Annotated in this window: 104 protein-coding genes, 7 tRNA genes, 1 other RNA gene and 3 pseudogenes (2 of these 115 only partly in view); 58 read left to right on the top strand and 57 right to left on the bottom strand. The window is 69.6% G+C overall.

Annotated features, from left to right (window positions below):
- Positions 1-641: the start of a PP2C family protein-serine/threonine phosphatase gene (locus ACZ3IC_RS11700; RefSeq protein ID WP_467415021.1), read on the bottom strand. Its footprint begins 730 nt before the window's first position; 641 of the gene's 1,371 nt are visible here — the first part of the coding sequence; it begins with the start codon at positions 639-641; its stop codon lies beyond the left edge, outside the window.
- A 621-nt stretch (positions 642-1,262) separates the two neighbouring features.
- Between ACZ3IC_RS11700 and ACZ3IC_RS11695 the strand changes: the two genes are divergently transcribed.
- Complete coding sequence (locus tag ACZ3IC_RS11695; protein WP_467415020.1) at positions 1,263-1,982, top strand: bifunctional DNA primase/polymerase; 720 nt, start codon at positions 1,263-1,265, stop codon at positions 1,980-1,982.
- Between the two features lie 861 nt (positions 1,983-2,843).
- On the opposite strand, the gene ACZ3IC_RS11690 is transcribed toward ACZ3IC_RS11695, so the two are convergent.
- The 3 genes from ACZ3IC_RS11690 to ACZ3IC_RS11680 all read right to left on the bottom strand — a co-directional run bounded on the left by ACZ3IC_RS11690 (position 2,844) and on the right by ACZ3IC_RS11680 (position 5,485).
- The gene (locus ACZ3IC_RS11690; RefSeq protein ID WP_467415017.1) at positions 2,844-3,809 is read right to left on the bottom strand and encodes a DUF5926 family protein; all 966 of its coding nucleotides are present in this window, start codon (positions 3,807-3,809) and stop codon (positions 2,844-2,846) included.
- A 198-nt stretch (positions 3,810-4,007) separates the two neighbouring features.
- Positions 4,008-4,622, bottom strand: a complete 615-nt coding sequence (locus ACZ3IC_RS11685) for an ATP-binding protein (protein WP_467415016.1) — start codon at positions 4,620-4,622, stop codon at positions 4,008-4,010.
- Between the two features lie 53 nt (positions 4,623-4,675).
- Entirely contained in the window at positions 4,676-5,485 is an 810-nt protein-coding gene (locus ACZ3IC_RS11680; protein ID WP_467415014.1) for a glycerophosphodiester phosphodiesterase, read from the bottom strand.
- A 272-nt stretch (positions 5,486-5,757) separates the two neighbouring features.
- Between ACZ3IC_RS11680 and ACZ3IC_RS11675 the strand changes: the two genes are divergently transcribed.
- Both ACZ3IC_RS11675 and ACZ3IC_RS11670 read left to right on the top strand, forming a co-directional pair.
- Positions 5,758-7,230: a S1C family serine protease gene (locus ACZ3IC_RS11675; RefSeq protein WP_467415011.1), complete on the top strand. Its 1,473-nt coding sequence runs from the start codon at positions 5,758-5,760 to the stop codon at positions 7,228-7,230.
- A gap of 50 nt (positions 7,231-7,280) precedes the next feature.
- A tRNA-Ser gene (locus ACZ3IC_RS11670) sits at positions 7,281-7,365 on the top strand.
- Between the two features lie 145 nt (positions 7,366-7,510).
- Here ACZ3IC_RS11670 and ACZ3IC_RS11665 read toward each other — a convergent pair.
- The 17 genes from ACZ3IC_RS11665 to ACZ3IC_RS11585 all read right to left on the bottom strand — a co-directional run bounded on the left by ACZ3IC_RS11665 (position 7,511) and on the right by ACZ3IC_RS11585 (position 19,345).
- Positions 7,511-8,896 carry a tyrosine-type recombinase/integrase gene (locus ACZ3IC_RS11665; protein WP_467415009.1) on the bottom strand — a complete coding sequence of 462 codons (1,386 nt, stop codon included), beginning with the start codon at positions 8,894-8,896 and terminating at the stop codon, positions 7,511-7,513.
- 56 nt (positions 8,897-8,952) lie between these two features.
- Entirely contained in the window at positions 8,953-9,141 is a 189-nt protein-coding gene (locus ACZ3IC_RS11660) for a helix-turn-helix transcriptional regulator (RefSeq protein WP_467415008.1), read from the bottom strand.
- Positions 9,142-9,345: 204 nt separating this feature from the next.
- Positions 9,346-10,506, bottom strand: a complete 1,161-nt coding sequence (locus ACZ3IC_RS11655; RefSeq protein ID WP_467415005.1) for a DUF3631 domain-containing protein — start codon at positions 10,504-10,506, stop codon at positions 9,346-9,348.
- Positions 10,503-10,856, bottom strand: coding sequence for a hypothetical protein (locus ACZ3IC_RS11650; RefSeq protein WP_467415003.1), 354 nt, complete (start codon positions 10,854-10,856; stop codon positions 10,503-10,505). The genes ACZ3IC_RS11655 and ACZ3IC_RS11650 overlap by 4 nt, the downstream gene beginning before the upstream one ends.
- Complete coding sequence (locus ACZ3IC_RS11645; protein WP_467415002.1) at positions 10,853-11,758, bottom strand: bifunctional DNA primase/polymerase; 906 nt, start codon at positions 11,756-11,758, stop codon at positions 10,853-10,855. Before ACZ3IC_RS11645 ends, ACZ3IC_RS11650 begins: the two co-directional genes overlap by 4 nt.
- An 85-nt stretch (positions 11,759-11,843) precedes the next feature.
- A complete protein-coding gene (locus ACZ3IC_RS11640; RefSeq protein ID WP_467415000.1) occupies positions 11,844-12,167 on the bottom strand; it encodes a hypothetical protein in 324 nt (107 codons plus the stop codon).
- A complete protein-coding gene (locus ACZ3IC_RS11635; protein ID WP_467414998.1) occupies positions 12,164-12,364 on the bottom strand; it encodes a hypothetical protein in 201 nt (66 codons plus the stop codon). Before ACZ3IC_RS11635 ends, ACZ3IC_RS11640 begins: the two co-directional genes overlap by 4 nt.
- Positions 12,361-12,585, bottom strand: a complete 225-nt coding sequence (locus ACZ3IC_RS11630; RefSeq protein ID WP_467414995.1) for a hypothetical protein — start codon at positions 12,583-12,585, stop codon at positions 12,361-12,363. Before ACZ3IC_RS11630 ends, ACZ3IC_RS11635 begins: the two co-directional genes overlap by 4 nt.
- Positions 12,582-13,169: a DUF6197 family protein gene (locus ACZ3IC_RS11625; RefSeq protein ID WP_467414994.1), complete on the bottom strand. Its 588-nt coding sequence runs from the start codon at positions 13,167-13,169 to the stop codon at positions 12,582-12,584. Before ACZ3IC_RS11625 ends, ACZ3IC_RS11630 begins: the two co-directional genes overlap by 4 nt.
- Before the next feature lie 92 nt (positions 13,170-13,261).
- A complete protein-coding gene (locus tag ACZ3IC_RS11620) occupies positions 13,262-13,444 on the bottom strand; it encodes an RNA-binding protein (RefSeq protein WP_467414992.1) in 183 nt (60 codons plus the stop codon).
- A gap of 85 nt (positions 13,445-13,529) precedes the next feature.
- The gene (locus ACZ3IC_RS11615; RefSeq protein WP_467414989.1) at positions 13,530-13,964 is read right to left on the bottom strand and encodes a hypothetical protein; all 435 of its coding nucleotides are present in this window, start codon (positions 13,962-13,964) and stop codon (positions 13,530-13,532) included.
- Between the two features lie 95 nt (positions 13,965-14,059).
- Complete coding sequence (locus ACZ3IC_RS11610) at positions 14,060-14,260, bottom strand: hypothetical protein (protein ID WP_467414988.1); 201 nt, start codon at positions 14,258-14,260, stop codon at positions 14,060-14,062.
- Positions 14,261-14,477: 217 nt separating this feature from the next.
- Entirely contained in the window at positions 14,478-16,703 is a 2,226-nt protein-coding gene (locus ACZ3IC_RS11605) for a hypothetical protein (RefSeq protein ID WP_467414985.1), read from the bottom strand.
- Between the two features lie 72 nt (positions 16,704-16,775).
- Positions 16,776-17,285: a hypothetical protein gene (locus tag ACZ3IC_RS11600; protein WP_467414983.1), complete on the bottom strand. Its 510-nt coding sequence runs from the start codon at positions 17,283-17,285 to the stop codon at positions 16,776-16,778.
- A gap of 49 nt (positions 17,286-17,334) precedes the next feature.
- Positions 17,335-18,678 carry a hypothetical protein gene (locus tag ACZ3IC_RS11595; RefSeq protein ID WP_467414981.1) on the bottom strand — a complete coding sequence of 448 codons (1,344 nt, stop codon included), beginning with the start codon at positions 18,676-18,678 and terminating at the stop codon, positions 17,335-17,337.
- Positions 18,675-18,938, bottom strand: coding sequence for a hypothetical protein (locus ACZ3IC_RS11590; RefSeq protein ID WP_467414979.1), 264 nt, complete (start codon positions 18,936-18,938; stop codon positions 18,675-18,677). Before ACZ3IC_RS11590 ends, ACZ3IC_RS11595 begins: the two co-directional genes overlap by 4 nt.
- Positions 18,935-19,345, bottom strand: coding sequence for an RNA polymerase sigma factor (locus tag ACZ3IC_RS11585; RefSeq protein WP_467414977.1), 411 nt, complete (start codon positions 19,343-19,345; stop codon positions 18,935-18,937). Before ACZ3IC_RS11585 ends, ACZ3IC_RS11590 begins: the two co-directional genes overlap by 4 nt.
- A 552-nt stretch (positions 19,346-19,897) precedes the next feature.
- Here ACZ3IC_RS11585 and ACZ3IC_RS11580 point away from each other — a divergent pair.
- The 11 genes and pseudogenes from ACZ3IC_RS11580 (at position 19,898) to ACZ3IC_RS11530 (ending at position 29,919) form a co-directional block, all read left to right on the top strand.
- Positions 19,898-20,686, top strand: a complete 789-nt coding sequence (locus ACZ3IC_RS11580) for a GntR family transcriptional regulator (protein WP_467414976.1) — start codon at positions 19,898-19,900, stop codon at positions 20,684-20,686.
- A complete protein-coding gene (locus tag ACZ3IC_RS11575) occupies positions 20,683-21,336 on the top strand; it encodes a YdcF family protein (protein WP_467414973.1) in 654 nt (217 codons plus the stop codon). The genes ACZ3IC_RS11580 and ACZ3IC_RS11575 overlap by 4 nt, the downstream gene beginning before the upstream one ends.
- A gap of 69 nt (positions 21,337-21,405) precedes the next feature.
- Positions 21,406-21,491 (top strand) — tRNA-Ser (locus ACZ3IC_RS11570).
- Positions 21,492-21,966: 475 nt separating this feature from the next.
- Positions 21,967-22,278 carry a hypothetical protein gene (locus ACZ3IC_RS11565; protein ID WP_467414970.1) on the top strand — a complete coding sequence of 104 codons (312 nt, stop codon included), beginning with the start codon at positions 21,967-21,969 and terminating at the stop codon, positions 22,276-22,278.
- A 205-nt stretch (positions 22,279-22,483) separates the two neighbouring features.
- Entirely contained in the window at positions 22,484-23,659 is a 1,176-nt protein-coding gene (locus ACZ3IC_RS11560) for an acyl-CoA dehydrogenase family protein (protein WP_467414968.1), read from the top strand.
- The gene (locus ACZ3IC_RS11555; RefSeq protein ID WP_467414965.1) at positions 23,656-24,615 is read left to right on the top strand and encodes a bifunctional MaoC family dehydratase N-terminal/OB-fold nucleic acid binding domain-containing protein; all 960 of its coding nucleotides are present in this window, start codon (positions 23,656-23,658) and stop codon (positions 24,613-24,615) included. Before ACZ3IC_RS11560 ends, ACZ3IC_RS11555 begins: the two co-directional genes overlap by 4 nt.
- A 1-nt stretch (position 24,616) precedes the next feature.
- On the top strand, positions 24,617-25,651 hold the full coding sequence (locus ACZ3IC_RS11550; protein WP_467414962.1) for an acyl-CoA dehydrogenase family protein: 1,035 nt from the start codon (positions 24,617-24,619) through the stop codon (positions 25,649-25,651).
- Positions 25,648-26,043 (top strand): MaoC family dehydratase, encoded by a 396-nt coding sequence (locus ACZ3IC_RS11545; protein ID WP_467414961.1) that lies wholly within the window; start codon positions 25,648-25,650, stop codon positions 26,041-26,043. The genes ACZ3IC_RS11550 and ACZ3IC_RS11545 overlap by 4 nt, the downstream gene beginning before the upstream one ends.
- Positions 26,040-27,206, top strand: a complete 1,167-nt coding sequence (locus ACZ3IC_RS11540) for a lipid-transfer protein (RefSeq protein WP_467414960.1) — start codon at positions 26,040-26,042, stop codon at positions 27,204-27,206. The genes ACZ3IC_RS11545 and ACZ3IC_RS11540 overlap by 4 nt, the downstream gene beginning before the upstream one ends.
- A 281-nt stretch (positions 27,207-27,487) precedes the next feature.
- Positions 27,488-28,094 (top strand): annotated as a pseudogene (locus ACZ3IC_RS11535) (SigE family RNA polymerase sigma factor).
- A gap of 175 nt (positions 28,095-28,269) precedes the next feature.
- Positions 28,270-29,919, top strand: coding sequence for a long-chain fatty acid--CoA ligase (locus tag ACZ3IC_RS11530; protein ID WP_467414957.1), 1,650 nt, complete (start codon positions 28,270-28,272; stop codon positions 29,917-29,919).
- 109 nt (positions 29,920-30,028) lie between these two features.
- Here ACZ3IC_RS11530 and ACZ3IC_RS11525 read toward each other — a convergent pair whose 3' ends face one another.
- Both ACZ3IC_RS11525 and ACZ3IC_RS11520 read right to left on the bottom strand, forming a co-directional pair.
- A complete protein-coding gene (locus tag ACZ3IC_RS11525; RefSeq protein ID WP_467414955.1) occupies positions 30,029-34,213 on the bottom strand; it encodes a PAS domain-containing protein in 4,185 nt (1,394 codons plus the stop codon).
- 215 nt (positions 34,214-34,428) lie between these two features.
- The gene (locus ACZ3IC_RS11520) at positions 34,429-34,875 is read right to left on the bottom strand and encodes an SSI family serine proteinase inhibitor (RefSeq protein ID WP_467414953.1); all 447 of its coding nucleotides are present in this window, start codon (positions 34,873-34,875) and stop codon (positions 34,429-34,431) included.
- A gap of 237 nt (positions 34,876-35,112) precedes the next feature.
- Here ACZ3IC_RS11520 and ACZ3IC_RS11515 point away from each other — a divergent pair.
- The 5 genes from ACZ3IC_RS11515 to ACZ3IC_RS11495 all read left to right on the top strand — a co-directional run bounded on the left by ACZ3IC_RS11515 (position 35,113) and on the right by ACZ3IC_RS11495 (position 38,191).
- A tRNA-Ser gene (locus ACZ3IC_RS11515) sits at positions 35,113-35,203 on the top strand.
- A 203-nt stretch (positions 35,204-35,406) separates the two neighbouring features.
- Positions 35,407-35,479, top strand: a tRNA-Arg gene (locus tag ACZ3IC_RS11510).
- A gap of 95 nt (positions 35,480-35,574) precedes the next feature.
- A complete protein-coding gene (locus tag ACZ3IC_RS11505) occupies positions 35,575-36,456 on the top strand; it encodes a DUF2797 domain-containing protein (RefSeq protein ID WP_467414951.1) in 882 nt (293 codons plus the stop codon).
- Positions 36,457-36,490: 34 nt separating this feature from the next.
- Entirely contained in the window at positions 36,491-37,369 is an 879-nt protein-coding gene (locus ACZ3IC_RS11500) for an amidohydrolase family protein (RefSeq protein ID WP_467414949.1), read from the top strand.
- An 81-nt stretch (positions 37,370-37,450) separates the two neighbouring features.
- Positions 37,451-38,191, top strand: coding sequence for a response regulator transcription factor (locus ACZ3IC_RS11495; protein WP_467414946.1), 741 nt, complete (start codon positions 37,451-37,453; stop codon positions 38,189-38,191).
- Between the two features lie 165 nt (positions 38,192-38,356).
- Here ACZ3IC_RS11495 and ACZ3IC_RS11490 read toward each other — a convergent pair whose 3' ends face one another.
- On the bottom strand, positions 38,357-39,214 hold the full coding sequence (locus ACZ3IC_RS11490; protein WP_467414945.1) for an endonuclease/exonuclease/phosphatase family protein: 858 nt from the start codon (positions 39,212-39,214) through the stop codon (positions 38,357-38,359).
- Positions 39,215-39,342: 128 nt separating this feature from the next.
- Between ACZ3IC_RS11490 and ACZ3IC_RS11485 the strand changes: the two genes are divergently transcribed.
- Both ACZ3IC_RS11485 and ACZ3IC_RS11480 read left to right on the top strand, forming a co-directional pair.
- Positions 39,343-40,872 (top strand): MFS transporter, encoded by a 1,530-nt coding sequence (locus tag ACZ3IC_RS11485; RefSeq protein ID WP_467414943.1) that lies wholly within the window; start codon positions 39,343-39,345, stop codon positions 40,870-40,872.
- Between the two features lie 94 nt (positions 40,873-40,966).
- Entirely contained in the window at positions 40,967-41,725 is a 759-nt protein-coding gene (locus ACZ3IC_RS11480; protein ID WP_467414940.1) for a TetR/AcrR family transcriptional regulator, read from the top strand.
- Positions 41,726-41,969: 244 nt separating this feature from the next.
- Here the strand turns inward: ACZ3IC_RS11480 and ACZ3IC_RS11475 are convergent.
- The 4 genes and pseudogenes from ACZ3IC_RS11475 to ACZ3IC_RS11460 all read right to left on the bottom strand — a co-directional run bounded on the left by ACZ3IC_RS11475 (position 41,970) and on the right by ACZ3IC_RS11460 (position 46,531).
- Positions 41,970-42,494 (bottom strand): annotated as a pseudogene (locus tag ACZ3IC_RS11475) (PPOX class F420-dependent oxidoreductase).
- Between the two features lie 9 nt (positions 42,495-42,503).
- On the bottom strand, positions 42,504-43,319 hold the full coding sequence (locus ACZ3IC_RS11470) for a YceI family protein (protein WP_467414939.1): 816 nt from the start codon (positions 43,317-43,319) through the stop codon (positions 42,504-42,506).
- A gap of 153 nt (positions 43,320-43,472) precedes the next feature.
- A complete protein-coding gene (locus ACZ3IC_RS11465; protein ID WP_467415413.1) occupies positions 43,473-45,905 on the bottom strand; it encodes an MFS transporter in 2,433 nt (810 codons plus the stop codon).
- A 104-nt stretch (positions 45,906-46,009) separates the two neighbouring features.
- Complete coding sequence (locus ACZ3IC_RS11460) at positions 46,010-46,531, bottom strand: MarR family winged helix-turn-helix transcriptional regulator (RefSeq protein ID WP_467414936.1); 522 nt, start codon at positions 46,529-46,531, stop codon at positions 46,010-46,012.
- A gap of 568 nt (positions 46,532-47,099) precedes the next feature.
- On the opposite strand from ACZ3IC_RS11460, the gene ACZ3IC_RS11455 reads away from it, so the two are divergent.
- Positions 47,100-47,318 (top strand): hypothetical protein, encoded by a 219-nt coding sequence (locus tag ACZ3IC_RS11455; protein ID WP_467414934.1) that lies wholly within the window; start codon positions 47,100-47,102, stop codon positions 47,316-47,318.
- A gap of 39 nt (positions 47,319-47,357) precedes the next feature.
- On the opposite strand, the gene ACZ3IC_RS11450 is transcribed toward ACZ3IC_RS11455, so the two are convergent.
- The 9 genes from ACZ3IC_RS11450 to ACZ3IC_RS11410 all read right to left on the bottom strand — a co-directional run bounded on the left by ACZ3IC_RS11450 (position 47,358) and on the right by ACZ3IC_RS11410 (position 53,116).
- The gene (locus tag ACZ3IC_RS11450) at positions 47,358-48,161 is read right to left on the bottom strand and encodes a hypothetical protein (protein WP_467414931.1); all 804 of its coding nucleotides are present in this window, start codon (positions 48,159-48,161) and stop codon (positions 47,358-47,360) included.
- Between the two features lie 66 nt (positions 48,162-48,227).
- A complete protein-coding gene (locus tag ACZ3IC_RS11445) occupies positions 48,228-49,094 on the bottom strand; it encodes an RNA polymerase sigma factor SigF (RefSeq protein WP_467414929.1) in 867 nt (288 codons plus the stop codon).
- Positions 49,095-49,331: 237 nt separating this feature from the next.
- The gene (locus ACZ3IC_RS11440) at positions 49,332-50,240 is read right to left on the bottom strand and encodes an RNA polymerase sigma factor SigF (RefSeq protein ID WP_467414926.1); all 909 of its coding nucleotides are present in this window, start codon (positions 50,238-50,240) and stop codon (positions 49,332-49,334) included.
- Between the two features lie 197 nt (positions 50,241-50,437).
- On the bottom strand, positions 50,438-50,731 hold the full coding sequence (locus ACZ3IC_RS11435) for a Dabb family protein (protein ID WP_467414924.1): 294 nt from the start codon (positions 50,729-50,731) through the stop codon (positions 50,438-50,440).
- Positions 50,732-50,740: 9 nt separating this feature from the next.
- A complete protein-coding gene (locus tag ACZ3IC_RS11430) occupies positions 50,741-50,905 on the bottom strand; it encodes a hypothetical protein (RefSeq protein ID WP_176740478.1) in 165 nt (54 codons plus the stop codon).
- 512 nt (positions 50,906-51,417) lie between these two features.
- Positions 51,418-51,502: transfer RNA gene (locus ACZ3IC_RS11425), tRNA-Ser, on the bottom strand.
- Between the two features lie 78 nt (positions 51,503-51,580).
- Entirely contained in the window at positions 51,581-52,009 is a 429-nt protein-coding gene (gene tadA, locus ACZ3IC_RS11420; RefSeq protein ID WP_467415410.1) for a tRNA adenosine(34) deaminase TadA, read from the bottom strand.
- Between the two features lie 81 nt (positions 52,010-52,090).
- Positions 52,091-52,648, bottom strand: coding sequence for a tRNA adenosine deaminase-associated protein (locus ACZ3IC_RS11415; protein WP_467415409.1), 558 nt, complete (start codon positions 52,646-52,648; stop codon positions 52,091-52,093).
- Positions 52,649-52,834: 186 nt separating this feature from the next.
- Complete coding sequence (locus tag ACZ3IC_RS11410; RefSeq protein ID WP_467414922.1) at positions 52,835-53,116, bottom strand: hypothetical protein; 282 nt, start codon at positions 53,114-53,116, stop codon at positions 52,835-52,837.
- Between the two features lie 103 nt (positions 53,117-53,219).
- On the opposite strand from ACZ3IC_RS11410, the gene upp reads away from it, so the two are divergent.
- A complete protein-coding gene (upp, locus tag ACZ3IC_RS11405; RefSeq protein WP_376213313.1) occupies positions 53,220-53,855 on the top strand; it encodes a uracil phosphoribosyltransferase in 636 nt (211 codons plus the stop codon).
- A gap of 52 nt (positions 53,856-53,907) precedes the next feature.
- Here upp and ACZ3IC_RS11400 read toward each other — a convergent pair whose 3' ends face one another.
- From ACZ3IC_RS11400 to ACZ3IC_RS11390, 3 genes are all read right to left on the bottom strand, one after another.
- Entirely contained in the window at positions 53,908-54,501 is a 594-nt protein-coding gene (locus ACZ3IC_RS11400) for a LytR C-terminal domain-containing protein (protein ID WP_467415406.1), read from the bottom strand.
- A gap of 164 nt (positions 54,502-54,665) precedes the next feature.
- Positions 54,666-54,962 carry a type II toxin-antitoxin system VapB family antitoxin gene (locus ACZ3IC_RS11395; protein WP_072488263.1) on the bottom strand — a complete coding sequence of 99 codons (297 nt, stop codon included), beginning with the start codon at positions 54,960-54,962 and terminating at the stop codon, positions 54,666-54,668.
- A gap of 373 nt (positions 54,963-55,335) precedes the next feature.
- Entirely contained in the window at positions 55,336-55,953 is a 618-nt protein-coding gene (locus ACZ3IC_RS11390; RefSeq protein WP_467414920.1) for an HhH-GPD-type base excision DNA repair protein, read from the bottom strand.
- Positions 55,954-56,394: 441 nt separating this feature from the next.
- Here ACZ3IC_RS11390 and ACZ3IC_RS11385 point away from each other — a divergent pair, with 441 nt between their 5' ends.
- On the top strand, positions 56,395-57,210 hold the full coding sequence (locus tag ACZ3IC_RS11385) for an eCIS core domain-containing protein (protein ID WP_467414919.1): 816 nt from the start codon (positions 56,395-56,397) through the stop codon (positions 57,208-57,210).
- A 73-nt stretch (positions 57,211-57,283) separates the two neighbouring features.
- On the opposite strand, the gene ACZ3IC_RS11380 is transcribed toward ACZ3IC_RS11385, so the two are convergent.
- Entirely contained in the window at positions 57,284-58,612 is a 1,329-nt protein-coding gene (locus ACZ3IC_RS11380) for a COG1470 family protein (RefSeq protein WP_467414916.1), read from the bottom strand.
- Between the two features lie 211 nt (positions 58,613-58,823).
- Here ACZ3IC_RS11380 and ACZ3IC_RS11375 point away from each other — a divergent pair, with 211 nt between their 5' ends.
- The 4 genes from ACZ3IC_RS11375 to ACZ3IC_RS11360 all read left to right on the top strand — a co-directional run bounded on the left by ACZ3IC_RS11375 (position 58,824) and on the right by ACZ3IC_RS11360 (position 64,775).
- Positions 58,824-59,450, top strand: coding sequence for a helix-turn-helix transcriptional regulator (locus ACZ3IC_RS11375; protein WP_467414915.1), 627 nt, complete (start codon positions 58,824-58,826; stop codon positions 59,448-59,450).
- A 228-nt stretch (positions 59,451-59,678) separates the two neighbouring features.
- A complete protein-coding gene (locus tag ACZ3IC_RS11370; RefSeq protein ID WP_467414913.1) occupies positions 59,679-61,763 on the top strand; it encodes a VWA domain-containing protein in 2,085 nt (694 codons plus the stop codon).
- Between the two features lie 28 nt (positions 61,764-61,791).
- Positions 61,792-62,697, top strand: coding sequence for a Pvc16 family protein (locus tag ACZ3IC_RS11365; RefSeq protein ID WP_467414911.1), 906 nt, complete (start codon positions 61,792-61,794; stop codon positions 62,695-62,697).
- Entirely contained in the window at positions 62,694-64,775 is a 2,082-nt protein-coding gene (locus ACZ3IC_RS11360) for an ATP-binding protein (RefSeq protein ID WP_467414908.1), read from the top strand. The genes ACZ3IC_RS11365 and ACZ3IC_RS11360 overlap by 4 nt, the downstream gene beginning before the upstream one ends.
- A 27-nt stretch (positions 64,776-64,802) precedes the next feature.
- Here ACZ3IC_RS11360 and ACZ3IC_RS11355 read toward each other — a convergent pair whose 3' ends face one another.
- Both ACZ3IC_RS11355 and ACZ3IC_RS11350 read right to left on the bottom strand, forming a co-directional pair.
- Positions 64,803-65,201, bottom strand: a complete 399-nt coding sequence (locus ACZ3IC_RS11355; RefSeq protein WP_467414907.1) for a DNA-binding protein — start codon at positions 65,199-65,201, stop codon at positions 64,803-64,805.
- Entirely contained in the window at positions 65,201-65,479 is a 279-nt protein-coding gene (locus tag ACZ3IC_RS11350) for a hypothetical protein (RefSeq protein WP_467414905.1), read from the bottom strand. The genes ACZ3IC_RS11355 and ACZ3IC_RS11350 overlap by 1 nt, the downstream gene beginning before the upstream one ends.
- Positions 65,480-65,640: 161 nt before the next feature.
- Between ACZ3IC_RS11350 and ACZ3IC_RS11345 the strand changes: the two genes are divergently transcribed.
- Together ACZ3IC_RS11345 and ACZ3IC_RS11340 are read left to right on the top strand one after the other, a co-directional pair.
- Positions 65,641-66,429, top strand: coding sequence for an alpha/beta fold hydrolase (locus ACZ3IC_RS11345; protein WP_467414903.1), 789 nt, complete (start codon positions 65,641-65,643; stop codon positions 66,427-66,429).
- Positions 66,426-67,694, top strand: coding sequence for a cytochrome P450 (locus ACZ3IC_RS11340; protein ID WP_467414901.1), 1,269 nt, complete (start codon positions 66,426-66,428; stop codon positions 67,692-67,694). Before ACZ3IC_RS11345 ends, ACZ3IC_RS11340 begins: the two co-directional genes overlap by 4 nt.
- Before the next feature lie 431 nt (positions 67,695-68,125).
- On the opposite strand, the gene ACZ3IC_RS11335 is transcribed toward ACZ3IC_RS11340, so the two are convergent.
- The gene (locus tag ACZ3IC_RS11335; protein WP_467414899.1) at positions 68,126-68,800 is read right to left on the bottom strand and encodes a hypothetical protein; all 675 of its coding nucleotides are present in this window, start codon (positions 68,798-68,800) and stop codon (positions 68,126-68,128) included.
- 15 nt (positions 68,801-68,815) lie between these two features.
- Entirely contained in the window at positions 68,816-72,895 is a 4,080-nt protein-coding gene (locus ACZ3IC_RS11330) for a phage tail protein (protein WP_467414898.1), read from the bottom strand.
- A gap of 262 nt (positions 72,896-73,157) precedes the next feature.
- Between ACZ3IC_RS11330 and ACZ3IC_RS11325 the strand changes: the two genes are divergently transcribed.
- The 13 genes from ACZ3IC_RS11325 to ACZ3IC_RS11265 all read left to right on the top strand — a co-directional run bounded on the left by ACZ3IC_RS11325 (position 73,158) and on the right by ACZ3IC_RS11265 (position 85,398).
- Positions 73,158-74,720, top strand: a complete 1,563-nt coding sequence (locus tag ACZ3IC_RS11325) for a phage tail sheath family protein (RefSeq protein WP_467414896.1) — start codon at positions 73,158-73,160, stop codon at positions 74,718-74,720.
- Positions 74,721-74,797: 77 nt separating this feature from the next.
- Positions 74,798-75,241 (top strand): phage tail protein, encoded by a 444-nt coding sequence (locus tag ACZ3IC_RS11320; RefSeq protein WP_072488539.1) that lies wholly within the window; start codon positions 74,798-74,800, stop codon positions 75,239-75,241.
- Positions 75,241-75,699 (top strand): hypothetical protein, encoded by a 459-nt coding sequence (locus ACZ3IC_RS11315; protein ID WP_467414894.1) that lies wholly within the window; start codon positions 75,241-75,243, stop codon positions 75,697-75,699. Before ACZ3IC_RS11320 ends, ACZ3IC_RS11315 begins: the two co-directional genes overlap by 1 nt.
- Entirely contained in the window at positions 75,696-75,839 is a 144-nt protein-coding gene (locus tag ACZ3IC_RS11310; RefSeq protein ID WP_093896703.1) for a DUF6760 family protein, read from the top strand. Before ACZ3IC_RS11315 ends, ACZ3IC_RS11310 begins: the two co-directional genes overlap by 4 nt.
- 29 nt (positions 75,840-75,868) lie before the next feature.
- Positions 75,869-77,641 (top strand): hypothetical protein, encoded by a 1,773-nt coding sequence (locus tag ACZ3IC_RS11305; RefSeq protein WP_467414891.1) that lies wholly within the window; start codon positions 75,869-75,871, stop codon positions 77,639-77,641.
- A gap of 40 nt (positions 77,642-77,681) precedes the next feature.
- Positions 77,682-78,119 (top strand): phage tail protein, encoded by a 438-nt coding sequence (locus tag ACZ3IC_RS11300; RefSeq protein ID WP_072488542.1) that lies wholly within the window; start codon positions 77,682-77,684, stop codon positions 78,117-78,119.
- Between the two features lie 5 nt (positions 78,120-78,124).
- A complete protein-coding gene (locus ACZ3IC_RS11295; protein WP_467414889.1) occupies positions 78,125-78,928 on the top strand; it encodes a CIS tube protein in 804 nt (267 codons plus the stop codon).
- A complete protein-coding gene (locus tag ACZ3IC_RS11290; RefSeq protein WP_467414886.1) occupies positions 78,928-80,973 on the top strand; it encodes a VgrG-related protein in 2,046 nt (681 codons plus the stop codon). The genes ACZ3IC_RS11295 and ACZ3IC_RS11290 overlap by 1 nt, the downstream gene beginning before the upstream one ends.
- Before the next feature lie 36 nt (positions 80,974-81,009).
- The gene (locus tag ACZ3IC_RS11285) at positions 81,010-81,303 is read left to right on the top strand and encodes a PAAR domain-containing protein (protein WP_467414884.1); all 294 of its coding nucleotides are present in this window, start codon (positions 81,010-81,012) and stop codon (positions 81,301-81,303) included.
- A 6-nt stretch (positions 81,304-81,309) separates the two neighbouring features.
- Positions 81,310-81,723 (top strand): GPW/gp25 family protein, encoded by a 414-nt coding sequence (locus ACZ3IC_RS11280; protein WP_072488546.1) that lies wholly within the window; start codon positions 81,310-81,312, stop codon positions 81,721-81,723.
- Entirely contained in the window at positions 81,720-83,678 is a 1,959-nt protein-coding gene (locus tag ACZ3IC_RS11275; RefSeq protein ID WP_467414882.1) for a putative baseplate assembly protein, read from the top strand. The genes ACZ3IC_RS11280 and ACZ3IC_RS11275 overlap by 4 nt, the downstream gene beginning before the upstream one ends.
- A gap of 5 nt (positions 83,679-83,683) precedes the next feature.
- Complete coding sequence (locus ACZ3IC_RS11270; protein ID WP_467414880.1) at positions 83,684-84,217, top strand: phage tail protein; 534 nt, start codon at positions 83,684-83,686, stop codon at positions 84,215-84,217.
- Between the two features lie 359 nt (positions 84,218-84,576).
- Positions 84,577-85,398 carry a discoidin domain-containing protein gene (locus ACZ3IC_RS11265; protein WP_467414879.1) on the top strand — a complete coding sequence of 274 codons (822 nt, stop codon included), beginning with the start codon at positions 84,577-84,579 and terminating at the stop codon, positions 85,396-85,398.
- A gap of 40 nt (positions 85,399-85,438) precedes the next feature.
- Here the strand turns inward: ACZ3IC_RS11265 and ACZ3IC_RS11260 are convergent, their stop codons facing one another.
- From ACZ3IC_RS11260 to ACZ3IC_RS11220, 9 genes are all read right to left on the bottom strand, one after another.
- Positions 85,439-86,809, bottom strand: coding sequence for a diaminopimelate decarboxylase (locus ACZ3IC_RS11260; RefSeq protein WP_467415404.1), 1,371 nt, complete (start codon positions 86,807-86,809; stop codon positions 85,439-85,441).
- A 132-nt stretch (positions 86,810-86,941) separates the two neighbouring features.
- Positions 86,942-88,636, bottom strand: coding sequence for a PucR family transcriptional regulator (locus ACZ3IC_RS11255; protein ID WP_467414876.1), 1,695 nt, complete (start codon positions 88,634-88,636; stop codon positions 86,942-86,944).
- A 727-nt stretch (positions 88,637-89,363) separates the two neighbouring features.
- Positions 89,364-89,786, bottom strand: a complete 423-nt coding sequence (locus ACZ3IC_RS11250) for a PIN domain-containing protein (protein WP_467414874.1) — start codon at positions 89,784-89,786, stop codon at positions 89,364-89,366.
- Positions 89,783-89,998, bottom strand: coding sequence for a type II toxin-antitoxin system VapB family antitoxin (locus ACZ3IC_RS11245; protein ID WP_467414872.1), 216 nt, complete (start codon positions 89,996-89,998; stop codon positions 89,783-89,785). The genes ACZ3IC_RS11250 and ACZ3IC_RS11245 overlap by 4 nt, the downstream gene beginning before the upstream one ends.
- Before the next feature lie 407 nt (positions 89,999-90,405).
- Positions 90,406-90,789, bottom strand: coding sequence for a Pycsar system effector family protein (locus ACZ3IC_RS11240; RefSeq protein ID WP_467414869.1), 384 nt, complete (start codon positions 90,787-90,789; stop codon positions 90,406-90,408).
- Positions 90,692-91,600, bottom strand: a complete 909-nt coding sequence (locus tag ACZ3IC_RS11235; protein ID WP_467414867.1) for a hypothetical protein — start codon at positions 91,598-91,600, stop codon at positions 90,692-90,694. Before ACZ3IC_RS11235 ends, ACZ3IC_RS11240 begins: the two co-directional genes overlap by 98 nt.
- Complete coding sequence (locus ACZ3IC_RS11230; protein WP_467414865.1) at positions 91,597-93,681, bottom strand: hypothetical protein; 2,085 nt, start codon at positions 93,679-93,681, stop codon at positions 91,597-91,599. Before ACZ3IC_RS11230 ends, ACZ3IC_RS11235 begins: the two co-directional genes overlap by 4 nt.
- Positions 93,678-94,586 carry a hypothetical protein gene (locus ACZ3IC_RS11225; protein WP_467414864.1) on the bottom strand — a complete coding sequence of 303 codons (909 nt, stop codon included), beginning with the start codon at positions 94,584-94,586 and terminating at the stop codon, positions 93,678-93,680. Before ACZ3IC_RS11225 ends, ACZ3IC_RS11230 begins: the two co-directional genes overlap by 4 nt.
- Before the next feature lie 169 nt (positions 94,587-94,755).
- Complete coding sequence (locus ACZ3IC_RS11220) at positions 94,756-95,514, bottom strand: Crp/Fnr family transcriptional regulator (protein WP_467414862.1); 759 nt, start codon at positions 95,512-95,514, stop codon at positions 94,756-94,758.
- A 296-nt stretch (positions 95,515-95,810) separates the two neighbouring features.
- Here ACZ3IC_RS11220 and ACZ3IC_RS11215 point away from each other — a divergent pair, with 296 nt between their 5' ends.
- From ACZ3IC_RS11215 to ACZ3IC_RS11175, 9 genes and pseudogenes are all read left to right on the top strand, one after another.
- The gene (locus ACZ3IC_RS11215) at positions 95,811-96,152 is read left to right on the top strand and encodes a hypothetical protein (RefSeq protein ID WP_467414861.1); all 342 of its coding nucleotides are present in this window, start codon (positions 95,811-95,813) and stop codon (positions 96,150-96,152) included.
- A 16-nt stretch (positions 96,153-96,168) separates the two neighbouring features.
- The gene (locus ACZ3IC_RS11210) at positions 96,169-96,756 is read left to right on the top strand and encodes a class IV adenylate cyclase (protein WP_467414860.1); all 588 of its coding nucleotides are present in this window, start codon (positions 96,169-96,171) and stop codon (positions 96,754-96,756) included.
- A gap of 266 nt (positions 96,757-97,022) precedes the next feature.
- Complete coding sequence (locus ACZ3IC_RS11205) at positions 97,023-97,361, top strand: hypothetical protein (protein ID WP_467414857.1); 339 nt, start codon at positions 97,023-97,025, stop codon at positions 97,359-97,361.
- A complete protein-coding gene (locus tag ACZ3IC_RS11200) occupies positions 97,345-98,790 on the top strand; it encodes a hypothetical protein (RefSeq protein WP_467414856.1) in 1,446 nt (481 codons plus the stop codon). Before ACZ3IC_RS11205 ends, ACZ3IC_RS11200 begins: the two co-directional genes overlap by 17 nt.
- Before the next feature lie 463 nt (positions 98,791-99,253).
- A pseudogene (locus ACZ3IC_RS11195) lies at positions 99,254-99,946 on the top strand (hypothetical protein); the annotation flags it as partial.
- A 490-nt stretch (positions 99,947-100,436) separates the two neighbouring features.
- The gene (locus tag ACZ3IC_RS11190; RefSeq protein ID WP_467414854.1) at positions 100,437-101,090 is read left to right on the top strand and encodes a hypothetical protein; all 654 of its coding nucleotides are present in this window, start codon (positions 100,437-100,439) and stop codon (positions 101,088-101,090) included.
- Between the two features lie 47 nt (positions 101,091-101,137).
- Positions 101,138-101,491 (top strand): VOC family protein, encoded by a 354-nt coding sequence (locus ACZ3IC_RS11185; RefSeq protein ID WP_389983993.1) that lies wholly within the window; start codon positions 101,138-101,140, stop codon positions 101,489-101,491.
- Positions 101,492-102,225: 734 nt separating this feature from the next.
- Complete coding sequence (locus ACZ3IC_RS11180; protein ID WP_467414851.1) at positions 102,226-102,837, top strand: DUF6232 family protein; 612 nt, start codon at positions 102,226-102,228, stop codon at positions 102,835-102,837.
- Positions 102,834-103,193, top strand: a complete 360-nt coding sequence (locus ACZ3IC_RS11175; RefSeq protein ID WP_467414849.1) for a hypothetical protein — start codon at positions 102,834-102,836, stop codon at positions 103,191-103,193. Before ACZ3IC_RS11180 ends, ACZ3IC_RS11175 begins: the two co-directional genes overlap by 4 nt.
- A gap of 945 nt (positions 103,194-104,138) precedes the next feature.
- Here ACZ3IC_RS11175 and ACZ3IC_RS11170 read toward each other — a convergent pair.
- Positions 104,139-104,226, bottom strand: a tRNA-Ser gene (locus tag ACZ3IC_RS11170).
- Positions 104,227-104,357: 131 nt separating this feature from the next.
- On the opposite strand from ACZ3IC_RS11170, the gene ffs reads away from it, so the two are divergent.
- The 6 genes from ffs (at position 104,358) to ACZ3IC_RS11140 (ending at position 113,077) form a co-directional block, all read left to right on the top strand.
- Positions 104,358-104,454: signal recognition particle sRNA small type (gene ffs / locus ACZ3IC_RS11165), an RNA gene on the top strand.
- 74 nt (positions 104,455-104,528) lie between these two features.
- Positions 104,529-106,706: a DNA polymerase III subunit gamma and tau gene (locus tag ACZ3IC_RS11160; protein ID WP_467414847.1), complete on the top strand. Its 2,178-nt coding sequence runs from the start codon at positions 104,529-104,531 to the stop codon at positions 106,704-106,706.
- Positions 106,707-106,835: 129 nt separating this feature from the next.
- Positions 106,836-108,086 carry a phosphoribosylamine--glycine ligase gene (gene purD, locus ACZ3IC_RS11155; RefSeq protein WP_467414846.1) on the top strand — a complete coding sequence of 417 codons (1,251 nt, stop codon included), beginning with the start codon at positions 106,836-106,838 and terminating at the stop codon, positions 108,084-108,086.
- 256 nt (positions 108,087-108,342) lie between these two features.
- The gene (locus tag ACZ3IC_RS11150; protein ID WP_467414844.1) at positions 108,343-110,187 is read left to right on the top strand and encodes a hypothetical protein; all 1,845 of its coding nucleotides are present in this window, start codon (positions 108,343-108,345) and stop codon (positions 110,185-110,187) included.
- Between the two features lie 400 nt (positions 110,188-110,587).
- Positions 110,588-112,051 (top strand): N,N-dimethylformamidase beta subunit family domain-containing protein, encoded by a 1,464-nt coding sequence (locus ACZ3IC_RS11145; RefSeq protein WP_467414843.1) that lies wholly within the window; start codon positions 110,588-110,590, stop codon positions 112,049-112,051.
- Between the two features lie 111 nt (positions 112,052-112,162).
- Entirely contained in the window at positions 112,163-113,077 is a 915-nt protein-coding gene (locus tag ACZ3IC_RS11140; protein ID WP_467414841.1) for a phosphoribosylaminoimidazolesuccinocarboxamide synthase, read from the top strand.
- A gap of 58 nt (positions 113,078-113,135) precedes the next feature.
- Here the strand turns inward: ACZ3IC_RS11140 and ACZ3IC_RS11135 are convergent.
- Positions 113,136-113,208, bottom strand: a tRNA-Gly gene (locus tag ACZ3IC_RS11135).
- 22 nt (positions 113,209-113,230) lie between these two features.
- A protein-coding gene (locus ACZ3IC_RS11130) for a response regulator transcription factor (RefSeq protein ID WP_467414839.1) crosses the window boundary here: on the bottom strand, positions 113,231-113,305 show its 3' portion. Its footprint extends 510 nt past the window's final position; only the last 75 of its 585 coding nucleotides appear in the window; its start codon lies off the right edge, out of view — the gene reads right to left on this strand; it ends in the stop codon at positions 113,231-113,233.

The following is a 113,305-nucleotide window of genomic DNA, read 5'->3' as shown; positions in this document are numbered from 1 at the left end:
AGCTCCAGCAGCCTGGCCAGATGCTCACCGGCGTACCCGGCGTAGAGGCCGACGAGATGGCGTCGGCGTTCCAGTGGTTCGGCGGGTTCGTCGTACAGCCAGACGGCGACACCGAGCCTGCCGGTCGCCTCGGCGGTGAGCGGCAGGGCGTAGCTGGCGGCGTATCCGAGACGGGCGGCCACCTCGCGGCGGCTGGGGTCCAGGCTGGTGTCGCCGAGCAGATCGGCGGTGGTCCGCGCTTCTTCGGTGTCCGGGAGCCCTTCAAGGATCCGGCCGTAGGAGGTGGCGCTGCGCGGCACGGTCTCGATGTGTCCGAGCTCGGCATGGGCGAGTCCGAGGCCGATGGTGCTGACGGGGCCGCGGCGGTCGGACGGTTCGAAGACGACCAGGCCGCGGCGGGCGCCTACCACGGCGGCCCCGGCGTCCAGCAGTTCGTGCAGCGCATCGTCGAGTGTGCTGGTTCTGGCCAGTCGCTCGGTGAGTTCGTGCAGCGTGGTGAGATCGGAGACCCAGCCGGCCAGTCGGTCCTGGATGAATGCTCCCGGGGCGGCCGGTACTTTGGGCAGAGAGCCGGCAGTGTGCGTTGAAACAGGAACCATGGGATCGATTCCAGCCACTTTCGGCAGGTGCGGGGCGCTCATGGCAAGCGGCTTTCCCGCCGGTGCGATTCGTCGAATGGCATCGCAAACCCCCATGTCATTCTGCGCCGCTATCAGTGCATCCACATGTACACGTAGCATCCACATGTACACGCACAAGTGAGGCCATGTCCAGCATTGTCCCTGCGGGATTTGTGGTGTCCAAGTGACTGCTAAGTTGGCCAAAAATGCACCTCGTGGCAGCTATTTGCGGTCGACTGGGTGTGCTCGACAGGGGGTGTCCCCGGGGTGAAGTCCTGGAGAGAGCGTCATTTTGGGCATGCTGGGTACGTAATCGATGATGACCAGGGGCAGTTCTGATCGCCCCCGGAACCTGGCAGTGGGCCCGGACGTCCTCTCTTGTGACGGTCACGCCCCGCCCCCGAGTAGCGGGGTTTGTGCCTTGGGACGGCAGGCGCGATAGGTGTGCTGCTCCTCGTCGTGCTTGTGTCCGGACCCGTCTCGCCCCTGTTCGGCTCGGCTCAGCTCATGCCCGGTAGCGACGATCCACCCGTACCGCAGTTTTGAAGAGCATGTACGTACAGCGAAGTGATGTACGCGTGGCGTGACGCACGCGTCATGTGATGTGGACCCTCGGCGTTCAACGGAAAGGAACGAGCGCTCATGCGCGAGATCCTCGGAAGGCGACGCAGGCTCCGGTTCCGGCGCAGGGGAAGGCCCGCCCAGCTCGATGCGGTCCTGAGTGCCGTTGCATGGCAGTGGCCCGTGCTTCCCGGAGTGGGACTCGAGGCGGCCGGTGGTCGCGGTGACCGTGGCCGTCGCTGTGCCTGCCCCGATCCCGAGTGCGCCGTACCCGGCGCACACCCCTTTGATCCCGGTCTCTTCGCGGCGACCACCGACGAGCGCATGGTGCGCTGGTGGTGGACCAATCGGCCCACCGCTCCGATTGTGCTGGCCACCGGTGGCCGCGCCCCGTGCGCGCTGAGCCTGCCGGCCGTGGCCGCTGCCCGGGCGCTGGCCGAGCTGGACCGGATGGGCGCGCGGCTCGGGCCTGTGGTGGCGACGCCGACCCGGTGGTCGCTGCTGGTCGCCCCGTACACCCTCGAACGGCTCGGTGAGCTGCTGTACGCCCAGGACTGGGTGCCCAGTTCGCTGCGCTTCCACGGCGAGGGCGGCTATCTCGTCCTTCCGCCGTCCGAGGTTGGGACAGGGCAGGTGCGCTGGGAGCGGGCTCCTGCCCCGAGCTCCCGGCCGGGCTCGGACGGGGGAGGCGCAGTCCCCGGATTCGCCGCGCCGTGGCTGCCGGATGTGGGGGCCGTGCTCGACGCACTGGTCGAGGCGAGCAACAGCGCACCGGACGGCGGCAGTCGGCTCGCCTACTGATGGATGGCCGACACGTCCACCGCGCCTCCTGAGGGTGCGAGATCCGCGGTCGGCTCACTCATCCGGGCGTGAGCCGGCCTGCGTTCCCGGAGTAAAGGCGCGTGCGGCACAGGGAGTTCATATTCCGTCGATATCTCCGGCGGACCGTCAGAAATTCGGGCGAAGTCGGCAGATATCGACAGGTATCGACAGGTATTGACAGACGTCGGTAGGTGAGGACGCGTGATTCTCCGCGTCGACCACTCTCTCGGTCTCTCTTGCCCCCTGTCTCGGTACCGGTCTCATGTCGGTCGACACAAACTCTGCTGCGGCAAAGCGCGTCGGCGGGCGGATTTCTGATGGTCTTTCCGGAATCCTCTCGAACGATTCTTCGAAGATCTATTCCAGTAACTCAGTAGAGGGGGTGACCGTAAAGGAGTTCGGGCGGCCGACATCTGTCCGAGCCCGGTCGCTTCGTCGGCACCTTGCGGCGTGTCGTGGAATCTGCGGCGTTTCGGGTACAGGAGGCGCCGCCGCTGATGGGGCCCGGTGTCATCCGGACTCTGTCGCACCGGGTTGACGACGGTACGCAGACGCTGGGGTGCCGGGGTCGGCCATGGAGGCAGGGGCTCGGTGGGCGGAGCCCTACCGGCGAGGGGTTCACGCGCGGGCGCGTGCGCCGCATCGTGCGCTGCGCGCCGTACCCGAAAATGAGGATGCCCGATCGCTGGCGACGGGGGATGCACCAGCGACCGGGCTTCTAGAACGGTAACAAGAGATCTGCCGTTCGCAAATTCGATCTCGCGTATTCGGACAGTGATTTACCTGTGAGTACAGCGAGTTGTGACGCGAGTCACCGAACGGACCCCGGAGTCGTCACTGTCAGCTGAGCGTCACTTGGCGGTTGGTGAGCCCGCCACGGGCCCGCCGCTCCTCGGCGGTGAGCGGCGCGTCCGAGGCGAGCGCCGCGGCCAGCCGCTCCGCGAGCTCGGCCGCGGGCTTCTCGCACTCCTCGGCCCCCATCGCACTCGGCAGATCCCAGACCGGGACCATCAGCCCGTGCGCCCGGAAGGAGCCGACCAGCCGCGTCCCCTCGCCCAGCGAGGAGGTGCCGGCGGCGTGCAGCCGGGCGAGCGCGTCGAGAAGCTGCTCCTCGGGGTGGGGCATGACCCAGCGCAGGTGGTTCTTCTCCGGGGTCTCGCACCAGTAAGCGGCGTCCACGCCGGAGAGCAGCGTCGTCGGGATCGCCGCCTCGTTCGCGCGCTGCAGGGACGCGGACACCTCGGGCGTGGCGTTCTCCGCGTCCGGGACCCAGAACTCGAAGCCGGAGTGGACGACGGGCTCGAACGCCGCGCCGGGGTCGAGCACGTCCTGCAGCCGCGGACCGTCGGCCGGCGCGCGCCGGGCGGCCACGGGCGAACCGGGCTCGGCGGCCAGTGCCCGCTGCAGCGTGTCCGCGAGGTCACGGCTGAGGTCACCGGACGGGGTGTCGTTCTGCAGGGCGAGCAGCACCGAACCGTCGTCGCGGCGGAGCGCGGGCCATGCCATCGGCAGGACGGTGGCGAGCGTCACGGAGGGCACGCCCTCGGGCAGCCCGTCCTTCAGTGTCAGCTCGACCGTGGCGGCGGGCACCAGCTCGCGCAAAGCGACCCAGTCGCACTCGCCGGCCAGGCCCTCGAAGGGGCGGTGGACGAGCTCGGTCACCGCATGGGCGGCAGCGTGGCCGTGGCACGCCTTGTAGCGGCGGCCCGAACCGCACGGGCAGGGCTCGCGAGCCCCGACCACCGGGATCTCGCCATCCTTGAGTTGCTGCTTCCCGGCCTTGGACTGAGGGCGCTTCTTGGCCATGGTGGGCTTTCTCCCGATTGCGACAGTGCGGTCTGGGCCGCGAGCCTAGCTGCCCGTGTCGCATCCGGGACACATCTGCCCGCGCTCCCGGTGGTACAGGGGTGCGGAACGCCTCGCGCACGCCTGTCCATCGATACGTGCCCTGGTACAGGTGCCCGTACCGCCGTCACCGCAGACATCCGTACCCGTGTGGGAACGTCAGCCCACGTCGTCGAAGGCTTCCGCGAATCCCAGCCCGTCGAGCCCCGTCACACCTGATACGCCCGGCACTCCGGACACCCGCCCGTGCCCCTCGCTGACGAGGACCCAGACGGTGACCTCGCCGGACGAGCTGTCGCGTACGCCCCACTCCTCGGCGAGCGCGCTGATGATGTTGAGCCCGCGGCCGCCGCGCGCCGTCACCGACGGTGTGGCCGGAATCGGTCGGGTCGGGCCACCTCCGTCCGTCACTTCGACGGTCAGCCCGCCTGTTCTGTCCACGCGCCATGCGGCGCGGATGTCGCCGTCACCCACATCCGTGTGTCGCCCCAACGGCCTGCCGTGCCGACAGGCATTGCTGAGTAGTTCGGAAAGGATCAATACAGCATCGTCGACGACCGAATCCGGCACCCCGTAGCCGCGCAGTTGCTCGCGCATCCGGTGCCGCGCCTGACCCACGCCCGCAGGGCCATGGGGTACGGCCATGCTCGACGACGTGGGCACTTCCTGTGCCACCACCAACGCCACCCCCGAGACCTCCTTTGCCCCACGCCACGGAGTGGATGCCCTCCTGGACTGGACCGGAAACCGGCCAATCGCCCGCCAATGACGCACTCGTAACGATCGAATACGGTTCGAATGCGCCGGTGTACTCCGTGTAACTGATGTTAAGAGCGTCCCAGTTGTGACAGAACCTGCTTGGGGCGGTTCGTGATGATTGCCTCGACGCCGAGTTCGATGCAGAGTTCGACGTCCTCCGGTTTGTTGACCGTCCAGACGTGCGCGCGATGTCCGGCACGGTGCAGTCGCTCGATGTAGCCGGGGTGGCTGCGTACGATCCGCATTCCGGGACCGGCGATACGCGCCCCGGCCGGCAGTCGCCCGTCACGCAGGCGTGGCGAGACGAACTGCATCAGATAGACGGTGGGCAGGGCGGGGGACGCGGCCTGGATGCGGTACAGGGAGCGTGCCGAGAAGCTCATGATCCGTACCGGTGACGGGCCATCGTTCGGCGGGACGTCGAGTTCGAAGCGCTTCAGCAGATGCAGCAGCCGCTCCTCGACCTGGCCCGCCCAGCGGGTGGGGTGCTTGGTCTCGATGGCCAGCTGGAGCGGGCGCCCGGCGGCCCGTGTCTCGGCGACCAGTTCGAGCAGTCGTTCCAGAGTGAGCACGGAGGTGAGCTCGCCCGGCACCGGATCCCAGTCCGGGGCCTCCGACTCCTCGCGGTCCTTCCAGGAGCCGAAGTCGAGGGCGGCGAGCTCGGAGAGTTCCAGTGCGGAGACGGCGCCGCGGCCGTTGGAGGTGCGATTCACCCGGCGGTCGTGTACGCAGACGAGGTGGCCGTCGGCGGTGAGGCGTACATCGCACTCCAGGGCGTCGGCGCCGTCCTCGATCGCCTTCCGATATGCGGCCAGGGTGTGCTCGGGGGCGTCGTCGGACGCGCCCCGGTGGGCGATGACCTGGATGGAATGGTGCATGGATTGCTGCCGTGCTTGGGTCACTGCGTCATGGTGTCACCGAGAGGCGACCGCTGCGTACAGCTTGCGCCACTGCTGCCTGTACCTTGCTCCGCGACTGTGTACGCCTCGCGGCAGGAGTCCGTTTTGCCGGATGTAAAGATTGGTGTGCAGATGCACAGGTCCTGCTTACAGTGGCCTGACGTGCCTTGGGAAAAGCTGTCCCCGGACACGTATCACGTATACAGCGGATCTCTTGCCGAAAATGATATGGAACCGAGGAGTAAAAAGCTGTGAGCACAGAGAACGAGGGCAACGAGGGCACTGCGGCCGAGGCCGTTCCGTCCGCACCTCCAGTGCCGGCCGATGCTCCTCAGGGGCCATCCGGGAGCACGCCCGCGTACACAAAGGCTCCGACGCCCCCGCAGGCGCCGGACGCGGCAGCCGCGCAGCAGCCGTTGCCTCCGACGGAGGAACCGGCCACCGCGACCACCCCCATGGCTTCCGCCCCGGGTACGCCTCCCCCCGGGCTCCAGTCGGCCGCCGAAGCCAATTGGCCCCCGCCCTCTCCCGCCGTCCCCGCGTACGCGCACCACGGTGCGAACGGCGGCGGTCCGGCCTGGGGCGCCCCGGCCCAGCTCCACTCCCCCGAAGGCCCGCGCAAGCGGGGTGTGAAGGGCCTGGTGGCCGCGGTGGTGGCGGCGGCGCTGATCGCCGGCGGTGTCGGCGGCGCCCTCGGCTACTGGGCGGCCGACCGCAACGGCTCGACAACGGTCTCGGCGCCGACCGACCCGCAGGACCTCAAGCGTGATCCCGACACGGTCGCGGGCGTGGCGGCCAAGGCGCTCCCGAGCGTGGTCACCATCGATGCGCAGGGCGGTGACGGCGAGGGCGGTACGGGCACCGGCTTCGTGTACGACAAGGAAGGCCACATCCTCACCAACAACCACGTGGTGGCCTCCGCGGCGGACAACGGCCAGCTCATGGCGACGTTCTCCAACGGCAAGAAGTACGCCGCCGAGGTGGTCGGCCGGGCACAGGGCTACGACGTCGCCGTTCTGAAGCTGAAGAACCCGCCGCCGGGGCTCGCCCCGCTGCCCCTCGGCAATTCGGACCAGGTCGCGGTCGGTGATTCGACGATCGCGATCGGTGCCCCGTTCGGTCTGTCCAACACGGTGACCACGGGCATCATCAGCGCCAAGGACCGCCCGGTCGCCTCCGGCGACGGTTCCGGCGGCAGCAACTCGTACATGAGCGCCCTGCAGACCGACGCCTCGATCAACCCTGGCAACTCCGGTGGTCCGCTGCTCGATGCGAACGGTGCGGTCATCGGCATCAACTCCGCCATCCAGTCGACCGGCAGCAGTATCGGTCAGACCCAGGCGGGCTCCATCGGCCTCGGCTTCGCGATCCCGATCAACCAGGCGACGAACGTCGCCCAGCAGCTGATCAAGACCGGTCAGCCGGTCTACCCGGTGATCGGCGCGACGGTCACGATGGATGAGGGGACCGGCGGCGCGGTCATCGCCGACCAGGGCGCGGGCGGTACGGCAGCCGTGGCGGAGGGCGGCCCTGCGGACAAGGCCGGTCTTGAGGCGGGCGATGTCATCACCAAGTTCGATGACACCGTGATCGACAGCGGCCCGACCCTGATCGGCGAGATCTGGACCCACCAGCCCGGCGACCAGGTGACACTGACCTACAAGCGCGACGGCAAGACGGCAACGGCCGAACTCACCCTGGGGGAGCGCAAGGGCGACAGCTGACCGGCTAGGCTGTCCTCGCGTCAACCCCGGTCCATGGACCGATGACGCGGGGTGGGTTGCCCGAGCGGCCTAAGGGAACGGTCTTGAAAACCGTCGTGGCGCGAGTCACCGTGGGTTCAAATCCCACACCCACCGCACGCAGGTCAGGGAAGTAGCAGGTCAGAGAGCGGGCCCCGGGTTTCGGGGCCCGCTCTCTGCGTTCACTCTGTCTCACCCTGACTCGCCTATATCCCGGCCCTGACCAGTGCGTATGGGCCATGTGTGGGCCAGGATCGAGGACTCATCCGCCGTTGAGCCCCTGCTCGATGAGGGCGTTTGCGCGGTCCTGCTGCCCTCGGAGGATCTTGGCGTAGAACCGGAAGAGGACAGTGAGGCTGTGCCCCGCCCGCCGGGCGACCTCCACCGGGTCCACTCCGGAGTTGATCCACAGGGATACCCCCGCGTGGCGAAGGGAGTACGGCACGTCTGCGAGGGGGGTCTTCGCCTCCTTCGCAGACAGGGCCTTGAGGCGGGCCGCGTCCCAGAGAGCGCAGTACTCCGTAGACCTGACACGTCCCCCTTCTGCGGCCCGGAACAGCCTGCCGTCGTCTGCCACCCCGTGCTGCTCCTTGTGCTCCCGGAGCATCGCCGTGAGGACCGGCGGAATCGGTACCGGGCGGGTGGCCTTCCGCGCCCGCCGCTTCAGACCGCGTTCGTCGTACGACTTCCCGTCGTCCGTCCAGCCTGACCCGACCTCGGGACGGCTCCCGGCGAGGACGAGTTCGCCCCACCCCGACTTCGGCAGCGCGCAGTCCTCCTCACGCAGGGCCGCGATCTCCGAGGGACGCATGGCGGCGTAGTAGAGGCACCCGAAAAACGCGGCCAGATGCTCGCCCCGCTCGCCGAGTTGCCGCACGGCGCCGATGAGGGCGGCGGCCTGCTCCGGGTTGGGCACGTACCGGAAGTCGACTTCGTCGTCCTTCACCGGGGCCGTCCAGTCCACGCCATTCAGCGGATTGGCGGGGAGGATGGCACGCTCGACGGCGTACCGCAGCACGTTGCTCAGCACCATGCGCTTCCGGTTCACCGTGTTGTCTGCCGCGGGCTTCCCGTCGAGCTTCCTGGAAATGGCGTCCAGGGCGGCCCGCAGCCGGTCTGACCTGGCGACCTCGGTCATCTTGTACGTGTGCTCAGCGATCCAGGCGAGTGCCTCGGCGACATCGGCCGGCGGCTCCTCGACGTGGTGCCGCAGGTGCAGGTTGCCTTCCGCGTCCCGCACCGCGCGGAAGGCCCACGCGTAGAGCGCCTTCCACAGCACGGCGGCCTTCGGGGCGCCGCGCGAGCTGGACGCGAAGACCGGCGTGATGGTGGCCAACGTCTCAGCGATGCTCGCGCGGTGCTTGGCCGCAGCCTTCGGCCACTTCATGAGCACGTATGCGGTGGCGTGCTCGTACCAGGTGGGCGTGGTCAGCGCCTCAAGCTCAGACACCGGGAGCCCGCTCTCGTCGTCGAACTGCTCCCGCTTGCGCAGTGCGGCCATTAGCTGGGATTGGCGCCCTTCGGCCTGCGACTTGAGCTTGAAACTCTTGGAGTGCGAGCGCTCGCCGACCCGCCACCGCAGTTCGAACGGCTTCGGGCGGCTCTTACGCTGCCGGATGGACCAGAAGTCCACGTCGTACGTGAGCATGTCTCTCCAGATAAGTGAGGGGGCCCACCGGCGGGGCCCCCTCAAAGCGAGATGGGTTAGGCGGCGGCTTCCTCGTGCTGGGACAGCCAGGCGTCCAGGTCCGAACGACGAACGCGGAGCTGCCCGTTGGGGAGCTTGATGAGGCGCGGTCCCTGACCGCGGGCGCGCATCCGGTAGAAGGCTGCGCGGCTCATGCCGATCTCGTCGAGGACTTCGGGGAGTTTGAGCATCGTGGGGCGGGCCATGGCGCGACTCCTTGGCTCGGGTTCGGTCTCGCAGGTGCGGTTACATCGGTTACGTCGGTTACGCCGCAGGTCAGGGCCGTGTTTTCTGTAACCGATGGGTGGGGTGTAACCGATGGCGTGCGGTTACAGGCGCTGGCGCGCGGGGCCGTGTAACCGGAGGTGTATCGGTTACACGGCCCTGATCGGTTACAGCGTCGCCGCAGGTCAGGACGGCAGTGTGGCGGGTGTAACCGATGTAACCGATGTTTCTGGGGGCGGAGGGCAGTACCGGCCCCAGGCGTCGTTCAGGTCGTCGCGGTGATAGCCCTTGACGACCTGGCCCCCGATGCGCAGAGCGCGGGGTGAGATGGGCTTGTTCTTGGCGGTGACGTACTCCTTGAGCATCTTGGAGAGGCCTCGGGCGGTGAGCGGTTGGCCGTCGAGGTCGCCCCAGGGGGACTCCTCCATGGCGTTGAGCATGTGAAGCATTTCGACGGTGGAGAGCGTGTCCGTGCCGGGAAAGACGTGGTCGCGGAGGTCCGTGAGGAGTTTGACGCCGATTGAGGCACGGTCGTCTTCTGCCACGGCGGTGACGAGGTCGACGCATGCGGTACGGGCCCGTTCGGGCCAGTCGCCCCCGGCCGCGTCGGCTACGGCGAGTAGGGGTTCCCAGACGTCGGCGGGGCGGTCGGTGATGCCGTCGGGCATGTCCGGCCACGCGCCCTCGACCTGGTCGCGGACCTGGTCGGCCCATGCGGCCAGCCGGTCGCGCAGGGCGTGGCCCTGCGGTTCGTGGATGCGGGCGCGGAAGGGCTCCACCGTCTCGTTCCTGGCCCGGCGCCGCATGCGGATGATGACGGAGCGGGCCAGGATCGTGTCAGGCAGCGATCCGAGTCCGCCCATGGCGACCGCGCAGTACGAGGGGAAGGCGACGACCGTCTGTGCGCCGCCGTCTCCGACGCACCGGTAGGAGACACCGCTCCTGCGGTGGCCGGCGTTCAGCAGGCCCCGCAGATCCTCGTTGTCCTTGGCCTTGGGGCCGAAGACGGTGTCGATCTCGTCGAAGAGGATCGTGGGCCGCCCAGCCGTGTCGGCCACAGCGCGGAAGAGGGCAGCCGGAGAGGCGTTGACGGCGTGCATAGGGTGCGGCACGAGCGTGCTGATGACTTCGAGGGCCCGGGTCTTGCCGCTGCCCGGCTCGGGGCTCAGGAAGGCCATGCGCGGGGTGGAGTCGAAGCAGTCAAGCAGGTGCGTGTGCGCGTCCCAGAGGGCAACGGCGACGTAGGCGGCCTCAGCCGGGAAGGCGTTGAAGCGGCGGTGGAACTGCTCGATCTCGTTGAGCAGGGCGGCACCGTCGATAGGTGGGATGGGCGGTGTCGCGTTCATACGGCGGCGCCTTCCTGGCGGGTGCGGAGCGGGCAGAGGTCGCGGTGGCGGGCGTGGTCGGCGATCAGGGCGAGGGCCTTGCGGTGGCCTGCGGCGAAGAGGTTGCGGCCGCATTCGCAGACGCTGGTTGCGGTGGGCACCGCGCCGCGCGGGGCGCTGATGGTGAGCCACGCGATCGGGTACCGGCCGTCCCCGGTCTGCGGGTCAGAACGAACAGATGAAAGGACGGCCTTACGGCCGACGTCCTTCGGCGCACTACTGCCGGATGCGGCGGGGGCAGGTTCGGCGGTGCTGGGGCCGGTGGGGGGTTGGGGGAGGCTTTTCAGGTGGGGGCGGTGCTGGGTGCTCATGCGGCGGTCCGCCTTGGCCGGCAGGTGCGGATGGACCAGTTGAGGGCGCTGCGAATCGTGGTGCGGCACTCGGCAGCCGGGAGTCCGGTCGACTCGCCCGCCTCCTGAAAAGCTTCTTCGACCTCGTGCCGGGGGAGGTCGCCCCATGCGACGAAGCGGCCCACGGCGCGAGCGCTCCTGAGCAGTTGCTCGTTGCGGCCTCCCTCGGTGGTGGCACGGACGGTGGCGGTTTCGCGTTCCAGGGCGGCGTCTGCGGCCCGGTTGCCGAACCGGGGGGCCTGGATGCGTACCGGCTGCGCGGGCGCTGGTACGGCAGTGAGAGTGCTCAGCAGCCATGCGGGCAGTTCGGCCACGGGCGTGGCGTCGATGACCTCGTATGCCTGCCCGTTGACGGTGCTGCCAGGGGCAACGACGTATCCGCCCCAGGCTCGTGTGTCGATGAGGAATCCGAGCTTGCCCGCGCTGTTGGTGAGCCGGGTGCCGGGAGGGGCGGTGAAGTACAGGTGGTGTCCGCCGCTCGCGGTCCGGGTCCGGTAGGTGGTGGGGACGGGCTGTCCGGCGCGCTCGCAGAGCGCCTCAAAGGTCGTCACGCCGGAAGGCGTGCCCGTGCTGCTGTTGGGCTTGGGCATGTCGAGGTCGACGACGACCAGCCCGGACGGGCCCGTTGCGATCCCGATGTTGAACGGCCGGTCGGCCCACGCCCGGCGAATACGGTCCGGGTCGGTGGTGGCGCGGTCCTCCCACTTGCAGTGGCCCGTGATGCAGGCCCCGGTCCGGGGGCACTGCTCTTCCCCGTGGAGGGCGGGGCGCTTGCCTCCAGGGCGGAGGGGGAAGACCGCCCATCCTCGGGTGGCGGCGTCCAGCGCTGCTGTCAGCAGCGCAGTGGTTCTGTCATGCGTCATGCTGGGGCTTCTCCTGAATTCTGTCGGAAAAGGGAGATCCGGGGCGGTCGCGGTCTTTGGCGAGAGGCGACCGCCCCGGGTACAGCTAGTGGTTGGTGGCCCAGCGGGCGTACTGCTGGCGGACGTAGTGGCGCGGGTCGCAGATGACGCTCGCGTCGTCCAGCTGCATCAGCCGACGGGCGGCCTCGGTGGCGAGTTCGGCAGCATCGCCGCTGTGCCCTGTTGCCTCGTCGGCGAGTGCGATGCGGTCCAAGAGGGCGGCCTTGCGGAGCCAGAACTCCCGGCCGATCTCGGTACCGAACGGGCGAGTGGCCGCGGCGTTGGCGGTCCAGCCGATCTCGCGAATGGTGCTAGGCGCGGTGGCGTAGGCGACTTCCGGCGTTGGCCACTGGGGCAGCACGTCGGTCACCGCCCGGTCTTCTGCAGCTCGTGCGTGTGACACAGCACGGGGCCGATGAACAGGCTGATCCGGTGGACGGTCCACCGGCCCTGGGTGAGCTGGCCGGGCGGGACCTCGTCGACGATCCGCCCGGTCCGCCCGACCGCGCGGGGGTCGTCCTCGCAGCTCACGATGCGCACCTCGTCGCCCGCTTCGAAGGCGCTCATCGGCTGGTCACCGCTTCCCAGCGGTCGCGGCCGTTCTCGCCGATGTGCCACCAGTTCTGGCGGGCACCGATGATCTGCTCGGCCCAGTCCGCCGCGGCCTCGATGTCGCGGTTGGTGTCGGTGTCGAAGCGGGTGTGGAAAGCGGTGACGGGACCGGTGAGTGCCCATCCGGGGACGGTCCCGTCGATGGTGGTCGGCGCGAGGATGTACACGGCCATCATCGGTTCGCCTCCATCTGGGCTGCGGTCCGTACGAGGGCGATGACCTCGCCCGCGCTGCGGTCCGGCATGTCGTTCCAGCGGTGGTACGGGAGGGTGCAGCCACGGCTGCGGAGTACGGCCTGCAGGCGCTGTCCGGCGCGGTCGACGGTGGTCTCGTCGCCGATGCCGAGCCGGTAGAGGACCGCCTGGGCGCCGAGGATGCAGACTCGGCCGGACCGGGTGCGGTGGGTGTCCTGGGCCCATCCGTACCGCTGGATGACCAGGGCGGTGAGCTCCAGGTGCTCAGCGACGGTGACTTGCCGGTTGCCGCCGTGGCGGTGACGGACGATCGGGATCTGGAGCACCCAGTCGGGCAGGAGCCGAAGGGCCCGGCCGGGAAGCGCCGGCGCCGTGGCGGCGGTGGCCGGTGCCTGCGTGCCGAGCGCCTCGGCCACGAGCTCCTGGGTGGTTTTGGTGACGAGCGGGTGGGCTGTCGTGCGGGTCCGGGCGGTGAGGTACTGCTCGATCTCGCGGACCAGGCCGTCGACGTCGATGACCAGTTCTGCCGGGGGTGGGGTTGCCGTGCGGGTCGCGGTCGTGCTCATCTGCTCTTACCTCCTGCGGTTGGTGCCGTGGGTGGGTGGTGGGGCGTCCCCGGTGCTGCCAGGCGGAGGGGACGCCCCGTTCTCATAAGTGGTCAGCGATCCAGGGACTCGCCGCGCTGACGGCGCATCGCCTGTCGGATGTCTTCGTGGGTGGCGCCCAGGCTCAGCGCGGTGCCCATGGCCCCAGTTGCAATGTGCGGATCGGTCAGCTGGAGCGGGCCACCGTGCTCGATTACGGCCTTGGCTGCGGCCTCGATCGCTTCTTGCTTTTTCATCTCGTCTCCTCGGTGCGCGATTTGGGGCCGGTGGTCTGTCCGGCTCCCCTCACCGCCCGTACGGGACGGGCGGATCGGGCAGCTGTCAGAACCAGCTGGACTTGTGGCCCTTGAGTCCGCGGCCGTCCTTGCGGTGCTGGCGGCGGTCGGTGGCGACGCGGCCTTCGAGGCGGGCGAGTTCGGCCTCGTCGAGTTCGCGGCCGAATTCCTGACCGGCGGGGAGAGGCCCGGCGACCTGCGGGCCGGGGGTGGCCATGTTCCGCATTCCGGCCGGTGGCTCGGTGTAGACGCCGCCCTGGTGGACCAGCGTGGCCACCGTCCAGGAGCTGCCGTTCACGATCCACTGCTGGTCGATCCAGGACCGGCCGGTGACCGTGTACACGCTGTAGAGCTGCGGGTCTTCCCAGGGCGACATGCTGGTCTCGATGTCATTGACCGCGTAGAGCCGGTCGCCGACCTTCAGCATTCGGTTGAGGGCCTTCAAGTCCCGCTCGGTCCGGAAGTACGTCTGCTTGCCCATGACTGTCTCCGTCTCATGAGTGGTGCGTGGGTGGGTGTCGGGGCGCTCCTGGTGCTGCCAGGCGGAAGGGGACGCCCCTTCGCGGTCCGGTTCGGTCAGCGCTCGCCGAGCTCGAGCTGAACGGCGATGACCCTCTTCGCCTCCTCCACGGGCCAGATTCCGTACCGGTCGACCAGGGCCTGTGCGGCCCGGTACCCGGCGGCGCGGCTGCCTCCGCGGCGGAAGTGCGGCTCCACGGTGTCCTCGAACTCGCGGACGATCCGGGCGATCAGGTCGGCGCCGTAGGTGTCGGTCATCTCGTGCCTCCTGTGCGGTTTGTCAGGGTCTGGTGGGTGGTCTGGTGGGTGGTCACCCCCTGGTCGGCGCCTGGTTTGCCCTGGTACCGAGGGTGGTCGTGCGGGTTTTCGGGGTGGTCGGCCGACCGGTTCGGGGTCCGTCGCGACCGGGGTGCATACCGGGGTGATCCGGGCATCGACCGGGGGGTGACCACCCCTGCGACCGGGTGGTTTGCCCTTATTTGCCGGTCTGAGCGTCGGCGATCTGCTGGCGGGTGTAGCCGTTGGGGTTGGCCATGCCGTCTATGGGCCCCAACTTGACCGTGGTGCCTGCTCCGGCATCGCGGAGCCGGGCCTGGAGCTGGGGCTTCGTGACGTCGTCGTACCGGCCGGGGGAGTGGCCCTGGAGGAGTTCGAGGAGCCGCTCGGTGCGGGCGCGGTCGACTCCGGCCGCGTCCAGGACGCTGACGCAGTCGGTCAGCAGCCGGGTGCGGGCCTCGGCCTCGGCGTCCTTCTTGCCGTACTCCAGCGCGTCCCCGGTGAGCGTCCCGGCGTCCTGGCGGAGCTGGCGGCCGCGCAGGCAGATCGTCCGGAACTCGGGGAGGTCGATCACATCCGCTTTGAGCGTGGCGTGCCCGGACTCCTCGCCCTGGTCCAGGACGACGACGCCCTTGGACGCGTCACCGAGCAGGTGCGGGGCGGCTCCGCCGGCCACCGCGTCGTCACCGAGGACCATCTTGGCGCTGCGGTCGCCCTTGACCCGGTAGGAGGCCCGCTTCGCGCAGACCTCGCGGAGCTTGGTCGGGACGGAGTCGGCGTCCGGGCGCTGGGTGATGAAAACTCCCATGCCGCCGACGAACCGGGTGACGCGCACGTACCGGGCGAACGCCTCGACCATGAGGTCACGGCCGCCACGGGTCTTGGCCCGGCCGTTCTCGGGCTCGTCCTCGATGGGGACCTGGACCAGGGCGGCACCGTCCAGGAGCTCCTGGAGCTCGTCGACGACCAGGAGCACCGGGCCCATGCCCTTGGTCGCGAGCTCGGGCGTGATCTTCCCTTCGGGGACGAGGTCCGGGTTGAGCTCGTAGAGGCGGTCCAGCTCGGTGCCCCGGTCCTGCATCTCCTCGATGGTCTGCTCCATGACGTCGAGGACACTGCGGATGATGTCGGGGGTCGCCCCGGCGATCCACTGGTGGGCGATGTGGCGCAACGGCGCCCAGTCCGGCCCGGTCTTGCCGGTGATGACGATGATGCGCACGGTCGGGTCGAGTGCGGCCGCGGCTGCGACGAGCCGGGCGAGGTAGGACTTGCCGTAGCCCATGAGTCCGCCGATCAGCAGCGAGGACCACAGCAGGGGCAGCACGTGGCGCTTGCGCCGGGCGTCGGCACCCAGCGGCACGCCCTGCTTCCAGAAGTCCCAGGCCGCGGCGTCGATGAGCTCGCTGGGGGTCTTGGTCGTGCCGTAGGGGTTGTCCTCGTTGGCGACCCAGAGCACGAACCGGCCCTCGTGGCCGTCGTCGCCGGTGTCTGGGGTGATCTCGATACGGCTCTTCTTGATGCGGAGGGCGGACGCGAGGTCCTCGATCCGGCTTACGGCGGCCGATGCCTTGATGCCGCGCGGGAGATCGACGGTGGCGGTCCAGCCGGGGCCGGCGGGCTCGATGACCCCGGCGAGGTGCGTCTCGTCGCGCTGGGCGGCGGTGATGATCCCGGCCTTGACCAAGGCGGTGACGAGGTCGGCCTCGCCCTGGACCCGGCCCGACTCGGGCTTGACCAGGCTGACCCTACTCATGGCCGCGAGGCTGTCCGGGACGAACGACGCACCGGGCGCCGGGGCTTCTGCCGGCGCGAGGCCGGGGCCGCCCTGCTGCGGGACCGAGTCCGCGGCGACCTCTTCGGCCGACAGCGGCCGGGAGAGGTACCACCATGCGGCCGGGCCACCGGTGCCGAGCGCCGCCAGGGCGATCAGCGGCTCCATCGCAAGGCCCTGGAATCCGGCGTACGTTCCGGCGGCGACGATGCCGACGCGCCCGGCCTTCTTCGCCCACCGGGCCTTGCTCATGTCCCGGCCGCTGATCTTCAGCCGGTCGGCGTCCGGCCCGGCCGCCTCCAGCGCGTCGAGCTGGGCCAGGAGCGGTGTGGCGGCCTCCTGGGTGGGCGCGGCCTTGATCTGGGCCCGGAGCCCGGCGGCCAGGGCGCGGGCCTCCTGGCCGTCGCGCCGGTCGGCCTGGCGGCGCTTGCGCTCGATCTCGGCGGCCAGCTCGGCGTCGGTGACGTCGGCCGTCGAGAACCAGGCGGACAGCCGGAGGCTGACCCTGGCGCGCTGGGCGGCGAGGACCTGGCGGGCCCTCGCGCTGTGGGGGCCGGCCTTTTCGCGGATCCGGTCCATGCGGGTCGGCTCCACGATCTCGGCGTCGACGATGCCGTCGTCGGCCGGTCCGGGGGTAGCGGTCTCCACTGCCATGGGACTTCCCTTCCTGCTCTGGGGGTTAGGGGCCGCCGCCGGGAGTCGGCGGCGGCCAGAGGCAGCGGGGATCTACATCCCGGCCCAGAAGTTGCCGAACATCGTGACGCCGCTACCGGTGAGCTGGCTGACCATCGGGCCGATGAGCGTGCCCGACAGGAGGACGCCCATCATCAGGCTGACGACGAACCAGCCCTTGGCCAGGCGACCGCTCTTAAGGCCGAAGAACAGGACGATGCCGAGCGCCAGGGCGGCGACCGCGATGGTGGAGATCCCACCAGCCCCGGCCTGCGTCTGGACCTGCTGCGGCTGCACACCCGAACCGATCTGGTTGGCGTCGGCGAGGTTGACGACGGCGGTGTGGTGGGAGGCGTCGGCCCGGTAGGACACCGAGTCCAGGCCGCGTACATGGAGAGTCCGGCCGTCGGGGAGCGAGACCGGGGCGCCGGCCGCGCGGTTGGCAGCCTCCTCGATCACGGCGGTGGCGGCCTCGGGGGAGTCGGCGGTGGCGGCGGACGCGGCACCCATCAGAGCAGCGGCGGCGGCACCGGAGACAGCAAGCGTGCGGATGATGCGAGACATGGCAGAGCTCTCCTAGGGGAGTCGGTACAGCAGTGGATGGGGGGGTGGGTCAGGCGACCCGGAGACGGCGTTCCTCGACGATCCGGTCCCGGAGCTTCATCGCGTCCTCGCGGCGGATCTTCAAGACCTTCGCGAGCGAGGTGGCGCTGATCGTCTTGCCCTCGGCGACGAGATCGGCAGCGGCCTCCCGGGCGCGGTCCAGGTGCCGTTCCCAGCTCCTGTCCTCATCCGTCTCGGACGCGGCCTCAGTGGTCTTCTCCGGGCCGTTCTCGGCTTTAGGTGCAACCGGCTGCTTCCCTTGCGGGAATTGGGTTGTAGGGGTGTTCGGCAGGGCGGGGAGTTCGGTCACCGGACCGAGCTTCGGAAGGGTGCGCGAGAGGGGGCTGAGAGCGGACGCCATCATCCCGGTGCGGAGGAGCTCGGGGCGGACGTGCTCACCCAGCTCGAACGCCGCACCGAGCTGAACCTTGCTGTTGGTGGCGCGGGCGTAGGTCTCGGCGGACATGCCCGGCTGCGCGCCGGTCTCGATCTCCCACGCGGTCGCGAAGGCCTCCTCCTCCGTGATGCTGCCGAGCGGGAGGGCGGACAGGAGACGGTCTGCTGCCTTCGCGATTTCCTTGTGGTCTTTGCGGCGCTGGGCGCGGTGCTCCTGGCGCTTCTTCTCCGCCTTCTTCTCCTCCCGGCGCCGCTTCTTGTCCTCGGCGGTGCCGGTTTTCTCGTCCAGGGTGGAGACCCACTGGCGGATCTCGAACAGGAGCGGACCGAGCAGCGACACCGCGGCGAGCCCGATGCCGGCGGTCAGCGACTCCCCCTCAGACAAGCCGGACAGGCTCGTGCCGTAAGAGAAGTTGATCGTGGCGGCGAAACCGGCCGCGGCGAGGATGAATCCTCGCAGCAGCCACCGCACCCACCCGGGCAGCTTCCGTGCGTCGGCGAACGCGACACCGGCCGCGAACACCCACGCCGCACCCTCGATCGACAGGGGAAGCGGCAGCAGCATCGGGGACAAGTGCAGGAAGTGGATGATCTGCGCGGGCAGGGAGCCCAGCGCCGACGCGGTGACCAGGGCGAGCGTCCCGAGCCGGTACACGTTCCCCGGGGTCAGCGCCTGCTGCCGGGCGGCTTTCCGTTCGGCGCGCGCGGCCTGCCTGGCCTTCTTCTTGGCCTGCTTGTCGGACCGGGCCTGCTTCGCGAGACGGGCGGCACGCTCGTCGGCCTCGCGCTGCCGAACCGCCCGGCGCTCCTCGGCAGCCGCGGCGTCCGCACGCTGCTGCGCCGCCTTCGTCTCGCGGGCCTTCAGCTGGGCCTCTACCTCAAGGCGGCGGTCCTCGCGGGCCTGCTCCGCGTCCAGCACCTTGTTGGCGCGCTTCTCTTCCTGCCAGGTGCTCGTCATGCCGCCACCCCCATCGAGCCGGTAGAGACCCGCTGCGACTGGACCGGAACCTGCGCCGACCGCATCGGCGGTGCCGGGCGCTTACGCCGGGCGAAAAGGACCGCACCGACCGCGATACCGGCGATCAGCGGCTGAGCCACGGCCCAGCCGACGATCGCGGCCACCGGGGTCACGACGGACAGCAGGTTCGGGAAGAGCGCCAGCAGCAGGACCGCGACCGCCAGTGCGGCCCGCGTCTGCAGTAAGGGGGAGCGCTTCATGCCGCGACCCCCAGCGGGGCCGGCACCTCGGTCAGCATCGCCAGGATGGTGATGTTCGCGAGCCCGGTGTCCTCGGCGGACGCCTCGACGAGCGCCTGGTCATCCTGAGCCAGGTCGCCGAGGTCCATCGGCTCCGGGCTCATCTTCCGGTAGTGGTCGTCGATGACGTGCCGCGCGAGCATCTCCAGCACGGCGCCCGCCTCATCGGCGGACAGGTCTCCGACGCCGCCCAGCTCCAGGAGCCAGGCGAAGGTCTCCTGGACGAGGTCCTCGGCCAGGTGCCAGTCGGCACGGTCAAGGCGGTTGTAGACCCAGCGGGTCAGACGGACAGAGTGCGTAGCGAAGATGCTCGACAGCTGATCGGTCTCGGTAGTGATCGATTCTCCTGCGGCAGTACCTTCGTACATGGGTCGTGACTCCTTCCAGTGGAACGGCCCGAACAGCAGCCCCGGGTGTCCAGACCCGGGGCTGCACGCCGTGTTGGGTGAAGCGGGAAATCTCCGGCTCCCCTCAGCCCCGTCCGTGCAGCCGCGAGAAGGGCTGGACGGGCGGAGGAGGCAACCGGCCGCAGCAACCGCTGCGAAGGTCGTGCGCCATCTCTCTGCCTGGCGCTCAGCAGGGCAGCTCACTGCGGGTGGCACCCAAGGGGTGTTCTCCAGGGCCGCAGGATCGTGCGTCCAGCGCCGACGCGCTGCACCACTGCCGACGACATCACCCGGCCGCCACGGGAGCGAGGAATCTCACCTCGCCTGAGTTCACTGTTCAGTTCTCAACAAAAGCCAGTCGCTTCCTTAGAGCCGTTTCACGGGCTCTCCGGGCGTCAGGAGCAGCCCAAAGAAGGACCCCCCTCCGCCCGCTGTCCCAGGACTGCGGGCGTCTGAGATGACAATGGCGCACAGTCCCAGGACTGTCAACAGTCCTGGGACTGTGTTTGACTGGACCTGTCGAGAGGAGTTGGTGTGGCACCCAAGTGGCGAGAACTGGCAGACAAACTGGCTGAGCAGATCAAGGGGGGCGAGTACACCCCTGGTCAGCAGCTGCCGCACATCCGAGACCTGGTCGAGGCTGGTGAAGGTTCAAAGTCCACGGTCCACGCGGCCTACAAGGCCCTGGAAGCCGAAGGCTTGGTGACTTCTTCCCGAGGTCACGGCACTGTCGTGCGGCAGCAAGCCCCGATCAAGAGGCTCGGCATCGCTCGGTACGACAAGGCCAAGTGGCGTGACGGTGATGAGGTCGCGTTCATCGCTGACCGCGTAGCTTCGGGCCGATCGCACAAACGTGGCGAGCAGACACAGAACGTCAGCTGTGTGCCGGCCACGCCGCTTGTAGCGGCGGCGCATGGTTTGCCGGATGGCTCCGAGGTGTACGCACGTGCCCGCCTCGTGAAGGAGGGTGACCAGCCGACGCACACCTTGACCAGCTACTACCGTCCCGAGCACGTCGAGGGAACGCGGCTTGTCGACCCGACGCCGGGGCCAGCAGGCAAGGGCGGTGGCTACCGCGTGCTCTATGACGCGGGCTACGAGATCGATCACATGCGGGAGGAGCTGTTCGCTCGCCCCGCGACATCGGAGGAGGCTGCGCTACTCCAGTTGACGCCCGGCGAGTGGGTCGTGGAGCTTCACCGCACCACCTGTACAGCTGACGGGACCGTCGTGGAGTTCGCGGTCGGTATTCACGCGGCGAGCCGCTTCGCCTGGGCATACGACTTCAAAGTCCCCGACTCGGCGCAAGGAGTAGCCCAGTGATCTCTACGCAGGCATGGTCGGATGCCCAACAGCTTTGGGACTTTCAGCAGATGCGCCACGAGCCGCGCCCCTGCTCGGTGGCCATCGGGCTCGGCAGTCATGATCTGGGCGTGGCAGACGTGACGGTTGATCTGTACCGGCGAGACATGTTCCCGTTGATGGTTTTCACGGGTGCTACCAGCCGCACAACGCGCGACCGGATGCCCCGCGGGGAAGCCGAGCACTATCGGGAACGGGCGCTGGAGCTGGGTGTTCCCGACTCAGCCATTCTCGTCGAGCCGAACGCGCGGAACACAGGCGAGAACATCAACTTCTCGCGCGCACTGCTCGCAGAACGGGACGTCACCGTTTCGTCCGTGCTGCTCGTCAGCAAGCCGTACGAGGAGCGGAGGGCCTATGCGACTGCGCGCAAGCTGTGGCCGGAGGTTGAGTTCATAAGCGCGTCAGCGCCGATGACCCTCATGGAATACGTCGACTCGATCAAAGACCCCCGGCTTGTGCTCGACATGCTCGTTGGGGCTCAGCAGCGCCTGCTCATCTACCCGGAGCAGGGGTTCATGATTCGGCAAGACGTCCCGGACTCCGTCGCCGTGGCATACGAGCGATTGTGTGCTGATGGGTTCACAAGTCGCCTCGTCCCGGTTTCGTGAGGGCGCTGTGGGCCATGCGTGGGCCAGATGCTTCCGCGAGCAAGCGCGTTGAGACGTAGTTGCAGGTCAGGTGAGGTAGAGCCGCTGCAGGCTGATCGGTCTTGAAAACCGTCGTGGCAGCGATGTCACCGTGGGTTCAAATCCCACACCCACCGCGCAGGTGAACGGCCTCCGACCAGGCATGACGGTCGGGGGCCGTTGTGCTGTTCGCTGCCCGCCGACCACCGTGCCTCCCCGTGGTTTCCCGCCCGATCGGGCACGGAAGGGGCACGAGCTGACCCCGGCTTGAGGAGATTCACGGCGTTACACGTGTTCTAAGAAGAAAAGGGGGGCGTGGGGTAGCCGGGCTGGGTGCGGGAATGCTTCTTCTCTTTGGGGTGCACGGGACCGGGCGGCCCGGAGGGTGGCGGGAAGGGGTACGTGAGGGGTGGAGGAGGGGCGTGAGCTGGGGCTTTTGGGGCGCGAGAGGTTTACCAGGCGTTTCTCATACTTACGGGTGAATTGGAGTGCATGGGCGGTTCGTCAGGAAATCGGTGGGAAACTCTGGTTTTGTGACGTCGTGACCAACACCGGGGCGGTCGGCCGACTGCCCCGGGATAAGCCGTACTTTCGGTTCCTGGAGGAATTGACATGGCAAGCATCCGTACCGCTCGTGCCCTCGCCGCTGTCGCGGCTCTGCCCCTCGCTGTCGCGCTCTTCGGCGGCGTGGCCCAGGCCGACAACGGCTCGTACGCGAACGACGGATCGAACGCGGCCGTTGCGACGGTCATCGGCAGTGGCGTCGGTGACAGCAACTACGGTAATTCGTCCACGACGCAGCAGCAGGCCGTCGGCTACGGGGCAACGAACCAGAGCAACACCGCCCAGGTGAACGACTCGCCCTTCACCGACGTTTACCAGAGCAACTGGTCTGGCACGGTGTACTTCACCGAGCTCTGGTAAGTCCGGGCCGGCCCTGGGGCCGGTCGGGGGCGGGCCACGGCTGGGTGAACAGCGGCCCGCGCGAGGGTGCTTCGGTGCTTCGCGCGGGCCGCTTCGCGTTGCCCGGCGACCGGGTCGGGGGCGTCGTCGACCTTGACAGCGTCCAGTGATCTGACGGACAGTCAGAAAACCTGATCCGTACGCCCGTGTCCGGGAGGCAGCCGCCGTGCACCTCGCCCAGACGGAGCGTCAGCAACAGCTGCGCGCCGAACTCCGCACGTACTTCCGCAAGGTAATGCCCGGGAGGGACGCAAGGACCGGACCCGGGGCCGAGGACCCGGCCGAACAACGCCGACTACTGCGCCGGATCGGCTCCGACGGGATGCTCGGACTCGGCTGGCCCGTCGAGTACGGCGGCCAGGGCCGCGGCCCCGACGAACAGTTCGTCTTCTTCGACGAGGCCTACCGGGCCTCGGCGCCCGTCTCGATGGTCACTCTCAATACCGTCGGACCGACGCTCATGAAATACGGGACCGATGAGCAGAAGGCGTACTTCCTGCCCAGGATCCTCGGCGGTGAGCTCGTCTTTGCCATCGGCTACAGCGAGCCGGAGGCCGGTACGGATCTCGCGGCGCTGCGCACCAGGGCCGTGCGGGACGGCGACTCCTGGGTGATCAACGGGCAGAAGATCTTCACCAGCAATGCACAGAACGCGGACTGGATCTGGCTCGCCTGCCGTACGGACCCGGACGCGCCCAAGCACCGGGGCATCTCGATCATTCTGGTTCCGACGGACGACCCGGGGTTCGCCTGGACGCCGATCGAGACGGTGGGCGGGCTGACCACGACGGCCACGTACTACGACGGGATACGGGTGCCCGCCACCCACCTGGTCGGTGCGGAGAACGGCGGCTGGGGGCTGATCACCAGTCAGCTGAACCATGAACGGGTGGCTCTCGCCGCGATCGGAATGCAGGCCGAGGACTCCTACGAGGCAGCACTCACTTTCGCTCGCACTCCCGATCCGGTGACGGGCCGGCGTCCGGTCGACGAGCCGTGGGTGCGGACCCGGCTGGCCGAGGCGTATGCCCGGCTGGCGGCGACACGTCTGCTCAACTGGCGTCTGGTGGGAGATGTCGGTGCGGGTTCGCCGGCCCCGGGCGAGGCGAGCGGCGTGAAGTTCGTGGGAACCGAGAGCGCCGTCGAGGTGTATCGGATCTGCCAGGAGATCACGGGCGAGGCCGGGACGATCCGGGGCGGTTCGCCCGGCTCCTTCGGGGACGGGGAGCTGGAGCGGATGAACAGGGCGGCGCAGATCAACACCTTCGGGGGCGGGGTGAGCGAGGTGCAGCGGGAGATCGTCGCGACGATGCGGCTCGGCATGAAGAGGGGCGAGCGGTGACGGGCGTGCGGGAAGAGCCGCAGGGGCCCGAGGAGCGGGACGAGTTGTACGGGCGGCTCAAGGTGTTCGAGGGGCGGGCTGCCGTGACCGCGGGCGTCGGCAAGGACCCGGTCAACGAGCCCATGATCAGGCACTGGTGCGAGGCGATGGGGGACACCGACCCCGCCTACGCGGGGCCGGGAGCGATCGCTCCGCCGACGATGCTGCAGGCGTGGACGATGGGTGGTCTGTCGGGGCACACCGACCGCTCGGAGGCGTACGAGGAGCTGTTCGGCCTGCTCGACGGCGCGGGGTACACCTCGGTGGTCGCGACCGACTGCGAGCAGGAGTATCTGCGTCCGCTGCGGCCCGGGGACCGGATCACGTTCGACGCGGTGATCGAGTCGGTCTCGCGGCGGAAGACGACCAAACTGGGGACGGGTTACTTCGTGACGACGCGGATGGATGTCCACGCGGAAGGGGAGCCCGCCGGGACGCACCGCTTCCGGATCCTCAAGTACACACCGGCAACGGTGAAGCGCGCCGCGCGTCGCGGCGGTCCGAGCCTGCGCCCGAGGCCGGTGATCAACCGGGACAACGCCGGTTTCTGGCAGGGCGTCGCCGAACACAAACTGCTGATCCAGCGGTGCGGCGAGTGCGGGACCCTGCGCTTTCCCTGGCTGCCCGGCTGCAATGCGTGCGGCTGCCAGGAATGGGACACGGTCGAGGCCGGCGGCGAGGGCACCGTCTTCAGCCACGTCGTGATGCATCACCCGCCCTTCCCCGCATTCGGCACCTCCGAGGAGGGCGGGCCGTACGCGGTGGCGCTGATAGAGCTGGCGGAGGGGGTGCGGATGGTCAGCAATGTGGTCGGCGTGCCGTACGACAAGGTCCGGACGGGAATGCCGGTGCGGCTGGAATTCCTTCGTACGGACCCCGATTTGGAGCTTCCGGTCTTCCGGGGAGGTGAGAGCTGACATGGACTTCGCACCCACTGAGGAGCAGACCGCGGCACAGGGGCTGGCGGCGCGGATCTTCGGCGATCTGTCGACACACGAGCGCCTGGCCGCAGCCGGCGCGGGGACGGACGCCGAGCTGTGGAAGGAGCTCTGCGCGGCCGGTCTGACCGCAGCCGTCGAGGAGACCGGGCTGTTGGGCCTGGTGCTCCTGCTGGAGGAGCAGGGCCGGACGACGGCGCAGGTGCCGTTCGCGGCGAGCTGTGTGTACGGGCTGCTCGCCGTCGCCGGGCACGGCACGGACGAGCAGCGGGAGCGGCTGCTGCCGCCGCTGCGGGACGGCACGGCTGTCGCGACCGGGGCGTTCCCGGCGCGCGGCGGGATACGGGCGGACGACGAGGGGCGGTTGAGCGGCAGCGTGCCGTACGTGCCGTGGTTGCGGGACGCGTCCCTGGTCCTCGTCGCGGACTCGGACCGGGGGCTGTGGATCGTACGGACCGCTGATCCGGGTGTGGCGACCGAGCCGGTGGAGACCACGGCACCGTGGTCGGCGGCGCGGCTCGTCCTGGACCGGGCGCCCGGGGAGCGGCTCGGAAGCGCGGGGGCGTACGAGGCGGTGCTGGCCGTGAGCCGGACTGCGTTCGCCGGATTGCAGGCCGGGGTGTGCGCCGGTTCGCTGGCACGCGCAATCGCCCACACGAACACCCGGGAGCAGTTCGGGCGCCCGCTCTCCGCCAAGCAGGGGGTGCTGCTGCGCGCCGCCGATGCCCATATGGACACCGAGGCGATACGGGTCACCGCGTACGAGGCGGCGTGGCGCCATGACACGGGGCTGCCGTACGGGCCGCAGGCGCTGACCGCCGCTTGGTGGGCGTCGGAGGCCGGAAAGCGGGTGGTGCACGCCGGACAGCATCTGCACGGCGGAACGGGCGCCGACCTCGACCATCCCGTGCACCGCCACTTCCTCTGGGGCCGTCAGCTCGACGCCTATCTGGGATGCGGCAGCGAAGTGCTCCAGGAGCTCGGCCAGTCGCTCGTGAAGGAGGGACCGGAGTGAAGGTCGGTGAGGAGCTGGCGCCGTTGGAGGTCGCGGTGACCCGCACCCTGATCGTCGCGGGCGCCATCGCCTCCCGCGACTACCAGGACGTGCACCATGACGCGGAGCTCGCCCGGGAGAAGGGCTCCCCGGACATCTTCATGAACATCCTGACGACCAACGGCCTGGTCGGCAGGTACGTCACCGACCGCCTCGGCCCGTCGGCCGTGCTCCGCAAGGTCGCCATCAGGCTGGGCGCGCCCAATCACCCCGGGGACACCATGGTCCTGACCGGTACGGTCACCGCTCTCGGGGACGACGGGACGGCCGAGGTGTCGGTCGTCGGAGCCAACGGTCTCGGCAGGCATGTCACGGGCACGGTGACCGTCAGCGTTCCTGAGGGGGCGGCATGAGCGTGCGCAGGGCCGACTCGCTCGGCGGCAGGGCGGCGGTCGTGGGGATCGGGGCGACCGAGTTCTCCAAGGACTCCGGGCGCAGCGAACTCGAACTGGCCGTCGAGGCGGTGCGGGCCGCCCTCGACGACGCCGGGCTGACCCCCGCCGATGTCGACGGCCTGGTGACCTTCACCATGGACACCAGCCCCGAGATCACCGTCGCCCAGGCGGCCGGTATCGGTGAGTTGTCGTTCTTCTCCCGCATCCATTACGGGGGCGGGGCGGCTTGCGCCACCGTCCAGCAGGCGGCCCTGGCCGTGGCGAGCGGGGTGGCCGATGTCGTGGTCTGCTACCGCGCGTTCAACGAGCGCTCCGGGCGCAGGTTCGGCTCCGGGGTGCAGCAGCGGGAGCCCACCGCGGAAGGCACGGCGCTCGGCTGGAACCTCCCCTACGGGCTGCTCACGCCCGCCTCCTGGGTCGCCATGGCGGCCCAGCGCTATCTGTACACCTACGGGCTGACGCCGGACGCCTTCGGCCATGTCGCGGTCACCGACCGGCGCCATGCCGCCCGGAATCCTGCGGCGTACTTCTACGGGAAGCCGATCACCCTGGCCGACCATGCCGCATCGCGGTGGATCGTCGAACCCCTGCGGCTGCTCGACTGCTGTCAGGAGACCGACGGCGGGCAGGCCATCGTCGTCACCGGCGCGGAGCGGGCCCGGGATCTGCCGCACCCGCCCGCCGTGATCGTCGCCGCCGCCCAGGGGGCCGGACGGGCGCAGGAACAGATGACCAGCTTCTACCGCGACGATCTGACCGGTCTGCCGGAGATGGGGGTGGTCGCCCGGCAGCTCTGGCGGAACTCCGGCCTTTCCCCCTCGGACATCGATGTGGGCATCCTCTACGACCACTTCACACCGTTCGTCCTGATGCAGCTGGAGGAGTTCGGCTTCTGCGCACCGGGCGAGGCCGCCGACTTCGTCGCGGCCGACGCGCTGCCCCTGAACACACATGGTGGCCAGCTTGGGGAGGCGTATCTGCACGGTATGAACGGCATCGCGGAGGCGGTCCGGCAGATCCGGGGCTCGTCGGTGAACCAGTTGCCCGGGGCGGCCAGGGCCCTGGTCACGGCAGGCACCGGCGTACCCACCTCGGGACTGATCCTGGGCGCGGACGGCTGAGCGCGGTGGCGACTGGGCGCGGACGGCTGAGCGCGGTGGCGACTGGGCGCGGACGGTGGTGTGCGGTGGTGACCGGGCGCGGACAGCTGTGTGCAGGCGGGCCGCCCGCACACAGCTGCCGTCCGGGTCCGGTCGGGGCATTGGGTGCGACCCTGAGCCCTGATGACGACGAACTCCACCTACAGGAGGTGGAGCAGGCCCCACCCCTACACCCTGAGGCGGACGCCCTTTCGGGACCTGGGGCCGATCCCCGAGACGGCGCCCGCTCCTAGCGTGGAGCCATGACCACGCCAGTCTGCACGCGCACCTCCGGGGGAGCTGCCACCATCGGACCCGTCCCGCACGGCTCGTACACCGCGCACATCCCGTATGCCGCGAGGGCTCCGCACGCTACGTACCCGTCGTTCTCCTCTTTCGTACGGGCGCGGGGGGGCCGTTCTGCTGCGTGCCGCTCGCTCGCTCACCGCGAACCCGAGCGATGCCGAGGATCTGTTGCAGACGGCGCTCACCAAGACGTATGTCGCCTGGGAACGGATCGAGGACCACCGGGCGCTGGACGGCTATGTCCGCCGGGCACTGCTGAACACCCGGACCTCGCAGTGGCGCAAGCGCAAGGTCGACGAGTTCGCCTGCGACGAACTGCCCGAGCAGGAGGCCGCCGGGGCCCCCGACCCGGCCGAGCATCAAACGCTGCACGACGCGATGTGGCGTGCCGTCCTCAAGCTTCCGGACCGGCAGCGGGCGATGGTGGTCCTGCGGTACTACGAGGACCTGAGCGAGGCTCAGACGGCCGAGGTGCTCGGGGTGTCCATCGGCACGGTGAAGAGCGCGGTGTCGCGGGCGCTCGGCAAGCTCAGGCAGGACCCGGAACTGGCTCCGGTGCTGTGAGCTCCGGGCGGAGGCAGTGTGCCGGGGTGAGCCCCGGGCGGAGGGAGTGCGCCGGTCAGGCCTGATTTTGCCGAACGACACCGATTCGCACTCCCGGAAGTAGTGACATACCGCCTGGTATGCGCGCAGAATCAGCGGAACCCTACTGCCGCGTAGCGCCCACCGGGAGGACGCCGTGCTGAGCACCATGCAGGATGTACCGCTGACTGTCACCCGCATTCTGGAACACGGGATGACCATTCATGGGAAATCGCAGGTCACGACCTGGACCGGCGAACCCGAGCCGCAGCGGCGCAGCTTTGCCGAGATAGGCCGGCGGGCCACGCAGCTCGCCAATGCCCTCCGCGACGAGCTCGGTGTCGACGGTGACCAGCGGATCAGCACCCTCATGTGGAACAACGCGGAACACGTCGAGGCGTATCTCGCGATTCCCTCGATGGGCGCGGTGCTCCACACGCTCAACCTCCGGCTCCCCGCCGAGCAGCTGATCTGGATCGTCAAGCACGCCGACGACAAGGTCGTCATCGTCAATGGCTCCCTGCTGCCGCTGCTCGCGCCGCTCCTGCCCCACCTGGCGTCGATCGAGCACGTGATCGTCACGGGGCCGGGCGACCGTTCCGTCCTCGACGGCGTGGCGCCGAGGGTGCACGAGTACGAGGAGCTGATCGCCGGCCGCCCGACGAGCTACGACTGGCCCGAGCTCGACGAACGCCAGGCCGCCGCCATGTGTTACACCTCCGGCACCACCGGTGATCCCAAGGGCGTCGTCTACTCCCACCGCTCCGTCTACCTGCACTCCATGCAGGTCAACATGTCCGAGTCGATGGGTCTGACCGACAAGGACACCACGCTGGTGGTCGTCCCCCAGTTCCACGTGAACGCGTGGGGGCTGCCGCACGCGACGTTCATGTCCGGCGTCAATATGCTCATGCCGGACCGGTTCCTGCAGCCCGCCCCGCTCGCCGACATGATTGAGCGCGAGAGGCCGACCCACGCCGCCGCCGTCCCGACCATCTGGCAGGGACTGCTCGCCGAGGTCACCGCCAACCCGCGCGACCTCACCTCCATGGCCCGCGTCACCATCGGCGGCGCCGCATGTCCACCCTCCCTCATGGAGGCGTACGACAAGCTCGGCGTCCGTGTCTGCCATGCCTGGGGCATGACGGAGACCTCGCCGCTCGGCACCATGGCCAACCCGCCAGCCGGGCTGACCGAGGAGCAGGAGTGGCCCTACCGCGTCACCCAAGGCCGTTTCCCGGCCGGGGTCGAGGCGCGCCTGGTCGGCCCCGGTGGCGAGCACCTGCCGTGGGACAACGAGTCGGCCGGTGAACTGGAGGTGCGCGGCCCCTGGATCGCCGGTGCCTATTACGGGGGCGCGGACGGCGAGGCCCTGCGCCCCGAGGACAAGTTCAGCGAGGACGGCTGGCTGAAGACCGGTGACGTCGGCGTGATCAGCGACGACGGCTTCCTCACCCTCACCGACCGGGCCAAGGACGTCATCAAGTCCGGCGGCGAATGGATCTCCAGCGTCGAGCTGGAGAATGCCCTCATGGCGCACCCCGATGTGGCCGAGGCGGCGGTCGTCGCCGTTCCGGACGAGAAGTGGGGCGAGCGTCCGCTCGCGACCGTCGTCCTCAAGGACGGTGCCACCACCGAGTACGAGGTGCTGAGGAACTTCCTCGCCGAGTCCGGCATCGCCAAGTGGCAGCTGCCGGAGCGCTGGACGATCATTCCGGCGGTGCCGAAGACGAGCGTCGGAAAGTTCGACAAGAAGGTGATCCGAAAGCAGTACGCGGAGGGCGAGCTGGACATCACCCGGATCTGACCCGACCCGGTCGGGGAGTACGACGAGGGCGGTACGGGAGATCCCGTACCGCCCTCGTCGCATCTGCGGGCGTCCGCCCGTCCGTCCGCGGTCATCCGCGTCGTCCGCGTCAGTTCGTGCCGATCTTCGCGAGCAGGTCCACGATGCGTGACTGCACCTCGTCGCTGGTGGAGCGCTCCGCCAGGAAGAGGACGGTCTCGCCCGAGCTGAGCTTCGGCAGCTCCGACCCCGTCATGTCGGCGGAGGTGTAGACGACCAGCGGGGTTCGGTTCAACTGGCCGTTGGCACGCAGCCAGTCGACGATCCCGGCCCGGCGGCGGCGTACCTGCATCAGGTCCATGACCACCAGGTTGGGCCGCATCCGGGTGGCGAGCGCCACCGCCTCGTTGTCGGTGGAGGCCCGCGCGACCTGCATGCCGCGGCGTTCCAAGGTCTCCGTCAGCGCCAGCGCGATCTCCTCGTGCTCCTCGATCAACAGCACCCTCGGCGGATGCTGTTCGCTGTCGCGCGGGGCGAGCGCCTTCAGCAGCACGGCCGGGTCGGCGCCGTACGCCGCCTCCCGCGACGCCTGTCCCAGACCGGCCGTCACCAGCACCGGGACCTCGGCCGCCACCGCCGCCTGACGCAGCGACTGCAGCGCCTTGCGGGTGATGGGACCGGTGAGCGGGTCGACGAAGAGCGCGGCGGGGAACGCCGCGATCTGGGCGTCGACCTCCTCGCGCGAGTGCACGATCACCGGCCGGTAGCCGCGGTCGCTCAGCGCCTGCTGGGTGGAGACATCGGGCGCGGGCCAGACGAGCAGCCGACGCGGGTTGTCCAGCGGTTCCGGGGGCAGCTCGTCGTCGACCGGCCGCGGCGACGGACGGTTGGCGACCTCGACAGCGCCCCCCGGACCGTCCAGCGGCTCCGGTCCTTCGGCACCCTCGTCGGGTGCCCCTATGGCGTACGCGCGCCCTTCGGCTTCCGGAGCGGAGAGCAGCTGCCCCGATCCTGATCCTGATCCCGATCCTGATCCCGAGTCCGGACCCTGGCTCTGTGCCCCGCCGGACGGGGACGGCGCGGACTGAGCGGACTGAGTGGTGCGCTCACCCTCCGGCGGGGCGGCGAGCTTACGGCGCCGCCCGGCACCGCCGGGCGTCTGGTTCTGCGGGTGCGCGATGTGCTGGGCGAACGGCACGCCCTGCCCGAGCGTCCGCACGCTGAACGCGCGTCCCTGCGTCGAGTCCGACGAGCCACCGGGCATCGGAGCCTCGGCGGGCAGCGGCTGGCTGCGCGCGTCCGGTTCGGGCGCGATGTTCCGCGGGCGGCCCTCCGCGACGCCGGTGGCGTCGGCGGTGCCTGCGATGGCTGTGGTGCCGGTGGTGTGCGTGGTGCGGCCGGTCGCGGGCCATTCCGGATCGCCGCCGGGCTGGTCCTCGGCCAGGTCGATCGCCTGGTCGTCGGGCTGGTCGACGGCCTGATCACCAGGGTGGCTGTCGGGCCGGTCGTCGGCCCGCTCGCCGGGAGCGGTCAGCGCGGCCAGGCCCTGCCCCGAGGTGTCGTTCTCCGCCCAGCCTCCGGACGGCACAGCCTGCTGCTCCGCAGGCTGACCGGGCTGGCCGGTCTGCTGGGGAGCGTCGGCGTGACGGGCCCGGCGCCGCCCGGTCGGTACGGGATGCGCCTGGGGCGGTGTGTGGTCGTCGTCCGGCGCGGTGAGTACGGCGTCGTGGCGTCCGGGCAGCGAGGCGTCAGCGTCGACGGCCGTGGACGGGGTCCGGTCGGCCTCCGCGGGCGGGAGGGCGAACGCGGTACGAGGCGCGGTCGGCTCGGCCTGGGCAGACCGCTCCTGCGTGGCCGCCAATGCCCGCCGCGCCCGCCGCCCGGTCGACTGAGGCGCCGACGCCGGGCCGTCACCGACCTGTGGGAAGCCCTCGGAAGCCGAAGCCGAAGCTGAGACGGAAGAGGCAGAAGAGGCAGAAGAGGTAGAAGGAGCGAAGGAGGCAGAAGGGGCAGAAGGAGAAGCGGCAGCCGGCAGAGCCAGCTGGTTCTCGCCTCCCTGACGCACCCGGTGTCCACCCGCCGGCACCGGCGCCTCGACCGACACACCCTGCGGCGGCACGGTCCGCCCACGCTGCGGACGGCCACCGCCGCCCTGCGCACCCTCGGCCGCCGTCACCACCGCCCCTTCGGACGGCGCCGAGGCCGCGGGCAGCGCCAATGCCTGCCCGGGACCCTGCTGCTCGACAGCAATCTCCCCGGACCTCTGCCCCCGACCCTGTTCCTGCCCCGGTCCCTGGCTCTGCTCGGGCTGGGACAGCTGAGCCGGAAACGAATGCTGAGCACCGGTCTCGGCCGGACTCGGCCGCCCCCGCCTGCGCCCCGACCCCTCGCCCTGCTGGGCCGGAATGACCTCGTGCGGGCTCTGCGCACCCTGTGTCTCCTGCGAGCCCTGCACCGCGGGCTCACGACGCGCCCGTCGCCGCCCCGTCGGCTCGCCTGCCGCGGTGTCACCGTCCCCGGACCCGGCCCCCGCTCCGGAACCACCCAAAGGGCTCTCCAGGAACGCATCCGTGGACGCCCGTCGCGCCCGCCGCCGCCCGCCGCCCGGCACACCTTGACCGGCTGTCGGCTCCGGCTCCGGTTCCGTCGGGGACTCCGAACCGGGCGCCGGTGCCATCACCGTTCCCGAGCCCGCGCCCAACGGCACTTCGAGCACATACGCGCTGCCGCTCATCCCCGGCACCTCGTGCGTCTGGAGCACGCCGCCGTGCGCCCGTACGATCCCGCGCACGATCGGCTCGTGCACCGGGTCTCCCCCGGCGAACGGTCCGCGCACCTCGATCCGTACGACCTCACCGCGTTGTGCCGCCGCGACGACGACCGTGGAGTCGACGTAGCCACCGCCCGGCGCCATGCGGGCCTTGCCGGTCGAGTCGACCCCGGCGACATCCGCGACCAGATGGGCAAGCGCGGTCACCAGCCGGGCCGCGTCCACCTCGGCCTCGATCGGCGGCGCGTGCACCGCGAACTGGGCGCGCCCGGGACCGATCAGCTCGACGGCCGCGTCGATACCGGCCGTCACGACCGAGTCGAGCAGCACGCTCGCCTTGACCAGTTCCTCCGAGCCGGCGTCCAGGAGCTGGTAGCCGAGCACGTTGTCGATGAGCGTGGTCATCCGGGCGTAGCCCGCGGCCAGGTGGTGCAGGATCTGGTTGGCCTCCGGCCACAGCTGGCCGGCCGGATCGGCGGCCAGCGTGGAGAGTTCGCCGCGCAGCTCCTCCAGCGGCCCGCGCAGCGATTCGCCGAGTACGGCGGTGAGCTGGGTGTGCCGGGCGGTCAGCGCCGCCAGCCGTTCGGCCTGCTCCTCCAGTTCGGCGCTGTAGCGCTCGGCCCGGTCGGCCAGTTCCGTGCTGTGCCGTTCCGTCAGTTCGGTGACCTCGGCGGTGTGGCTTGCGGTCAGTTCGGCGACCTCGGCCTTGTGCTGTTCGCTGAGCTCCTCGTACGGCCTGCGGTCGGTGAACGTCATGACCGCACCGACCAGCTGGTCCCCGTCCCGGACCGGCGCGGTGGTCAGGTCGACCGGCACCTGTGCACCGCTCTTGGACCACAGGACCTGCCCGCGCACCCGGTGCTTGCGGCCGGACCTGAGGGTGTCGGCGAGCGGCGACTCCTCGTACGGGAACGGCTCGCCCTCCGCCCGCGAGTGCAGGATCAGCGGATGCAGCTCCTGGCCGCCCAGGTCGCTGGCGCGGAAGCCGAGAATCTGCGCGGCGGCGGGGTTGACCAGGACGACCCGGCCGTCCGTGTCCGTACCGACGACCCCCTCGGCCGCGGCCCGCAGGATCATCTCGGTCTGCCGCTGCGAACGGGCCAGTTCGGCCTCGGTGTCGACGGTGCCCGAAAGATCCCGTACGACGAGCATCAGCAGCTCGTCGCCCGTGTAGCTGCCGCTGTAACCGCTCTGGAAGTCGTTGTACGCGGCCTGCCCGTCCTCCAGGCCGGCGCTGGTGACCTCGACCGGGTACTCGTTGCCGTCGGTCCGCCGTGCGGTCATCCGGGTCGGCTTCGTCCGGCCGCGGTCGTCGGCGGTCTCGGGCCGGCGCATCGACCCCGGAATCAGCTTGGAGTCGAACTCCGGCAGCAGGTCGAGGAGCCCGCGCCCGACGAGCGCCGTGCCCGGCGTCTCGAACATCTCCAGGGCGATGGAGTTGGCGTTGACGACCGTGCCGTTGCAATTGACGAGCAGCAGCCCGTCGGGGAGTGCATCGAGTATGGCTGCGAGGCGAGCAGTGCCTCGGGATGGCCTGCTGCTCACGACGACGCTTCCTCCCTGGTTACCTCACCTTGCCGACAGCGGGCCCCATCTTGCCCCTCGGGCCGCAGGCTGTCACGGAAGGAGTCTAAAGGCAGGGGCGGGGCGTGGGGCGGCGGATGGGGGGGAGCTCTCACCAAGGTTCTGTGCATACGGTGTACGACTCCAGCGCGTCACGTGTCGTTGGATATGCCCTGGGCAGGCGTGGGGACCCCTGTTCACCGGACGTCGGGGAGCACCGGCCGCAGGTTGTTCCAGCGCGAGATCTCGCATCCGTCGGTCCGGTCGAAGACCGCGTCGATGCTTCGCCCCCGCCAGGTTCCGGTGACCCGGGCGGTGGCCTGCCCCCCGAATTGCTGGGTGCAGATCGCGTCCCCGGGCACGGGGGCGAACGGGTCCGCGCCCTCGCCCGCCAGCTCCTCCAGCCGGACGCAGGCCTGCCGTGCCGCCGGGTGGCTGCCGCCCGTAGGCCCGCACTCCAGCTCGAAGACGCCCTCGGCCGTTGGGTCCCCCGAGCCGGAGACCGTCATCGTCAGCCGGGCACGGGTGTCGTCGCCGTGCGGCAGCGGCAGCGGAAGGGGGCCGGTGGCCGCGGTCGCCGCCGACGCGGCAGCGGACAGTGCGGCGAGAGAGGCGACGGCGGTGAGGGCGAGGCGGCGCAGCATGCGGACTCCTGTGCTCGTGCACTTCGACGGGAGAGGCGGGACAGCCGGTGGAACGAACGGAAGAACGGGAGGGCGGTGCCTCCGTCATCACTAACGCTCGGCACGCCACGGCGTTGCGCAACCGCAGGCGCTTTGCCCTCGTGCCCGCCTGCCTAGTACCGTAGGCAGCGATTGGTGACGCAGCGATCGCCTGTGTCATCATCTGCACGCACCACTCGCGCTCGCGCGAGGTGTGCTGGAGGCGTCGCCTAGTCCGGTCTATGGCGCCGCACTGCTAATGCGGTTTGGGTTTTAAAGCCCATCGAGGGTTCAAATCCCTCCGCCTCCGCTCCATCATCGAAGCCCCGTGCCACTGGCGCGGGGCTTCGGTCGTATCCGGACCCGGGCAGTCCGGCAGCCGCCTCACAACCTCGCCAAACAGGGTGTTTTCGCAGGTCAGAGGTGGTGCGGCTAAAGGATTTCGCGCTACGGCGCAGGTCATGTAATGTTGTTCCCGCAACGCCGACCAGGCAGAAAAGCCCGGGACGCTAAGCACTCGTAGCTTAACGGATAGAGCATCTGACTACGGATCAGAAGGTTGCAGGTTCGAATCCTGCCGAGTGCACAGTGGCAAGAGGCCCCCGGATTCATCCGGGGGCCTCTTGGCTTTCCCTCCGTCTGCATCGGAACCCGTCTGCATCGGAACCCGGGAGTTCGCGCATGGGGTGGCAGTGCACCGGGCTGCGGTGGCCGGACGCGCAGGGGGCGCCCGTGCTGGGGTGGCGGCGGGGCGGGGCTGTACGGGTGAGTGTGCTGGCCTACGGGACGGAGCTCGGGTTCCGGGCGGTGGGGGAGCGACGCTGCATCGGGGCGCGCGGGAACGCGTGTCCGGTGGGGGCCGTGGTGTCGGGGCGGAGCACGGGGGCGCGGTGTCCGGAGTGTGCGCGGCTGGACCGGGCGCATTCGGTGGCCGCCGACACGATCGCCGACGACCCCCGGACGTACCGCGTGTATCTCGCCTGGTTCGGGCCGGGGATGGTGAAGGTCGGGATCACCGCCGAGGAGCGGGAGGCGGCGCGGCTGCGGGAGCAGGGGGCCGTGGTGTTCAGCTGGCTGGGGCGGGGGCCGTTGATGGCGGCGCGGCGGACCGAGGAGTTGCTGCGCTCGGCGCTCGGGGTGCCGGACCGGATTCCGTACGCCAGGAAGCGGGCCGTGCGCGCGGTGCTGCCGGGCGTGGCGGAGCGGCGTGCCGAGGTGGCGGAGCTTTACGGGCGGGCCGTGGCGCTGGAGGGGGCAGGGTGGCCCGAGTCGCTGGAGCGGTTGCCGTTCGAGGCGGTCGATCATGCCGGGGTGTTCGGGCTGGGCGGCACGGTCGAGGTGGCGTGGGCGGTCACCGAGTTGGTGGACGGGGGTGCGGTCGCCGGGCGGCTGGTGGCGGCGGCCGGGCCCGATCTGCATCTGGAGACGGCGAAGGACGGGGTCGTGGTGCTGGACACCCGGCTGATGACCGGGTGGGAGCTGGCGGGCGCCGACGTGCGGGCCGGGGTGGGTGTGCCGGTGGCCGACATCGGGGGTGGCGGTGTGCAGGGCGGACTGTTCTGAGATCGTCGGTGCCGGACGGTGAAAGGGGTGCGGAATGAGTAATGACGCCGACGACGTCATGCGGTTCTGGGAACGGCTGGGGCTGCCCGGCATCATCGATGTCCATACGCACTTCATGCCGGAGCGGGTGCTGCGCAAGGTCTGGGCGTACTTCGACTCCGCGGGCCCGCTGACCGGGATGGAGTGGCCGATCGAGTACCGGCACGACGAGGACGAACGCCTCGCGCTGCTGCGTTCGTTCGGCGTGCTCCGGTTCACCTCGATGCTCTACCCGCACAAAGCCGGGATGGCGGCCTGGCTGAACGGCTGGGCGGCCGATTTCGCGCGCCGGGTGCCGGACTGTCTGCACACCGCGACGTTCTTCCCGGAGGAGGGCGTGGAACAGTACGTACGCGAGGCCGTGGAGGCAGGGGCCCGGGTCTTCAAGTCGCACCTTCAGGTCGGCGCGTACGACGCCAACGACCCGCTGCTGGAGCCGGTGTGGGGGCTGCTCGCGGAGGCCGGGGTCCCGGTGGTGATGCACTGCGGCTCCGGACCGGCGCCCGGCAAGTACACGGGGCCCGAACCGGTCGGCCGGCTGCTTGCCCGGCATCCGCGGCTGCGGCTGATCGTGGCGCACCTGGGCATGCCGGAGTACGCGGAGTTCCTGGCGCTCGCGGAGACGTACCCGCAGGTGCGGCTCGATACGACGATGGCGTTCACGGATTTCACGGAGGACTTCACTCCATTCCCTGTGGCCGAGCGCAGTCGGCTCGCGGCGCTCGGGGACCGGATTCTGCTGGGGACGGACTTCCCGAACATTCCGTATCCGTATGCGCATCAACTGCACGCGCTGGAACGGCTGGAGTTGGGGGATGACTGGTTGCGCGCGGTTTGTCACGGGAACGCGAGCGCGTTGTTCGCCGTGGACTGACGGTTCATGAAGGGCCGTTTTCTCAGACGATTCACAGAATCGGAAAAGGGCCCTCTCAGAGGAGCCTCACAGGGTTGGGGCATGACGACGACGACCTTGCCCCAGGGGCGTACCGAATTGGTGGGAGCGGACTGCAGCCCCGTCCGTGTGCTGGTGGTGGACGACGAGGCTCCGCTCGCCGAGCTGCTCTCCATGGCTCTGCGTTACGAGGGCTGGGAGGTGCGCAGCGCCGGGGACGGCGCCGCTGCCGTACAGATGGCGCGCGACTTCCGGCCCGACGCGGTGATCCTCGATGCGATGCTGCCCGACACGGACGGGTTCGCCGTGCTCGGCAGACTGCGACGGGAGCTCGCCGAGGTCCCCGTACTGTTCGTGACCGCTCGCGACGCGGTGGAGGACCGGATCGCCGGGCTCACGGCGGGCGGCGACGACTACGTCACCAAGCCGTTCAGCCTGGAGGAGGTCGTGGCGCGGCTGCGCGGGCTGATCCGGCGGTCCGGTATGGCGGCCGTACGCAGCGAGTCGACGCTCGTCGTCGGCGATCTGATGCTCGACGAGGACAGCCATGAGGTGAGCCGGGGCGATACCTCCATCCATCTGACCGCGACCGAGTTCGAGCTGCTGCGCTTCCTGATGCGCAATCCGCGGCGGGTGCTGAGCAAGGCGCAGATCCTCGACCGGGTGTGGAGCTACGACTTCGGCGGGCAGGCGAACGTCGTCGAGCTGTACATCTCGTATCTGCGCAAGAAGATCGATGCCGGACGGTCGCCGATGATCCACACCCGGCGGGGGGCGGGATATCTCATCAAGCCCGGTCAGTAGGTGCGGTGCGTGGGCCGGCGCTTGAACCGGCGGCCGGGGCCGTGGACGCTGCGGACCCGGCTCGTGGCCTCGGCGGTGACGCTGATCTCCGGCGCAGGACACCAGGGCGTGTTTCGAAAGTCCCGCCTGCCCCGCTTGCCCCGCTTGCCCCCGCCGAAACTCCCCCTAGCGTCGCAGTAGCAGGTCCGCGACGACCGGGCGGTGGTCCGAGGCAAGCGTCTCGGCCACCGCCGCGTCGCGTACTCGTACGGAATCCTTGGACACCGCCACATAGTCGATCCGCTGCACCGGGTCCTGCGCCGGGTACGTCGGCCCGCCGGGCTCGATGTCCGTCAGCTTCTCCCAGAGCGGGGCGAGTTCGGGAGCAGCCGGTGCCGCGTTGAGGTCGCCGAGCAGGATCTGCCGCACCTTCTGTTGCCCGGGCGCCCCGTCCTCGGCCATGATCCGGCGGGTGTCGGCGACCTGGGCGGCCCGTACGGACGGGTCGGCGCGGTAGTCGAGATGCGTCACATACACATGTACGGGCAGCCCCTTCACCCGCACGACCACCTCGCCGAAGCCGGGCGCGGGGGCCGGAACCGGGTTCGGGTCCTGGGTGGAGAGCCGGGTGATCTCGTGGTTCTCGGCGCTCACGATCCGATACCTGGACAGCACGGCGACCCCGAACTCGCGCCGGGGCGCACCGGGAGTCGCGGGGTCGAGGCTGTATATCGGGGCGAACGAGACCTGCATGTCCAGCCGCTCGGCGAGCTCGGCCGCCAGATCGCGCCATTCGCTGCGGGAGCCCCAGTGGACATCGACCTCCTGGAGCCCGATCACATCGGCGTCCAGCGAACGCAGTTCGGCGATCTGCCGGTCGAGATCGAAGGCGTTGTCCATGCCGACGCCCGCATGGATGTTGTACGTGGCCACGCGCAGCGGCACCGCGGGCCCCTGCCCGGTGGCCGATGCGGGCGGCGCGAGGGCGGTCCCCAACAGGCCCGCTGCGATGAGGACTTCCACCGTACGACGACGCAGTGACATACCACTCCAGTCCTTGTCGGATCAGCGGCGAGCACGGTACCGCGCGGAAATGAGATGTACACCGTACGAGGGTGGCTATACGGTGTACATCTCCTACTCGTGCACCGTATAAGGCATCAGGAGTCCGCATGACGGCGACCGCCGCCGAGCAGAACCACCTCTCGCCGCCGAGCCACCCGCAACGCTGGCTGATCCTCGGCGTCATCTGCCTCGCCCAGCTCACCGTGCTGCTCGACAACACCGTTCTCAATGTCGCGATCCCCTCCCTCACCAAGGAGTTGGACGCCTCCACCGCCGACGTGCAGTGGATGATCAACGCCTATTCGCTGGTCCAGTCGGGCCTGCTGCTCACGGCCGGCAGCTCCGCCGACCGCTACGGCCGCAAGAAGATGCTGGTCGCGGGGCTCGCCCTGTTCGGCATCGGCTCGCTGGTGGCTGGACTGGCCCAGACGTCCGCGCAGCTGATCGCGGCCCGGGCGGGCATGGGCATCGGCGGTGCGCTGCTGATGACGACGACGCTGGCCGTCGTCGTGCAGATCTTCGACGACTCCGAGCGGGTCAAGGCGATCGGCATCTGGTCGACCGTCAGCTCGCTCGGCTTCGCCGTCGGACCGCTGATCGGCGGAGTGATGCTCGACCACTTCTGGTGGGGCGCGATCTTCCTGATCAACATCCCCGTCGCGGTCATCGGACTGGCCGCCGTCATCCGGCTCGTCCCGGAATCCAAGAACCCCAGCGGCGAGCGCCCCGACCTGCTCGGCGCGCTGCTCTCCACCATCGGTATGGCATCCGTCGTGTACGCGATCATCTCCGGCCCGGAACACGGCTGGACATCGGGCCGGGTGCTGCTGACCGCCTTCGTCGGGGTCGCCGTCCTCACCGGATTCGTGCTGTGGGAGCTGCACATCCCGTACCCGATGCTGGACATGCACTTCTTCCGTAACCAGAAGTTCATCGGGGCGGTCGCGGGCGCGATCCTGGTCGCCTTCGGGATGGGCGGGTCACTCTTCCTGCTCACCCAGCAGCTCCAGTTCGTCCTCGGCTACGAGCCGCTGGAGGCCGGTCTGCGTACGGCGCCGCTGGCGCTGAGCGTCGTCGCCCTCAACCTCACGGGCCTGGGCGCCAGGCTGGTGCCCAGGCTGGGCACGCCCGCCACGATCGCGGCCGGGATGAGCCTGCTGGCCGCGGGGCTCGCCGCGATCGCGCTGCTCGGCGGCGACGGCTACGGCGGCATGCTGCTCGGCCTGGTCGTGATGGGTGCGGGCATCGCGCTCGCCATGCCCGCCATGGCCAACGCGATCATGAGCGCCATTCCGCCGGAGAAGGCGGGCGTGGGCGCCGGGGTCAACGGCACGCTCGCCGAATTCGGCAACGGTCTGGGGGTCGCCGTGCTCGGCGCGGTGCTCAACTCCCGGTTCGGGGCGCTCGTACCGGCGGCCGTCGGGGCCGCCTCGCTGCCCGCCGCGCTGGCCTCGGCAACCGACGACGGGGAGCGGGCGCGGATCACGGACGCCTTCGCCTCGGGACTGGAGACCAGCCAGCTCGTCGGAGCGGTCGCGGTGCTGGTCGGCGGCCTGCTCGCCGCCGTACTTCTGCGCCGCGCCGAGCGGGCAGAATCTGCGCGGGCGGACTCGGCCGAGGCAGGGGCAGCGGCATAGCATCGAGGCGGGGCGTATCGGATTGTATGGATCCGCTTCGTGCGCACGCGTACGCATCCGGTCCGTCCCGCCGGCAAGACGAGGAGAGTGTGCCATGGTGTCCGCGGCCGACCGTGTGAAGAACCCTGCCAGGACCAGCGTGTGGCTGGATCAGCGGGCACCGTCGCGCACCCGCAAATCGGACCAGCCGGCCGGTCTTGACCGGGACAGGATCACCGCGGCCTCGGTCCGGCTGCTGGACGCCGAGGGCCTCGCCAAATTCTCCATGCGCCGACTCGCCGCCGAGCTGGACGTCACCGCGATGTCCCTCTACTGGTACGTGGACACCAAGGACGATCTGCTGGAGCTGGCCCTCGACTCGGTCTACAGCGAGATCGCGCCCCCTCGCGAGGACGCGCACTGGCACGAGCGACTGCGCGCACTGGCCGTCTCCTACCGCGCATTGCTGGTCCGGCACGTCTGGGTGTCGCCGCTGGCCGGTCACTTCCTCAACATGGGCCCGCACTCGATGCTGTTCTCGCACGCCATGCAGGACGTGATCCGGGCGACGGGGCTGCCGCTGCACCGGCAGACGGGCGCGCTCTCGGCGGTCTTCCAGTTCGTGTACGGATTCGGCACCATCGAGGCCCACTTCGTGCAGCGTAGCGCGGAGTCGGGTATCAGCCAGGACGAGTTCTTCCAGCAGGCGATGGGGGCCATTCGGAGCCAGCCGCAGCTCAGCCGGATCGTCGAGTCCTCGCAGGACCTGATGGACGCGCGGGGCGGCGAAACGGTTGAGGAGATGCGCGAGCGCGACTTCACCTTCGCCCTGGACCTGCTGATCGCGGGCATCGAGGCGATGCGGGACCGCTAGAGAAGACGCGAGCGTCCGAGCGCCGGTTCACGATCACGGGCGGCCGATCGGCTGGTCCGGCGCCCGGCAGCAACCTTGAGCGAGTCCGAGGCCCGCCGCCAGGAGTCCCACACCCTTCTCGTCAGGGCGGGCGGGAGCGCGGCGGCAGGCCCGGCGCCGGAACGTGCGCACGTAGGCGGGAAGACATTGGGGAGGGCTTTGGGGAACGTGGGGAGGGCTTCCCGAAACGTATCGGGGAAAGCCGTCAGCTGCCGGACGCCAGGCGGGCAGGGAAGCCGCCGGTGGCGACGGGGCCCCAGCGCTCCGGAGTGATCCGGATGATCGACTTCCCCTGCTTCACCATCGCCGCCCGGTACTCGTCCCAGTCCGGGTGCTCCCCCGAGATGTTGCGGAAGTACTCGACGAGCGGCTCGACCGAGTCCGGTGAGTCGATCACCTCGGCCGAGCCGTCGATCTGTACCCACGGCCCGCCCACCCGTCGCCCGACCACCACCCCTCAACGAAGCGCTCCGCGCTGCCCCTGCCCGATGTCGTCGGACAGGACGATCACGCTGACCCGTGCGTCCCGTTTCGCGTTGCGGGTCTTGGCCCGTTCGGGGTAGGTCGAGACGACGATCCGGCCGGAGTCGTCGACGCCGCAGGTCAGCGGGGAGCCCTGGGGGCGGCCGTCGGACCGGGTGGTCAGCAGGATCGCCCGGTGCCTGGGCCGCACGAAGGCCAGCAGCTCGTCGAGTTCCACAGAGGTGTTCGTCGCGATGTGGGGTGCCATGTCCGCAGACTACGACGGCAGGGACTCACCCTGCACGGCCTGGATGTCGAGCTCCACCCGCAGCGTCGTGCCGATCGCCGAGATGCCCGCCTGCACCACCTGGTTGTAGTTCATCGCGAAGTCCTCGCGGCGCAGTTCGGCCGTCGCGCTGAACGCCGCACGGGTTCCGCCCCACGGGTCGGGGCCGGTGCCGAGGTAGCTCAGGTCCAGGTCGACCGGGCGCTCGACGCCGTGCATCGACAGCACACCGTGCACGGTCCAGCGGTCGGGGCCCGCCGGGGTCAGCCCGTTGGAGCGGTACGTGATCTCGGGGAAGCGGTCCGAGTCGAGGAAGTCGGGCGAGCGCAGGTGCTTGTCGCGCATGCCATTGCCGGTGTTGATGCTGGCCGCGTCGATGACGGCGTCGACCCGGGACCGGTGGACCTCCTCCGCGATCGTGATCCGGCCGCTGAACTCCGTGAACCGGCCGCGCACGCTGGAGATCCCCAGGTGCTGTGCGACCGCGGCCACCGAGGAGTGTGCCGGGTCCAGCGACCAGGCGCCCGGCGGCGGCAGCTCCACGCCGCCCTGACGGGCCAGCACCACCGTGCCGGCCTCGACCCGCCCGCTCGCCGTGACGAGGGCGGTGGAGGCGGCGGGTGCGTATCCGACCGCCGTGACGATCACTGTGTACGCGCCGGCCTGCAGGGCAGTGTCGGTCCGCACCGCCCCGTCCTCGTCGGCGGTGGCCCGCAGCACCTGCGCGCCGGTCATGTCGGTTACCGTCACGACCGCGTGCTGGACCGCCCAGCCGTCCCGCGTCCGTACCTGTGCGCGAAGTCCCATCCCGTTTTCTCTCCTTGCTCAATGACTCAATGAGTCGGGCCCCGGGGCGGGGACGGCAGGCCGTCGCCTGCCTGCCGTCCCCGCCACCGGGGCCCATCTTCACCGGCCGGTACAGCCTCTCCGCTCGAAACACCGACCGCCAGGGGTCTGTGGTTACTCGGCGGGGTGGGCGAGTTCGATGTCGTGGCCTTCGACGCCGCGACCGGTCACGGTCAGCGCGCCGGCCACCGGCGGGTAGCCGGTCGCGATGACCGAGTACTCGCCCGCGTCCAGGTCGGCGAAGGCGTACGCCCCGTCCTCCCCGGTCGTCGAGGTGGCGACCACATTGCCCGCCGCGTCGATCAGTGTGACCCGGGCGTCCGGCAGCGGCCGCCGGCCGGAACCGGCCCGCACGACGCCCCGCACCAGCGCGCCAAACTGCAGTGCGGCCTCGATCCGGGTGACGCCCTGGCCGCCGATCTCCACCGGCAGCGCCAGCGGACGGAACCCGGCGGCGTTCACCGCGACGGTCACCGAACCGGGGACCAGCTCACCGAAGGTGAATTCGCCCGTATCACCGGACTTGCCGGTGGCCAGCACATCGCCGCGCACATCGGTCACGATGACCATGGCGCCCGCGACCGGCACAGCGGTCTCGGCGGCCCGCACGATACCGGCAAGGCCGCTCGTACCGGAGAGCAGGATGTCGTACGAGAGCGGCTCGCCACCGACGACCACGGTGGACGCCTGCGGCTTGAAGCCGTCGGCGGACGCGATCAGGACGTAGCTGCCGGAGCCCGGCGCTTCCAGACCGTAGCTGCCGTCGGCCTGGGCGACGGAGCGCCCCAGCTGTCGGCCGGCCAGCGAGACCAGCGTGACGGCGGCCCGGGCGACGGGTGCGCCCTCGGCGCCGCGCACCACACCGTGCACGGCCGTGCCCTGCAGGGTGGCGACCGGCGCTTCCAGGGTGTCGACCGGGGAGACCGAGGAGACCGGGGCCGTTGCCCGGTCGACCGGGGCCATTGCCTGGGTGACCGGCGCGGGGGCGCTGGCCGGCGCCTCGACTGCTTCCGCGACGGGGACCTCGGCCGTGGCCGGGGCGTCGTTCGCGGCATTCGTCCTCAGCGCGACCTCCTTGATGAAGATCGTGGCTAGGAAGGCGATCAGCGCGGCCGGAGCGGCGTACAGGAAGACATCGCCGACACCGTGCCCGTAGGCGCTCTCCATGACCGTACGGAACGGCGCGGGCAGCTTGTCCAGGTCGGGAATGCCCCCGCCGGTGGCGCCCTGGCTCATGGCCTCGCCCTTGGAGCCGAGCTCTGCGAGTCCCTCCTCGACATAGTGGGTGACGCGGTTCGCCATGACGGCGCCCAGCGCCGAGACGCCGATCGCACCACCGAGCGAACGGAAGAAGGTGACGACGGAGCTGGCCGCGCCGAGGTCGGACGGAGCGACCTGGTTCTGCGCGGCGAGCACCAGGTTCTGCATCATCATGCCGACGCCGAGACCCATCACGAACATGTAGACCGCGATGTGCCAGTACGTCGTGTCGTACCGGATGGTGCCCAGCATCCCGAGCCCGGCGGTGACCAGGAAGCCACCGGTGACCAGCCAGGCCTTCCAGCGGCCGGTCCTGGTGATGATCTGGCCCGAGATCGTCGAGGAGAGGAAGAGACCGGCGATATTCGGGATCGTCAGGACGCCGGACATCGTCGGCGACTCGCCGCGCGCCAGCTGGAAGTACTGGCTGAAGAAGACGGTGCCCGCGAACATCGCGATACCGACGAACAGTGAGGCGACCGAGGCCAGCGTGATGGTGCGGTTACGGAAGAGGCGCAGCGGGATGATCGGCTCGTCGGCCTTGGACTCGACGACGACAAAGAGCGCGGCGAGCGCGGCGGAGCCGATGAGCATCGCGGCGGTCTGCCAGGAGAGCCAGTCGTACTTGTTGCCCGCGAAGGTCACCCAGACGAGCAACAGCGACGCGGCGGCGCTGATGAAGAACGCACCCCACCAGTCGACCTTGACCTCACGCTTCACGACCGGGAGCTTCAGCGTCTTCTGGAGCACGACCAGCGCGATGACGGCGAACGGCACACCGACGTAGAAGCACCAGCGCCAGCCCATCCAGCTGGTGTCGGTGATGACACCGCCGAGCAGCGGACCACCGACGGTGGCGACGGCGAACACCGCACCCATGTATCCGCTGTAGCGACCGCGCTCACGCGGGGTGATCATCGCCGCCATCACGATCTGCGCGAGGGCGGAGAGCCCGCCGACGCCGATGCCCTGGACGACACGGCAGGCGATCAGCATGCCGCTGCTGGTCGACAGACCGGCGACGACCGAGCCCGCGACGTAGATGACGAGGGCTATCTGGACCAGCAGCTTCTTGCTGAACAGGTCGGAGAGCTTGCCCCACAGGGGGGTGGTGGCGGTCATGGACAGCAGCGAGGCCGTGACGACCCAGGTGTAGGCGCTCTGGCCGCCGCCGAGGTCGGAGATGATCTCCGGAAGGGCGTTGGAGACGACCGTCGACGACAGGATCGCGACAAACATGCCGAGCATCAGCCCGGCCAGTGCTTCCATGATCTGCCGGTGTGTCATCGGCGCGCCGGACGACGGGGCGGACGATACCCCGTGCTTGGCGTGGCCGCCCCGCACACCGGTTGGTGTGGTCCTAGCCATTTAGTTCCTTGTCTTTGCTTCTGTTACAGCGGTGTACGGGTGTGCGAGTTGTCGTCGCGGTCGGCGGGCCGGGAGCGGCAGTCGTCGATGTGCATTCCGGGGGCGCGCCCTCCGGGGCCGCGGCAGGCGAAACTTTCCCGCAGCCGGGCCAACAGCGTGTTGAGCTGTCCGACTTCGTCGTCGGACCAGTCGGAGAGGTTGTGGACGAACATTTCGGTAACCCGCTGATTCAGATCGCTGAGCAGCTCGCGTCCGGCGGGGGTCAACCGCAGGATGCGGGACCGCTTGTCCGCCGGGTCCGAGGACCGTTCGATCCAGCCGCGCTCTGCGACGTGAGCCACATGACGGCTGGTCACAGACATGTCGATGGCCATCAGTTCGGCCAGTCTGCTGATCCGCATCTCGCCGTGCTCACGGAGAAGCGCCAGTACGGCGGCGGAGCCGGCAGGACACTCGGAGGGCAGCATGCGGGCGACATCCCGCTTGACGGCCCCTACGGCGCTGAGCTGCCGGGCCAGTTCCTCGTACTGACTTCGTACGGCCACGGGCCCCCCAGACACATCACCGGTTCATCTTGTTGCTTAGGGCAACCATAGAATCCGTTGGTTGCTGAAGGCGAATGAAAAGGGGCTTGCAGGAGTAAAGGAAAGCAAAAGGCTGCGTAGCGCTCGGGTCAAAGGCTCGGCGTGTGCGGGGCGGGTCGGGGCGGGTGTGTCTCGCGCCACACTGGAGGTGTGGACGGTGGCCCCGAAACGGCAGTAGGTCCCGAGCGTTACTCGGGGCCCGGCCGTCGCCCCGTAGGGGCATAAGGTGCCGCCGGACCGCTAGGGTCCTGACCCATGGCACACAACCGTTCCTTGGCGCCCGGCACGAGGTGCTGTGCGTCTGGCGGGCCATCCCAAACGGTCTTGGATGACCTGGTTCTCCGCTTTCGCACCCCGGTGGCGGCACGCGTCACGCGCGTGATCCATTCCCTGGCGGGCAGAGTCCCTGGTGCGAGAGGGGTCGAGCGTTGGCCGCAGGACCCTCTCCCACATGACGACGCTACAGTTCCACAGGCTTCATATCGCAGTATCCGACGAGCACTTCACCTGATCGAGTGGGAATGCATTCATGCGTAATCAGCCGCCGGTAAATGGCAACCCCCAGGGCCCCGAGGGCAATTACGACCCCGCGGGCAGCACCCAGATGTTCCGCGCTTTCGTCGACGAGGGCGAGCCGCAGCGCCGGCAGCAGCCGGCCGCCTCGTCCGGACCGAAGACCGGGGTGGTCGTCATCGTCGTCGCGGTGGCCGTCGTCCTCGTGGCGGTGGCCTGGCTCGCGCTCGGCTGACCGGCGCACCGGTTCCTCCGTATCTCCTGCTTCCACCCGTCACTTCAATACAGCGGTGACGTCCCGGGTCTCGATTCGCATACCCAGGGGCACCCGCCAGGCGTCCACGCAGACGGTGTACGTCTTCGTCCTCGCCGCTCCCGCGTCGATCGGCGCGGGCAGCGGCGCGGTCGACTCGATGGTCGCCCAGTCGATCCCCAGCCCGCCGATGATGTGTGTGGCGAAGGTGACGGTCCCCGAACGCGCCGGTGATCCTCCGGTGTTGCGGAACTCCACGGTCACCTTCTCGCACCAGCGCTCGTCCGCGGCCGCCCGCTCCGGGGCGCCCACCACCAGCACGGCAGGCCCTGCGGGTTCGGTGGAGCCGGGTGCCGACGGGGCCGTGGGGTCCGTGGAGCCGTCTCCCGGGCCACCGGGGCCGCCCGCGCCGCCGGAGCCGCCCGTACCGTCGGCCGCGCCGTCGCTGCCGGAGGACGGGGCGGTATCGGATGCGCCAGGTGTACCGGGCGGCCGGACGGCTCCGTCGCCCGTGGTGCTCGTCCCCCCGGAGCCGTCGTCCCCGGCGGAGGCACCCGGTGAAGGCGTGCTGCCATCGGCCCGGTCCGCGGCCCCCTCACCGCCTCTGCCGCCCCTGTCCAGCGGCACCAGTGTCACCTTCCCCGGTGGCGCCACCGTCCCCGTCGGCGCTCTCTCGGGGCCCGAGCCGGCCGCGCCGATCGCCACATAGCCGTCGGTCGCCCCGCTGCCGCAGGCGGCCAGTGCGCCGCCCAGACACAGCACGGCCGCCGAGGCGGCGATCAAGGTGCCCCGGCGGCCGGTCGAGTCGAGTATCTGACGTCGCATCGCGCCAGTGTGGCTGACGGCCCGTCAAATCGGAACCCTCGCGCGCAGTACGGCAGTGCACGGCGGTCAGTCGGCGATGAGCCCTTCCCTGAGCTGGGCGAGCGTACGGGTCAGCAGGCGTGAGACATGCATCTGCGAGATGCCGACCTCCTCGCCGATCTGCGACTGGGTCATGTTGGCGAAGAACCGCAGCATGATGATCTGGCGCTCGCGCGGCGGGAGCTTGGCCAGCAGCGGCTTGAGCGATTCGCGGTACTCGACGCCTTCCAGCGCCGAGTCCTCGTACCCCAGACGGTCCGCGAGGGAGCCATCGCTGCCGTCGTCCTCGGGCGAGGGCGAGTCCAGCGAGGAGGCGGTGTAGGCGTTTCCGACGGCCAGGCCGTCGACCACGTCCTCCTCGGAGACCCCGAGCGCCTTGGCCAGCTCCGGCACGGTCGGTGAGCGGTCGAGCTTCTGGGCGAGCTCGTCACTGGCCTTGGTCAGCGCGAGCCGCAGCTCCTGGAGCCGGCGCGGGACGCGCACCGACCACGAGGTGTCGCGGAAGAAGCGCTTGATCTCCCCGACGACGGTCGGCATCGCGAACGTCGGGAACTCCACGCCCCGTTCGCAGTCGAACCGGTCGATCGCCTTGATCAGGCCGATCGTGCCGACCTGGACGATGTCCTCCATCGGCTCGTTACGGCTCCGGAACCGCGCCGCGGCGTAACGCACCAGCGGGAGGTTGAGCTCGATGAGTGTGTCCCGTACGTAAGCACGCTCCGGGCTGTCCGTTCCATCGGGGTCGGGTGCGGGCCCCAGCGCGGCGAGCCGCAGGAACAGGGAGCGGGACAGAGTGCGGGTGTCGATGGCTTCCGACGAGCTGGTGAGCACAACGGGTGCGGGTGCGCTCTTCGTGAGCGTGAGCACCTTCGAGCTGCCCTGTTCTGCGGACATGCCACCCCCTTGAGGTCGCGGACGGTCGCGTTGAGCCGCGACCATCGGAGGAACGCAGCCTCCACCTGAATACCGGAGGCGAGGCCACGGCAAACGCGGTTCCCGCAGAATGTCACATGTCGGCAACACGCTGTAGTGACATGTCGACAAGTCTTTGTGAGCGTATGCGCAGTTAACGGGGGGTGTGCGGCAATGTCGGGCGCCCGAACCGAACTTCGAGCGCTCTACCCGATCCAGTTAGGCATCGATCCTGTTTGCGGATCGTAGGCGGGCGAAACTACGGGCCAGCAGCCTTGACACATGCATCTGGGAGACACCCAGTTCGGCGCTGATCTGTGACTGCGTCAGATTGCCGTAGTAACGCAGCAGCAGGATGCGCTGCTCGCGCTCGGGCAGCTGTACGAGCAGATGGCGGACCAGGTCGCGGTGCTCGACCCCGGCGAGGGCCGGGTCCTCGTAGCCGAGCCGGTCGAGCAGGCCGGGCAGTCCGTCGCCCTCCTGGGCGGCTTCCAGTGAGGTCGCGTGATAGGAGCGGCCTGCCTCGATGCAGGCCAGCACCTCGTCCTCGGAGATCCTCAGCCGCTCGGCGATCTCCGCGGTGGTGGGCGACCGTCCGTGAGCGGTCGTCAGGTCCTCGGTGGCTCCGGTGACCTGGACCCAGAGCTCGTGCAGCCGGCGCGGAACGTGGACGGTCCGTACGTTGTCCCGGAAGTACCGCTTGATCTCGCCGACCACGGTCGGCATCGCGAAGGTCGGGAACTGGACACCGCGTTCGGGGTCGAACCGGTCGATGGCGTTGATCAGGCCGATCGTGCCGACCTGGACGACGTCCTCCATCGGCTCGTTACGGCTCCGGAAGCGCGCTGCGGCGTACCGCACCAGGGGGAGGTTCGCCTCGATCAGCGTCGCTCGTACCCGGCCGTGCTCCGGGGTCCCCGGCTCCAGGTTCTTGAGCTGTCCGAAAAGGACCTGAGTGAGCGCCCTGGTGTCCGCGCCCCTCGTCTTGGCGGGCGTCGTCGTGCTGTCGGGCGTCTCTGTCTGGATAGTCCGGACCATCTCGACATTCTGAACCGTCTCGACATTCTGAACTTTCTCGACATTCTGGACGGTCTGGGGAGGCACTTGAGGCGCTGCACTGGCCGGCACGGTGACGCCACCCCTTTGCGGTCAACTTCGGTCAACTCATCCGTCAAAAGCGGTCATAGCATCACAAGACATGTCCACTGTGTGCAAGCACCGTATAGCGTCGTGTTGGGGTCAGCTTGGTTTAAACACCAAGAAAAGCCCCTCGCCATGGTGGCGAGAGGCTCTGGGGACCGGCTGGATCGGGCGGACCGGGCGGGTCAGAACGGATAGTCGGCGATCACCCAGGTGGCGAACTCGCGCCACTGCCCGGCGGCGGCCTGATGGGCCGGGTGCTCGATGTAGCGCTTCAGGGCGTCCTCGTCGGCGACCGCGGAGTTGATGGCGAAGTCGTACGCGATCGGCCGGTCGGTGATGTTCCAGGCGCACTCCCAGAACTCCAGCTCCGGGATCTGTCCCTCCAGCTCCCGGAAGGCCTTCGTCCCGGCGACAACCCGTGGGTCGTCCCGATCGACGCCGTCGTTCAGTTTGAACAGGACCAGATGGCGGATCACGGGGTACTCCTACTTCACGAGCTCGGACATGAAGTCGCCGACGCCCTGTGCGGCACTCGAAACGCCCTCGAACCCTACCTGGACAAGATCCGCCGCCCGGGCCGGGGACGTGATGATCGTGTACAGCACGAAGACGACTATCGCGTAGAGAGCTATCTTCTTCGCTTGCACCATCAGCCCCTGCCTCCCCTTCGGTCGCCTGTGCAGTCGGGCGATTCTATCCGCACGAATGGCCGTATTCCTCTGATGTTTCCGACCACTCACACAGCCTTTAAGGACCAAGGGCCCGGTGATCGGGGCCCTTCGCCCGCCCGTGAGGCCTCTGCGAGGCCGCAGGATGGTTGGTGAGCCCAGCGGATTTGGCAGGAATCCGAGGGGCCAGGGACAGGACCTCACTGTGGGGTCCTCGCCGCGAGATTCCCCCCTGACTGCGGCGAGGGCTTGAAGGGCCTGTTCTCATCGGGGGAAGCGGCTTGTCCCCCCGATGCCGCTTCCCCCGGCCAACACTTCGCGGACCGTGGTCCCGGGTACGACGACCGTCGCGCCCGGGACCACAGTCGTATCCGCGGGCATGTCCCCCAGGTATGTCCCCCCGGGCATGTCCGTTACCTACGCATCCGTATCCGTGTCCGCAGATACCGAAAACTCGAAGGGCCCGACGCGATGCGTCGGGCCCTTCACAAGAGCGGTAGCGGAGGGATTTGAACCCTCGGTGAGTTTCCCCACACTCGCTTTCGAGGCGAGCTCCTTCGGCCGCTCGGACACGCTACCGAGAGAGAGCTTAGACCATCCCGGCCGTCCGTCGAAATCCGATTCACCAGAGCAGGGCGCAGTGGCGCGGAAGCCTGGTCAGAGGTCGCGGAAGAAGGCCGTCAGCCGGTCGGCGCAGACGTCCTCCAGCACCCCGTGGATCACCTCGGGACGGTGGTTGAGCCGGCGATCGCGTACGACGTCCCAGAGCGAGCCCGCCGCACCCGCCTTCTCGTCCCGCGCCCCGTAGACCACCCGGTCCACGCGGGACTGCACCAGTGCGCCCGCGCACATCGTGCAGGGCTCCAGGGTGACCACCAGGGTGCATCCGGACAGCCGCCATCGGCCGAGCGCCGCTGCGGCCCGGCGGACGGCGAGGATCTCGGCGTGCGCGGTCGGGTCGCCGGTCGCCTCGCGTTCGTTGTGTCCCGTGGCGAGCAGGGTGCCGTCCGGGCCGAGCACGACGGCGCCGACCGGCACATCGCCGGCCCGCGCCGCCAGGTCGGCCTCGGCCAGGGCACGGCGCATGTGCGCCCGCCACGGGTCTCTTACGGGATCGTGCGGTTCCGGTGGTCCTTGCGGGTGTGGTGGTTCGCTCACCCGCGGACCCTAACGGACGGTCTCCAGGACCTCGGCCGCACCCAGCGCGTCAGCGATCTCCACCAGTGCGTCCGTGCCCAGCATCAGCAGCTCCGCCTCGGGGAGTCCGAGGTCGGCCAGGACCCCGGTGTCACCGAGCGGGCCCGCGGGTACGGCGTCGGTGTCGAGTCCGTCGTCATCGTCGTTGTCGTTGTCGTTGTCGGGGGTGATGTCCGGCTCGCCGTCCTCCGTACCGTCGAGGCCGACGAGCTCTTCGAGGGCGGCAATCGTGTCCTCGGCCTCGGGTTCGCGGCCGAGCAGTTCATCGGTGAGCAGGATCTCCCCGTACGAGGAGCGGGCGGCGGCTGTGGCGTCCGAGATGAAGATCCGGGGGTCCTCCTCACCGTCCACCCGGACGACGCCGAACCAGGCGTCCTCCTGTTCGATGAAGACGAGCACCGTGTCCTCGTCCACCGAGGCCTCACGGGCCAGATCCGTCAGGTCGGACAGGGTCTCCACATTGTCGAGTTCCGTGTCGCTCGCTTCCCACCCGTCTTCGGTGCGCGCGAGCAGTGCGGCGAAGTACACCGTGACTCTCCCACTGGTCATAGGGGTGTCGGTCCGGCGGGAGGGCAGCCGGTGGTCTGGCTGTCCTGCTTCCCGCCCATCGGAATCGTGGCAGAAACAAGGGCCTTGCGAGAGGAGTTCGGCCGTTGCGTCGGCCATCAGTTCTCCTGGACGCCGCCACCAGAGGGACACCGGGCCACCGTCCGACTACCAGCGGAAGGTGCGCATCCGCATGGCCTGGCGCATCCGGGCCGCCCGGGCCCGGCGTGGCTGGACCCGGTCGCGGAGCGCCTTTGCCTCATGAAGCTCGCGCAGGAACTGGGCGCGCCGTCTGCGGCGCGCCGCTTCGGTCTTCTGCGGGTCCTGCGGGACCTCTGCGTCCTGTGGGTCCTGCGGGACTTCTGCGTCCTGCGGGTCCTGCGGGACCTCCGCGTTCTGCGGGGCCGGCGTGTCCGGCTGGTCCCGCTCCCGCTGTTCCCCGTCCGGCATCGGCTCATCACCCCAAGGCTGGGTAGGTATGCCCCCACCTTCCCTCCGAACGTGTGGTTGATGCCAGCGCAGGGGTGCGGGAGGCCCGGTTACTGTTGAACCCATGCGGATCCACGTCGTCGACCACCCACTGGTCGCGCACAAACTCACCACCCTGCGCGACAGGCGCACCGACTCCCCGACCTTCCGGCGGCTCGCCGACGAGCTGGTCACCCTGCTCGCCTACGAGGCCACCCGGGATGTGCGTACCGAACAGGTCGACATCGAGACCCCGGTCACACCGACGACCGGCGTGAAGCTGTCGCACCCGCGCCCCCTGGTCGTACCGATCCTGCGGGCCGGTCTCGGCATGCTCGACGGCATGGTGCGGCTGCTGCCGACCGCCGAGGTGGGCTTCCTGGGCATGATCCGCGACGAGGAGACGCTCCAGGCGTCCACGTACGCGACGCGGATGCCGGAGGACCTCTCGGGCCGCCAGGTGTACGTCCTGGACCCGATGCTGGCCACCGGTGGCACGTTGGTCGCGGCCATTCAGGAGCTGATCAAGCGCGGTGCGGACGATGTCACCGCGGTCGTGCTGCTCGCGGCGCCCGAGGGCGTCGAGGTGATGGAGCGCGAGCTGGCGGGTACGCCGGTGACCGTGGTCACCGCCTCGGTCGACGAGCGGCTCAATGAGGACGGCTACATCGTCCCGGGCCTTGGTGACGCGGGCGACCGGATGTACGGCACGGTCGACTAGGGCCGGACGAATGTGCTGAACGGCTGGGCTGCCTGGGTCGCCCCGGCAGCCGTCAGCAGGACGGTGCGGGCGCGGGCTTCGTCAGGGCGGCGAGGGCCGCGGCGGCCGACTGGGGCGTGCTGAACGCCTTGAACTTCGTACCGAGAATCAGATCGACGTCCGCCGTCTTGCGGGCGTCGGTCTTCGGAACGGCTCCCCGCAACTGCGTACCGAGGACCGGGAACGAGCCGTTCGTGGCGGACGGAGCGCCCAGTAGCACCCCCGGACCGGGGACTTTCTTGTCGTACGCGGCCGAGGCGTTCCCCACCTTGCCGATGGTGAAGCCGCGCTTCTTCAGCTCGTCGGCGGCTTTCTTGGCGAGCCCGGTGCGGGGTGTCGCGTTGTAGACGTTGACGGTGATCTTCGCAGGCTTCGGCAGCGCCTTGGCGGGCGCGGACGGCTTGGCTGACGCGCAGTCCGTCGTGTGGTCGGCGGCGCTGGCCTTCCTGTTGCTGCCCGTGAAGACATCGATGAGCTGCAGCGTGCCCCATCCGGCCAGCCCGATGGCAACCACGGAAGCGGTGGCAGCCAGGATCAGTCTGCCGCGATGCCGGGGGCGGCGCATGCGTGGGTACTTATCGCCCGTGATGCGGTACTTTCCGCCCATGCCGGGGGGAGTGAGCATGCTCATGGGCGCAGCGTAGTGCGGCCCGGTGACGATGCCTACTAAATGATCAATGGATCGCACCCGTCCGGGTGCGAAAGCACCCGAACGACCCCGGAGGGGCCCGCAGGGCTTGCGGCTCCCGGGAAGGAGCCTGCCGCACTTCGTCAGCCGAGTTCGAGTACCCGGGCGTGCAGTACCTGGCGCTGCTGAAGTGCGGCGCGGACCGCGCGGTGCAGTCCGTCCTCCAGATAGAGGTCGCCCTGCCACTTCACGACATGCGCGAACAGGTCGCCGTAGAACGTCGAGTCCTCGGCGAGGAGGGTTTCGAGGTCCAGGTTGCCCTTGGTGGTCACCAGCTGATCGAGGCGGACCGGGCGCGGCGCGACATCTGCCCACTGCCGGGTGCTTTCCCGGCCGTGGTCGGGATAAGGCCGCCCATTTCCGATGCGCTTGAAGATCACACGGAAAGCCTACCGGGCAAGAGCCTCCGGGCGCAGCCATGGGGCGGGACTGCGATGCTGGCAAGAACGCCATAAAAGCGAGCATTCCGGAATAATTCCGGAATAGGGGCCGTGATGAGTGACAGCTACAGCACGGGCGGAGGCGTGAGTTCGGACGGGGACGGCGGTTCGGACATGGGCGTGGCGCGGGCCGGAGGCGTGGCGCCCAGGTCCGGCGGAGGTTGACGCCGAGTGGGTGTGAGGTCCGGCGGAGATGTGGCGTCGAGTGGGGGTGTGAGGTCCGGCGGAGGTGTGACGCCGAGTAGGTGTGAGCTCCGGCGGAGGTGTTACGTCGGGTGGGGGCGCGTGGTGGGGGTGTGTGGCGAGGGGGCTGCTACTTGTCGGTGGCGTGTTTGGCCGCCCTGGCCGCCTGCTTGGCCTGCTGCTTGTACGCGCGGACCTCGGCGAGTGATTTCGGACCGGTGATGTCGGCGACGGACCGGCGCGAGCCCGCCTCGCCGTACGGCCCGGCCGCCTCCCGCCAGCCCGTCGGCCGGACCCCGAACTGCTTGCCCAGCAGCGCCAGGAAGATCTGCGCCTTCTGGGTGCCGAACCCCGGCAGGGCGTTCAGCCGTTTCCGTAGCTCGGCCCCGGTGGAGACGTCGCTCCACACCGCGCTCGCGTCGCCGTCGTACTCTGCCACCAGGAACTGGCACAACTGCTGGACCCGCTTGGCCATGGAGCCCGGATAGCGGTGCAGGGCAGGTTTGGCGGTGAAGAGTTCAGCGAAAGCCTCCGGGTCGTACGCGGCGATCTCATGGGCGTCCAGATCGTCTCCGCCCATCCGCCCGGCCAGGGCGTACGGGCCGGAGAAAGCCCATTCCATCGGCACCTGCTGGTCCAGCAGCATGCCGACCAGAGCGGCGAGCGGGCTGCGCGCAAGGAGTTCGTCGGCCTCCGGCTCCTGGGCAATGCGCAGGGTGATGTCCTGGTCCTTGTTGCTCTTGGTCATGCCTTCGATCATCCCGACGGCGGCGTGGCGCGGCCACTCCGCTGCCCGTCGATGCAGCCGTTTGCCGCCGGATTCCGCGAGGCGGACCGGGCCGGGGCGGAGGCCGCGCTGGGGGAGGCCGACGAGCGTTCCTTCCGGTACGAGGCGCCGGGGCCGTTACCGAGGCCCGCGAGCTGGCGCGCCGAGGGAGGGGCCCGTCCTCATCTTCCTGCGCACCCGCACGGGCTGACATCGCGGCAGCAGCCGTCCCGCTGATCGGGGCGGTGCGGGGCCGCCGGGTTTCGCGGGACCGTACGTAACGGTCCCGATGCCCGAAGGGGCAGCGGCGGCTGCCCCCGGCCGGCGGGGTCCGGGCTGGACGAGCCGGTGACGCGTCGTGAAGGTGGAGTGTGGGGCCATCACGACGCGCCTTCGACCGGGGCGCGGTCAGGGGAGATGACGATGCACGCACAGGAATGGGACCAGGAACACGACCACGAGCGGGATCACGGGCACGGGCTGGAGCACGACGAGGCCCCGCACGCGTCGAGGGCGACCGAGGGCCGTGAGGCGGCGGACACACCGCACCTCTACCGTGCGGCGGCCGCAGGGCGGGCCGATGTGGTCGGGGCCGGCGGCATGAGCGTGCTCCAACGGGCGGTCGGCAACAGCGCCGTGGGGTCGATGCTCCAGAGGCGGGAGGAGGAAGAGCGCTCCCCCGTGCACGACGTGGTCTCGTCCGGCGGAGGGCAGCCCCTGGACACCGATACCCGCACCGATCTGGAGGGGCGGATGGGCGCGGACTTCTCCGACGTACGTATCCACACCGGCTCCGCCGCGCACGAGTCGGCGAAGGGCGTGGGCGCCCATGCGTACACGGTCGGCAACAACGTGGTCTTCCAGCGGGACGCGTACGATCCGTCCTCGCCACAGGGCCGCACCACACTGGCTCATGAACTCACCCATGTGATCCAGCAGCGCAACGGCCCGGTGGAGGGTACGGAGGCGCCGGGCGGTATCCGGGTGAGCGATCCGTCCGACCGGTTCGAGCGGGAGGCCGTCGCGAACGCCGACCGGGTCCTGTCGGACCCGGCCCCGGCTCCGGCATCGGCGGCTGCGACAGGGGCGGCCGGTCATGACTCGTCCCCCGTCGCGACGCCCGCTGTGCAAAGGGCGGCGACGGAGGACGAGGACGAGCAACCTGCCGATGTGCAGGGCTCCTTCGTCCAGCGGGCGGAGGAAGGGGCCGAGGAGGAGGAAGAGGCTCCGCCTGCTTGACGGGCCCGCGGACAGGCCGGCTCGATCCGCGGTGTCCGACCGCAGTGTCCGTCCGCGCTGCCGGCCTGCGGTGTCAGCCTGCGGTGTCCGTCCGCATCGTGCCGCCGAGGAACAGCGACTCCGCACACCGCGAAGGCGTCGGCGCGTTCACCGGCTTGCCCACCTTCCGGCAGTCGACGGTCATCGTGACCTTGCCGCCCGCAGGCACCAGGATCGGCGTGACGAAGTGGTAGTCGGAGTCGCGGAAGTTCTCCAGTGCCAGCCGGAGCACGGGTGCGTCCCGGCCCGAGGAGACCACGAGCGTTCCCGCGTCGCCCTGCGGGTTCTGGACCACGATGTCCGTCAGCTGGAAGGTGTGCCCGCCGGGCACCTGGAGGGCCGTCGAGGTGTTCGACCCGCCGCCCACCGAGTCCCTGACCTGCACCTGCGCACTGGTTGGGGCCGTGGCGGCCGCGCCGTCGGATGCGCCGGGGCTCGGTGAGGGGCTGGGCTTCGGTGAGCCCCCGTTGGCGCCGGAGGAGTCGCCTCCGCCCGATCCCGTTCCGGCTGTGGAGCCCTGGTCCGGGTCCGGGGCCTTGCTCTTGTCGGCCGCGGCGGCGGACCGGACCGCGTCCGGCGTGATCGCCTCCCGGGCCGCCGACTTCACGGCCGGCCGCAGCAGCGCGTACCAGAGCCCCACCAGCGCGATCAGCAACACGGCCGCGGTGATCAGCGCCCGGGGCAGCCAGCGCGGCAGGATCGGCTCCTGCTGGTACGAGCCGTCCACGACCACCGGTGCGACCGGGGTCTGATCCTCCGCCACATCCGGTGTGGCGACCAGCTGGAAGGGATGCGTGACCGGGATGCCGCGCCACACCCGCTTGGCGGGCCGGATCCGCACCTTCCCGAACTCCGCCCGCCCGGGCGCGATCTGCAGGGTGTCCGCCGCGAACGTGACCCGCGCCCGCTCCGTACCCGACTGGGCTCCCAGCCGTACGGTGACCGGGGCGTTCCCCCGGTTGTCGACGGCGAGTTGGTGCCGCCCGCGCCAGGCGCCGTGCGAGCTGCGCGGTACGAGTTCGGCGGTGGTCTCGGTGAAGGGCAGTACGGTCACCCGCCCCTCGGGCACCACCGTGTCGCCCTGCTCGCTGGTGGGCACCACCCGTATCCCGAAGGGCGCCTCCCCCGCGAGTACGGTCGAGTCGCGGGGCGGACGCAGTACGAGGGAGACCGTCTGCGAGTCACCCGGATACAGGGACAGCGTCGCCGGCTCCACCGTCGACCAGGCGGCACACGCACCGACCACCTCGAAGCGGTACTCCTCGACGGTGCTGCCGGAGTTGAGGATCCGCAGAGGGAGGGCCGTCTCCTCGCCCGGTGCGGCAGTGACGGACGAATCGTCGAGGCTTGCCGTGAGACTCATACGGCGCACCGTAGGGTCGGTGCCGAACACCGACATCGGCCGTGAAGGAACACTTCCGGGCAGATTCTGTGCCCGGATCGGCTTTTCTGTTTCCCTGTAGGGATACATGGGAATCGTTTGACCGCCTCAAGACGAGCGAGGCACACGTAAGCAGCCTTGATGGTTGTGTTCAGTGTGATGCCATTGGCTGCTGCTCAGGGGGAGCTTTGCCATGGAGCGCATCACTGTCGCATTACGGGCCCAGGATCCGATCTCGCAGGCGGGCGTGGCCAGCCAGTTACGAGCCCGGCCCGAGGTCAGCGTGACGGAGTGGGCAGAGGGAGACGCCTCGCCTCGGATTGTGGTCGTCGTCGTGGACGCAGTCGACGAGGAGGTGCTGACGATGCTGCGCCACATTCAGCGCACCAGCACCTCGCGCACCGTCCTCGTCATCACGGACATCGACGAACAGAAGCTGGTGAGCGCCGCGGAGTGCGGTGTCGCCGGTGTGGTCAGGCGCTCCGATTCGACCCCGGAGCATCTGGTGCAGGTCATCAGGACGGTGGCGCGGGGCGAGGGTCACCTCCCCTCCGACCTGCTGGGAAGGCTGCTTGAGGAGGTGGGCCGCCTCCAGGGGCAGGTGCTCGGCCCGCGCGGGCTGCACTTCACCGGTCTCGCGGCGCGCGAGGTGGATGTGCTGCGCCTGGTCGCGGAGGGGTACGACACCGCGGACATCGCGACGAAGCTGGCCTATTCCGAGCGCACGATCAAGAACGTGCTGCACTCGGTGATGGCCAGGCTGCAACTGCGGAACCGGTCGCACGCGGTGGCGTACGCGATGCGGCAAGGGCTGATCTGAGCCTGCCCGCACGGGGGCTCACGGCACGGGCGTGTGTACGGCGCTGTCGTGCGTACGGCGCTGTCGTGCGCGGCACGGGCGCGTACAGCACTTCGGTGGGTCCCCCGCTGCACTTTCGGGCAGCGCGGCCTTCCCGAGGGTGTGACTCCCGCACCGCTGTGCGTCCGCCGCCGGTGCAGGACCCTGACGTCCGGTATGCCGATCGGGCGAGGGTGGGGGAGGACTTCCGTGCGCTGGTTCCAGCCGCTTCAGCGGGTGCCGCAGTCGCGGCGGGACGGATCGGCCCGGGCCCGGCCGTCCACTCCACGCCGCGCTCTCACCGCGCTCCGCGTCCCGGCCCTCGCGCTGCTCCTCGTGGCCACCGGCATCGCGCCCGGTTCGGCCGTCACCTCCGGTGCGCCGGAGGTCGCAGTGCCCGAACCATGGGTCACGCCCGCCGAGTTCACCGACGCGGTCGACCCGGGCGGTTCCACGGGAGTGGACAAGCAGGTCCGTACGCCGGCGATCCCGCCGAGGCCGGACGTGGTCCTGCTGGTGGACGGCACGGGCAGCATGGGCGACCCGATCGGCGATGTACAGGCGGGTTTGAAGGACATCACGGCGAAGGTCCGTGCACAGCAGTCGGATTCCCGCTTCGCGGTGGCTACCTACGGGGACGAGAAGGACGAACCGACGGCGGAGTTCGCTGTCCTCCAAGGGCTGACAACGAACCTGGACGACGTACAGAAGGGTGTCGACAGACTGGACACCTCCCGCGGATACAAGAGCAAAGGCCCGTCGGAGGACTGGATCTACGCGCTGTGGAAAGTGGCCAATGGTGCGGACGGCGGTACGGCTTTCCGTGAGGGCGCCAGTCCGGTCGTGGTCCTGGTGGGTGACGCGTCGAGCCACAACCCCAGCAACAAGATCCCCTACGAGGAAGCGGTGTTCGCGCTCCAGGACAAGGGGGTACGGGTCATCGCCGTCGACGTGACGACCGAGAACGGTGACGGGCTCAACGGCAACGGATACAACAGCCCCACCTACCAGGACCCGTTCCACGAGCCCGACCAGGCCAAACGGATCGTCGAGGCCACCGATGGCCGCATGCTGAACGGAATTCCCGGGGACGGTGTCACCGACGCCATCATCGAAGGCTTCAACAACCTTCCCACCAACGTGAGTTACCGCCTGGAAAACTGCGATCCGCATCTGTCCGTCACCCTCGACCCGCCCACCCGGCAGCTCACCAGCGGCGACACCGCGCACTTCGCGGAGAACATCGATGTCTCCGCGGACGCGCCCCAGGGCACCCGGCTGAGCTGCACCGTCCAGTTCCTGATGGGCACCCAGGCCCCGGGCGCGGAAACGATCGGGCCGGCCGCGGCGGCCGACCCGGACTTCCAGGAACAGATCAACATCGACGTGAACGACATCGACGCGCCTGTTGTCACCGTGGACGATCTGACCGTCCGGGCCAAGGACAAGAACGGCGCGCGCGTGACGTACGCCGCCATCGCCCAGGACGCCACCGACGGCACGCTCCCGGTGACATGCAGCCCTGCTTCCGGCTCGCTCTTCCCGGTCGGCAGCACCACGGTGACCTGCTCGGCCACCGACTCGGCGGGCAATACGGGGACGGACACAGCGCAGATCGAGGTCCTTGCGGCCCCCGTGCCGCCCTCGGCGGATGTGGCGATGAAGGTCGACGTCAGCCCGGACCGTACGTACACCGGCCGCCCGGCCCGTGCCCGCTTCACCGTCACCAACGCCGGTCCGGACCCGGCGACCGGCGTGGTCATCGGTTCCGCCTGGCCGAAGCCGTCCAAGGGGAAGGACCGCAGCCTGCCCGCCCTGACCCGCTGTACGGCGGCCGACCCGTGCACCATCCCTGCCGGTGGCCGCATCGAGGTGACACAGACGGCGACGTACCGCGCGGCGGTGACCGGGGACGTACGGGCCACCGTGCGCGGCACGCTGCCGGACCGCCGCAAGGCCAACAACCAGGACACCGACCGGCTGCGCGTGCTGAAGCCCTCGCTGACCGTCACGCCGCAGGTCGCCAAGCCGGGCCAGCCGGTGCTGGCGCGCGGCAAGGACTACCCGCCGGGCGCGACGGTACGTTTCACGTGGAACACCGGCATCACCCCCGGGGGAGCGACCGCCACGGTGGGCCGCGACGGCACCTTCGAGGTGCAGGTCCTGGTCCTGCGCAAGGACAAGCTGGGCCCGCGCGAGCTGTGGGCGGACTCGCGCGGCCTCGACCGGCTGAAGAAACCGGTCCTGGTGGTGCAGCGGAATCTTCAGCCGCCGGACTTCGCGGGCCGCGCATGAACGCCGGTGATCGCATGGGAGTGATCGCGTGATCCACGAGGTCGACGACGTACTGAGGGCGCTGATCAGGGCGGAGGTGCTCGAAGGCGGCCAGATCGCGGTGGTCTTCGACGCCCCGACCCGGGAGTGGGCGGCGAAGGTCAACGCGCCCATGGTCAACCTGTACCTCTACGACATCCGCGAGGACATGCGCAGGCGCGAGCGGGGTCTGCACAACGACTACGACGAGCGCGGCACGATCGTCGCGCGCCGCCGCCCGCCCCGGTTCTTCAAGTTGTCGTACCTGATCACGGCATGGACGAAGCGCCCGGAGGACGAGCACCGGCTGCTCTCCTCACTGCTCGGCTGCCTGCTGCGTTACGAGGCGCTGCCGCCGGAGCGGCTGGCGGGCACCCTGGCCGAGATCGGGGCGCCCGTACCGATGTCGATCGCGCTGCCGCCGCCGGAGGACCGCTCGTTCGCCGACGTATGGAGCGCGCTGGGCGGTGAGTTGAAACCCTCGCTCGACCTGGTCATCAGCGTGCCGGTGACGGCGTCGCCGAGCTATGTGGTGGGTCCGCCGGTGGGGGACGAGGGGCTGCACACCCGCTTCGGGGACGTACCCGAGGGGGCCGAGCCGTTGTCGGAACCGATGCCGGGGCGCGGAGGACTTCCGGTGTACGGAGGTCGTCCGGGGCGGCCGGGCGGGGGCGCCCCCTCGCGCATCCCTGACGCGGAACGGCGGCGCGGTCTGTCCCTCCGCATCACGGAGACCCGGAAGGCCCGTACGGGTGTTGGGGAAGACCGCGCAAGGACCGGAACGGCCCATACGGAGGCCGGGAGGGCACGCCCCGAGACCGGGAAAGCCCGCCCCGAGACCGGGAAAGCCCGCCCCGAGACCGGGAGGGCACGCCCCGAGACCGGGAAAGCCCGTACGGAGGACAGCGCCGAATGACGACCGCGGGTGATCCGAACCTGCGCCATCTCCTCGCCCGCGCGGTGGCGGTGGAGCAGCGCATCCGACGGGCGGTCGAGGCCCGGCAGCTCACCGATCCGGACCCGGACGACGCCTTCCGCGGCCTCTACCTCACGGACGAGAACATCGCCCGGCTGCTGGACGAGACCGAGGCCCGCGCCTTCCCGTACCCCGTACCGCCTTGTGCTCCGAACCCGGATGAGGCACCGGACTCCGGGGAGGCACCGGACTCCGGCGAGGCGCTGGCGGAACGGTCCAGACTGACGTCCCTGACCGACGAGTTCGGCCTCACCGATCTCGACGTCGAGATCCTCCTCATCTCGCTCGTACCGGATCTCGACGACCGCTTCGAGGCGTTCTATGGCTACCTGAACGACGACGTCACCCGCCGCCGTCCGTCCATCGGCCTGGCGCTGGGCCTGTGCGGGCTGTCCCCCGCCGACCAGGTGGCGCGCGGCCGGCTGTCGGCCCGTGCCCCGCTCCGCGAGGGCCGCCTCCTCCTGGTCGAGGACCTGGACCGGCCGTTTCTGACCCGGGCGCTGCGCGTCCCCGACCGGGTCACCGGGCACCTGCTGGGCGACGACACCCCCGACCCCCGACTGGCCGATCTCCTCACCCCCTGGCATGCAGTACTGGGCGTCGGCGACCCGGCCCCGCTCGCCGGGGCGCTCGCCCACGGCGCCTCGCTGGCCTACCTTCGCGAGGACCAAGGCGGCGCGGGCACGGCCCTCGCGGCCTCCGCGCTGACCTGTGCGGGCCACCGGGTCCTGGGGCTGGACCTGGCGCGGCTGGCCGAGGACCCGTCGCCGGTCGAGGCGGTCCGCTCCCTGGTCCGGGAGGCCCGGCTGACTGGCGCGGGCGTGGTCTGCGCCCCGCTCGACGCGGTCGCCCGTGACCATCCGGAGCTCCTCCGGCTGCTCACCGGCACCCCGGTCCCCACGATCCTGGTGGGCCGGGCCCCCTGGGACGCGTCCTGGTCCGCCGCCCCGCCCCTGCTCCTGCACGCCCCACGCGTGGAACCCTCGATCAGGGCGGCCCTCTGGACCGACGCGTACGACGCCCCCGTCCCCGACACCATTGACGTGGACCGGCTGCTTTCGCCGTTCCTCCTCACGCCGGAGCAGATCACCCGCGCCGCCCGGGGCGCCGCCCAGACCACCCATCTGGACGGCGGCACCCTCACCCCCGACCACGTCCGCCAGGGCGCCCGCGCCCAGAACGCGGCGGGCCTGGACCGCCTGGCCCGCCGCATCGAACCCACCGTCACCTGGGACGACCTGGTCCTCCCGCCCGACACCCACGCCCAGCTCCGCGAACTCACCGCCCGCGCGAGGCATCGCGACCGGGTCCTGGGGGAGTGGGGCATGCGCCCCGGCGGCGGGCGGGGACGGGGAGTCTCCGCCCTCTTCGCGGGCGACTCGGGCACCGGCAAGACGATGTCGGCGGAGGTCATCGCCGCAGACCTGGGCCTGGACCTCTACACGGTGGATCTGGCGACGGTGATCGACAAGTACGTGGGCGAGACGGAGAAGAACCTGGAACGCATCTTCTCGGAAGCCGCAGGCGTGAACGGCGTTCTCCTCTTCGACGAGGCCGATGCGATCTTCGGTAAGCGTTCGGACGTGAAGGACGCCCACGACCGCTACGCGAACGTCGAGAGCGCGTACCTCCTCCAGCGCATGGAGTCCTTCGACGGCCTGGCCATCCTCGCCACCAACCTCCGGGCCAACCTGGACGACGCGTTCACCCGTCGCCTGGACCTCGTCATCGACTTCCCGGTCCCGGACCCCGAACAGCGCCTCGTCCTCTGGGAGCGCTGCCTGGGCCCCGTACTGCCCCGGGGCAAGGACCTGGATCTCGCTTTCTGCGCGGAGAACTTCGAGCTGGCGGGCGGCAACATCCGCTCGATCGCGGTGACGTCCGCGTACCTGGCGGCGGACACGGGCGAGCCGGTGACGATGCCGACGCTGATCCACGCGATCCAGCGCGAGTACCAGAAGCTGGGCCGACTGACCCTGGCGTCGGAGTTCGGCCCGTATCTGAAACTCCTGGCGTGAGGTGCGACGGCTCGCAGATCCTGACGCTCAGACCTTGATGATCCGTACCCGATCGCCGCACAGCAGCCCCAGATCCTCTGGATCCGAGGTGAGGATCACCGCAGGTTTCGGCAACAGCAGCGCAGTCGCTCCCACGACGGCATCGATGGCGTACTTGTGCCCATGAAGTCCGGCATCGGTCAGCAGTTTCATGGCCGAGCGCCCGATCTCCTCGCTCACGGGCTCGACCGTCAGCCTGGACACCACCCAGTTGAACCGGGCGGCGTTCACCCTCTGGTGGTGAGCCTCGATGAGGGTGAGAACGCTGACGACCAGCCTCATGTCCTCCTGCTCCGCTCCACGGAGCAGCGTCATGACCTGCCGGTCATCAGCGACGACCTTGGACAGACCCTCGCTGTCCAGCACGAGCGTTCCGGCCCGAGCCATCAGGCGGCGTTCTGCGCATCATCGTCGTCGCCCCGCAGAAGTGCTCGGGCGGCATCGACCTCCGTACGACTCAGCGCGCCGTGCTCCGCCTCGTGCGCGTTGGTCAGTTCGGCGAGGTTGTCCCGTTCGATCTGGCGCTGCACGGCAGCGTCCACGTAGGCGGAGAAGCCCCGCTTCCCCACGAGTGCACGGACGGCCGCGATATTGCCCGAGTGCAGGCTGACGGAGACGTTGGCGGTGGGGCCTTCGCCCACGCCGTAGGTGATGTCGTCGCTCATGCCATCAATCTAATACATGAACTAGTAGAAGGTTGTGCTTGCCGAGATGGAGCGGCGGGCACCGGGCACGCTCCCTTGCGCGGGGCCGTAGTTGGCGCGACTGTGGTCCGAGGCCGGTCGGTGATCGCCCGGTTCCTCTCCGTACGGTGACGGGAGTCAGTGTGACCGCATTGTTTGTTCTGCCCCACGAACTGCACGGTGACGGCCCGCACAAGGTGATTGCGGTGCACGGCTGGCTCGCCGACCGCTCCGCGTACGTCCCTGTGCTGCCGGACCTCGACCTCGGTGCGTTCCAGTACGCGGTGGTGGACCTGCGGGGATACGGCGAGGCGCGGGGCGCGGCCGGCTCGTACACCACGGCCGAGGGCGCCGAGGACGTGCTCGCGCTGGCCGACCGGCTCGGCTGGGAGCGATTCTCGCTGATCGGTCACTCGATGGGCGGCTCCGTCGTCCAGCGGACGCTGGCCGCCGCGCCGGAGCGGGTGCGCAGGATCGTCGGGGTCTCGCCCGTCCCCGCATCCGGCCTGCCTCTCCCGCCCGACCAGTGGGAACTCTTCGCCGCGGCGGCGCACACTCCGCAGAACCGGCGGATCATCCTCGACACCACCACCGGGGGCCGACGCCCTGCGGGCTGGCTGGATCGCATGGTGCGCCGCTCGGTCGAACGAAGCGACGCCAAAGCGTTCCGGGCCTGGTTGGACTCCTGGGCGGGCGAGGACTTTCACGCCCAGATCGAGGGTTCGCCCGTGCCCGCTCTCGCCGTCGTGGGCGCGCTGGACCCGGCCCTCTCCGCCGAGCTGCAGCGCGCCACCTGGATGCGCTGGTTCCCCCGGGCCGAACTGGTGGAGCTGCCGTCGTGCGGCCACTACGCGATGGACGAGGCCCCGCTCGACCTGATCCGCGTGGTGGAGGACTTCCTGCGGGCGGACGTCGAGGGCGCGGAGGCATGACCGGGTCCGGGTCCGTGCCGGACGTGTTCGACCCCAGGCAGTACGCGCAGGGCATCCCCCACGACCGCTACCGCCTCCTGCGCGACCACCACCCCGTGGCGTGGCAGGAGGAGCCGGAGGTGCTCGGCTGGCCGGCGGGCCCCGGCTTCTGGGCGGTCACCCGGCACGAGGACGCGGTCCGGGTCCTGAAGGACTCCTCGACGTACTCCTCGTACCTGGGCGCCACCCAGATCCGCGACCCGGACCCCGCCGACCTCCCGTTCATCCGCCGCATGATGCTCAACCAGGACCCACCGCACCACCGACGCCTGCGCGTACTCGTCAGCCGCGCCTTCACCCCGAAGCGCATCGACCGCTTCGAGAAGGTTGTCCGCGAACGCGCCCGCTTCCTGCTCACCCGGGCGGTCACCGAGGCACGGTCCGGCGACGGCACCTGCGACCTCGTCACCCAAGTCACCGACGACTACGCCCTGCTCAACCTCACCGACCTGCTCGGCGTACCGGACACCGACCGCGCGCTCCTCCTCCACTGGACCCGACGCGTCATCGGCTACCAGGACCCCGACGAGGCCGGAACGCCACCACTCGGCCCGGACGGCAACCCGGTCAACCCCCGTTCCCCATCCGCCCTGCGCGACATGTTCGACTACGCCCACGCCCTGGCGGCCCACAAGCGCCGGCACCCCGCCGACGACGTCATGACGTCCCTGGCCACGGACCCCGAACTGACCGCCCCCGAACTGGAGATGTTCTTCTTCCTGCTGGTGATCGCCGGCAACGACACCGTACGCAGCGCGGCCCCCGGCGGCCTGCACCTCCTGGCGGAGAACCCCGAGGCGTACCGCCGCTTGCGCGACGGCGAGGTGGGGTTCGCGACCGCCGTCGACGAACTCCTCCGCCGCCACCCCCCAGTCCTCACCTTCCGCCGCACGGCCCGCGAGGACACGGAGTTGGCGGGCACCCGCATCCGCACCGGCGACAAGGTGGTCGTCTTCCACGCCTCCGCCAACCACGACGAACGCGTCTTCCCCGCCCCGTTCGCCCTCGACCTCACCCGCACCCCGAACCCCCACGTCTCCTTCGGCCACGGCCCGCACGTCTGCCTGGGCGCCCACTTCGCGCGGCTGCAACTACGGGCGCTGTACGAGGATGTGTGCCGCGCCCTGCCACCCGGCCCGCTCCGCCTCGCGGCCCCACCGCGCCGCCTGGTGTCGAACTTCATCAACGGGATGAAGTCGCTGCCGGTGCGGGTGGCCGACGCCTGATAGCAGGTCCCGCCCCTGACTTCACCCCCTCGGGTGACTGGACAGAGAAAGCTGTCTGGCGGCATTCAGACCAAACGTACGGTTCCTGAACCGCTTGAGTCTGGGGGTGAGCCACTTCAATGTGTAACGCTGGGCCTGAGGGAGGTGCCGCTGGTGGTGAACAAATTCCGGGACCCGATCATGACGCCGCTGGAGACCGCGCGGCATCTTCGAATCAACGAGAGCAGGTACGGGCCGTCCACCGCCACCGCCCCGGCCTGACGATTAAGCCCGCGCCCAACCTCGCCGTCTCCTACGAGGGTGGCGAGTCCCCCTGCATGTTGGACCGGGTCTGCCCGGCATACGGTCGCCTCTCCCAAGACCCGGAACCGGTGTTCTGCAGCCCGCTGCGGGGAGCGCTTCGCGTAGTTACTCGAACTCGCGAAGCCCCCTCAGGGGCCGAGGGTGGTCGGCATCAGATCCATACGGTCGAAGAGTTTGGGTACTTCGTCCGGGTTCTGATCAAGCAGATTCGCCAGTTCTTCGCGGGCCACGATGGGATGGCTCAGGTCGGGCATGTCTGTCAACGCCAGTCCGGGGCGGCACAGTCTGGTCCCGTCGTGTGCCTTGTAGAAGCAGTACGGAAGACCGCGGCGTTGCAGTTCGAGGGTCATTTTCCAGTCGAGCTCGTCGGAAACGGAAACCCGGACACCCTTTTCCTGTAACTGCGGCGCAAGAATCCGGTAGGAGTTTTCGGACAACGGGTTCCCCCGGACGTCCAGACGCCGCATCTTTGGACACGAGAGGAGAGCGCTCAGATCCTCGATCCGGTTCATTCCTGCGGTGAGGCGCCTCAATAAGGGAAAGTTCTCGATCCCGGCAAGGTTTTCGAGGTTGCTGAACTGTACGACGATTGTGGCGAGCGCTGGGAGTTCACCCAACTGGTCGAGATCGACAGGATCGCAGCCGATTAGTTGAAGGATTTCCAGGTTCTGGCAAGCCGATAGGTCTTCCAGATTTCGGGCGTAGGAGACGTGGAGGTAGGTAACCGACTGAAGCAATTCGAGCGAGAACGGTTGCTGCTGCCCGATCTCTCGGCTGATCGCCTGTGCTACGGAAGGGTCCATGTTCGCGAATCCTCACTAGGTTATTTTTTCTATCTCATCTCTTACTTTTTCGAAATCTTTGAGAATTTGCTGGTAGTTTTTGCTCTGCTCTTCGGCCAGCTTTCTGACACTCCAGGAAGCGTATTGGCTCGGTGCTATCCTGTAGCGTACTCCAACTGGATCTCTGACGACTTCCGGCGGCAGACCAGCAGTGCTGCCCGACCAGATGAGTGGCCCATCCTCAAACTCTTCAATAATTTTATCCAGACAGGCAAGCGCACCCGCCTCCTGGCTCTCCCGGAAGATCGCTTGAAGTCGATTATGGAAGTCTTCGGTACCATTCGTGAAGATTGACTTGTCCTCATCGTTCCTGTAGAAGGTGCCCACGTGGCCTCCGGGCGGGCTGGAGGGTCCTTCGGGGCGCTTCCAGATGACGAAGTTGGTTGGTGAGCGCAAAAGATGATGGAGTCGAAGCCAACGTAATCCTTCGGCAGCCTTATCCGCGTCGTGCAGAGATATTGCATGCTGCAGGACATCCCTGATGAGATCGGATGGGATCCATTCGTGATGGTTCGGCATGGCATCGCGAAACCTGCCCTTGACCCAATCAGAGTTTGCGCTGCCGGAGTTCCAGAGGTCGCTGAATTTCTGCCATGTTATTCCTTGCACTGATCTCTCGCTCGAATCGCCGGGCTTCCGTTTGCCGTCTTCTCCCAGAAGCATTTTTTCCAAGAAGGGGATGAGGCCGCCCGCCTTCTTTACGGCCTCGACCAGATCGGGTTCCACGCTGTCTTTTAGGAAGGGATGGAACTTTCCGTAGTGGGAAAGCCTCGGATCGAACCCGATCTTACTGATCTGGTCTGTCAGGCTGGCCTTAAGTTTATCGGTTGCGCTTGAGGCTGCAACTCCTTCTTTTCCTTTTTTGGTAACATTTGCGGCTGCGCCATTTCCGATTTTCTTGAGGAATTCTTCGCGTACAGGATTTCGATCCTCGCTCGTGAACACGTAATCCCGGAAGGTCTTGGTGTCGGCCGACCTGGTGCCAGGAGCTTCTTTGAAGTATTTGATAAGTTTTGGGTGGGCGTATGCCGACCGATCGTTACGCAAATATTCGATACCGTCCGCATTGGTATCCGATAGGGCGTCGTCTCGCGACGGCCAAATTTTACTTTCCCCTGCTTTTGGATTCTCCAGTTGCTTATCCCACCACCAGTCGTGCGGTGCGCTCTCGGACCATTCTTTGCCATGCTTGTGAAGATGTTTTCTTATTTCGTTCTCGTATTTCTCGTCCTCGGGGTCATCAGGCCTTCTGATGGTCCCCTCTGCGACCGTCACGGGCGCGCTGGCGCGTGCTACTACCTTGAAGGAAGTGGAGTCTTCTCCCTTTATTTTCCGGAGTGACTTGAGTCCCTGTGGGCGCAGGGTTTCCATCGTCTTCTTGATCGCTAGATCCAGATGGCTTTCGGCGGACATGGGGGAGGAAGTGGGGCCTGCCAGGAGCCGGCGGGCCTCTCTTTTCACGTTGCGGCTGTTGGGAGTCTCATCGTTCTTTCTGTCCTTCCTGTCGCGCTTGAGTTTGTTCCAAAGGGCTTTGCCCTTTTTGGCGATGAAGCCCACGATTTTGTCGATGGCGCGGTTGACGGGTTTGGCGACGGCGTGGAAGACGGATTTGACTTTGTTGGCGAGGTTGCCGATGCCGAGGAGTGAGGCGAGGAAGCCGATGAGGAGGGGGACGCTGGCGGCGAGGGCGGCTTCGACCATCTTGGGGACGCCTGCGGTGCCGCCGTTGGCGATGGCGATTACGGCGTCGAGGACGGCGTTGACGAACTCCACGATCTGGGCGCCCTGGTTCACGATGAACGTGACGATGTCGATGATTCCCTTGACCGCGCGGACGAACGCGGAGGCGGGGTTGAGGAGGGAGATGATCCAGGTGATGCCGGCGATGATGACGGTGGGGATCAGGTAGCTGGTGAGTTTCTCGAGGATGGTGGCCTTGAGGTCGCCGGCCTCGGCGGTGATTTCCTTGACGGCGCCCGCGGGGCCCTCGCGGGCGAGGGTCTGGGCGACGGGGACGGACTGTTCGACGGCGGTCATCGCCTGGTCGGGGACGCCCTTGCGGGTGATGCGGGCGCGGATGTTGTCCCAGGTCAGGCCGAGGAGGGAGGCGATGAGCTGGATGATGCCCTTGAGGTCGAACTTCTGGGGGAGTTCGAGGCCCGCCTTGACCGCGGTGCCGAGCAGCCAGGACACGACGCCGGTCTTGAGGTGGGTGGCGATGTTGGTGATGAAGAGGTTGAGGCCCGCGCCGACTGCCTTGACCAGGTTGCCCAAGAAGCCGATCGGGTCCTTGATGATCTTCATGATCGCGGAGGCGGCCTTGGCGAGGATGCCGAGCAGGAGGTTCTTCAGCTCGTTGATCGTCTTGAGGGCGCCGACGATCGCGTCCTTCGCCTTGTCGACCAGGCCCTTGTTGGCTTCCTGGAGCTTCTTGATCTCCTCGTCGACCTTGTTCAGCGCGGCGGTGTACTTCGTGGCCAGGTCCTGGACGAGTTGTTCGGACTTCTCATTGACGGTGGCTTCCAGGTCGTCGAACTTCCCCGCGAAGTCCTTCGCCGCCTCCTCGCCGAACTGGCGCAGGTCGGCGGGGAGTTTGTCGACCTCGGCCTTCAACTCCGCACGACCCTTGGCGATACGGGCCTTCGCCTTGCCGAGTTCGGCGCCGATGATGTCGGCGACGGACGAGATGACCGCCTGCATCTTCGCGACGTAGAGCTTGCGGGCCTCCTGGAAGAGGTCGTTGGCCTCCTTGGGCATGCCCATGAGCTTGTCCTTGGCCCACTTCGCCGGCCCGAACATCCCCGAGTACCGCTTGTCCTTGTACTTCTTCATCCGGCGCTTGTGGTCCGCGGTGAACGCGTCCCTCGCCGCCTTCTCCCCCGTCGTGAACGCCGTGTCGACCTTCTTGTCCAGGCCGGACAGGGTCTCCTCGACGTCCTTCTTCGTGCCGTCGTAGACCTTCTGCAGCGTCGCCGTGACCTCGGCGCGCTTCTTCTCGTCCTTCGACTTCGTCTCGCCCTTGCCCCCGTCGACCTGCTTCCCCGCCGAAGCACGCGTCGCGGTCAGGGCGTTCATGGCCTGCGCCCCGGACGCCGCCGCGCCCGCCTTCGCCGTGGACAACTGCTCGGCCTCGGCCGCCCTGCCCTTGACCGGCGCCTTCGCCGAGTCCGTCTCAGCCGTCTTCTTCGCCGAAAGGGCCTGATCGAACTCCGGCTCGTTGCCCTTGGCGAGCTGCTCCTCGGTGACCTCCGCGTCCGCCATCGTCTGATCGTTGGCGGCCGGGCCCTGGGAGAAGTCCGTGACCGCGGCCGGCTGCTTCTCCGGGATCGCGTCCGTGGCGGACGGGGCGCCGGGGTTGGCCGGCGCCTGGTCCGGGGTCATCGGGGTGACTGGCTTGTCCTTGGCGGCCGACGTGTCCGGCGGCGCCTTCGTCGCCGTGTCGATGTCCTTGGCGGAGGACTCCTTGCCGTCCGAGACCTTGCCGTCGACCTCGTCCTTGATCTTGTCGGCCTTCCCCGACTTGGAGAACTTGTCCGCCTGATCGAGGTTCTTCGGCGCCTGCGCGTCGATCGCCTTGTTCACCGCGTCGACGAACGCCTGCTTGTTGAACTCGCCCGGCTTCGCCGCGTTCATCTTCTCCGCGTTCGCCGCCTTGCCCTGCGCCTCCTTGTCGTCGGGGGGAGCGACCGCCGCGTCCTGCGCGGACTTCGACTCGGTGGCTGCGGGGGCGTGGGCCGCGACCCTCGTCCGCTTCGCCGCCACATCCGCCTTCACCTTCCGGAAACCGGGCGCCTGGGCTGGGGAGGGTTTGACGGGGGCGGTATAACGCTGCGCGACCAGGCGGGAGACCGCCGCGTTCCCCGCCGCGCGTTGCAGACGTTGCAGGCTGCGCGGATCAGGGGCAGGGCGGTCCCCGGAGGGGCGGACATCGGTCCGGTGGTGGGGTGGGGGTGTCTGCGAACGTGACACTTCGGGCGTGACTGTCACGTTCTCGTGAGGGGGAGTACCTCCACGGCCGGACACGGAGGCGGGGTCCTTCTCCGGAACCGCCTTCATCCGCCCTCCCGGCCCACCACTTCCCCGGACAGTCGGCACTTGACGCACATGGCCCTGCCGCCGCCCCAGCGTGCGGGGGCGGTACCTCGCGTATGCAGCGCATGGGGACGGGTCCGGGGGCAGCGCGCGCTGACACGTAAAGCGCGAGGACGTTGCCTGATCGGGCAGCGGCCGGTGCACGGGTGGGCGACCGAGTGTCCGTTCCCGGTGATCGCCGCTCTCGCAAGAATTGCGGGCGTTCCCCGGCCAAGGAGAGACTCACATGCCGTCGTACCTGTCCCCGGGCGTCTACGTCGAAGAGATCGAGTCCGGGTCCCGGCCGATCGAAGGGGTGGGCACCTCGGTCGCCGCCTTCGTCGGCTTCGCCCAGAAGGGCCCGTTCGACGAGCCGACGCTGATCACCAACTGGAGCCAGTTCGCCGGCACATTCGGTGACTTCGTCGACGGGACGTATCTGGCGTCGGCCGTGTACGGATTCTTCGCCAACGGTGGCGGCGTCTGCTACGTGGTGCGCATCGGTGACGGCACCGAGCCGCCGGCAGAAGGAGACGACGAACGGAGCGCCGGGCAGTTGCCCGCGGGGTCGGAGACGCAGCTCGGGCCGTACGCGGTGAAGCCCCGCCCCGGTGTGACGGGAGAGGTCACCGTCGAGGTGACCGAGGTGGAGGGGGACGATCCGCCCTCCGACGTCTTCCAGCTGATCGTGAAGCGGGACGGGCAGGTCGCGGAGACGTACCCGGGCGTCACGACCAAGCGCAGCAAGGAGAACGTCGCCACCCGGGTCAACACCAAGTCCGAGCTCATCGAGATACGTGAGTCCGGGCGTGGTGCCGCTCCCGCCAAACCCGAGCCGCAGACCGTGACCCTCGCCCCCGCCGCCCCCGCCGCCCCCGCATCACCCGGCGGCGCCGGGGCGCTGACCCCCGAGCTGTACGTCGGCGACCCCGACCGCCGGACCGGTCTCGGCGGGCTCGAAGCGGTCGAAGAGGTCACGACCATCGCCGTGCCGGACCTGATGAGCGCGTACGAACGCGGGCTGTTGGACCTGGAGTCGGTCATCGCCGTGCAGCAAGGGCTGGTCAGTCACTGCGAGTTGATGGGCGACCGCGTCGCCATTCTCGACCCGCCGCCCGGACTGAGCCCGCAGCAGATTCGCGCCTGGCGCACCGGCCAGGCCAACTTCGACTCCAAGTACGCCACGCTCTACTACCCCTGGATCCGGGTCGCCGATCCTTCGTCCGGACGCGCCCGACTCGTCCCGCCGAGCGGCCACATCGCCGGGGTCTGGGCACGTAACGACGAGTCGCGCGGTGTGCACAAGGCCCCGGCCAACGAGGTCGTACGCGGTGCTGTCGCCCTCCAGACCCAGCTGACCAAGGGCGAACACGATCTGCTCAACCCGATCGGGCTGAACTGCATCCGGTCCTTCCCCGGGCGCGGCATCCGGGTCTGGGGCGCGCGCACGCTGGCCTCCGACCCCGCCTGGCGCTATCTGAACGTCCGGCGCCTCTTCAACTACCTGGAGGAGTCGATCCTCGCCGGTACGCAGTGGGTCGTCTTCGAGCCGAACGACGACGCCCTGTGGGCCCGTATCCGGCGCACGGTCTCGGCGTTCCTGGTCAACGAGTGGCGCAAGGGGGCGCTGTTCGGGCTCACCCCGGAAGAGGCGTTCTACGTCAAGTGCGACCGCGAGACCAACCCGCCGGAGAGCATCGACGCAGGTCAGGTCATCTGTGAGATCGGGGTGGCACCGGTCAGGCCGGCGGAGTTCGTCGTCTTCCGCCTCTCCCAGCTGACCGGGGGCACCGGCGGCGTCGACGAGTAGCGCCGCCGGGCGCCGGGCCGTAGCAGCGCGGCCGTCCTGAGGTCCACCAAGCGGTAAAAGCGGTAAAGGAGCCTGTTGTGCCACTTCCCGATCTCGACAGCACCGTCGGGGCCTCCTTCGGCCTCGAATTCGACAGCGTCGTCATCAAGCAGATCACCGAGGTCAGTGGTCTGAAGATGGAGCAGGACGTCATCGAGCTGAAGCAGAACACCGCCGACGGCCGCTACGCCATCAAGAAGCTCCCCGGCAGGCCGAAGGCCGGTGAGGTGACCGTGACCCGCGGTCTCACCGAGGACAACAGCTTCGAACGGTGGATCAAGGACTCCCGGTTCGGCCGGATGACCGCAGCCCGCCGCAACGGCGCGGTCATCGTGTACGACCACGAAGGCATCGCCATCAAGCGTTACAAGCTCATCAACGCCTGGCCGAAGTCCCTGGAGATCGGCACCCTCAAGGCCGGTGACACCTCGGTCCTGACGGAGAAACTCGCGATCACCTACGAGAGCATGGAACTCGACTGATGCGACGTACGGCTCCGGCGGAGGCCCTTGAACGGCCGGACGCGCACCTCCCGGCCGGTGGGAGCGGGCGGTCCGGCCAACGGGAGCAGCTCCGCACCGAGTTCACCTTCGAGCTGCCGCGCGGGTACGTCGACGACGCGGGCGTCGTGCACCATACGGGCGTCATGCGGCTCGCGACCGCGCGCGACGAACTCGTGCCGCTGCGGGACGACCGGGTGCGGGAGAACTCCGCGTACCTCTCGGTCGTGCTCATCGCCCGGGTCGTCACCCGGATCGGCACGATCGACGACATCCACCCCGGCATCATCGAGGACCTCTTCGCCTCCGACCTGGCCTTCCTCCAGGACTTCTACCGGCGGATCAACGCCGAGGGACACACCCGCGCCGCCGTCACCTGTCCGTCCTGCCAGGAGGAGTTCGCGGTGAATCTCGCCGGTGGCCGCCTGGGGGAATCGTGACGTACGCGGCCGACCTGCTCTACGAGGAGGTCGCGTACCTCGCCTATCACTTCCACTGGCCGCTCGATGAGCTGCTGGACCTGGAGCACCCGGAACGACTGAGGTTCGTCGCACAGATCGCTCGCCTCAACGGGCAGTAGCGAACAGCGCAGGGAGGGCGGGAAAATCCATGGGCCTGATGTCCTGGCTGCGCGGTGGCGGGCGCACGGAGGCGAGCACGGGCGCGGAGGCGGGCAGTGCGGGCGCTGCTCCGCCGGCGGCGCCGCGCGAACGGGTCGACCTGTCCGAACTGCCGCCGATCCAGCGGACCCTGGGGACTCAGGATCTGGTCATCGACCCCTCCGGATTCCAGGGGTCGCTCTCCACCCGGCAGGACGCCTCGCTCGGGACCCCGCTCGGGCATCTGGTCAGTCCGGACGCGCCCACCGGGCTGGTGCACGGGATCACCGCCCCGGCCGCCCCGGCCACCCCGGTCGCCGTGGACCGTCCGTCGCCGGTGCAGCGGTCCGTGGAGCGTTCGACGGAGCTGCCGGTCGCGGTCAGGTCCGTCCCCCTGTCCGTACCCATGCAGCGCGTCGTCCCGGGTGATGCGCCCGCGATGACGTCGGCCGGGGAGTCGGCCGTGGCGGAGTTGCCGGTACGCCAACTGGTGGGCGAGCAGCCGCTTGTGGCGGCATCCGAATCGGCTGCGCCAGAGCCCGCGACGCCGCACCCGTCCCCGCACCCGCACCCGTCCCCGTCCCCGCACCCGTCCCCGGCTGTGCCCGTTCAACGCTCGGTGATGCCGCCCGCCCCCGGCTCGGCCCGGCGCGCGCCCGGTCTTGGTGCGCCGATGTCTGCGCTGCCACCAACGGCACAGCGACAGGTCGCTGTTGACGGTTTGGGTGCGGAGGCCGGGGGGATTCCGGTTGCCCGGAGCGTGGCGGACGGTGGGGGCGGTGAGGCCGGTGAGGTCCCTGAGGCCGCTCAGGTGCCCGTGGCCCCGGAGGCGCAGCCCGACTCCGGTGGGCCCACCGCGCCGCTGCTCGGCGACTCTCCCTTGCTCCCCGCCGCGTCGGACTCCACACCGTCGGCATCCACGTCGGCGGTGCAGCGGACCCCCGCCGTGCCGCCGCAGTCTCCCCTGGCGCCGCCCCCGAGCACCGCTCCGGTCGCGCCGCTGCTCGCCGACCGGCCCGTCACGCTCCAGAACGCGCGCAGCGGTGGTCCGGGGGCCGTACAGCGTTCCGCAGTGGACGAAGCGGCACCGTCTCCGCCGGCCGGTGCGGGGCCGATGTCGGTGCCAGGTGCAGAACCGGTGTCCCTGGCCGATGCCGTTCCGGTGCGCTGGACGTCCGGTGGGGCGGGGGCGCCGTCGATGGCGGCGACACCGTCCGTACCGGCGGCGCTGCAACGTAACGTCACGGCTCCGGGGCAGGGGACGGGCGCGCCCTCCCCGCCGCTTCACGCCCTTCAGCGGCAGGCAGCCGGGGGGCCGCCGGTGCCCCGTTCACTGCCGGGGTCCGGTAGCCGTACCGCACCGTCCGCCGCCCACACTCCCTCCGCGCCTTCCGCGCCCTCCTTCACCTCGGCCGGTTCGGTCGCCGTGGCCGCCGGTGTGGCACAGCGGATGGCCGACGGCAGCGTCGTCTTCGGGTCTCCGCCCCCGCCGTACGCGCCGCCCGTCGTCCAGCGCGAGACCGGGACCGAGGAGCCACCGCCACCGGATCCGCCCCGGGAGGCCGTGCCCGAACCCGACCCGGAGCCCCAACCGGAACCCGGACCCGCGGCCGAGGAACACGCCGCGCCCGGCGCTCCCGGCCACGGCGCCGCCCCAGGAGGTGCGCCCGTCGTCACCGACGAGCTGGTACGCGCCCTGTACCCGCCGCTCAGCAGGCTCTTCAAGGCGGATCTGCGGCTGGAACGCGAACGAGCGGGATTCCTCATCAACACCAGGCACTGAGAACGGCAGCGACAACAAAGCGAAGTGAGAGGTAAGCGCCATGGCCACCGCCCAGGAAAACGATCCCGCCGTCAGCGTCTGCTTCGTCGTCACGATCGACGACATCGAGCTCGGATCGTTCAACACATGTGACGGGCTGGGCTGCGAAGTGGTGCTCGAAACACGGGAGGAGGGCGGCAACAACGGGCATCTGTGGCAGCTGCCGACCCGCCTGAAGTACTCGAACGTCAAGCTGTCCAGGCCGCTGACCAAGGAGACCGAGAAGGTGGCGCGCTGGTTCGCCACCATGACGACCGGGTTCAGCCGCAAGACGGCGCACATCGAGGCACGGACCGGGGACGGGCAGAAGGTGGCCCAGTGGGGGCTGCTGGAGGTCGTGCCCGTCCGCTGGACCGGCCCCTCCTTCACCCCCGAATCGCCCAAGGTCGCGATGGAGACGATCGAGATCGCCCATCACGGCTATGTGATGGAGGGCTGAGCGACGTGAGCGGTGCGGGTCCCATCGCCTTCAGTGCCGCCGGCACGGCGGGGGCATCGGCCGCGAAGGCGGGCAAGGGAGGTTCGGCCAGGCCCAAGCTGGAGCACGCCTACCTGGAGCTGCGCACCCCGCCGACCGGCGGTGGCCTCACTCCCGGCGGCCCGTGCGGGCGGATCGACTTCCAGTTCAACCCCAAGGAACTCAGCCTCACCAAGGCAGCCTCCTGGAAACGGAGCCCGGCCAAGGGCGCGAAGAGCTCCGGCCCGCCGGAGTACCAGGGCTCGCAGCCCAGCAAGCTCACCGTGGAGATGTTCTTCGACGCCAGCGACACCCAGGACACCCGGGTGGTGACCTCCGTGGAGCAGCTCTTCGCGTGCTGCGTGCCGACCAACGAGACCCGTCAGCAGCAGCGTTCGTCGCCGCCGTGGGTGGTTTTCCACTGGGGCGGGCTGACCGGGTTCCCCGGCTATGTCAGTCAAGTGCAGGCGAAATACACCCTGTTCACCACGTCGGGCGTGCCGATCCGGGCCGTCTGCCAGGTGACGATGGAGGAGATCAGTGGCGACACCCCGGGGCAGAACCCGACCTCGGGCGCCCTCGCGGCCCGCCGGGTGCATCGGCTGGGCGCCGGGGATTCGCTGCCGTCGCTCGCCCAGCGCGAGTACGGCGATCCGGCGGCCTGGCGGGTGATCGCGGAGGCGAACGGGATCGACGACCCGATGCGGCTGGCCCCCGGACGGGAGCTGCTGCTCCCGGCGCTCGACGAGCTGAGTCGGCTCGAAGAGGGCCGGGACGGAGGGCGGTCCTGATGGCGCAGCCGGGCGTCGCGACGGCGCTGGTGGTGGAGCTCGGGGGCAGTCCGCTGCCGCCGAAGTTCGTGAACACGCTGGTCGAGGGGTACGTCGACGACAGCCGGACGCTGCCCGACCTGTTCCTGCTGCGCTTCCGCGACCCGGACCGGGTGCTGCTGGGCCAGACCGGGCTGAAGATCGGCAGCGAGGTCAGGCTGCTGGCCCGGGCGGGCGGCGACTCGGCCCCGAAACCGCTGCTGAAGGGCGTGGTCACCGCCCTGGAGGTGGAGCTCGACGAGACCGGTACCTTCACCGTCGTACGCGGTCTCGACGAGTCGCACCGGCTGTTCCGCGGCCGCCGGGTGGCCAGCTACCAGAACATGACGCTCGCCGACATCTGCGCCCAGGTCGCCCAGCGCGCCGGACTGAAGCCGGGAAAGGTCGACGTGGCCGGTCCCGTGCTCGAACACATCGTCCAGCCCAACGTCACCGACTGGGAGTTCGTGCGCGATCTGGCGGAGGAGGCGGGCGCGCAGGCGTACGTACTCGACGGGCAGCTGCACATCACCAGGCCCGCAGAGGCGAGCGGCGCGCCCGACGGTTCGGCACGGGCCGACCGCAATCCGCTGGTCCTGGAGATGGGCAGCAATCTGCTGCGCTGCCGGGCCGGGGTGTCGTCCGCCGAGCAGGTCTCCGAGGTCGAGGTGCGCGGCTGGGACGTCAAGACCAAGCAGCCGCTGGTCGGGCGGGCGCCCGCCGGGAAGTCGGCCACCTTGGAGCTGGGGGTGAGCGCGGCCGAGGTGTCCGCCCCGTTCGGCGAGGCGCGTTTCGTGGTCACGGACACGGCGTACGGGGCGCAGGCGCAGGTGGATCAGGCGGCAAAGGCCCTGGCGGAGCGGATCGCCGGGTCGTTCGCGGAGCTGGAGGCGGTGATCCGGGGGAACCCGGAGGTGCGGGCCGGCAGCGCGGTGGCGCTCAACGCGGTGGGGGCGCCGTTCGAGGGGCGGTACACGGTCACGTCGTCGCGCCATGTCTTCGACCCGGTGCGCGGGTACGAGACCTGGCTCACGGTCTCCGGGCAGCAGGAGCGTTCGCTGTTCGGTCTGACCGGCGGAGGACCGGGGGCGGGCGGGTCCGGAGCGGGGTCAGGTGGCGGGTCGCGCTGCGCGGGGCTGGTCAGCGGGACGGTTACGGACACCCAGGACCCGGAGGGCTCGGGCCGGGTCAAGGTGCGGTTCCCCTGGCTGTCGGACGAGTACGCGAGCGACTGGGCGCGTACGGCGCAGTCGGGCGGGACGAGCGGCGGCGAAGCGTTCATCCCCGAGGTCGGGGGAGAGGTGCTGGTGGGATTCGAGCACGGACACCTGGACCGCCCGTACGTCCTCGCCGGTCTGTACAACGGGAAGGACCGGCCGTCGCAGGGCAGCGGCGGCAGTGGTGCCGGCGGACCGGGCGGGGATGCCGGTGGCGCGTCCGGGCCGGGCGCCGGAGCCGTCCCTGCGGCCGGATCGCCCGTGACCCCGTCGGCCGGATCGTCCACAGCCCCGCCCGCCGCCGCCCCGGTCACCGGATCGTCCGCCGCACCACCCGCCCCGGCAAGCCCGCTGGTCGACCCGACCAGCGGGGCCGTCAACCGACGTTCGGTCGCCTCCAAGAGCGGCAACCAGCTGGAGATCCTGGACGACGCCAACGGACCGCAGGGCGTACGCCTGCTCACCGGCGACGGAAAGCTGAAGATCGATCTGGACCGCCGGGGCACCGTGATCGTGATCAACAGCGACGGCAGCGTGAACATCGAGGCCAAGCAGCAGGTGTCCATCAAGGCGGCCCGCGGGGTCGCGCTGGACGGCGGGCAGGGAACGCTCGAACTGAGCGGCGACAGCGTCACGTTGAAGTCCCGCAGCGGAGTGACCGTCGACGGCGGGAACGGCGAGGTCAAGCTCTCCACCGGCGGCACGGTCGACGTCCGGGGCGCCCAGGTCGCGGTCAACGGAACGCAGCGCACCGACATCAAGGGCGGCGGCTCCCTGACCATCAACGCACCCATGGTGAGGATCAACTGACCGCGCGGACGCGCCGATCGAGAGGAACGGACTTCCATGTCAGCAGCCGCGGCGGCAGCCGCACGGGTCGGCGACCCCACCGGACACCCCGGCACGGTCGGGCCCCCCGGCGTCCCGACCGTGCTGATCGGCGGGCTCCCCGCCGCCACGGTCGGCACCCCGCACCTGTGCGCGATGCCGCCGCCCGCGGTGCACGCCCCGTCCGCGATAACGCCGCCCGGCAGCACCACGGTGCTGATCGGCGGGCAGCCCGCCGCACGCGTCGGGGACCGGGCCGCCTGCGGCGCACCCATCGTGTCCGGGTGCCCGACGGTACTGATCGGAGGCTGAGCGTCCATGGGTCAGGAGTTCATCGGCGCGGGCTGGGCCTTCCCGCCGCGCACCGACGCCACCGGTTCCATCGCCCTGGTACGCGGGGAGCACGAGCTGGAGGAGTCGATCCGGCTGATCCTGGCGACGTCACCGGGCGAGCGGCCGATGCGGCCCGAGTTCGGCTGCGCCGTCAACGACTACGTGTTCGCCCCGGCGGACGCGGGCACTGCTGGGCAGCTCGCGTACGAGGTGCGCCTCGCGCTCGACAGGTGGGAGCCCCGGATCGAGGTCACCGAGGTCGTCGTCCGGTTCGACGAGGTGGACAACGGCGTCCTGTACATCGACATCGGCTACACCGTCCGGGGCGCCAACGACCCCCGGAACCTGGTCTTCCCGTTCTATGTGATCCCGCAGCACGAGGAGGTGGACGGCGCGTGACGCTGCCCAGCCCGTATCTGGACGACCGCCGTTTCCAGGGCCTGGTCGACGAGGCGAAACGGCTCGTCCAGCAGCGCTGCCCCGAGTGGTCCGACCACAATGTGTCGGACCCGGGCGTGACCCTCATCGAGGCCTTCGCGACCATGGTCGACCAGCTCGTCTACCGGGTGAACCGGGTCCCGGAAAAGAGCTATCTGACCTTCCTCGACCTGATCGGGGTCCGGCTCCACCAGCCCACGGCCGCCCGCACCGATGTGACGTTCCGGCTCTCCGCGCCGCAGCCGGAGCCGGTACGGGTGCGGGCCGGCACGGAGGTCGCGACCGTGCGCACGGAGACCGAGGAGGCGGTGGTCTTCACCACCGTCGGCGAACTGTCCATAGTTCCCTGCGAGTTCGCCCACCTCGCCGCCTGGCCGACGTCCGGCGACGCCCTGGACCGTACCGAGGAACTCGCGCTCGGCCGGTCCGTCCCCTGCTTCGGCGCCACGCCCGCGCCCGGCGACGCCCTCTACGTGGGCCTGTCCGCGGCCGTCCCGTCGGGAGTCGTCGTGCTGCGGCTGGACTGCGCGGTCGAGGGCGTCGGCGTGGACCCGCTGCGGCCGCCGCTGATCTGGGAGGCGTGGGACGGCAGTGCCTGGATGGCCTGCGAGATCGAGAAGGACGACACCGGCGGCTTCAACCGGTCCGGAGAGCTGATCCTGCACCTGCCGAAGGGCCACACGCCCGCCGTCGTCGTACGCCGGACCGGCGGCTGGCTGCGCTGCCGCCTGGTGGAGGCCGCCCCGGGGCAGCCCACCTACATGGCGCCCCCGGTGGTCCGCCGGATCACCGCGTTCACGATCGGCGCGACCGTCGGAGCCGTGCACGCCGAGACGGTGACCGACGAGGTGCTCGGCCCGGCCGAGGGCGTACCCGGCCAGATCTTCACGGTGAGCCGGCCGCCGGTCGTACCCGGCGACTTCGTCGTCGAGGTCGCGGACTCGGAGGGAGGCCCGCAGGGCACGGAGTGGACCCGGGTCGACGACTTCGCGCACTCCGGCCCCGAGGACCGGCACATCACCCTCGACCCCAACTCGGGGCGGGTCGAATTCGGTCCGGCGGTACGGGAGCGCGACGGCTCCATCCGCTACTACGGCAAGGTGCCGCCGAAGGGCGCCACCGTACGCGTGCGCTCGTACCGCACCGGCGGGGGGCTGCGCGGCAATGTGGCCACCTCCACGCTCCGGGTGCTGCGCAGCGCCATCCCGTACGTGGCCCGGGTGGAGAACCGCCGACCCGCGCTCGGCGGGGTCGACGGCGAGACGGTGGAGAACGCCCGGGTGCGCGGGCCGATGACGCTGCGGACCTTGCGCCGGGCCGTCGTGCCGCACGACTACGAACTGCTCGCCCGGGAGGTCGCGCCCGACGCGGCCCGGGTGCAGTGCATCCCGGCCGGCGGGGACTCGGACGTCGAGGCGGGCGGGGTGCGGCTGCTCGTCGTACCGGCCGGGCGCAGCGACGAGCAGGGCCGGATCCAGTTCGACGAGCTGATCCCGCCGCAGCAGACGCTCGCCCTGATCGCGGGCCATCTGGACGAACGAAGGCCCATCGGGGCCCGGTTGGTGGTCGAGCGGCCCTTCTACCAGGGGGTCACCGTGGTCGCCACGGTCCAGGCCCGCCGGGGCGTCGTGCTGGAGCAGGTGCGCGAGGAGGCGCTGACCGCGCTCTACAGCTACTTCAACCCGCTGAGCGGCGGACCGGGCCGCGACGGCTGGCCGTTCGGCCGGCCGATCCAGTCGGGCGAGGCGTTCGCCGTACTGCAACAGGTACCGGGCGTGGATCTGGTGGAGGACGTACGCCTCTTCCCCGCGGACCCCGTGACCGGGCAGCGAGGCGAACCGACCACCAAGATCACACTGGACCGGCACGCGCTGGTCTTCAGTTTCGAACACCAGCTCCGGGTACGGGAGGCCTGACCGCCATGCGTACAGCCGTGACCGGCCTGCCGACACCGCACCCGCTGATGGAACAGCTCCCGGCGGTCTACCTGGAACAGGACTTCCTGCAACGGTTCCTCGCGGCGCTCGACGACGTACTCGCCCCAATCCTGCTCTCCATCGACAATCTGCCCGCCCACCTCGACCCCCGCAGTGCGCCCGAGGACTTCCTCTCCTGGCTGGCCCAGTGGGTGGCCGTCGACACCCGTCCGGACCACCCGGTCGAGCAGCGGCGCGCGGCGGTACGGGGCGCGGTCGAGCGGCACAGCAGGCGCGGCACCCGGCGTGGGCTCGCGGAAGCGGTGTTCCTGGAGACCGGGATCGAGCCGGACATCGTCGAGAGCGGCGGCACGGCGTGGTCGTCGACGCCGCACACACAGTTCCCGGGCGACCCACGGCCATGGGTGACGGTCCGGGTCCGGGCCTCGCAGCCGTACCAGGTCGACCGGGTACGGCTGGAGGAGCTGATCCGTACGGAGATTCCGGCGCATGTGGGCTTCGACCTGGAGGTCTCGTGATCTGCGAGGCATGTGGGCAGAGCAATGCGCAGGGGACGCAGTTCTGCACGTCGTGTCAGGCGTTTCTGGAGTGGGAGGGGACTGGTGGTGGTTCCCCTGCCACTCCTGCCACTCCTGCCACTCCTGCTTCCCCTGCTTCCCCTGTTTCCGTACCGCAGCCGCAGCCGCAGCCGCAGCTGCAGCTGCAGCCGTCACCGTCACCGCAGCCGCCTCCCGCGCCCCAGCTCCAGCCCCAGCCCCAGCCGTCCCCCCGACCACAGCAGCAATCCCAGCCTCAGCAGCAACCCCAACCCCAACCCCAACCCCAACCCCAACCCCCCGTCGCCGCCGCCCCGCGTCGCCCCGGTGACGAGCTGGACGTGTCGGTGCCGGGGCCCGAGGCCCTGGCCGACGTACCGCCGCTCCTGACGAACACACCGCCGGGCCCACCTCCCGCCGCTCCCGTCCGCTGCCCCAACTGCCGCACGGAGAACGCCCCGGACCGCACCCTGTGCATCCGCTGCGCACTGGTCCTGGACCCGGGGCCGCCGCCCGAGATCCGGCCTCCCTGGTGGCGCCGGATTCTCCGTCGGCGACCGCGTCAGGCCCCCACAGCCGGTACCCGGCCGAGGCGTCGGCTGTGGCGCCGCCGCGGCCTGGCGCTGCCGATCGTGCTGATCGTGGTGGCGTGCGGTGTGTGGTTCGCGCTTCCGCATGTGCCGGGGTGGTTCGGCCTGGCCAAGGACGAGACCGGGACGCCCGAGGCCGTGCCGCCCACCCGGTTCCGGGCCTCCAGCAGGGCGCCGGGCCACCCGGCGGGTGCGGCGTTCGACGGTTTCAACAACCGATACTGGGCGCCCTCGGCCGCAGGCCCCGACACCGGTGTGGGCCAGTACCTGGAATGCGACTTCGAACAGCCGGTACGGGTGCTGAAGCTGGTCGTCTTCTCCGGTACGTCGGCCAAGAAGGACGAGTTCCTCACCCAGGCCCGCCCGGCCAGGATCACCGTCCTGCTCACCTCCGCCGACGGAAGCCGGGTCAGCAAGGCGATCAGGGTCAAGGACCAGCCCGGTCAGCAGACCTTCGACCTGCGCGGTTCGGAGATCGTCCGGGCCCGCCTCACGACGGACACCACGTACGGAGCGGGCCCCGGCCGCCGACTGGCCGTCGCCGAGGTCGAGTTCTTCGGCCGAAGGCCCTGACCCGAAGGGGAGCCGCCGGCGCTCGGACCAGCTCTGTCCGTCACAGGGACGACCCGCCCGCGCGCAGGGCCACCAAGGCGTCCGCCTGTGCGAGGCCGCTCTCCTCGACGACCTCGCGCACGCTCTGCGCCTCACGTACGAGCGCGAAGCGCACCCGCCCGTCCGCGTCCGCCCGGTAGCCGTACACGGCGGGCCGAGGCAGCGAGTTGTACGAGAAGTGCGAGGAGAAGTAGTACGCCCCGGTGTCGTGGAGCGCCACCACGTCGCCGGGCTCGACGACCGGGAGCTCGCGCCCGGTCGCGGTCAGGTCCCCGGCGAAACAGCACGGGCCCGCGATGTCGACGGTCCCGGTCGGGCCCTGCTTCGGGCGGCCCGCGGCGTCGAGCACCTCGACGCGCAGCGGCCAGGCACCGGGCATGAACACCGTACGGGTGGCCACCTGGGCCCCCGCGTGCGTGACCGCGATCTGCCGCCCCCCGGCCGACTTGGTGTACTCGACGACCGTTGCGACCGTTCCGCTCTTGGCCAGCAGGGAGCGGCCGAACTCCGTGATCAGGGTGTAGCGCCCGTCGAACAGACCGGGGACGGCGCCGCGGAGTTCGGCGACATACTCGGCGTACGTCGGCCGGTCGTCCTCGCTGTCGAAGTTGACGGGCAGCCCGCCGCCGATGTCGATCCCGGTGATCCGGTCGCGGCCCAGCTGCGCGTTGATGCGCTCGGCCAGTTCGTACGCGACGCGGATGCCCCGGGCGATGAGCGGCAGCGGGCAGCCCTGGGAACCGACGTGTGCGTGCAGGCGGTTGAGCCACGGCTGGCGCGCGAAAGCGTCGATCACCGCGTCGACGGCCCCCGGATCGCGCAGCGCGACGCCGAACTTCGAGCTCGCGGTCGCGGTGCTCATCGCATCGATGGCACCCGCCCCCACCTGGGGGTTGACCCGCAGCCCGATCGGCCCGGCGGCGGGGCGACCGGCGAGCAGACGGTCGACGCGGGCCATCTCCTGGAAGTTGTCCAGGTTGATCGCGATGCCATGGGCGAGGGCGAACTCCAGCTCCTCGACCGTCTTCGCGGGGCTGTCGAAGACCAGCCGGTCGTACGGGAACCCGGCCGCCAGCGCCTGTTCCAGCTCACCGGGCGAGGCCGCCTCGCAGCCCATTCCCGCCTCGGCCAGCAGTCGTAGCACCGGCACCAGGCCGCATGCCTTGGCCGCGAACGTGTGCCGTACCGGGGCGGGCCCTTCGAACGCCTCGTTCAGCGCGTCGACGGCGGCGAGCACACCGTCCACGTCGAGGAGCCCGACCACGGGCGAGCGCGGACCGAGCAGCCCGTCCTCGACGGCACGTGCCAGCGCCGCCGCACGCCGGGTGCTGCGCTGCTCGGCTGCCGAGTGGGCTGCCGAGCCGGAAGTCATGTGAACCACAACAACAACCCTCCATCTGTCACGTCGGCTGTATGGACAGCTTCGACGCGCAGAGGAAGGCGCGTCTTCGACCGACACGACGATGCCTGCCCGATTTCTTTGTGACACCGGACAGCTGAACGATCAATGGCTGCTCCGTCCATGCGGTCTGCGATCCGCGATCCGCAGCCCGATGTCCGCCAGGAGCCGCACGGTCGGGTCGGTCAGATCGACGCCGAACAGCTCCCGGGCCCGGCGCAGCCGGTACCGCAAGGTGTTGGGGTGCACGTTCAGGCGCCGCGCGGCCGTGCCCGTATCGCCGAACGCGTCGAGGTAGGCGGCGACCGACTCGCCGTACTGCGAACCGTGTGCGCGGTCGTGCTCCACCATCGTGTGCACGGGCCCCGACAGGGACGTCCACAACGGCTCGACCCGGTCGAGCACCCGGAGCACCGACGCGTCGGAGACCACCTCGCCGAACGCCGCCACCGCCGACACCATTTCCGTGCCCGGCAGCGTCACAGCCCGTTGCCGCAGCACCCGCACCACCAGCTCCGCGGCCTCCCGTGACGTGGGCAGCCCCGACAGGTCCGCCACGACCGGACCGACGCCCGCGAACACCACACTGCGCGGCACCGAGCGCGCCGTCGCCAGCAGGGTGCGTGCCGGATCGGCCTCACCGTTCCCCGCCGGGACCAGGACGTACAGCCGCCGCCCGGACCGTGCGGTCACGCACCCCGGCCGGTACGCGGCGGCCTGCAACGCGAGCACATCCAGCACCCGCCGCTCGGCTGCGCCCGGGTCCGCCGTACCGAGGGCCCGGCTGTCGTACGCCTCCGCGACCATCACCGTGTACGGCCGGTCCGGCGCGATCCCGGCATCGTGCGCGGCCCGCGCCGCGTGCGCGGCGCCGTCCAGGAGCGCGTGCACCGCCCCCTCCCGCGCCCGGGCCGCCGCGCGGCCCCATGTCTGATGGTGGGACAGATGCGGTACGGCGGCCCGGGCCGCCGTACGCAGCGCCGCCGCCGCGCCCTCGGCGAGCGGTCGCCCGTCGGCGGCGGCCCAGATGGAACCGAGCACCTCGGATCCGTGGCGCACCGCGATGGCCAGCCGCTCGGCGGACCGGCCGTCGGCGGGCCGGCGCACCACGTCGTCGGTGCTCCACAGCGCCTGGAAGAAGCCGCTCTCGCGCAGTTCGGCGACCCGCCAGCGGGGGACCTCCTGCCCGAGGATCGTCAGTCGGCGCATCGGATCGGGCTCGTGGTCCATCCGCGAATACGCCAGCACCCGAGACTGCGGATCCTCGATCGTGATGGCTCCGCCGACCAGGTCGGCCACCGTGTTGGCCAGCCCGGACAGATCGCCGAGCCGTAGCCCGACCACCTCGTCCGGGCGGCCGGTAGCGGTGGCGGAATGAGCCGGGGCGCTGTGCACCAGAGCGGTCCGCAACTGCCCGAGCACGTCCGTCCAGCCCTGCCCCGGCCGCCGGGTCAGCAACGCGGTACGCCCCCGGCCGGCCGCCCCGACCAGCGCCGCCCGCGGCCCGCGACCGTCCCGCCGCATCACCACGGCGGCGGCCCCGGCCCGGTCGGCGCCGCGCAGCACGTCGATGGCCTCGGGCGAGGCGACCTCCACCCCGACCGCGAGCAGGATCAGCCCGGCCGCCGCCCAGGTATCGCCGTCCCGCTCCTCGCCGGGATCGTGCAGCACCACATCGGCCACCGGCACGCCGGTACCGCGCGGCGCCACCACGACATCGAGCATGCCGGGGGCGATCAGCCCGAGGATCTGCTCCAGCGAGGGTCCGGTGTCGCACGGGTCCGGTTCGGGCGTCGGCATCCGCCCATCATGGTCGGCTCCGCCCGGGGGGAGCCATGGCCCATGCCGTGGGAGCCGTCGCCTGGTCGGACTGGTATGCCGGTTTCGTGGCCCTCCTGCTGCATGCCCTGCTCGACGCCCGCGCCGCTCGCATCCTGCGCGGTGACAGCCGCTGACGGGCGGAAAACGCCTCTCGGAGCCCGCGGACACAGCCCCCGGCCGAGACGGCACACGGAGTTCGGAAGCCCCGGCCGGTTTCCCGGCCGGGGCTTCCGAACCGTGCCGGACGCGTGCGAATGGGACCGGACCGGAACCGAGACCGGAGGTTTTTCAGGAAGCGGTGAGAAAGCCCTTGACCTATGACAAATAGGGAGGAGAATCTTCACTACACCAGAAAACCAGAGCGAGCCGCACCGTCGGCGGAGACGTTCGCCGATCCGCGTGACCCACTCGTTGGCTCTGGCCAGGCCCCCGGCAGATCCTCTCGATCTCGGAGCTTTCAGCGACGGCTGGAACTCGCGGAATCGAGAAGGACTACCGGGGACTGCATGTGTGCATGCACCCCGATGTGCGCACGCGGTGGCGTGATCGATCCGGATGCACGGGCCCCGCCCAGGAGTGACTGGCGAGTCTCTCCTGACCCGGGGTGCCGCGATTCGTCGGGTGGGTGGTGGACGGCGCTGAACGCGGGGGATGCGACCAGAAGTGAGACCAGGGTGTCGGGTCATACCTTCTTGACGACGATCGATCACTTACCGGGCTCGGGGCCGTACCACTGCATGGCCTGGCCGGTGACGGCCGCGATGCAGTCGAAATCGTGGTCGCGGTGCAAGAGAGTCAGGCCCTGCAGTTCGGCGGTGGCGGCAACGACGAGATCCACTGCGCCCGCACTGCGGTGCTGCCCGCGCTTGGTCAGTAGATGCTGCACCTGCCAAGCTCGGTCGTAGGCGCGGTCATCGACGGGCACCCAGCCGAACAGCACGCGTACGTCCTCGAGTGCTCGTTCACGGTCCGCGACGGAGCGGGCGCTGTAGAAGAACTCCAGCTCGGTGATCGGACAGGTTGCGATGAGGCCGGCCGCAGCCGCCTGATCCCACCCGTACTGCTCGGCATCGCCGTGCAGGAGCCTCGCCAGTGCGCTCGTGTCGATCAGGAACTGTGCCGCGTTCACCGTCGGTAGTTCCTCTTGTCCTCGAGGAAGTCCAGATCGAGCGCACCCTCTGCGGCGGCGGCGCGCAGCCGGGTAAGTGCGAGCGCGCGCCGACGATTTTCGAGGACCTCCCGAAGGGCCGTGTTGACCGTCTCCTTCTTCGTGCTGGTGCCAAGGGCCCGGGCCGCGTCGGCGAGTAGTTCGTCGTCGAGATCGATGACGGTGCGACTCATCTTCCACCTCCGCTGATATCAATGATGGCATCAAGTATATCTCACGTGATGCTCGTGCTTCCCTCCGACGAGCCCACGCCCACGTCCGTTGCGGGCGCGGCGGTGTGCTCTGCTGTGTCCGTACCTCACGGCGCCGTCAGGCGCAGCAGCCGCGCGTTGGCCTCGCCCGGCACGAAGCGCCCAGAGGGTCTCCCGTACCCGCTGGACGTCGTGGTCGTCCGCGACACGCAGATGTCCGAGACGCTCAGGGGGCAGGTTGTCGAGCACATACAGCGGGTTGATCGCCTGCCCACCTCGTACACGGGTCGTTGAGCGGCACGGGGGCCGTAGCCCTGTACGGGCGGTGCAGCAACCCTCGCAGGCCCCGGTCGCGCGACGCTGCTGCCCACCATTCGCTCTGAAGTACCTCAGACGCCGGAGAGCAGCGCCGCGCTCACCGCCGTGACTGCCGGCAGCAACATGAGGGCGGCGCCGTGCACGCATCTGTTCTTGGTACGGGCGATGCGGCTGGTTGCTGTCAGGGCGCGGAACAGGCGGAGGTGCGGATCAGAGCTGCTCAGGAGGAGTCCGGACGACAGTTCCGCACGCTTCTCCGCCCGGACCACGTCCTCGTAGTAGGTGAGGATGCGGGAGCTCTCCCTGATTCTCGGTCCGTGGCGGGGCAGCAGCGGCGGGCGAAGGGCAGGCGGGGGATCACCGCTGATCCCCGTACGTGCTGTTCCCGTCCTCCGCCGCGTCGGTGTGGCCGATTCTGCGCAGAATCTCGTCGCCCTGCGAGACCCCCACGTCACTCAGGACGCGCGCCAGGTTGACGCCGACGAAGCCCCGGTCCTCAGGTGTCAGTGACTGAAGCGTCGCCGCGAGGGTGCGTTCCCAGCCGTCCCGGTCGGAGAGGAGATTGCGGTGAGTCACCGTCCAGTCGAGCACGTCCCTCGCCTGTTCCGGCTGGTGCAGGAGCCAGAGGGCCGCCAGGCCGACGGGACCGCCCGCGACGACCTCCCGGTAGAAGCGGTACGCCTCGCGGTGGGCTTCGCCGAAGCCCGGCGGAAGGGTGGGTTCCGCACCGGTGCCGGGGATAGACAGAAGCGCGGCCGGAGGGTCCAGGAACCAGTACGTGAGGCCGAAGCCGTCGATCACCTGTGGCCGGCCGGGCGGTTCGACCTCGGTCGTACCGAAGTGGGGTGGGGGCTTCCGCAACGGGTCGGCGGTGCCGGGCAACGTGGCGTTCTCGCTGATGTGGCCGACCACCAGGTTTCGGGCCAGTTCCTCGGTGATCCGGTTCCTCGCCGCGATGACCGGGTTGGTGATCTTCCATGCGACCCCGTAACGGGCAGGTGGTTTCGGCAACTGGCGCGGGATGTCGACCGACATCCGCCGTTCCGCGAGCGAGACCCACACGATGTCGAAGAAGTCCCCCTGACGCACCGCGCGCGCTGTCGGTCGCGGATAGCCCCAGTAGTCGCCGCCGCGGGGCGGCACCATTCCGTCGGCCCCGTCGTCCGCGAGAAACACCAGGGCGCGGTCCTCCGGGGAACCGAGGCGTAGGCGGAACAGCTGCCAGGTCGGCGAGGAGTTCAGAGGTGTGATGAGCGGGCCGGTCATGAGGCGAACCCTTCTGCCGGGGAGGCCGTACGGACGCGATGGCGGCGTAGGACGAATCGCATGACGCCACGGTGGCTCCGGGCCGTGCCAGAGAGTGCGGCGAGCAAGTGCGGGAAGGCGGTCCGATGCCGTGGGCCCGGGTCGTTCTCGATCAGGGACAGGCCCGTCGCCATCGCTTCGTGGGTGGCAGGGTCGTCCAGGGCTGTGACCACGAGGTCGAAGGCCCGCTCGGGGTGGTCCGCGAGGAGGTCGGCGAGACGCACGCGCCGTACCCCCTGTGCGCCGGGCCGGGGGAAGGCCGTCAGGCTCATCGATTCGATGACGTGAACCGCCAGGGCGTGACGCTGTGTGCCCGAATCGGCTCCCTGCCACTCCCGCAGGCGGTCGAGGACGAGGGTGTGGTTGGCGTCCTCGGAGAGAAGGGTGCTGAGAGCGAAGGACACCGCGGTACGCAATCTGTCCTCCAGGTTCTTGTCCGGTCTATCGAGTGCGGCGTCCAGGAGTTTCAGGGCCACGGCGGGGCGGGCCAGGCCGTAGCTGCCTGCGCAGGTCTCGGCCACGGTGCAGCGGAGGGGGACGGGGGCGGCCCGGCTCCATTGCCGTAACTGATCCCGTACCGCGCCGGTCAGGGCGGGGAACTGGACCATCTCCCCGAGCGCGTAGGCCACCAGACGGCGGCGCCATCGCTTGTCCGACGCGGCGAAGGGGTACAGCTGGCGCAGAGTGTCCGGGCCGGTCGCGTGGGCCAGTACCTTCCCGATCGCCTGGCCCGCCGCCAGTTCGATGCCGGAGTGGTGGGGAGTCTCGTCCAAGGTCTTCCACAGCAGGCCCGCCATGCCTTCGTAGTCCAGCCACAGGCACCGGAGCAGGGCGTCCGACCGGTGCCGGCCGGAGAAGGCGACCGGCTGGACCAGATAGCGCTGTGTCGCCCCGAAACGGGGTGGCAGCAGGCGTGCGCCGACGGCCGCCAGCCGGTCCTCGAAGGCTGGTCCGAGAACGTCGCGCCGCGTCTGCGGCCCCTCCATGACCGGTCCGTGCGAATCGATGAGCTCCGGCCGGACGGCCGTGACCGGTGCCGAGCCGCCGCGTTCGTCGATGTGGGGGCGCAGAATCGCGCTGAACTCCTCGATGACCGTACGGTCCTGTTCTGACAGCAGCGAGATTGCCGCCATCAGGGAAAGACTGTCGGCTCGGTGGCTCGATTCCGCCAGAGCTTTGCGGGCGGCCGTGGGGCTGCCGGTCTGCAGATCGTCGAGTACGGATGCGGCGGCCTTCCCCGACACGACGAGATCACGCAGTCCCTCCGCCACCTCGACACCGTCCCGTGGCAGCGGGTGAGCGTGCAGATAGCCGGTGAAATCTGGGGAGGCGAGGTGCCCCAGTGCGTCGGCCCCTTGCTCAGAGGTGAGCTCACCCGCCTCGGCCATTGTGTTCAGGCGCTTCGTGGCCACCTCGGCCGGCGGCGGCGGGCGGTGCACGACCTGCCAGGGCACTGTGTCGCCGGGAAGCGCCATTTCCGCCCGTACGGTGACGACCAGATGTGCGCCCGATCGACGCAGCAGCGCGGCCAGCGCGGTGAGCACGACTTCGCCGAGCGAGGCGGCGGCCGCAGGGGACAGACCCTGGAGCAGATAGCCGCGCCCCTCCTTGGGGCGCCAGCGCGAGAGGTCGTCCGGTGAGTCCAGGCCGGTGATGCCATCGGCTCCGTACCGTTCTGCCAACAGTGCGAACGCGGCGGTGCTCGCGCCTGTGCCGCTGCCGGCCCTCAGCATCAGGATGTGGCAGTCCAGCACCTTCCGGCACTGTGCGTAGGCCGGTGGCTCGACGAATCCGCGCAAGCGGGCGTGGACGTCGTCCGCAGGGTACGGGCCTTCCCGCAGGCGGGGTTTGACGATGTAGTCCGTGGCGGTCTCGTCGAGCGGGGCGCCGATCATCATGGTGACGTCGCCGGCGATTCCGCCCATGACCGCCATGCCCTGGTCCAGCCGCTGCTGGTTGTCGCGGTAGGAGTTCCTCGGATCCGGTCGGCCGTCGGCGTCCGGACTGTCCGGGCCAGGAGAGGTATTCGCGCTGACGTTCACCGGTGGTCTCCGGCGCCACCGACCCGCTTGTCGCCCGCCACGTTGTCGCCGCCGCCCCAGTGCTGGTTGGTGCCGCGGTATGAGGTGGAACCGCCGGTGTACGTGATGTCCCGTCCGACGTTGCCCATTACAGCGGTGCCCTCGCCCACGTGCTGCGTGTTGCCGCTGTAGTGCGTGCCGGACCGCGTCACCGGGTCCTGTCCCTGATCGGCGGATGCGTCGGCCTGCGCTGCGGATTCCTCGCGCGGTCGCACACCGGCCTGTACGAGGTTTCCGGACGGCGACGGGACGTACAGCCATGCCCGCTGCGAGAAGTTCTTCCCCTCCACGGTAGCCGGAACCTCCACACAGCGGTCGGGGTGCAGCCCGGTGTACGCGCCGAGCACGACATCCTCGTAGACGCGCTGGGAGATGACCGCCGCCAGGTGGGTGACCTGCTCGCTCGCCGCAGCCAGGATGGCCTTGACCGGACGGGAGTCCAGCAGCCGGTGCGTGTCATTGCGGGCGGTGCCGTTGCCATCGCCGGGACCGCCCACGTCCGGCAGCGGCCCGACGTGGACGCTCGCCCGGAGCCGGATGCGAGGGCCCACGCACTGCCTGTTGTACGCGCCGAGGATGTCGTCCAGCACGCCCAGGAACGGCCAGAGGACAAAGGGCAGCAACGCCGGATCGAAGCCGAACACCACGCCATCCCCGGTGTTGGCCGGAAACCGCTTGGAGTCGCGCAGTTCGTGGAGCCCGGCTTGCTCCAGCGCCTGGTCGACGAGTTCGGGGATCAGTCGGCTCACCGGGCCGTGCTGCACGGCGGGAAGACCGGTGAAGTCCTTGGCGTCGACGGCGAACAGGGCTCGATAGGGAGGAAGCGGTCGGCTCTCGGTGTACAGGGCGGGAACGGGCGTGGACATGCGTGATCTCCTCGTGGACGGTGGGGCGGTGACGAAGCAGGTGGTTGGCTGATTCGAGGTTCCGTCGGTTCCGTCCGTCCGACTGCACAGCGCAGGGCACTTCGCGGGTGTCCCACGTCACAGCGAGGGCGTGCTCAGGCGACGGTTCCCGCTCCCGGCGCGGGTGCGCTCATTCAGCCGGGGACGGCGAGAAGGGCGGGGCAGGCGGGGTCTTCGGTGCGGTCGTCGCCCAGTCACGCAGCGTCTTCATGTCCTTGATGACGATCACTCTGCGGGCAGTCTCCACCGCGCCGGACTCTCTCAGCCGTTGCAGCCCGGTGATGACCGCATTGCGGGTTACTCCGGTCGCCTGGGCAATCTCCTCCTGGCTCAGGCCGGTCAGCCGTACGACGCCCGATTCGGTTCCGGGCGCGGTGAGTTCGGCAAGTCGCAGGAGTGCCCGAGCCAGTCTGACGACCAGCGGCAGGGTCAGCAGTTCGGTGCGGTGTGCGTCGGACTCTCGAAGTCGGGAGAGGGCCTGGCACATCAAGTCCATGATGAGCCCGCGCTGTTCTACAAATCGACGGAACCGCTCCGCCTCCAGCACGACAGCCGTGCAGGGGGTGAGCGCGACCACTTCCGCCGTGCGTGGGGAGCCGTTGAAGACGGACACCTCGCCCAGCAGATCACCCGGCCCCCGGAAGGCCAGCCAGGTCACGACTCCCCCCGGTTCCCGGCATACGACCTTGGCGAGGCCGTCGGTGAGGGCGAGCAGGTGCGTTCCTGTAGAACCTTGTCTCAGCATCACGCTGCGTTCGCGGAAGCTGCGAGTCGCACCTTGGTCCCGCAGCTCGCGCCACGTCTCGTCCGACAGCACTCGTCGCCCTCCCCCGTCCGCCCTGTACGCGGCCTCGCCCTGCCCGTACGCGGCCTCGTCGGCCTCGCCCACCGTCGTGATTTCTACGCCGGGCCGGCCGCTCCCGCCGCCAATCGGGCGACCTTGTCCGAGAACGGCTTATGCCGGCACGCCACCACGCAGACACCTGTGCGGGCGAGTGTCGAACAGACGGCGGCCGGCAGGGGGCGTTAAGCGGTTATCGCCGTAGAACGCGACCCACTTGCTCTTCACGGTGGTGAGGTCACGCTCCCGGGTGACAACCGGGCCCACGCAATGGGCCTCATCGACCGACTCAAGCTCGAATCGCTCCACGACCGAGTGCAGGTCGTGGAGGAGGACTTCCTTCAATGGGAGCCTCTGGACATGCCCTGCGACGCCATCTGGACGAGCTGCCCGTGGCATTACAGTGCCAACACCATCGCCCGCTCGCCGAGTTCATCACCCGCATGCAGTCATCCGTACGCCAGAACGGTCTGTTCGGCAGGGAGTTCATGATGCCTGTCACCCAGCGCCAGCACCTGATCGAGCACTACACGTCCCCCGAGAAGTTCAGACGTCACTTCATCGGCGACTGGGACGTTCTGCTGACCCTGCGAACGAACGAGTTCGCCGAGCGAGCCCACATCGGCCAGCTTCAGGACCACACCCACCGGATGGGCCTGCTCCTTGCGGCCCGCACCTCCTCGTAGCGCAAAGGAAAAGCCCATGAAGCACGAGTACGAGGCCAAGTTCCTCGCCATCGACATCGCCGGCCTTCAGGCCAAGCTGACCACTCTGGGCGCCGCCCAAGCGTTCCCGCGCACCCTTCTCACCCGCAAGATCTTCGAAAACGACGCCCTCGAAGGAGGTGCCTGGGTGCGGCTGCGCGACGAGGGCACCCGATCGACGCTGACACTCAAGCAGGTCACCGACCCCACCACGATCGACGGCACAACCGAGATCGAAACCGAGGTCACGGACCTGCACGCCATGGCCGAGATCCTCCGCAGCCTCGGCATGCGCGAGGTCCGGTATCAGGAGAACTACCGCGAGGAGTGGCGCCTCGGCGAGGTCGCCTTCGACTTCGACACCTGGCCGGACCTCCCCACCTTCGTCGAGATCGAAGGTCCTGATGAAGCATCGGTCCGACAGGCAGCCGCACTGCTCGAACTCGACTACTCCGAAGCCCGGTTCGGCAGCGTGGATGACATCTACAAGAGCGAAGCCGACCGCGACATCCTGGCCGAACCCACCCTCCTCTTCGCGGGCGCCGGCAAGAGTGAGGCAGCCCCGGTGGCCGCCCATGGCCACTGACCTTGAAGGCTGAGCCGTGCTTATGAAACTGGTCATACCGCACCGGGCGATACCCGGGATCGCCGAGTCCGCCCGCGGTGGTCTGCCCGCGCCGGCAGGTACTGACGACGGCAACCACTTGATCGATGGGCTCTGCTGGCTCTACTGCGGTCAGAAGTGTCCTTCACTGAGAGAACGTCACTTGCCGCACGGTGGCCTGACGTACTCTTCGGCAGTGAACGCCGACGGCGTCAGGCCGTTGCGCGCCCTCGCGGGTAGGAGATCGCATGCAGGATCCTTCGGACTCGATGGAGGCCGCCGGGCCTGAGGGGAACGGCCGGAGCGATACCACGGACTCACGTGCTGCGGACTGTCCGGCACCCCACTCGGGCAGCAACTCGGCGGCGGCATCGACGGGCCTGGTGGAAGTACGGCCTGGGGTTGCCGTCGCCTTCGGGGAGATCCCTGCGGAGCTCATCGCGGAGCTCAAGCTCTATCCGATCGACTTGGGGCTCGTGTCGGTCGACGACCGAACGCGGATCTCGGCAGCCCTCGCCTCGATCGGCAACACGGCGACCGTGGGCGGCAACCTCGCAAACGCATTCGCCAGTGTGGAGGGGGTCTAGGCTCGGCGACGCGGCGCGGGCGTATCTGAGCGCTGGCGGAGCGCTCGCCGTCAAGGACGGCGCGAATCTCGGAGCAGTATTCCTCAACGGCAAGATAGCTCATCAGGTCCGCTGGACCCCGGTCACTGCGGTGACCGCGGCTGGGGTCGCGGCCGCGATCGGGCCGGCACTGGCCATGGTCGCGCTTCAGGTGATGCTGAGCCAGGTCGCGGGCCTCGTCCGAACCAACATCGCGCTGACAAGCCAGGTCCTCACGACCATGCGCCACGGGCAGTGGGCCGACCTGACGGCGCTCGTCGACACCGTCGATCGCGCAGTTGGCCGCGCGCGAGAGCTCGAATCGGTCACGACGACCGAGTGGGAGAAAGTCGCGGCTAAGGACGACGACCTGCGTAAGCAGCGCGAAACGTACCGTCTGAACGTCGGCGAACACGTCCGACAACTCGGTCAGCTCGACACACCTGGCCAACGTCAGTATCTCGAGACGAACGCCAGGGCAATCATCTTCGATGCCCACGCCCTGTTGTCTTCGCTCAAGGCATGGACCGGATATCAGACGCTCCACGCTGCGCGTGCGAGAGCCGCTGGACGCGAAGACGATGACGAGGCACGGCTCGTTGAGATCATTGAGCGCGAGACTGGCGAGGAGTTCAACTCAGCCTTGGCCGAGACGACGAGCCTCGTCGACTCGCTGACGCGGGAGCTACGGATCATCGCCGAGCTCCCCGGACGCACAACAGTGCCGCTGATAGGGAAGCGGAAGGACGCGAAGAAGGCTCGCCTCACCAGCGCCCAACTTCTGGAGGCCATCCAGCCTCTTGCCGACGCTCTCCATCCACCAGCCCCTCCACTCCAAGCTCCCGCCGTCGTCTGCGCGCCCAAGTCACTGGATCTCGAGCGGTACCTTCGCATCCTGCGATGGTTCCTCGAGGACGGTGAGACGCTCCGCGTCCTCGGTCTCGATGCCCCCGCTCGAATTGGTGCGATCCTCGACGGAGCAAAGGGAAAGGTAGCGCCGGCGATGGACAAAGCGGCGTCAAGGAATCTGGTCGCCGTCACGGATTGCCGCATCATCACGGCCAGGACGAACGCATTCCTCGGGCAAGGTGAGATCGGCCGTGACATCCCGATAGACCGAGTGCGATACGTCCGAGCACCGGCCACACGGGACGGAAACGGGCGCTCGGCGATCGACCTCATAACGCCCGACGACAACATCCAGTGGCTCTTCGACTCCGACGTCGACAACACCGACGTGACCGCGCTCGCCGCGGTGCTGGCCGAGTCGATGAACATCCCGGACGACGAACGGGTTCAGCTCCAACAGCGGCGCCAAGCCCCGCCGGAGGTGGGCACGAAGGGCGAGGGTGCCGGTACGAGATCTGTGGAACCGTCTGGATCCCAGGCCCCGACCGGCGATGCCGAATAAGACCCGAGCCAAGAGAAGCAGGGCCGTAACCGATCGCACGCTCGGGGCCCCCGAGCACGGCGGCATCGTAGTCGTGCTCGGGAGTCGGCGGCCTCTCGACGGTTAGAGACGCTGGAGGTGACGGTGGCGACGTAGGCGCCGTTGCGCAGAGTGAAGGCCACCGAACCGAGGCGGACACTAGCCTCGCGGTCGGTGAAGACGCCGGACAGCTCCAGCTCGTGGCTGCGGCAGTATTCGGCGAGCGAGGCGACCAGCGCCTCCTGCCGGGCTTCGGAGACCCGTATCAGCCGCAGAAAGCCATAGACGACAGGCCCGCTGACCAGGCGATGTTCCGCGAGGGGTTCCATGGGGGGACCGTCCAAAGGGTCGGCAAGTGGTGACGATCCTGAGCATGAATGTCGCCGGCCTCCTGGCCAATCACCTGCCGTTCTACTTCCGTTCCACTTTCGTCTCGCCGCCCCGGGAACTGGACGAAAAGGGCCTGTACCCTTTCGCCCGCTCGACCGCGCTGCTCGGTGACCTCAAACGCGACCAAGGCTCTGTGCTCGGCCCACTCTCCGCCCAGCACTCCTACGCCGGGGCTCGCGCGGTCTTCACCCAGCTCGACATCCCGCGTCGTGTCGCCCAGCTCGACCTCTCCCTCGCGGTGGTCACGGAAATGTCCGGCAGGCTAGAGGTTGCCGCCCGCCATTACGAAACCCTCGCCGTCGACGACCGGCTTTCCCGCCGGGACCACGCCAGGGCCCGCCTGTGGGTGGGCACGGCTCTGAGCAAGAACGGTCGGCACGACTACGCGACCCGCGTCATGCAGGCCGCGGCCCGCGACTTCGAGGACCTCTCCGAACCCGACGACTGGTCGGTGGCCCACCAGAAACTCGCCCTCGCCCGCCGTGGCGCCGGCGACCTCACCCAGGCCCTGCACTTCATCGACATCGCCCGCAGCAGCGGGGCCACCGACTCCCCGATGCAACGCGTACGGCTGGACGCCGCTCATGGCCACATCCTGCTCTCCGACGCGGCGACCCGGGATGATGGACTCCGCGTCCTCGATCAGGCCACCCGCACGGCCGCGCAGTACGGACTCGTGCACCAACTGCGCAGTATCGAGGACATCAAGGCCATGAACGAGGGGCCTACCGGCCCCCGGCGACGGTGACCAGGGAGAGACGCGTGAGCGACAACCAGCAGGCCATCACCGAGGACCAGTGGCGCCGGGCCGCACGCGGAATCCCATGCTGATCTTGCCCGTCGAGCGGGCTGCCGCCTCTGCGCCGCTGGGCTGTCCGCCGTGGGAGCTGGGGCCGTGTGCCGAGTGTGACCAGCTGATGCGCCGGTACGGGCGCGGTGCGGCCATGTTCTGCGGCGTGTGCCGTGAGCTCTTGAACGGTCGGTAGGCGACGGCGGCCTGCGGCGACAACTGCAACCAAAACTGCAACCACCCGCTGGGAGCCCGGTCAGCCCGCCCGCATGCGCCGGCACCACCAGCACATGACGGACCAGGTGCTCAAGGACACCGCCGACAATATCGGCGGCCTCCTTTGGAACGCGCGCGACGAGTCGCCTGCTGCCTGATCACGGTCAACAGAGGAAGCCGTCGCTCCGAGCGCAGAAGGTCCGAGCGACGGCTCCTCGCGCCCACCATTCAGATGGCTGTCCCAGCCATCACTCCGGCTACCTCGGCAAAGTCCTCGCATACGAACTCCTGGCCGACGAAAACGTCCTGCCGGTGCTCCACCGGCGCCTGTGACACCTCCCGCACCCTGCTGGTCGACCACCTCGACGAGTCCGTCATGCTCGCGGGCACCGACGCCTTCGATGAACTGGTCCGGTCGGTCGCCCTCATCCACACCGTCTCCGCCCGCTGGCAGCCCGAGGTCGCCGAAACCATGGCCCGCTGGCATGCCAGAAGCGCCCTCGGTGCCCCATCCCCCGACTGGATCAACCGCCCCGACGACTGGCGCCGACTCCTCCAGCTCGTCACCGACGCCCATGCACCCGGCCACGTACCGCTCGGCCACCTGGACCTCAAGCCGGAACACATCCGCCGCCGCGCCGACGGACACCTCGCCCTCATCGACGCAGAAACCCTCCGCCCGGACATCACCGGGCTGCCCGATCTGATCACCCTTGCCCACATGGCGGACCAGAAAGGACATCCAACCCCGCGCTGGGTACGCCACGCCTACCTGCACCACGTACGCGAACTCGGCGCCCAGTGGAACGACTCCGACCTCATACGCGCCCTGACGGCGTTCGCCGCCGCCACCGGTCTGCATTCCCTGCACGGCGCCCACGAGTGACCATCCCGGCGGTACCGTGCCACTTTCCAATGCAAGGAGAATCCCAAGTGCGCGGTATCCGAACCGTCATGGTCTTCGTCGACGATCCCGAAGCTGCCGCCCGCTGGTGGGGCGAGATCTTCGAAGCTGAGGTCAAGCTCGACATCAACGGCACCTCCGTCTACGCCTGGCTCGACCTCGACGGACTCGAGTTCGGCTTCCACCCTGCGTCCCCCATGGCCAACGCCCACGGGCGAAGCACCGTCCCGTACTGGTCCGTCGAGGATCTCGACACCGAACGCAAGCGCCTCCTGGAAGCGGGCTGCACCCATCACCGCGGCCCCCTCGATGTGGAGCCCGGACGGCGCATCTGCCAGCTCATCGACCCGTTCGGCACCGTCTTCGGACTCGACGGTCCCTGAACCCTCGGAGCCAACCCATGCGCCACTGGCCACTCACAGCCCTCCAGCTCACCACCCCGAACTCGTTCTGCGTCTCCCCTCGGACGACCTCGACGCCCTCGCTCAGGTGGCCGCCGACGGAGTCGTCCCCGACGGCGCCGTGTACTTCCCGCAGCCCTGGGCCTCCGCGCCGCCGACCGAGCGGGCCAGGAGCGTCGTGCAGAACCACTGGTGGGCACGAGGTGACTGGACCTGCGAGAACTGGCGCCTGCTCCTGGCCGTCTTCCGCGAAACGAAAGGGGACCTGCGCGTCCATGCTCGGACAGCGGGCGCAAGGCTGATAGCGGCTCGCGGACTACGCGGATGTCGCTGATGGTCCGCAGCAACTGCGGACCGGTCCATCCTCATCGCCGACTCCTCCCGCTGCCGTGTTCGATGCCCGCAGGCCCTCCCAACCCTGGTGTTCTCGGATGAGCGAGTGCTCGCGTGGTACGCACCGTAGAGGGGAGAGAGCCCTCGCGAGCGGCCCGTGATCGGTTGCTGGGGGCACTGTTGCTTGGATGGAGGGTGCCAGCGGCGGGGACGGTCAGGATCCGACGTACACCGGTCGCCAGGACCTTCCTCTCTTTGAGGACGCCAATTCTCCCAAATCGCAGCCCACTTGACGATGCTCACAGGCTTGCAGTGAACGTGTACCACGTGGTTTATGTTGTTCTACGTGTAGTTGGCATTGCATCAACCTCAGGGGGAACGGCATGGAGCCAACAGATCCGGCGGAGCGGCCGTGGAACGCCCCGCCCCCGCCCCCGGTGCCACCGCTCTTACGCGGCGTCGACGTAGATCTGCGGGTCAGCAAGCGGCTGCTGTGGGTCGGCGGCGCCGCCTATCCGCTGCAGAACATCGCGCGGGTGTACACGCTCACCATCCACCCCAGGCGCAAGGAAGCCATCGTCCGCTTCTGCAGGAACGTCGCGATCACGCTGGCGGTCGCGATTGCCCTCACGATCCTCGGCGCCGTGGCCACCATAGGGAGTGAGGACGTGGGCGGCGGCATTATTACCTTCGTCTGGTTCGTCACGGTGGCTGGGCTGATCTACTTCGTCGTGGAGCTGATCTCCGTATTGACGGCGCAGTCGCACTACGTACTTGCCGTCGAAACGTCCGGCCCGTCCACCGCGGTCGTGACCAGCGCCAACCGGGAACACCTGAACCAGCTCGTCGGCTACATCGCCCACGCGATCGAGAATCCCGAAACCGAGTTCCAGGTGAAGGTGGAGAGCATCACGATCAGCCCCAAGAACTACTACTTCGGGGACAACGTCAACATGTACGGCGGCACCGGAAACGTTGGGATGGCGAGCGCATGAGCGGCGACAGCTACTACTTCGGCGACAACGTGAACATGCACGGCGGGCGGGGCAACACCGGCATCGTCAAGAACCAGGCCGTGGCCGACGACGCCGCAGCGGTGTCTCCCGCACTGCAGTCGGCCGTTGAGGAACTGCTCCAGCTGGTCGAGGAACTCCGCGACCGGGTTCCGTCGGCGAGCGCCCAGGCCATCGATGAATCCCTGGCGGACATCAGCGCCGACGACGGCGCGCTGCCGCAGGACAGACACCGGGCTCTGATGGCCATCGCAGGCATCGCCGCGACGGTCGGCGTCGTCGGCCAGCCGGTCCTCGATGCGGTCAACAAGATCCTCGAACTGCTGGGTGCGCAGTAGGACGACATCGGCTCCCGGCTAGCGGCTTCGGGGTCGGGTTCGGGACCGAGCTCGGGGCAGCTGCTGCGGCGATGTCGTTCGTGCGTTCACGTGCTGGACTCCTTGAAGCGTCCTCGCATCGGCCGACACGTTGTCTGGTTGGTCTTGAGCGTTCTACCGAGGACCTGCACGCCGTCGGGCGTCAGGCTGCGGGGCTGCTTGGCGGCGAGTCACGCGATTCCCATCCGGCGGCGGCCCCGTGACCCGTCGCCCGCTGGGGTGTGGTCAGACGAGTCGACTGGAGTGATATCGCAAGGCGTCTTCAGGTCGTGAGCGCTGAACATGGTCACGGGCCACGTCAGCTGGACCGAGGCCGTCACTAGGCGACCCGCCATGGTGAACGAGCCACCCCTTTGTCCGGTCACGCCGGCCAACCAATCTATGCGGAATACACCAAGGCGGCGGAGCCGCCGGTGGCTACCTCTACTGCGATCCGAGCCGGGGCCGGAGACTGGTACGGCGTCGGACGGGCTCACCCAGCTGACTCCACAGCCGATCTCCTGAGCGGAGCAGGGTCCAGTCGAAGGTGCGATGCAACATCAGCTCCCCGACGCCGAACCCACCCATCATCCGGACCAGGAACCCGGCCTGGTCCAGAAGACGATGCTGTTCGCGGTGGGTAGCACTGCTGAATCCTTCAGCGCGAGCACCAGCGGGAGAATTTTGGCCGCGTGAGTTATCCACAGGGGCGTGAGTGCTCAGCTTCCGGGTGTGGATCCGGGTTCGCTCGGCTTTGATGCGGTGGACCCGTTCGGTGCTCTCACGGCGGCGCGAACAGGAGTGCCCCGTCCGCTGCCGAGGAAACCCGGTTCGGTCGGCCAACTGAGACCAGAACTGAGACCATCAACGTCGAAGGCCCCCGCTGCAAGCAGCGGGGGCCTTCGACGTATTGCCCGGTGAGAGCAATGGCGGAGGATACGAGATTCGAACTCGTGAGGGGTTGCCCCCAACACGCTTTCCAAGCGTGCGCCCTAGGCCACTAGGCGAATCCTCCGCGGCAAACAATACAAGACGTTGGGGAGTGCTCGCGAACCCGTTCCCCCAGGGATCCGCCCGGGCTCGTTCGGAGCGGTTCGGGAGGGTGGGGCAGTGGACCGGCAGGGGTGGGGATCGGCTAAGGTGGGCTTCAGCCCCTCACGTGGCGCTATCTGACTGAACTCCCCCAGGGCCGGAAGGCAGCAAGGGTAGGTCGGCTCTGGCGGGTGCGTGGGGGGCCCTTGCGTTTCCGGCAGGCGTGGGGCGGCGCTTCGCCCGGTCCGGGGCCGGTTGTCGGTCCGCCCGGATAACCTCGTATGTGTGTCGTCCCTTGCGCTGTACCGCCGCTATCGCCCCGAGTCGTTCGCCGAGGTCATCGGGCAGGAGCATGTCACCGACCCGCTGCAGCAGGCCCTGCGGAACAACCGGGTCAATCACGCGTACCTGTTCAGCGGTCCGCGCGGCTGCGGCAAGACGACCAGCGCCCGCATCCTGGCCCGCTGTCTGAACTGCGAGCAGGGGCCGACGCCCACGCCGTGCGGGGAGTGCCAGTCCTGCCGGGACCTCGCGCGCAACGGGCCGGGATCGATCGATGTCATCGAGATCGACGCCGCATCGCACGGTGGCGTGGACGACGCCCGTGATCTGCGGGAGAAGGCGTTCTTCGGGCCCGCGTCGAGTCGTTACAAGATCTACATCATCGACGAGGCGCACATGGTCACATCGGCGGGGTTCAACGCCCTGCTGAAGGTGGTCGAGGAGCCGCCGGAGCACCTCAAGTTCATCTTCGCGACCACCGAGCCCGAGAAGGTCATCGGCACCATCCGGTCGCGTACGCACCACTACCCGTTCCGTCTGGTCCCGCCGGGCACGCTGCGCGAATATCTCGCCGAGGTCTGCGGCAAGGAGAACAGCTTCGTCGAGGACGGCGTGCTGCCGCTCGTCGTGCGGGCCGGGGCCGGGTCCGTGCGTGACTCGATGTCGGTGATGGACCAGTTGCTGGCCGGCGCGGGCGACGACGGTGTGACATACGCCATGGCGACCTCGCTGCTCGGTTATACGGACGGCTCGCTGCTCGACTCGATCGTGGACGCCTTCGCGGCGGGCGACGGGGCTGCGGCGTTCGAGGTCGTGGATCGGGTGATCGAGGGCGGCAACGACCCGCGTCGCTTTGTCGCCGACCTCCTGGAGCGGCTGCGTGACCTGGTGATCCTGGCCGCCGTCCCGGACGCGGGGGAGAAGGGGCTGATCGACGCACCCGCCGATGTCGTCGAGCGGATGCAGGCCCAGGCGTCGGTCTTCGGTGCCGCCGAGCTGAGCCGCGCCGCAGACCTGGTCAACGAGGGGCTGACGGAGATGCGCGGGGCGACCTCGCCGCGCCTTCAGGTCGAGCTGATCTGTGCCCGGGTACTGCTGCCCGCGGCCTTCGACGACGAGCGTTCGCTACAGGCCCGGCTGGACCGGCTGGAACGCGGCGCGTCCTTCGCGACCGCCGGTACGGGGCCCGCCATGGGGTACGCACCCGGGCCGGAGGTTCTGGCCCATGCCCCCGTCCCCGTCGCCCCGGCCGTGCAGCCCGGCGCCGGCCCCGCTGCCGCCCGTGCGGCGGTACGGGGGGAGGCGCCCGCAGCAGCGCCCGCTGCCGCGCCCCCGGCACCCGCGCAGTCCGTGGCACCCGTCGCCCCTCCCGCCCCGCAGTCGTCGGCCGAGGCTCCGGCCCCGGCTCCCGCGGGCGGCCAGCGTCCCGGTGCCTGGCCCACCGCCTCCGCGCCGGAATCGGGCCGCCGTCCCGGTGGCTGGCCGACCGCTTCCGCCCCCGGCCAGTCGCCGGTCCCGCAGGCCACCCCGACGCCCGCCCCGGCCCAGGCCGCGCCCGCGGCACCGGTGCCTGCCGCCGCCGAGCCGGCCCCGGTAATGACACAGGGCGCCGGCCAGGTGCGGAACATGTGGCCGGACATCCTGGAGGCCGTGAAGAACCGCCGCCGGTTCACCTGGATCCTGCTCAGTCAGAACGCCCAGGTCACGGGCTTCGACGGCACCACCCTGCAGATCGGCTTCCTGAACGCGGGCGCGCGCGACAACTTCGCGAGCAGCGGCAGCGAGGACGTCCTCAAGCAGGCCCTCGCCGAGCGGTTCAACGCACAGTGGAAGATCGAGGCGATCGTCGACCCGTCGGGCGGCGCGGGCGCACCCCCGCAGACCGGTGGCGGCCGCCCCTTCGCCGCCGCGCCGCCCGCGCCGCAGCGTCCGGCCCCCGCGCCCCAGCAGAGTTACGAACCCCGGCCTGCCCCCGCCCCGCACCAGCAGCCGGGCGCCGCGCCCGCCGCGGAGCCCGTACCGCAGCCGTACTCCGCGCCCGAACCCCCGCGCGCGGTCGCTCCCGAGGACGACACTCCCGAGGCGGACGACCCGGACCTCGTCGACTCGGCGCTCTCCGGGCACGACCTGATCGTCCGCGAGCTGGGCGCCACGGTCGTGGAGGAGTTCACCAACGAGTAGCCGGGGACCGCTCAGGGGTGCCCGGGGCTACCGGACGGGGTGTCGGGGCCGCCCGGCCGGGGCACCCGGGAGTGTCCACGGAGCGGCGTCCGTCAAGGGCGCCGCGCCGCGGCGGTTAGGCTGCACTCCGTGAAGGTCCTCGTCATCGGCGGCGGCGCCCGCGAACACGCCCTGTGCCGCTCTCTCTCCCTCGACCCCGACGTCACCGCTCTGTACTGCGCTCCCGGCAACGCCGGCATCGCGGAGGTGGCCGAACTGCACCCGGTCGACGCACTCGACGGCGACGCCGTCGCGCGCCTCGCCACCGACCTGGGCGCCGAGCTGGTGGTCGTCGGCCCGGAGGCGCCGCTCGTCGCCGGGGTCGCCGACGCCGTGCGCGCCGCAGGCATCCCCTGCTTCGGTCCCTCCGGTGAGGCGGCCCAGCTGGAGGGCTCCAAGGCGTTCGCCAAGGACGTGATGGCCGGGGCAGGCGTCCCGACCGCCCGCAGCTACGTCTGTACCACCCCCGCCGAGATCGACACGGCCCTCGATGCCTTCGGCGCCCCGTACGTGGTCAAGGACGACGGTCTCGCCGCCGGCAAGGGCGTCGTCGTCACCGACGACATCGAGGCGGCCCGCGCCCACGCCCTGGCCTGTGGCCGCGTGGTCATCGAGGAGTTCCTCGACGGCCCCGAGGTCAGCCTCTTCGCGATCACGGACGGCACCACCGTGCTGCCGCTCCAGCCCGCGCAGGACTTCAAGCGCGCCCTGGACAACGACGAGGGCCCGAACACCGGCGGCATGGGCGCGTACTCCCCGCTCCCGTGGGCCGACCCCAAGCTGGTCGACGAGGTCATGGAGTCGGTGCTCCAGCCGACCGTCGACGAGCTCCGCCGCCGCGGTACCCCGTTCTCCGGGCTGCTGTACGCGGGCCTCGCGATCACCTCGCGCGGCGTCCGGGTGATCGAGTTCAACGCCCGTTTCGGTGACCCCGAGACCCAGGTGGTCCTGGCCCGTCTGAAGACCCCGCTGGCCGGTGTCCTGTTGGGCTCCGCCAACGGCACCCTCGACGAGCTGCCCCCGCTGAGGTGGCGCGACGAGGCCGCCGTCACCGTGGTCATCGCCTCGCACAACTACCCGGGTACGCCGCGGACGGGTGACCCGATCGAAGGGCTCGACGAGGTGGCGGCGCAGGATGCCCCGCATGCGTACGTCCTGCACGCCGGGACCAGGCGGGACGGCGACACGATCGTCAGCGCGGGCGGCCGGGTGCTGTCCGTCACCGCGACCGGCAAGGACCTCGCGGGCGCCCGTGAGCGCGCCTATACGGCAGCGGCCCGGATCCGGCTCGACGGCTCGCAGCTCCGTACGGACATTGCCCAGAAGGCCGCGGAAGCCTGAGACCCCCGCATTCGCCTCCCGTCGACACCCACTGACGCGCCGCTGCCCCAAGGGCAGCGGCGCGTCAGCACCTTTACCCAAAGCCATTCCATCGAGTGACGGCTGAGCTATCCGGATGACGCCCGCCGAGTCCCCAACTAGGGTGCGGCGCAAGCATTCCGGCACTTGGCTCACTGGCATTGCGATGTCAGTGACGGGTGCCACAGTGGGGGAGTGAACAACACCGCCGCGGGGGCAGAGGGGGTGACGTCCGGCCGTGTTCGGTACGGGTACAAGTGAGGAGCTGGGTCTGCAGAGTGCGCGCGCCCGAGCTCTCGCTCTGCTGCGCATCCGCAGCGGAGCGACCGCCGCGGCCATCCTGCCTGCGGCGGTGGCCGTCGTGCTGCTCGTCGCGGGCGCACAGGGCCTTGCCGTCGGCAGCGGCTGGGACACGGCGCGCTGGGTCGTGACGGCCTGCGCGGTTGTCGTGCTCCTGCTGGCCGCGGCGGTCGCGATCGCGATCGTACGAGCGAGGCCCGCGGTCAGTCCCACCGTCCCGCTCACTGAGGAAGCCGCCCCCGATCTCTACCGCCTGGTCAGGGATCTCGCGGACCGGCTCGGGGTTCCCGCGCCCTCGGCGATAGCCCTCACGCCCGACTGCGACAGCTGGCTGGAGGACCGCACACACTTTTCGGCGCAGCCCGCAGCGTGCCCCGGAGCTGATCAGGGGACGCGTTCCACGGCCCGGGGTGTCAAAGGCTCCGACAACTCCGACAACTCCGGCAACGGCTCCGGCAACGGTTTTGCCGAGGACCGGGCGACGGGCGCGGCCCACCGTCGCAGGGGCAAGGCGGCCCCCGTGCTGGTCATCGGTTCGCCGTTCCTGTGGTGGATGCGGGTCGCGGAGCTACGGGCGGTGCTCGCCCCGGTCGTCGCGGGCACGGGCCCCTCCGCGCATCCCGACATAGCCGCCGCGCGTCGTTTCGTACGAGGGCTGGACGGAGCGGTCGCCGATGCGTCCGCGCCCGTTTCCGGGCCGCTGTCCGGGGTGCGCAGGGTGCCGCGTGTCTTCGTCGGATGGATCGCCCGGTTGCTGCTGCGCAGCTGTCGCAACCATGCCGCCGAGATGGAGCGGGGCGTCGCCGTCGCCGCGTCGATCCGTGCACAGGCTGTGGATTACGGTCTGCGGATCGTCGCCCAGGAGCAGGTCGGACTCGCCTACGCGGGCTGGGACCGGCTGCTCACCCGGGTCGCGCTGCCCGCCTGGCGGATGGGCCGCTGGCCGTCCCGGCTGGACGCGGGTGTCGTGTCCGCCCTTACCGAGCTCTCCAGGCGCGACCGGCTCGCCGACGGATTCACCTCGCGGCTCGGCGAGCGCCCTGCCTGCGACCTCCTGGAGGAGCCGGGCGCGGCCGACGAGGCGGCGTCGCTGCTGGCGGCCCGGCTCTTCCACGGCGGCCCGGCGGAGACCGGTCCCGACTGGTCGCCGGTCGACTGGCAGCAGTACCCGGAAGAGGTGGTCGACCGGAAGTGGCGCACCGAAGCGGCACGCCTGCACCGTGTCCTCGACTCGATGGTTGCGGCGCCCGCACAGGCCGCCGACGGCTCCGCTCCCGGCCGTCCCGCATTTCCCGTCGACACCGGGGTGCCCACGCTGGCCCGTGTCGTCGAGCATCTGACAGGACCGAGCGGGAGCGCGGAGGAGCTCGCGACCGGGATCAGCGCCGCGGTGGCCCGCGAGGAGGCGACGGCCCAACAGCCTTGGGCCGGCGGCACATCGAGCCCGGCGGGCCGCCCGAGCCCCGTCGGCACAGGTGTGGAAATCCTGGATCTCTGGGGCCCCGCCCCCCTCCCGCTCTTCCCGCTCCAGCCACCCCGTACGGGTACGGAACTGCTCGCCGACCATGTCGCGGCGATGGTCTGCTGTGCCGCCGTCGACACGGCGGGCGCGGCGCCCGGCCTCGACTGGCTCGACGGTCCCGCGCTGCTGGTCGACGGTGAGCGCCGGGCGGATCTGGGCAGACCTGTCCTCAGCCTGGTCGAGGACGGCGACGCGGGACCGCTGCGTTCCTGGCTCGCCTCGGTCGGCGTACGCACCGACAAGCCCGTCCGCCTCGTCTGAACCACGGACCTCGGCAGCAGCCCCGAAACGCAGCCCGTTCCACCCGCCTCACCCCCGCCACCCACTCACCCCCGCCACCCACTCACCCTCGCCACCCACCTCACCCTCGCCACCCACTCACTCTCGCCACCCACTCACTCTCGCCACCCACCTCACCGATAACGCCGCCAAGGGCCGCCGCACCCCCAATACCCGGAAGGATGCGTTCCGTTCACGTCAATTCGCGACGAACGGTGACGGAGTGCATGCGTTATGTGATGTGCTGGGGATCGACGCTGACAGTCGGCGCATCACTGTTGGCGCGCCGATGACGCACGGCCGATGGCGATTGTTGTTGATCACCGGCGATCAACGGTGGCGATCGGCTGTTGTCGCGGGGGACCTGCGGGAGGGAAGCGGTATGGGGGCGGAGCAGATTCGCCGATGGGAGTCGGGTGCCCTCGCGCATGCCGTCTCCGACCCCTTTGGCCAGGGCCCCCTGCCCTGGCTGCGCGGCAGTGAGAACTACCTCGACGACACCGGACACGTCGTCCCCTGGTACGCGGACCCCACCCTGGCCCGCGGCTCCACCGATGGCGGCACCCGTACGGCCGACGATGTGCACCGTCAGATCAAGGGCTTCATCTCCACGGGCGCCGCGGCCCCCGGCGAGGCGATCGACTTCCACATCACGGTGGATCCGCCCCAGCAGTTCTCCGTGGACATCTACCGCATCGGCCACTACGGGGGCGACGGCGCCGCCAAGATCACCACGAGCCCGCGGCTCTCCGGCATCGTCCAGCCCGCCCCGCTCACCGCCGACCGCACGGTCTCCTGCCACCACTGGTGGCAGTCCTGGCGGCTGCAGATCCCCAGCTACTGGTCGATCGGTGCGTACGTCGCCGTGCTCACCACGGTCGACGGATACCGCTCCCACATCCCGTTCACGGTCCGCGACGAGCACCCGGCCGATCTGCTGCTGGTCCTGCCGGACGTCACCTGGCAGGCGTACAACCTCTACCCGGAGGACGGCCGCACCGGTGCCAGCCTCTACCACGCCTGGGACGAGCAGGGCCGTCTCCTGGGCGAGGAGGACGCCGCGGTCACCGTCTCCTTCGACCGTCCGTACGCGGGCGCGGGTCTGCCGCTCCACGTCGGTCATGCCTACGACTTCATCCGCTGGGCCGAGCGGTACGGCTACGACATGGCGTACGCCGATACCCGCGATCTGCATGCAGGCCGGATCGACCCGGGCCGTTACCGGGGCGTGGTCTTCCCCGGCCACGACGAGTACTGGTCGGTGCCCATGCGCCGTACCGCCGAGCTGGCCCGCGACGGCGGCACCTCGCTCGTCTTCCTCTCCGCCAACACCATGTACTGGCAGGTCAGCCTTTCCCCGTCGCCGTCCGGGGTCCCGGACCGGCTGCTCACCTGCCGCAAGCGCCGCGGCCCGGGCAAGCCCGCGCTCTGGCGCGAGATCGACCGTCCCGAGCAGCAGCTTCTCGGCATCCAGTACGCGGGCCGGGTCCCCGATCCGCACCCATTGGTCGTACGGAACGCCGAGCACTGGCTGTGGGACGCGACGGGTGCCTGCGAGGGCGACGAGATCGACGGCCTGGTCGCGGGCGAGGCCGACCGCTACTTCCCGCGCACCGCACTTCCCGAGCACAAGAACCGCATCCTGCTCGCCCACTCTCCGTACCAGGACAGCGAAGGAGCCAAGCGTCACCAGGAGACCTCCCTGTACCGGGCCCCGTCCGGCGCGCTCGTCTTCGCCTCCGGCACCTTCGCCTGGTCTCCCGCCCTGGACCGCCCCGGCCATGTGGACCCCCGCATCCAGCTGGCCACCGCCAACCTCCTCGACCGCATCTGCAAACGCGCCTGAAACGCCTCCGAGGTCACGGCACGCAATGCCACGGACGCCCCCGCTCCACTTCGCGGCACCCCGATACGGGAGAATCGGTACGACTCCTGGATCAACCTACGCGGAGGCAGCGTGTCCGGATTTGTAGAAAAGCCCGAGCCAGTGCAGGTCCCGGGGCTCACCCACCTCCACACCGGCAAGGTGCGCGACCTGTACCGGAACGAGGCGGGCGACCTCGTCATGGTCGCCAGCGACCGCATGTCCGCGTACGACTGGGTCCTGCCGACCGAGATCCCGGACAAGGGCCGGGTGCTTACCCGGCTCTCGCTGTGGTGGTTCGACCAGCTCGCCGATCTCGTGCCGAACCACGTCCTGTCCACGGAGCTCCCTGCCGGAGCGCCCGCGGACTGGGCCGGCCGCACACTGATCTGCAAATCGCTGCGGATGCTCCCCGTCGAGTGCGTCGCGCGCGGCTACCTCACCGGCTCGGGCCTCGTCGAGTACAACGAGTCCCGCACGGTCTGCGGCCTCGCGCTGCCCGAGGGCCTCGTGGACGGCTCCGAACTCCCGGCGCCGATCTTCACCCCCGCCACCAAGGCGGCCGTCGGTGACCACGACGAGAACGTGAGCTACGAGGAGGTGGCCCGCCAGGTCGGCGCGGAGACCGCCGCCCAGCTGCGCCGCACCACCCTGGACGTGTACAGCAGGGCCCGTGACATCGCGCGTGAGCGCGGAATCATCCTCGCCGACACGAAGTTCGAGTTCGGTTTCGCTCCCACGGCCGACGGCGGCGAGGAGCTGATCATCGCGGACGAGGTGCTTACCCCGGACTCCTCGCGGTTCTGGCCCGCAGCCACCTGGGAGCCGGGCAAGGCCCAGCCCAGTTACGACAAGCAGTTCGTGCGCGACTGGCTGACCTCGCCGGCCTCCGGCTGGGACCGCAAGAGCGAGCAGCCGCCCCCGGCGCTGCCCCAGGAGATCGTGGACGCGACCCGGGCGAAGTATCTGGAGGCGTACGAACTCCTCACCGGTATGCCCTGGCGGTAGGTGCCGCAGCACACGAAGAAGCCCCCGGCCGAAAGGCCGGGGGCTTCTTGCCGAACCGAGCGGACGACCAGGTTCGAACTGGCGACCTCAACCTTGGCAAGGTTGCGCTCTACCAACTGAGCTACGTCCGCAAGCGCCGAAGCGCGAGGTCCACTATACCCATCCGCGCTCGCGTGCGAGACGCACTGCCGCATGACGGTTCTCCGCCCCGAGCTTCGAGGCGGCTGC

This window comes from Streptomyces sp. NPDC002958, from assembly GCF_055563255.1.
Note: the sequence above shows the minus strand (reverse complement) of the source record. Positions and strands in the feature narration are given on the sequence as shown.

What these genes read in the sequence shown, in the direction of transcription:
- ACZ3IC_RS11630 (WP_467414995.1), bottom strand. Translation starts at nt 12,585, where the DNA reads ATGATGGCCGTGTACATCCTCGCGCCGACCACCATCGACGGGACCGTC.
- ACZ3IC_RS11260 (WP_467415404.1), bottom strand. Translation starts at nt 86,809, where the DNA reads ATGACTTCCGGCTCGGCAGCCCACTCGGCAGCCGAGCAGCGCAGCACC.
- ACZ3IC_RS11495 (WP_467414946.1), top strand. Translation starts at nt 37,451, where the DNA reads ATGACGACGACGACCTTGCCCCAGGGGCGTACCGAATTGGTGGGAGCG.
- ACZ3IC_RS11300 (WP_072488542.1), top strand. Translation starts at nt 77,682, where the DNA reads ATGGCCACCGCCCAGGAAAACGATCCCGCCGTCAGCGTCTGCTTCGTC.
- ACZ3IC_RS11520 (WP_467414953.1), bottom strand. Translation starts at nt 34,875, where the DNA reads ATGCTGCGCCGCCTCGCCCTCACCGCCGTCGCCTCTCTCGCCGCACTG.
- ACZ3IC_RS11565 (WP_467414970.1), top strand. Translation starts at nt 21,967, where the DNA reads ATGGCAAGCATCCGTACCGCTCGTGCCCTCGCCGCTGTCGCGGCTCTG.
- ACZ3IC_RS11455 (WP_467414934.1), top strand. Translation starts at nt 47,100, where the DNA reads ATGCGTAATCAGCCGCCGGTAAATGGCAACCCCCAGGGCCCCGAGGGC.
- upp (WP_376213313.1), top strand. Translation starts at nt 53,220, where the DNA reads ATGCGGATCCACGTCGTCGACCACCCACTGGTCGCGCACAAACTCACC.
- ACZ3IC_RS11450 (WP_467414931.1), bottom strand. Translation starts at nt 48,161, where the DNA reads ATGCGACGTCAGATACTCGACTCGACCGGCCGCCGGGGCACCTTGATC.
- ACZ3IC_RS11245 (WP_467414872.1), bottom strand. Translation starts at nt 89,998, where the DNA reads ATGAGTCGCACCGTCATCGATCTCGACGACGAACTACTCGCCGACGCG.
- ACZ3IC_RS11465 (WP_467415413.1), bottom strand. Translation starts at nt 45,905, where the DNA reads ATGACACACCGGCAGATCATGGAAGCACTGGCCGGGCTGATGCTCGGC.
- ACZ3IC_RS11145 (WP_467414843.1), top strand. Translation starts at nt 110,588, where the DNA reads ATGGGGGCGGAGCAGATTCGCCGATGGGAGTCGGGTGCCCTCGCGCAT.
- ACZ3IC_RS11355 (WP_467414907.1), bottom strand. Translation starts at nt 65,201, where the DNA reads ATGGCTCGGGCCGGAACGCTCGTGCTGGACAGCGAGGGTCTGTCCAAG.
- ACZ3IC_RS11325 (WP_467414896.1), top strand. Translation starts at nt 73,158, where the DNA reads ATGCCGTCGTACCTGTCCCCGGGCGTCTACGTCGAAGAGATCGAGTCC.
- ACZ3IC_RS11390 (WP_467414920.1), bottom strand. Translation starts at nt 55,953, where the DNA reads ATGACCAAGAGCAACAAGGACCAGGACATCACCCTGCGCATTGCCCAG.
- ACZ3IC_RS11620 (WP_467414992.1), bottom strand. Translation starts at nt 13,444, where the DNA reads ATGAAAAAGCAAGAAGCGATCGAGGCCGCAGCCAAGGCCGTAATCGAG.
- ACZ3IC_RS11605 (WP_467414985.1), bottom strand. Translation starts at nt 16,703, where the DNA reads ATGGCAGTGGAGACCGCTACCCCCGGACCGGCCGACGACGGCATCGTC.
- ACZ3IC_RS11205 (WP_467414857.1), top strand. Translation starts at nt 97,023, where the DNA reads ATGCAGGATCCTTCGGACTCGATGGAGGCCGCCGGGCCTGAGGGGAAC.
- ACZ3IC_RS11635 (WP_467414998.1), bottom strand. Translation starts at nt 12,364, where the DNA reads ATGAGCGCCTTCGAAGCGGGCGACGAGGTGCGCATCGTGAGCTGCGAG.
- ACZ3IC_RS11480 (WP_467414940.1), top strand. Translation starts at nt 40,967, where the DNA reads ATGGTGTCCGCGGCCGACCGTGTGAAGAACCCTGCCAGGACCAGCGTG.
- ACZ3IC_RS11305 (WP_467414891.1), top strand. Translation starts at nt 75,869, where the DNA reads ATGGGCCTGATGTCCTGGCTGCGCGGTGGCGGGCGCACGGAGGCGAGC.
- ACZ3IC_RS11645 (WP_467415002.1), bottom strand. Translation starts at nt 11,758, where the DNA reads ATGACGCATGACAGAACCACTGCGCTGCTGACAGCAGCGCTGGACGCC.
- ACZ3IC_RS11550 (WP_467414962.1), top strand. Translation starts at nt 24,617, where the DNA reads ATGGACTTCGCACCCACTGAGGAGCAGACCGCGGCACAGGGGCTGGCG.
- ACZ3IC_RS11485 (WP_467414943.1), top strand. Translation starts at nt 39,343, where the DNA reads ATGACGGCGACCGCCGCCGAGCAGAACCACCTCTCGCCGCCGAGCCAC.
- ACZ3IC_RS11445 (WP_467414929.1), bottom strand. Translation starts at nt 49,094, where the DNA reads ATGTCCGCAGAACAGGGCAGCTCGAAGGTGCTCACGCTCACGAAGAGC.
- ACZ3IC_RS11600 (WP_467414983.1), bottom strand. Translation starts at nt 17,285, where the DNA reads ATGTCTCGCATCATCCGCACGCTTGCTGTCTCCGGTGCCGCCGCCGCT.
- ACZ3IC_RS11380 (WP_467414916.1), bottom strand. Translation starts at nt 58,612, where the DNA reads ATGAGTCTCACGGCAAGCCTCGACGATTCGTCCGTCACTGCCGCACCG.
- ACZ3IC_RS11595 (WP_467414981.1), bottom strand. Translation starts at nt 18,678, where the DNA reads ATGACGAGCACCTGGCAGGAAGAGAAGCGCGCCAACAAGGTGCTGGAC.
- ACZ3IC_RS11680 (WP_467415014.1), bottom strand. Translation starts at nt 5,485, where the DNA reads ATGCACCATTCCATCCAGGTCATCGCCCACCGGGGCGCGTCCGACGAC.
- ACZ3IC_RS11350 (WP_467414905.1), bottom strand. Translation starts at nt 65,479, where the DNA reads ATGAGCGACGACATCACCTACGGCGTGGGCGAAGGCCCCACCGCCAAC.
- ACZ3IC_RS11400 (WP_467415406.1), bottom strand. Translation starts at nt 54,501, where the DNA reads ATGGGCGGAAAGTACCGCATCACGGGCGATAAGTACCCACGCATGCGC.
- ACZ3IC_RS11330 (WP_467414898.1), bottom strand. Translation starts at nt 72,895, where the DNA reads ATGAAGGCGGTTCCGGAGAAGGACCCCGCCTCCGTGTCCGGCCGTGGA.
- ACZ3IC_RS11610 (WP_467414988.1), bottom strand. Translation starts at nt 14,260, where the DNA reads ATGACCGACACCTACGGCGCCGACCTGATCGCCCGGATCGTCCGCGAG.
- ACZ3IC_RS11190 (WP_467414854.1), top strand. Translation starts at nt 100,437, where the DNA reads ATGGCTGTCCCAGCCATCACTCCGGCTACCTCGGCAAAGTCCTCGCAT.
- ACZ3IC_RS11175 (WP_467414849.1), top strand. Translation starts at nt 102,834, where the DNA reads ATGAGCGGCGACAGCTACTACTTCGGCGACAACGTGAACATGCACGGC.
- ACZ3IC_RS11290 (WP_467414886.1), top strand. Translation starts at nt 78,928, where the DNA reads ATGGCGCAGCCGGGCGTCGCGACGGCGCTGGTGGTGGAGCTCGGGGGC.
- ACZ3IC_RS11385 (WP_467414919.1), top strand. Translation starts at nt 56,395, where the DNA reads ATGCACGCACAGGAATGGGACCAGGAACACGACCACGAGCGGGATCAC.
- ACZ3IC_RS11210 (WP_467414860.1), top strand. Translation starts at nt 96,169, where the DNA reads ATGAAGCACGAGTACGAGGCCAAGTTCCTCGCCATCGACATCGCCGGC.
- ACZ3IC_RS11650 (WP_467415003.1), bottom strand. Translation starts at nt 10,856, where the DNA reads ATGAGCACCCAGCACCGCCCCCACCTGAAAAGCCTCCCCCAACCCCCC.
- ACZ3IC_RS11255 (WP_467414876.1), bottom strand. Translation starts at nt 88,636, where the DNA reads ATGCCGACGCCCGAACCGGACCCGTGCGACACCGGACCCTCGCTGGAG.
- tadA (WP_467415410.1), bottom strand. Translation starts at nt 52,009, where the DNA reads ATGCGCCGTGCCCTGGCCGAGGCCGACCTGGCGGCGCGGGCCGGCGAT.
- ACZ3IC_RS11335 (WP_467414899.1), bottom strand. Translation starts at nt 68,800, where the DNA reads ATGGACCCTTCCGTAGCACAGGCGATCAGCCGAGAGATCGGGCAGCAG.
- ACZ3IC_RS11340 (WP_467414901.1), top strand. Translation starts at nt 66,426, where the DNA reads ATGACCGGGTCCGGGTCCGTGCCGGACGTGTTCGACCCCAGGCAGTAC.
- ACZ3IC_RS11690 (WP_467415017.1), bottom strand. Translation starts at nt 3,809, where the DNA reads ATGGCCAAGAAGCGCCCTCAGTCCAAGGCCGGGAAGCAGCAACTCAAG.
- ACZ3IC_RS11490 (WP_467414945.1), bottom strand. Translation starts at nt 39,214, where the DNA reads ATGTCACTGCGTCGTCGTACGGTGGAAGTCCTCATCGCAGCGGGCCTG.
- ACZ3IC_RS11500 (WP_467414949.1), top strand. Translation starts at nt 36,491, where the DNA reads ATGAGTAATGACGCCGACGACGTCATGCGGTTCTGGGAACGGCTGGGG.
- ACZ3IC_RS11215 (WP_467414861.1), top strand. Translation starts at nt 95,811, where the DNA reads ATGGGAGCCTCTGGACATGCCCTGCGACGCCATCTGGACGAGCTGCCC.
- ACZ3IC_RS11430 (WP_176740478.1), bottom strand. Translation starts at nt 50,905, where the DNA reads ATGGTGCAAGCGAAGAAGATAGCTCTCTACGCGATAGTCGTCTTCGTG.
- ACZ3IC_RS11665 (WP_467415009.1), bottom strand. Translation starts at nt 8,896, where the DNA reads ATGCTCACGTACGACGTGGACTTCTGGTCCATCCGGCAGCGTAAGAGC.
- ACZ3IC_RS11270 (WP_467414880.1), top strand. Translation starts at nt 83,684, where the DNA reads ATGCGTACAGCCGTGACCGGCCTGCCGACACCGCACCCGCTGATGGAA.
- ACZ3IC_RS11590 (WP_467414979.1), bottom strand. Translation starts at nt 18,938, where the DNA reads ATGAAGCGCTCCCCCTTACTGCAGACGCGGGCCGCACTGGCGGTCGCG.
- ACZ3IC_RS11505 (WP_467414951.1), top strand. Translation starts at nt 35,575, where the DNA reads ATGGGGTGGCAGTGCACCGGGCTGCGGTGGCCGGACGCGCAGGGGGCG.
- ACZ3IC_RS11695 (WP_467415020.1), top strand. Translation starts at nt 1,263, where the DNA reads ATGCGCGAGATCCTCGGAAGGCGACGCAGGCTCCGGTTCCGGCGCAGG.
- ACZ3IC_RS11540 (WP_467414960.1), top strand. Translation starts at nt 26,040, where the DNA reads ATGAGCGTGCGCAGGGCCGACTCGCTCGGCGGCAGGGCGGCGGTCGTG.
- ACZ3IC_RS11410 (WP_467414922.1), bottom strand. Translation starts at nt 53,116, where the DNA reads ATGCCGGACGGGGAACAGCGGGAGCGGGACCAGCCGGACACGCCGGCC.
- ACZ3IC_RS11235 (WP_467414867.1), bottom strand. Translation starts at nt 91,600, where the DNA reads ATGACCGGCCCGCTCATCACACCTCTGAACTCCTCGCCGACCTGGCAG.
- ACZ3IC_RS11280 (WP_072488546.1), top strand. Translation starts at nt 81,310, where the DNA reads ATGGGTCAGGAGTTCATCGGCGCGGGCTGGGCCTTCCCGCCGCGCACC.
- ACZ3IC_RS11360 (WP_467414908.1), top strand. Translation starts at nt 62,694, where the DNA reads ATGACGACCGCGGGTGATCCGAACCTGCGCCATCTCCTCGCCCGCGCG.
- ACZ3IC_RS11225 (WP_467414864.1), bottom strand. Translation starts at nt 94,586, where the DNA reads ATGTCCACGCCCGTTCCCGCCCTGTACACCGAGAGCCGACCGCTTCCT.
- ACZ3IC_RS11615 (WP_467414989.1), bottom strand. Translation starts at nt 13,964, where the DNA reads ATGGGCAAGCAGACGTACTTCCGGACCGAGCGGGACTTGAAGGCCCTC.
- ACZ3IC_RS11655 (WP_467415005.1), bottom strand. Translation starts at nt 10,506, where the DNA reads ATGAACGCGACACCGCCCATCCCACCTATCGACGGTGCCGCCCTGCTC.
- ACZ3IC_RS11315 (WP_467414894.1), top strand. Translation starts at nt 75,241, where the DNA reads ATGCGACGTACGGCTCCGGCGGAGGCCCTTGAACGGCCGGACGCGCAC.
- ACZ3IC_RS11625 (WP_467414994.1), bottom strand. Translation starts at nt 13,169, where the DNA reads ATGAGCACGACCGCGACCCGCACGGCAACCCCACCCCCGGCAGAACTG.
- ACZ3IC_RS11180 (WP_467414851.1), top strand. Translation starts at nt 102,226, where the DNA reads ATGGAGCCAACAGATCCGGCGGAGCGGCCGTGGAACGCCCCGCCCCCG.
- ACZ3IC_RS11470 (WP_467414939.1), bottom strand. Translation starts at nt 43,319, where the DNA reads ATGGGACTTCGCGCACAGGTACGGACGCGGGACGGCTGGGCGGTCCAG.
- ACZ3IC_RS11660 (WP_467415008.1), bottom strand. Translation starts at nt 9,141, where the DNA reads ATGGCCCGCCCCACGATGCTCAAACTCCCCGAAGTCCTCGACGAGATC.
- ACZ3IC_RS11285 (WP_467414884.1), top strand. Translation starts at nt 81,010, where the DNA reads ATGTCAGCAGCCGCGGCGGCAGCCGCACGGGTCGGCGACCCCACCGGA.
- ACZ3IC_RS11585 (WP_467414977.1), bottom strand. Translation starts at nt 19,345, where the DNA reads ATGTACGAAGGTACTGCCGCAGGAGAATCGATCACTACCGAGACCGAT.
- ACZ3IC_RS11375 (WP_467414915.1), top strand. Translation starts at nt 58,824, where the DNA reads ATGGAGCGCATCACTGTCGCATTACGGGCCCAGGATCCGATCTCGCAG.